We start from the raw sequence: 115343 nt of genomic DNA on the forward strand, positions 1-115343 counted from the left end.
CTCATGCTCGAGAAGGGTACCATTTCGCTGCAGTCCGAAAGCCACCCGATTGAGTTTCGTAAAGTCGAACTCCTCAATCTGGAGCCATAAAGCAGGTCTGTATTGAGAATCTGTTTCAAAATATTCTGCTGTCAGCCCGCGATGGGAGAGATCTCGTTTCAATACGTAAAAATAGAGAATTTTAGACAGCATCAGTCTGGAACATGTCCTTCAATTCACGAATACTACATCCAGCGTGTCTCCAGGTTGAAGGCAGCATTACCAGAAAACAAAAAGAGAAAGCAAGACCAATGAAGGGTAGTCAGAAAATAATCGACGCATTAAACGAGGGACTCACAATCGAGTTGACAGCCATCAACCTGTATTTTATCTCATCGAAGATGTGTAAAGACTGGGGTTTTGCTAAGTTGGCCAAGCACTTTTATGATGAATCCATTGAAGAAATGAAACACGCTGACCAGGTCATCGACCGGATCCTGTACCTGGAAGGAGTGCCTGAAATTGCCCGCTACGATGTCATTCGTGTAGGCAAAACGGTAGAGGAACAGATCCAGAACAGCCTCGAACTGGAGATGAAAGGCGTGTCTACCTACAACTCGGCAATTGAACTGTGTCACGAAGAAAAAGATGCTGGCAGCCGCGAATTGATGGATCAGATGGTCGTTGAATCTGAAGAAAGCATCGACTGGTGCGAATCGCAGATGGAACTGATCAAACAGGTCGGAATCCAGAACTACCTGGCAGGACAGATCCACGAATAACAGAGCAATCCGGCGGTTTACGGACTGTTAATCAAAGGGGCTTTGGTGGTAAAGAGCAGACTAAGCTGGCTGCGCCGCACACAGGCAACGCCGTTTGGACTGGCCACAGTCATCGCATGCACCTGCCAGCAGGTCTTTAATCCGACAATGGCAGGCCGTGCAACCTTTTCCTGCACCACACCCACGGGTCACTTCATGGACCGTCTCAGCATTGCTGACTGTAATGCACTGCTGGACTTCTTCTGGTGTCACTTTCAGGCAGTGGCAGAGAAATTTTCGACGTGTGGCAACCCCAGGAACGGGGACTGCCGTTGATCGTTCAAACTGGCTCTCGGTAACGGTAGACATTTCGCGTTATACCCTGGCATCAGTCGCATCCTTTGTGACTGATGCTTTTTTTATTGAAAGCTGGTTGCGTGGTGATTACGGGATTCAATCAGGTAGGAACGGTCTTTAAAACCCCGTTTTCAGGTTTGGCCTCACTGCAAGTAGAGTATGAGACTCAGTCTCAACTAAGAATAGTATATCGGCCTTTTGAGTACTGTCAACTACTCTCAAAAAAGATTTATTGCTTATTCAGAGAGACACCCCACAACAGGCATTCGCATGTACACATAATGGCGACAAGTAACTGAAAAAAGCCACCTTTCCTCTTCTTTATAGATACAAAAAAAGGCCTGCTTTTAACGGCAGACCTGTCTTGGCGAAATATGCTTGAGGTTTTACGTTGTTTGTTTTTTGAAGGCGGTATCAGGATCCCGAAAGCGGTAACCAACACCGCGCACCGTCTCAATTAACTCTGAATGCTTATCCAGCTTCTGACGTAATGCCCGGATATGCACATCGATGGTTCGCTCCAGGACCAGAGCGTCGTCTCCCAGAGCAGCATCAATCAGTTCTGCACGAGAGAAAACACGACCAGGTTGACGAACCAGAGCTTCCAGCAGTTCAAATTCACTCCGAGTTAAAGAAATGGGGATATCATCAATCATTACACGATGCCGCCGGCGGTCGATCATCACACCTTGACTGACAATCGTATCTGATGCTTCGCCGTTACTTTCACGGCGTCTGAGCAGAGCTTTGATCCGTTCCAGCAGAATCTTGACACTGAACGGTTTGGTGACGTAATCGTCGGCTCCTAACGTGAAACCAACCACCTGGTCCGTTTCTTCGGACTTGGCCGTCAGCATCAGGATTAGAATATTACTGGTTACCGGATCCGATCGGAGCCGACGACAGACTTCCAGCCCGTCCATCTGGGGAAGCATCAGGTCCAGAATGATCAGGTCCGGTGTTTTGAGTTGCGCCTGTCGCAGACCGTCCATTCCATCAAGGGCAACCACAGCATCGTATTTCTCCTGCCGCAAATTGTATGCGAGAACTTCAGAGAGAGAACGATCATCTTCTATCACAAGAATGCGTTTCTTTGACATATCTTTTTCTTACACCACCTAAATAAAATGGAATCAGGTAGAAAATGTTTCCTTATGCCGATGGCGAACAATCTCACCCTCAGTCAGGTAGATAACATCTTCAGCAATATTAGTTGTATGGTCGGCAATACGTTCTATGTGGCGAGCTGAAGAAAAGAAATGTAATGCCGGTTTAATCAAATTGGGATCCGTCTGCATCAACTGATAAATTTCATTGATAATCTCCCGGTTGTAACCATCAACAATGTCATCACGCTTACAGACGCTGCGTGCTTTTTCTGTATCAAAATCAATGAAGGCATCAATGGCATCACGCAGCATGGAGACAGTGACTTTCGTCATCGGTTCCAGAGAAGCGGGAATTCGAAAGTTGGGATAGTGTGACAACCCAATGGTCCGTTCCGCGATATTCACAGCCAGGTCGGCAATCCGTTCCAGATCATTATTGATTTTCAACACGGTCGCCGTCTCACGTAAATCCACGGCGACCGGTTGATGTAACGCCAGAATTTTCAGACAATCTTCTTCAATCTTGACTTCACTTTCGTTGATGGCGTGTTCTTTCTCCATGACTTCATTCGCCAGATCAACCTGAACTTCGAAAAGGGCACGACTGGCCTTGGAGATCATCTCTTCAACCAGCGAAGATTGTGTGATGATCTCTCTCTCAAGTGACTCCATGTCCCGCTGTAGGTGTTTTGTCATTGGCTTATCCGAATCTGCCTGTAATATAATCTTCGGTCTGTTGTTTCTTGGGATTCGTAAACAACTCTTCAGTCGCCCCCGATTCTATCAGCAACCCCTGATAGAAAAACGCGGCCTGGTCAGAAACACGCGCGGCCTGCTGCATATTATGCGTCACAATGACGATCGTATACTGTTCTTTCAGCTCAAAAATCAAATCTTCAATCCGCGCTGTTGATGCCGGATCCAGTGCGGAAGCCGGCTCATCCATCAGCAGAATATCCGGATCATTTGCCAGAGCCCGTGCTATACACAGCCGCTGCTGCTGCCCCCCTGAAAGATTGAGGGCCGATTCACTTAAACGATCCTTCACTTCATCCCAGAGTGCAGAACGCTGCAGTGATCGTTCTACAATCTCGAATAAATCTTTTTTCTTGCGGATGCCGGCGATCTTGGGACCAAAAGAAACATTGTCAAAAATGGACTTGGGAAAGGGAGTCGACTTCTGGAATACCATTCCAATCCGTTTACGCAAAGTGACAATGTCAGTTCGAGACGAATAGATATCCTGCCCTTCCAGCAGAATCTTTCCTTCTACCCGAGTCCCTTCAATCATGTCATTCATTCGATTGAGACATCGTAAAAATGTTGATTTGCCACAACCAGATGGACCAATAAAGGCAGTCACACAGCGTTCTGGTATGGAAAGCGAAATATCGGTTAAAGCACGATTCTCCGAATAATAAAACGACAAATCACTCACACTGATTTTTTCAGTGGCCTGTGCCAATTCGTCGGCCGTCCGCATATTCTTTCCTTCCGGAATGGAAGGACGGACGATCGGGCCTTTAGAGTGATCTGAAGTCGTCTTGTCGGATGGTTGCATATTATTTTTAACCGAAGGTGTTGAAGCCATGGATTGAAAATCCTTGCTGAGACCCATTATAGATAATTTTGATCAAAACTGTGTCGATGTTTTTCTCTGTTTTTGAGGTAGCACAAAATCCATCCATATTACCAGCGAATCTTTTTCCCATATTTATGACGTACAAAAATGGCAATCGCATTCATGCTGACCAGAACCACCAGCAGAACCAGGATCCCTGCAGCAGCCAGATGATGAAATTCCTCCTGAGGCCGGGAAGTCCAGATGAAAATCTGGATGGGTAGCGCGGTAAACTCATCAGATAATTTTTCTGGAACAAAGGGCACATAAGCCAGTGCACCCACTGCAATTAAAGGTGCTGCCTCACCTAATGCACGGGACAGGGACAAGATCACTCCCGTCATGATTCCAGGCAGGGATGCTGGTAATACCTGATACCAGACAGTCTGCCAGCGAGTCGCGCCCAGGGCATATGCTGAACGTCGGATGGAATCGGGAACCGACCTTAAAGCTTCCTGCGAAGCCAGAATAATGATGGGCAATACCACCAGGGTCAGTGTCAGTGCACCGGAAAGTACGCTTCCCTTCAACTGCAGTGCCCGCACAAACAGACCGAGCCCCAGAATGCCATACACGATGGAAGGCACACCAGCCAGATTGGCAATATTCAATTGAATCAATTTGCGCCAACGACTGCGAGGTGCATACTCTTCAAGATAGAGTGCAGCCCCGACTCCCAAAGGAACAGAGAACAATGCTGTCAGACTGATTAACCAGATACTGCCCCACAAGGCAGATTTAATACCCGCTTTATGGGCAAAACGGGATGGTAGATGGTCAATGAAATCCCAGCTCAGCCAGTCTTTTCCCTGCACAATAATATTCCAGATCAACACCACCAGCATCAATACACAGGTAATCGTCGCCAGGAAACAGACAGACGTGAACAGCATATTTGTGATTCGGCCGCGCCGCTTAGTCGTATAGATATCAAGTTTTGAGCTCATTCGTAATTCTCTCCTACTCGAGAGAGAATATATTGAGCAATCACATTCATGATCATCGTGGTTATGAACAAGGACAGTCCTACTGCAAAAATCGTTCGATATTCGACAGTACCTGTCGGTGTGTCTCCCTGACTCACCTGCACGATATAGGCGGTCATCGTCTGAATACTTTCCAGGGGATTCAACGTCAGCTTGGGGGTTGCACCGGCTGCCAGAGTCACTGCCATCGTCTCTCCAATGGCACGGGAAATCGCTAATAGAAAACTGGCAATAATCCCTGACAATGCTGCTGGTAAGATCACACGTACGGTCACCTCAAATTTATTAGCTCCCAGTGCAAAAGCGGCAGCTCTCAAAGATAGCGGAACTGACTGCAGGATATCTTCGCTCAGAGAAATGATCATCGGCAGAATCATGATCCCGACCACGATACAGGCACTGGCCGCGTTAAAGACGCCGGCACTGGGAAAGATGTAACGAATAATCGGAGATACAAATACGATCGCCAGATATCCATATACGACTGAAGGAATCCCTGCCAGAATTTCCAGCATCGGTTTCACAATATCACGAAAACGGGGAGACGCGTATTCACTCAGGTAAATGGCAGTCCCCAGGCCTATGGGAACAGCGACCACTGCAGAACCGGCGGCCACCAGCATGGTCCCACACAACAGCGGTAATATGCCAAAATGCTGTGGCTTTAGCAGCGGACTCCACCTGGTACCGGTTAAGAACTCAATAATAGAAACGTCGTAAAAAAACTGCACTGATTCATATAGCAGGACCACCACAATGCCTACGGTAACCAGTATGGAAATACTGGCACAGACAAACAGTGTAAAGTGAATACAACCCTCATAGAATGGCCGCAGACTATACCACAACCCTCCAGGCTTTTCTAAAGACGAAGAGTGAGACAACTGCAGAACAGCTGCCTCACTACCTTCCATCTTAAGCGATTGTTCCGGATTCGAACCATCTACCATTACTTGGATGTCGCTCCATTAAAAGCTTTCATGTTCGCTTCCTGGACTTCATCGGAAACAGGTACATAACCCACGTCTTTCGACAAGGCAGCTGCGTTTTCCAGGTAGAACTTCACAAAGGCAACGACCTCAGGTCGCTCCAGAGAAGATTTCCGCACGTAGATGAACAGAGGGCGGGATAACGGTGCATAAGAATTATCGCGAACCGTTTCCAGGGAAGGCTTCTTACAACCTTTTCCACCATCAACACCTAACAGCTTCAACTTGCTTTTATTCTCGTCATAATAGGCATACCCGAAGTATCCCAGAGAGTTTTTGTCTTCGGAAACCCCTGTCACCAGCACATTATCATCTTCACTGGCTGTGTAATCTGCACGACTGGCTTTGGACTCGCCTACAATTGCTTCTGTGAAATAATCAAATGTCCCTGAGTCAGTTCCCGGACCGTACAGCTTGATATCTTCTGCAGGCCATTTAGGATCGAGGTCTTTCCACTGTTTGACACCGCTTTCAGGTCGCCACAGTTCTTTCAACTGACCTACTGTCAGGCAGTCGCACCAGTCGTTCTTGGGATTCACGATCACAGCCAGACCATCAAACGAGACGGACAGCTCGATGAATTCGATTCCCTGTTCTTTGCAGGCAGCAGCTTCCTTTTCTTTCATCGCTCGAGAGGCGTCGCAGATATCTACTTCGCCGGCGATAAACTTCTTCATTCCGCCACCAGTACCAGATACACCAACGGTCACGCGGACCTTGGGTTGAACCGCACGAAACTCCTCTGCCACAGCTTCACTCACCGGGTAAACGGTACTCGACCCGTCAATCTTGACGTCTCCAGCCAGGTTCCCTGCTTCTGAATCTTCTGGTTCAGAACCTTTTGATTGAGCACCTGGTTCAGCACTGTTGTTGCCGCCTCCTGAGCATCCAACACCAATCAGGGAAATCCCAATGGCCAGACTCAACACAGCCAATACTTTCCCGATGTTCGTTGTGATCATTTCGTCTGTCTCTCCCAATTGCGATATACTGGTAAACAAGTTTGATATTTGTTTTAAACTCCACGCCAGACACTTCGGACAAGAAGCGTAACGACGTGAACGGTCTCTCTCAGACGCGTGTTACCATAACCGCAATTTGTTAAGATCATATTAAGAAACCGTGAAGTACTTAATCTTTCCAGAACATCAAAATGCCTGGCTCATTCACCTTAACTCTTATGATATATTACATTTACGGCGTTTTACATTGTGAAGACTACCCCCGAGGCAACCGCACCGAAAACGTGCTACCTTCCCCGACCTTGCTGCTCACGCCGATGGTTCCATTAAAAGACTGAACCAGATGTTTCACGATGGAGAGCCCCAGACCAGTCCCCCCCAGCTCCCGCGAACGGGCTTTATCAACACGGAAAAATCGCTCAAACAGGCGTGCCTGATATTTTTCCGCAATCCCGATTCCAGTGTCCTGCACCTGCAGCAACACCATATTTCCCTCTTCGCATTGCCAGCGAATGGTGATGCGCCCCTGGTCGGGCGTGTATTTAATCGCATTGTTAATCAGGTTCCCCAGGATTTGATGCAGACCTTCTTCGTCGGCCTTCACTTTGATCCCGGGCTCCTTTTCTTCAATTAACAGTTCGATCTGTTTTGACTCGGCCACTTTCTGCTGATCCACCAGGCAGGACTCCACAAACGGCCTCAGCTCTATGCTGATAATATCGAATACCTGGTTACCGGATTCAATACTGGCCAGACTGATCAGATCCAGAATGAGCTGATGTAACCGGTCGGCCTGCTCTTCAATTCGCAGCAAAAATGTCTTATTGATATCGGGATCATCCATCGCGCCCCGAATGAGTGTTTCTGTGTATGCCTTGATGGAACTGAGTGGCGTTTTCAATTCATGCGATACATTGGCAACGAATTCCTGCCGCAGCGACTCCAGGCGGCGTAATTCCGTCATATCAAACAGTACGATCACCAGACCCGGACAGGGTGTCCCCGGTAAGGGAGTCGTCGTGACTCCCAGAATGCGATCACTCGTGCTTTCCAGTTCGACTTCCATCCGCTGCGGTTCCAGGGTCTTCAGCACTTCCGTAACAGATTTCTGCAGTTGATGATTTCGCACCGATTCAAAGAGCGCCTTACCCTCCGCATCTTCTGGTGAGAAAAACAACAGTCTGCCTGCAGATTCATTCGCAAACAGGACATGCTGCCGTTCATTGATCGCAATCACGCCTTCGACCATCCCTTCCAGAACGGTACTCAAACGGTCGCCACTGGCCTGCAACTGACGTACACGTTCTGCCATTTCTTTACTCATATGATTAAATGACTGCGCCAGGATTCCCAACTCGTCATGCTGCGGGAAATAGAGCTTCTGATCATAATCCCCATTCGCTATGGATTCGGCGGCGTGAGTCAGAATCGTCAAGGGACGGATCATCCGCGCCACAACCCAATAAGTCAGCAACATGACAGTAAAACTGACCAGTAAGGCGATACTCCAGATCAGCTTTTCGATCGACGAAATCTCTTTCTGAATTTTCGCCATCGTAATGGCAACCCGCACGACGCCCTTGGGTTCGCCATCATGCTCATACAAAACGGCATAGTACAGCATCGGTTCGCTTAAAGTGGGGCTAGTGCGTTCGGAACTCCCGTTACCAGAAGAAATCGCCTGGATGACTTCGACGCGATTCTTGTGATTTTCCATCTCGCGAACCAGCTCTAAAGTATCCTGGTCCGACTCTGCCAGAACGGCTCCCTCCATATCAATCAGGGTCAAACGTGTTCCGGTTTCCTCTCCCAGTTTCCTGACTCTTTTCTGTAATGGTTCGGAAATACCATCCTGGAACACACCTTCCAGACTGCTCCGCATGATCACAGCAGAATCATGCAGTCGCTGTTGTACCTGCTCAACGACCTGGGTCTGTTGTCGTCCGGACACGATGAGACCAAAGACAATCGCTGACACAATATTTAAACCGGCATAGACCAGAAACAGCTTCCAGAACAGACGCGAAGACCACATCGAAACATCCACCTTGATGACTACCAGAGCAGCGAACGAGATCCCAACCGATCATGCTCAATCACGATCGGAAAAGGCAGGCTCTGAAAATGCTGTAAAATACCCGAACTCAGGCTGAATTGAATTCGCCTATTGTGAACGCGAAACCCGCCTGTTCGCAAGGGCTGCTTCACAGATTCATCAAGAGTTCAACAGATCAGAAGTTAAAATTCAAAGTTTGCCCTCCATGTTTCGTTAAATTCATCCCCTGCGCGAGGGTTCACACGAGGCATGAGAAACAACCCGCTCAGACAATCTCTTTCGTAATTATCCCGGATCCGACCAGATGTGAACTCACCAGCAGTCAGCACTGTTCACTCCTGAAGTCTCTGAATCACATCATATTGAACCATGACAGCGATCATTTTTTATACTCAACTCCATTGCCCCTGGAGACGCGACAGTAAAACGGGACACCGTCGACTCGTCTCATTTGATCACTCCTACTGAAAAAACTCCCCTTGACCCCGCCGCGCCAACAGCGATAAGCGCTGCTTTGAGTCGCGCGCGTGCCCAGTTTACAGTGCACCGAAACACGCGCCACTTGTTCGCAGTGTGCACCCGATTCAGGCCCTTTTTTTCCAGATAATCAGTTCCCACATCAGCATCAGTTCCCGATGTATGCCTGCGGGTCGCCGCACTTCGCAGCCTTTCACTCCGGCACCACCCGAATATCGCACCAGATCGGCCCCCTATCAACCCATATCGCCACCCGATTCGATTCGTCCCCCCTTGACACCCCCACGCCTCTGCATAAGATTTCCCTTCGAACAATGAAAACAAACTGATCCTGGAATCAGTTCTCTCACAAGACTCATCAATGAATAATTTATCGAAACAGTCAACCACTCTACATCGTTCCTCAGTTCGTAAGGTCACATGAAACGTTCGTGTCTTTTCGTACTTTTCGTGGTAGAAAAACAGGCCTCTGAAAAACTCACCCAACAAAGAAAACCGTCCGCGTGCCACTGTCGACTCGTCCGACAGTGATTCCAATCAAGGCTTTCCGACGTACTTCACCACAAATTATAAAGATCGGCTTCCATGCCCCGCAGATGAAAATCCCGACCCACTAAACACAGAACGCAGACGATGGTTCAGCAAAAAAGAAATGGGTGAGCCCGGATGCAATCCGGGCCGAGCGCAGCGAGCAGGAGGTCGCAGCAAGCCAACAGTGGCACGCGTCCGCGTGCTCTGATTGGGAAAACCGTCTCGACTCCAACGTCAACTCCACAGAAATATAACCACACCATCACGCCCCGGAATCAGCCTGACGTTTCCCGTTGCGGAGTTCTAGACTCCCACTTCCAGCAGCGAGAACTGCTTAATCTGCTATGAGATTTAAATGCTGCTCCACCGTTTTCTCAAGCTGGTCGCCGGGAATCTCAATTGCCAGAAATTTGTGTTCTTTGTCCAGCAGAATATAAACGGGTGTCTTGCCAGCTTTGATATCGTTTCCCCAGAGGCGGTCTGGTTCGTTTGCCCCCTGTTGGCTGTGATCAGAATCGATGAATTTCAGTTTCCACCAGTCGCGGCTGCCGTAAAATGCAGACCCGCGGCGATTCATCTCCGCCTGATATTCGGGCCAGTCTTCCCTCCAGAAACTGATGATTTTGAAATCGGGACGTGTGCCGTGTTTTTTGAAGATTCGTTCTACTCTGCGCAGATCCTGTTCGTAATGCTTGTCCTTCAGCGACCAATAGGCGAGTAGCGTAAAACTGCCTTGATTCGTTTTCAGATTGCTCACATTGCCATCGCTGGCAAAACCTTCAATGAGGGGCGCAGGTTGACCGACGTGAAACCGTTTCAGCCCCTGCTTTGTGCTGGCAGGCTTCGCTGCCACGGCGGGCTGTTGTTGGGAACCCGTTTGCGACGGCTTCTCTTCCGACTTGGAGGTTGTGGGATAAAAGAGAATGGTACAAACGAAAAAATATCCAGTGATGCTTACTTTTGAAGTCATTGACTGTTCCCCTGAAAGCGAAAAGGTGTCAGGAATCAAAGGCACTTTTTTTCTTTTCGAAACAATAAAGAGGGCTAAACCTAATTCAAAAATCCCTACCCTCTTTTTCTAAACACTTCTCTACTAAATTAGCTGCGGCTTTGTTTGTTTGGTGTTAGTCTTCCGGGGACTTTGGTATCAGTGTTTCAGCGACCGTGTGTCCTTTCAATTTTTCTTCAAGCTCTTTCGGTGATAAAGTAGAGACGCTTCCATATCTAAATAGGGTTGCATGCTTTCCTTTAGAGTTTGGTTTCGTCAAGTAAGCCAGGATTTCCGGACCTTTGAGAAGCACTGTTTCTTCCCTGAAGGTGACTGTCACTTCTCCCCCATTTTGATTTCCTGTTAAATCAATGAGGTCAATAAATAAGACCTTTAGTTCGTTTATCTGGACGAGGTCATGTGCAAACGCTGCAGCCTCACTTCTCTCTTTTTCAAATTCCCAGTAACCAAAACCAAGAACCAAAAGCAAGATCAAAAACCCGATCACTTTGTTCCGCCGACTTCGCTTTTCCCATTGTTCTAGACGTATGTCCCAAGGCTCTTTTTGTGGAAGATCGATATCATCACTCATCACTTACACCTATTTAGGGGAACAATAAAGGGGTCTGTACGAATGGCACTGCCGCTGTTTTTTTGATTTGTATTTGGACAACGATTCTTTCGTGACGCCGTCACGTTTTTAATTTTCTTATTTTTTGCCAGTTCGCTGGAAATTGTGTTTGGCAAAACGTCTCCTGGCATTATGCTGCGTTCTGGCAGGGCCGTTCTTGGGTGGTGTGTGAAGACATTTGACCAAGGAAGGTCCTATACCATTTATATCATCTTCCCGCGTGAATGCAGCATCGTTTTCTCTTTTAATACGATCAATGCTGCAAGATGCCTCGCTCCCGCTAGAGGTGGTCCGAAAACCGTTTAATAATGGTGAACAGGCAGGCCAGCTTTACAAAGCCTGTGTAAAGGTGATTGTGGTACTCCCATCGTGTCACCACTCGCCGATAATTATGTAACCAGGAGATCGTCCTCTCAACAATCCAACGTCGCTTGTAACGTCGGAGCTTGCGACCATCTTGGCTTTTCTGCTTTCGGTTTTTGATGTCCCGGTGGGGACAAATAAAATCGATATTCTGCTCAGCCAAACAGTCTCGCAATTTTTGTGAATCTCCCGCTTTATCGTAAATCAATCGCTGAGGATGTCGTTTTTTCAATGTCATTTTTGCAATCAACGGTTCGACCAGAATTGCTTCATTACGGTTGGCTGATTCCGTCTCGACTGCTAGGGGAATCCCCTGGGCGTCCACGCAAATCATAATCTTAGTTCCTTTGCCACGGCGTGTCGGTCCAACCTGTTTACCCCTTTTTTTGCCGAAGCAAATGTGCCATCGGCAAAGGTTTCTGTCAGGTCTAATATCTCCGATTCTTCCAAGGCTCTCAATAATCGTTCTAATGCTTGATCGAACAGACCTGACTCCGACCATTCCTTCAAACGGTCGTGACAGGTCGATTTTGGAGGATACCTCTCTGGTAAATCTTTCCAGCGGGCTCCTGTCCGAAGTATCCACATTATACCATTGAAACAGGCTCTGGGTTTTGCTTTGGGACGTCCACCCTGGGGCGCCGGAGGTTCCCAAGGGAATAAATCCTCAATTAAACTCCATTGTTTATCGGTTAATTCTACAGTTGGGTCCGTCCTGGATCCCGTGTCGACGAGCCGGCTTAGCTCTGTACGGGATCGTGTGGGCATGATAAAGCCTCCTTTCAGAGAGCAGAATCATGCAAATCTCAGGCCAGACTGTTCACCCTTTTCTTAGTTTTCGGATACCCTCTAGAGCGCATCACATTTAACCATAGCGTCTCTCAACCTAGTATACTCGGTCCAAATGGCCCTGGAGACGCTACAGTAAAACTGGACACAGTCTAGCTGACGGTCAAAGCGATCAGGCTCACAGCCAACGCATAGATCGCTCACTTAATTCGATAGGCCGTCTGCTTCGCGCCATTTTGATGTAGAATCAAGCTTTTTGCGGGCCCCGTTTTGCTCAGATTAAATTCCAATGTGGCGTCGACGCTACGGTAGGACCACCGCGCAGGAGAATCGGGAAAGACCTCCTGGGTCGGTTGATTGGTAATCGCAACCATCAGGTGCCCATCACGATCACTGACAGTAAAAATGAAGTTCGGCGTCAATTGATACCGACCCACCAACCGGCGACGATGTTTCGCATCAATGGCAAGGTCATTCGATTCAGAAGCTGAAGTTTTACCTGGTTCCGATTTGATTTCCTGACCGGCTGCTTTCAGTACCAGCTGCATCGCCAGTTGATCAACTTCTTTGAGTACGGCTGTATTACACAACACAATCACGGCACAGTTTAATTTACGATTGATGAAGAGTGCCGAATGTGATCCACCGGTCTGACCGTTGTGCCAGCGAGTCTGCCCATCGCCGGCAATCACCCAGCCCAGTCCCATCGCCGGCCCCGATGCGTCCGCGTCGCGCTGTTGTTTCCAGGCCAACTCAATTGCTTCGCCAGTTTTTCCCGCTGGCGGAGTTAATTGCGCCTGTGCGAAACGCAGCATGTCGCGCATCGTGGCGTGAATTCCGCCGGCACCCGGCAGGTCCGAAAACGTCCAGGGTTGTGTAGCTGAGCCGAACCTGTCATGCGGCGTGGCGAGCCGCGCCGTTTGATCCTGGCTTAGTGAAACGCTGCAGTCGGTCATTTGCAGTGGCTTGGCAATTCGCTTCCGCAGCAACTGTTGATAGGACAGGCCAGCCTGCTGCGCGACCAGATATCCAAGCACCGACGCGCCAAGATTGGAGTATTCCTGCGAGGCACCAGGCGAGCGAGGCAGTGGGTATTGATTCAGAAACGCCGCTGCCTTTTTTGAATCGTAATCACGATACGGATTCGTCAAATCGGTTGGCTGTAGATTACCGGGGAGCCGTGGCAGCCCTGCCCGGTGGGTACTCAGATCAATCCACTTGATCGACCGCCCGTCACGCGACGGCAACCGAATCCCAGTCGGATTGGTTACGTCCACTGCCGCATTCAAATCAATTTCACCCCGTACGACCGCGTCGGCCAGCATTAAGCCTGTGAAGACCTTGCTGATTGATCCTAACTCATAAACAGTCAGGTCATCAGCTTTTTTGCCGGCGCGGCTCGCGCTTCCCAGGTGCACCATTCCGGAGTGCTTGCCTTCGATGTAACCGATCGAAAGCCCGTCGACAACTCGCTTTTCAATCAACGGCTCAGCCGCTTGCGTAACCCATTCATCTGTCAGATTCTGCGACAACGCAGTCGGCAGTGCTACCCAAAGATTTACAACCAGTAACAGCAGGATTAAGGTACAGCGCTGAGCGTTCATCTTCGTATCCCCGCAAAAGTAAAATGATCCTCACCCATCCTTGCTGTGAGGGCGTAAACACCTGCCTGACAGAGAAGCCATGCTCATCAAACCAGTTCCCGCACAGAGACTACCTTCGTCAGGTAAGGAAAACCGCTTTCCAATAGTATTAGTAACTTGAGCGTGCGGTTTCTTACAAATAAATTCCGAAAAAAACGTCCGGACGGAAAAACCGGCCTGCCTGGTCCAATGTCGCTCGTACCCGAGATACCAGGAACCGCTTTCTAATTCGACCAAACCGCCATCGATAGGTTCCTATCCCCTTTTCTCTGTCCCTGGAAGTGATTTGTTTGAGCAGCAGAAATCAAATAACTACTTTCGACAAAAGAAATCATCTGTTAAACTGGCCTTTGCAGGCACTCTCGAATGGAGTCTGACGAATGGTTCTTCAGCCATTCTGTCAGCGTAATTTTTCATTTGACCCTGATCACAGTCGAGAGGAGTTGAATCATGATTACTGAGACAAGTAGCCTGCTGGCGATCTTTGGGTTAGCCGTCACTTTATCTGCTTATCTTTCTGCCATTAGACTGATCGCAATTCAAAAAATTCAAGATTTGTCCGGGAATGATCAAAAGACAGAAGATAAAAAATGGGATCTAAGGAAGAAGTTGGGGTGGTTGACTCTGGCTGATGTTCCCATGGTGCTTTCTGCCTTTTTGCTTGGTCTGTTTCTTCTGTGGGATTACCTGTTATTAGATTTATATGAAGGTAAATGGTGTAAGTGGCGGGATCAAATTACATCTAAAGACCTTCAAGAGTGGTTATCGTTTCTCGGATTGTGGTTCTTCCTGATCGCCGGAACGGTGATGGTGATTTTGCACATGGTGGCCTGGTGGAATACAGCAAAGAGCCTGCTCAAAGGTAAAAAAATAATCGAATCGGAACCAGCGAAAGAGTCACAAACCCAATCAGCTTCCGCAGCGATCATTGAAGCAAATACCTCAACAGAAACACCGGCAACTGAGATTAAACCTCCGCCTGAAAAGCCTTAAAGTGAGCCGAGTGCCAGGAGAGATTAAAGGGGGCAGCGACTGTCTTGGATGTTGTCAAGAAGTGTAAAGGAATTGGTTCCATGTCTGATTGTTTTTCATCTTGGAGTTCAGGATCGTGAGAAACTTTACCATGCAGATTATCGATCAAGGAATTGTCTATCCGTCTCATATTGGAACTGACCGACAAAGTTGCGCATTCCCCGGCGTATGCGTTTCCACGACAGGACGCTGGTTGGTGAGTTTTCGGGCTGCGCCTGAAAAAAGTGGCCTGTCAGGCCAACACCCGCTGCTTTGCTGGTCTGATGATAGAGGGGCCAGCTGGTCAGAGCCGATAAGGCCTTTTGAACCACCTCAGTTTGACAAACTGACTCCAGGCAGTTTTCGCGCTGCCTATCTTACGGCCTTGAATGATGGCACACTCATCGCAGCACTCTGCTGGGTCGATGCTCGTGATCCCTCACGAGCATTTTTCAATGAAGAGACGGAGGGGTTACTCGATACTCGAATTTGTCTGAGTCGATCAAAAGATGATGGCCTGACCTGGTCGTCGCCGACCTTTGTCAGTAGTGAGTTCGACCATCTTCCTACGCCGTTGACAGGACCGATTCTTCAATTCCGTGATGCAGAGGACCGCAGCCTGCTGGCGATTCAACTTGAACTCAATAAGCCCTATTTCGACAAGACACCCTGGCATCATCGTTCGATCCTGCTGCTTTCTGACAATGATGGTCACACCTGGTCAAATCACATTGTCACCAGTGATGACCCGGCATTGAGGATATTTTACTGGGATCAACGCCCCGCACTGGTCGGCGAAAATGACCTGTTAGATTTATTCTGGACGTTTGATCGAGAGACTGGCGAATATCTCAATATACACGCACGAAAGACTGAAACCAGTTATGACGATTGGTCGACGTTTTGGGATACTGACGTTCCTGGTCAGCCGGCAGCACCAGTGCGTTTATCAGATGGTCAGCTTGTGATGGTTTATGTAGATCGCACAGAAACCCCCACTATCAAGCTTCGCACCAGCAAAGATGGCGGACATCATTGGCCAGTTGAGAGTGAAATAATACTCTATTCGCAGGGAGCATCCCATAATTTGATGCGACCAGGCGACATGCTTGCTGCCTGGGAGGAGATGTCCAATTTCGCTGTTGGTTTGCCTGCGACAGCGTTGTTGCCTGACAATGAACTTCTGGTTATCTTTTATGCCGGTCAATCGACAAATGAAACCAGCATTCACTGGCAGTGCATTCGCGCTTCAACATCAAAAGTGATGTGACCGGAAACAGAACGCATAATCGCATTACTGGGTCAGGACTTTTTTTATTGAACCCTCTCCCCTTTATGCTTTCCATGATCAATGTCAATTTATGGTTCCTGACACCTTTTTCTGTCCGTCGCGAACGACTCTCCATTGGCAAAACACGCTGTCGGCGGCTCCGTGTTCATAGCTTGGTTATCTGCGTTTTTGTTAATATGCCTCTGTGAATTCCAGCCCTTTGAGTTTTTGCGGCTTGAGCACGGATACAAGTTCATTCGACCCACAAAACCAAAACTGGCGACCGCGTGTGTTCTCTTGATTTACGTCCGGTACATTTAATGCAAGTGGATCTGGATTAACCACAAACGACTCCAATACGGGGAAAAAACATGTTTCGCGGAATCGACCACACGTAGCGCATTTTCTGTGGAACTCCATCCCAACGTTGTCGCTTACAATCGCCGCAAAGGCATTAGGCAGCATGATGAAGTAGTTGTCTGACGCTGGAATTGAAACGAACGAAATATTGGAAACATTGTGTGAGGCGAGTGAGTCGCGGAAGCGTTTCGAAACAGCTACGAAACCATCGTCACTGGTTAGGAAGTCAGATTTACTATAAATGCTAACATCCGCATCGATTCCACGTTCGATCGCCGCCAATTCATCCACCTTGCGACATTTGGTGCATTGCAAATCAGCGTATTTTGTCCGAAGTGAGACCCCGAATGCGGTCTCGCAGTGAAGAATCCAATTGTTCCTTCTTTGATCCTTGGGAGTTAGCCAATAATACTTCACTGAATCCAGCCCTTCTGATCGATAAAAGGTTCCTGACACCTTTTTCTATTTACTGATATTCGCGAATGATGTCGATCACCCGCTGTGGTGACTTCAGTCCGCGAACGTCGATCTCCATGTCATCCTGGCCGGAGCTGGAGATTGCCAGGTGTCCGACGCCAGCCAGACGATCGAAGAAACTCTGATTCACCTGCATGTTGCGGACGTCATCGTGCTGCACTTCGCTCGTTTGTCTGGAAAAGATACCCTGAGTGTAGAGTGTTCGTTTTGAAGTCACGGTCACGGATCGGAACCGGGTCTGAAGCCACCAATACGACAGAATTAAAGCACCAGCTACGGCGAGAGTCAATCCGGAATACAACAGGATCAACTCGTCCCGCCACATCACCGCCCCGACAATACCCCCAATGACAACCAGCAGACACCCAAGAAACGAGAACGGATGATTGCCGAATATCGCCGGGTGCACGGTGCAAAGTTCCTGCTCAGTCTGAGACACCGTGGTATCCTGATGATGCGCCCGCGCCGCGACCACCTTTGGATCGTCGTCCCGAAGCAGGTGACCGGCCGGGGCATCAATCTTGAAGACCTGACCACAATTGTCCTTCGCACACGTGACGAGCTCGCCAATCGCAGCGGGATCGACTGTATTGGTCGCTCCGCAGTGAGGGCATTCATAGGCGAGAGTTCGACTCGCATTGCTGGTATGTGTTTCGGAATCAGTCATCGGTAAATCCCCTGCAGTTTCAGTGAACGGGTCCGCCCATGCGGCCTCGTGGAGTATCACTGCAACATGATGCGAATATCGTTCCACCTGAGCGGGATTCGTTGGGCAATGGCTGATTGCTCCATAGGTGCAGATGTTTGCTGGCAGGATCGGTCGGCTGGCGATCACTGTGGCGGTTCAGCTGTCAGTGATATCCGGTTAGAAAGCCTGCAGACATGAATCGGAGACTGACGAGGACGGAAACGGTGGACGGAACGAATGGTACCTTTTTATCTTTGCCCCTTTTTAAGGGTCTTACGATATAAGCCGACTGTCGACTGCAATTGCGATCTTTCCTTGAACACCGTTATTGAGACTCTCCAGCCGGGCATGGGCGAGCGGAATATCGGCAAGCGAATAGACTGCGCCCACGTGTGGCTGCAGTTGACCGCGCTCTAGCAATGCGCTCAACTCATCAAGTTTGCCACGGTTTTGTCTTGTGAAAACGAAGTGATAACTCGCATTCTTGCCCCAGGCCTGAATGACGTTTTGTGGCTGTGCAATGTCCACGATCGTGACAACGCGGCCAAGTTGCGCGAGCGTGTCGGGGCTGCGCGACAATGTGTTGCCGCCGATGGTGTCGAACACCACATCGACTCCGCGACCACTCGTTTCCCGCATAATGGCGTCGACATAATCCTCCTGTTTGTAGTCGATGAGCACATCGGCCCCTAAACTTCGTGCGAACTCAAAGTTTACTTCGCGCACAGTCGTAAACACCCTCGCTCCCATGGCTTTTGCAAGCTGGATCGCCACATGACCAACTCCTCCCGCGCCGCCGTGTACCAGAATGCTTTCCCCCACTCGTAGCGCCGCACGTACGACCAGTGCTTCCCACGCAGTCCCACCAACCAAAGTCAGGCTTGCCGCCTCAAGATGGCTCAATGAAGCAGGCTTCTTTCCGATAATGCTTTCGGCAGCAATGTGGTACTCGGCATAACTCCCTGGCCCGTCAAATATTTGCGGGGTGTACCAGACTTCGTCTCCTGGAGAGAAGGTGGTCACACCCAGCCCGACTTCTTCGACAACGCCAGATACGTCGTGTCCGGTAATGGCAGGCAGTTGCACCAAGTCGGGATAATCGCCACGTCGGACCTGGAAATCCAACGGATTGATGGAGGTTGCATGTACCCGGACCAGGACTTGGCCTGAGTGCGGCACGGGCCTGGGTACGTCACAAAGTTCGAACGATTCCGGTCCGCCAAATGATTTAAGTACCATCGCTTTCATTGCAATCCTCATTTTCAAGCTCTGACACTCGGTCCAAATCGGACTGGAGCCGTTACAGTAAAAACGGGACACAGCCTAATCCGGGATCGACGTCACCAGTTCTTCGGCGACGGCTTCCAGCACGTCGGGCGTAATCAGGGACAGTTCATCGGCGTAACCAACCAGCAGACCCAGATCGCAGAGTCGATTAATCTTCCGTGGGTTTCCCTGTGTCAGCTCAAACAGTGTCTGAAATGCTTCTGCTGCAAAAACCGGTTCAGAGCGACCAGCCACTTCCAGGCGATGTTCGACGTAGCTCTGGGTTTCTTCTGCCGAAAACGATTTCAACAGGCAACGCACGGCAATCCGGTTATCCAGTTGAGACGAGCGTTGCAGATGGCTGAGCAGTAACTGGTCGCCCACCAGCAGCAGCGTGAAGTCGATGTCAGAAGTCTGCTGAAAGTTGAGCAGCTGATGCAGTGTTTCGAAGATCCGCTGATCGACAATCAGATGCGCTTCGTCAATGACAATCACCGGCTTGTAACCCTGCTCACACAATAACTGCAACTGACGATGCAGGGCCCGGACAATCCGGTCTTTGCCAGGAACCAGGGGTTCAATGCCGGCTTCTTCTGCTCCCAGTTCGACTGCCAGATATGAAATCAATTCAATGGGTGACAACTGCGGAAAGACGAGATGCACGAACGGCTGATAAATTTCAGCCAGCTGACTTTTCAGCACGTGACAGAGATACGACTTGCCCATGCCAGACCCGCCGACCAGCAGACCGGCACCTTTGCAGTTTTCAACCAGATATTCGAGCTTTAACAAGCCAGCCTGATGCGGATTGCTGTCGTAAAAAAAAGAAGCATCCATCTTTTCTTCAAAGGGACCACTTTTCAGATTCCAGTAGCTCTGATACATAAACTCTGTTTCCCGCGTATGTTTCAGTGTCGGATGTTTGTACTGACACTCAATTGATTGATATTAGGACGTCGATAATCCATTTCGTTTATCGAAGATTACTCCAGCGATTCGATTTCCCCTGTCAGCCAGACCGCTTCATTTTCCTGTACAACGGATTGAATGCCTGCTGATCTTCGGGGTGTTACATAGATGGGATGATCTCCAGCAACCTGCTGAATATGCCCATTGGTATTTTCCGATGTCTGTCCCACTGCATGCAAGACCGCAGCCTGATCAGCGCCTGCTGATGGTGCCCGATCGACTGAGACCGTTTGAATCAGCGAATCCTGCTGAACAGGATTCTTCGCGTCTGGTTCTGCAAATGCAGGGCCTTGCAAAGGCAATTCCGCATCGAGGCCAAACTCCATGGAAAGCTCATCACTGGTACCCAGCACGGGAGAGAGCAATTCAGGTCGCTGATCTTCTTCCGATCCTTCCAGCGAGCCAAAAAATGACAATAACGCCATCATCGAAAAGAGACTCGCCAGCAAACCGGCAAAAACCTTCGTGGTCTGATTCCAGCGGAACAGAAAACGGGGCTCTGACGCAGTACTGCTTTTCGAGAATAATTGCAGAAAACGTTTATAATTGAGAGACTTAAGCCAACTCATCACTCGTTCCTTCGAGAGCTGAATAACCTGGTAACTGCAGATAAGAACTCAATCCCTGAGCCTCAGAGAGTCGGCGATTCAATCACCAGTTCCCTATCTATCTGCTCTAAAGAGACGCAGTCAGCGCTCTTTTTGTATCGGTTGCAGAGTATAGGACTCTTGACCATTTCACAGACTTGGTAAAACAGGGAGACCTGTCAATATAAGTGACTATTACGCACACCTTATACCAAGGCGGCTCTGCCGAATGCGACTCTGCCTACATGCCCTGAAGACGCTAGAGCGCATCACATTTAACTATAGCGTCTCCCAATCTATTATGCTCGGTCCAAATGGCCCTGGAGACGCTACAGTAAAACTGGACACAGTCTAGGGGAAGCTAAGCACAGGCTAATTCAGACCGAGCACATCCGCCATTGTGTACAGACCGGGCTTCTGAGCTGCCAGGTATTTCGCCGCGGTCAAGGCGCCATAAACATAGCTGTCACGGGTATGCCCGCGCACGGTCAGGTCGATCGTTTCCCCCATCATGCCGAACACGATGGTATGCTCACCCACATTATCTCCAGTGCGCAAAGCATGGTATCCAATCTCGCAAACAGGTCGTGGCCCCGGGCGTCCTGCTCGACCATGAACGTGTTCCGTCTGGCCCATTTCATCAGCGACGATTTCACCGAAATGTAAAGCGGTTCCGCTGGGGGCATCTTCTTTAAACCGGTGATGACGTTCGATGATTTCCACATCAACGCCCCCCGGCGAATTTTTCAGCGAATGAGCGGCTTCGCGAACCAGTTTCATCATCAGGTTCACCGCCAGACTCATGTTAGGTGCCAGAATCAGAGGCGTGGTCTGTGAAGCCGTCAAAACTTCATTCCGCTGCTCGGGAGTCAGACCTGTCGTCGCAGCGACCAGACCAATCTGCCGTTCGGCACAGATCCCGGCAATTTTGATCAGACCGGCTGGCAGGGAGAAGTCGATGATCACATCCACACGGTCCGTCAGTTCCGATTGGATCTTGACCCCGATCGGACCGATGCCTGCGACTTCCCCAGCGTCTTTCCCCAGAGCCGGTGAATTCTCTGATTCTAATGCGGCTCCCAGCTTTAAGTCAGGGTCCTGACAGATCAGAACTGCCACACGCTGCCCCATTCGACCAGCGGCTCCATTCACGCCGATGAGTAGTTGATCGCCCATCTTTGACTCCCGTTATCTATTATATATAAGGTATCTGTTTGTGTTTTTAATCACGGCAACTGTAGATGATCGTAATATACGTCATCCATTTTTTCCATTAGAGCCTGATACTTTCCCCAGCCATTTTCCAGTTTATTTACTTCGAGTTTCCATTTCCGTAATCGCCTGTTGCAGTTCCTGCCTGACACTCGGCTCCAGTTCAACAGACAACTGTTCTTCCAGAAAGGTTTGAATCTCCGCATTTCCCAGCCTTCCCAGTGCCCAGGCCGCTGCGCCCCGAATTAACGGCTCTGCATCACTGAGCACCTTTTTCAACACAGGCACGGCACTCACATCACCGCGGTTGCCCAGCACAATCGCCGCATTCCGCAATAAACCCGCTCTGCCTGAGCGAGACATCGGGGTACTGCGAAATCGATCCTGATATTCTGTTTCATCCAGCGTCAATAATTCACAGGCATCCAGGGGTGCATACGTTTCCACAGGCTGAAACGCGATTTCGCGGCTCAGAGGAGTTTTGCGATTCCACGGGCAGACATCCTGACAGACGTCACATCCAAAAGCCCAATCCTCTAAACCGGGGCGTAACTCCTGCGGGATTGGCTGGTCGCGTAATTCAATGGTCAGATAAGAAATGCACTTTCGCGCATCGAGAACGCCCCCTTCCACAAAGGCATCGGTCGGACAGGCATCCAGACAACGCGTGCAGGTACCGCAATGCGAAGCATGATGCGGTTCATCATAATCCAGCTCGTCACTCAACAGCAGCCCGGCCAGAAAAAACCAGCTTCCCTCAGACTTATTGAGCAGCAGCGTATTTTTCCCGATCCAGCCCAGGCCGGCCAACTGTGCGAAATCCCGTTCCAGTAAGGGAGCCGTATCCACAACGCCCCGCGTTTCACAATCCGGAAACGCCTCCCGAATCCGCCGAGAGAGCTGCTTCAGTTTTTTTCGAATCACTTTATGGTAATCGGTAGTTCCCCAGGCATAGCGCGAGACCCTGGCTTCCGTACCGGTGACCGGCGGCGGTTCCTCTGTGCGGTAATTCAATGTCAGCATCAGCACGCTGCGCACGGAACTCATCACATGTTCGGGATGCTGGTACGCGTCTTTGCGGCGTTCGAGATAACTCATCTCACCCGCGTAGCCTTGATTCAGCCATTCCAGAAAGTGGTGATAGCCTGCCGGAGTGATCGCGGGCGCCAGGCCGGCCAGGTCGAAGCCACAATCGTATGCCATCTGCTTGATCAAAGCAGATTTTCGACTTTGATCAGCGGCTGAGGAATCTGTTGCTTCTCCCATAGTTTTCTCAAAAGTCGATTCATTTTCAGAGCGAGGGATGGGCCTGCATCTGTTCCCATTGAGCGTGCCCTACGCGCAGTACATCAGCGTCCTCACGTTTTGCCAGAGGCGTATACCGGGGATGACGCGATTCTTTATAGGGGTTGTTGTGACGCGTATTGTAACAGCAGATGAAACCCCACCGCGGATGCTCGCTCTTATTCTGATCAGAACGATGCAGCAGATTGGAATGAAAAAAGATGGCAGACCCCGGCTCCAGTGTGCAGTAGAAGAGTTCCAGCCGTTTGCATGCTGCTTCGACCCGCTCGGGATCGGCGCCGGTCTGATCGCCGACTTTTCCATGGTCGATGCGGCCCAGCAGATGACTGCCTTTGAGCACTTGCAGACAGCCGTTTTCCACCGTCGCACGATCGACGGCGATCATACAACTGCCCATATCAGGAGACAGACAGCCATTGTTGTACCAGTAGCCGTAATCCTGATGCCAGGCCCAGGCGCCGCCGACTTTCGCTTCTTTCTGAATCATCTTGTGATGATAGTGATAAACTTCGTCGCCCAGCAATGCTTCCATGCGATCTACGACACGGTGGCTGGAGGCGATCGCACCATAAATATCATCGCCGACTTCGTTCTCGACATTCAGTTTGACCGCGCCCCCTTCTCCATCAGCGCGACTGAAGGTCACCTGCTGCATGGCCAGGTCGGCGCGACCAATCTGACCTAACAGAGTCACTTCTTCCTGACTGAATAGAGCATCCACAATCAGAAATCCATCCTGCTGAAACGCAGTCAACTGTTCTGCAGAGATTAAATCTGTGTTCATAATTCACATCCCACCACTCTATAAGAAGCTGAAACCAGGACTCGAACAAACAGGCTACCCGTCAATCACAGTTGCCAGTTTAACGGAATTTCACAGAAGTATCGAGGATTTGCTGCTCCCAAAACAAAAACACAGCCCACCGAAAGATGGACTGTGCTTTGATTTTCTTGAATCTAGACCGAATCAGGCTTCGTCCAGTAGATTGACAGCAGCGAATTCCTGACCTTCCAGCATCGCCAGGCTGGCACCACCGCCGGTGCTGACATGCGAAACCTGGTCGGCAAATCCCAGCTGTTGAACTGCGGCGGCACTGTCTCCCCCGCCAATGATACTGGTCGAATCACTGTCCGCAATCGCCTGGGCAACCGCTTTGGTTCCCGCGTCAAACGGAGTCATTTCGAACACGCCCATGGGGCCGTTCCAGACAACCGTTTTCGCCGACTTGACTGTTTCCGAGTAGATTTTGGCGGTCTCAGGTCCGATATCCAGGCCTTCAAATCCATCGGGGATTTCGCCTGCTTTGACAACCTGCTTGTTACAGTTGCTGTTGAAGTCATCCCCACAGTGCGTGTCGACGGGCAGCATCAGTTTATCGCCCCCCTTGGCAATTAACTCTTTCGCGAGGTCGACCTTATCTTTCTCAACCAGGCTGTCCCCAATTTTTCCGCCTTGAGCCAGTGCGAACGTGTAAGCCATCGCACCACCGATGAGAACTTTATCGCAAATTCCCAGCAGGTTATCGATGACTTTAATTTTGTCTGAGACTTTTGCTCCCCCCAGAATCGCGACGAAGGGACGTTCGGGATTGGCAATCACATCGGTCAGATATTGAATTTCCTTGGCGACCAGGAAGCCGACGACCTTGGGTTTGCCGGACATTGCTTCGGGTACAGCCACCATGGAAGCGTCTGTGCGGTGGCAGGTTCCAAAGGCATCGTTACAGTAAATATCAGCGAAAGCAGCCAGTTCGCCTGCAAACGCAGCATCTCCTTTTTTCTCCCCGGCATTGAATCGCAGGTTTTCCAGAATCAACACCTGACCATCCTCTAGAGCAGCCACTTTGGCTTTCGCATCTTCGCCGACGGTATCGGTCGCGAAGGCAACTTCCTGCCCCAGCAGTTCACCCAGACAGGTTGCTGTGGGTTTCAGGCTGTATTTGGAATCGCTGGCTTCTCCCGTAGGACGTCCGAGATGGCTCATCAGAATCAAGCGGCCGCCACGGTCAATGACCGACTTGATGGAAGGCAACGCCATCCGCACCCGACGATCATCGGTAATCTTGAGTTCATCATTCAATGGTACATTGAAATCCACACGCATTAATACGGTTTTGCCTGCAACGTCTACGTTTTCGATTGTCTTCTTTGCCATGGAAACTTGAACCAGTCTCTTATTTTACAAAATTTGAATAGTTGGGTACTGAGAATGAATGCCTCAAATTGACTCAAGGCTTTCCTGAATGAAAAAATTTTACACCGGTGAAAACAGAACGGTGAGAAATCAGTATGCTGTGAAGACTACTCGTCCATCACATCTTTCTCTTTCGCATCCGCCATACTGTTGACTTTACCTTCGAACTTTTTGGTCAGTTCCTGAACCTGGTCTTTGGTATCGTCACGTTCGTCTTCGCCCATCACTTTGTCTTTTTCTGACTGATCGGCATGTTTGTTCGCATCACGGCGAATATTTCTGATTGAAATCCGGGCTTCTTCCGCCAGTTCTTTGACCCGTGATACCATCTGCCGACGTCGTTCTGTAGATAGCGGCGGAATATTCAACCGCACCACACGCCCGTCGGTATTGGGAGCCAGGCCCATATCACTGGCGGTGATTGCTTTGGCAATTTCGCCGACCATTCCGGCATCGAACGGGCGGATCAGAATCTGCTGTGGTTCCGGCACGCTGACATTGGCCATCTGTTTTAAGGGGGTCGGAGATCCGTAATAGTCAACCCGGACTGAATCGACCAGACCGGGGGTTGCACGCCCTGTTCGAATGCCCTGCAATTGCCCCTGGAACACGTGAACCGCTTTGTCCATTCTCTCTTCCGCGTCGAGTAAAATTTCTGTCTGGTCCATGTTGCAAGTCCTTCGAATAGATAGCTTTAGCTGAGTAGAATCGTCAAATAATGGTTGGCACGCCGATTCGAGTCATAGCTCAGGCAACTGGCCTGTTCTACACCTGGAAAGGGAAGTGGCCTGATTTTAGTTGACCGGCTGATAAAATCAAACCGACAGACACGAGAAAAACCAGCTGAATCAGGTCCAGCTGGTTTTTCTCAGTAATTTGCTTTAAGTCTTTCCATGTCACTTCTGTTAAGTGCTCAGGATATCGGAGATTCTTCCCGGTTCATAATTCCGCTTAGATACAGCAGGTTTTTCTCTTGAGGAATGTTCGTACGAAACTGCAGGCTCTTATTACCGGCTTGCAGCAGATCACGACGGCTGATCTGTCCCAGCAGAGTCCGATCCTCACTCACCACAGGCAGCCTGCGGGTTGGAGTGCTGAGAAAGATCTGGGCGATTGTCAGCATATCCGTATCTTCCGATATACAACGCGCCTGGGTATCCATGAATGGAAAGATCTGTGATGAGGGAAGTTGCTCATAGCTGGCTTTTATCAGCACATCCATGCAACACTTTTCAGAAAACACCCCCAGAATTCGATAATCCGCATCCAGTACGGGCGCTCCTGAAATTCGGTGATTCAACAGCATCCCTATAGCATCAAGAACATCCATTTCCGGAGTTAATGTAATTAACTTCGTGACCATAATGTCCTTAGCGAGAATTGGTTTATCCATCGCTCCTCCCCCCTTCTAAATTGGCGTTTAGAAACACAAGATAAATGAGTCACACTTCGAAAGAAATGATTTCAAAACTGCTGAGGACGTGCATACTCACTTCAGATATGTCATGACGCGATTGCGTCTTAGTATTCATGTGTGGGAAACCTGTTTATTCTATCAACCGGAAAAGGGTTTCTCAAAAACATTTCCACTGAACACCTACTGGTTCACTAAACTTAAGCAGCGATATCCCCTTTTGAATCAAGCACTTAAAGAATTCGTCAAAATAAATTCTTCCTGACAGGACATCAAATTTGGTACTCATCTTTGAAGAGAGGGAAGACCAGACTTATCAGAAGCGATGTGAGACGCCTATAATCAGGACTATGTATTATTGAAGTGGTTTAAACTTCTAAATCAGCGTCACATACAAGACTAACTGTCTAAAAATAGAAATTGATCAAATGTCGCGCAGAGTGGAAATTGACGGGGTAGGGTTGCACCTGGGACGTGCTGACCAGACAACCAGTGACTGGATTGGCCAACACGAAGCGTTAAAGCAACTCCTGGCCTGCTGGCTGGTGATTGACGAAAAAGACATGCCACTGACGCCGCGCCTGGTGGGTACTCCGGGTATTGGCAAAACTTCACTCGCGATCGCAGGCGCGCGCACACGGGATCAGGAACTTTACATTTACCAATGCACGGCAGACACCCGACCAGAAGACCTGCTGGTCACACCCGTACTGGCTGAGAGCGGCAAGATTGCCTACCATGCATCCCCCCTGGTGACTGCGATGATTCGCGGAGCGATCTGTGTTCTGGATGAAGGCAATCGCATGAATGAAAAGTCATGGGCCAGCCTGGCTCCCCTGCTGGATCACCGCCGCTACGTAGAATCCATCGTGGCCGGCGTGACGATTCCCGCGCACCCGGAATTCCGCTGTGCTGTCACGATGAATGAAGATGAATCCACTTTCGAAATTCCTGATTATATTCTGAGCCGCCTACAGCCCAGCATTACCCTGGAACATCCCAACCGGGAAGATGAAAAAATGATCCTGCATTATCATCTCCCTTTTGCAAACGAACACATGCTCGACCTGACGGTTGACTTTCTGCAGCAATCCCACAGCCTGAAACTGGACTTCTCAACCCGTGATGGCATTAACGTCCTCCGGCTGGCTTTAAAACGTGCAGCCCAGGATAAAGACCATCCCCTCAGTAAAGATGTCATCTGGCTGGAATCACTCAAAGCCTGCCTGGGTGAAGATGCCCTCGATCTCGAATCGCTGTCTGAAAAACGCACGCAGAACCTGGGCGGAAATATGATGCCGATGGGTCTGGGCGATTTCTTTTTTGCTCCGGATAACCCGTTACATCCGGATCGAGATGATGATGACGATGATGATGACGATGATGATTTCGATGACCTGGATTACGATGACGACGATGAGGACCAGGATCAGTATTAGAGCGAGCACATTTGACCATAGCGCCTCTCAATCTATTATACTCGGTCAAATAGACCCAGAGACGCTACAGTAAAACTGGCTACGGTCTAACCTGTAATTACGGGGTCGAAGTCAAAACTGCTATGGTTTTTTTGCCGCAATCGGCGGATCTTCAAAACTGAGTCGGATCTGAAATGGCTCGATGAGAATATCGTTGCGTTCGAGATCAGGGACTACCCAGATCCTTAAACGATTGCTGGTAGTCGTCTCCTTGAGAACAACATCTCCATTTCTCAAGTCAACAACCTGCAAATCAACCTGTGTTCCATCAGTCGAGGTAATCCCCCTGATTCTGCGAATGCCAAAGGTCATCACTGGCAAATCTAAAAACTGAGAGAAATCAATCCCCTGTGTTTCCAGAGGCAGTGACCACATTAATTCTCCCGTCTGTCGATCGATGGAATAGGCCATTCCATTAAACAGATAGGAAGTCAGGCTCAACGATCGAAATACCACCCTGCCTCTGGTGGCATCTGCTCTGTCCGCAGCGATATAAGGCAGACTGACAAATACCAGGTACTGACGTGAATTTCTGAGTACGAGCAGGTTGATCATCTTGGATGCAGGCTGCCCTTGGACTGCAAATTTCTGTTCGCCTGTCATTAAATCCAGAAAAGCAATCGTCCCATCTGGATGCATCATGACAATTTCATAATTCTGTCCCAGCGTATAAATTGAATTCTCGCTCAGCTTCTGACTCCAGATTTCCTCATCCTTTGTCAGATCCTTCAGATGCAGCTGGCGGTCATTGTCTGCTTCGATCGTCAAAGTGAGTAGATAGCGTTCGAAGGCAAAGATCGGCGACTCCCCCTGATCCAGCTTGAATGTGTTAATCACATCACCATTCTGACCACTCAACACAACATAGCGTTGCTCAGCCTGTTCCTGGCCTGCGATGACTATCACATGCTCTGCATCACCATAATGCCTGCTGCTGATGCCAAATCCCTGTTGCTTCCATAAGATTTCTCCCGTCAGCAAATCAGCGGCGATCAGATCTGAACCGATCTGGTAACAGATAAATTCCTCGTTGATTGTCCCGATTCGCCCCAATAATTCACGATCCATGTTTCGAGTAAGATACTCGCGCAACACAGGTGCCACCCCGGTACGTTCAATCGAAATATAATCTCGCACACTGGGAGGGCCGGACATGAGACGCTGTTTCCATAACAGCAGAGGTCGGTCTTCTGAATCGCGATTCAGAGTATCCAGAATAAAAAATTCGGCGCCAAAATTGACCACGAGATACTGTTGAAACACACGCGCTGAAAAATAGGGTTGCTGGGGAACTTCAATTTCGGCTTTCAAAAGAGAGAACGACCATTGCGGTTGCCCCTGGCCATCGTAAGCAAAGAGCCACTCTTTAGCAGGCCCGACTTCGAGTCGATAGTTATTGAATAAAGCATTGGACAGGCCAATAATCTCAACCGTCAGTGAAGTATTCTGTCCTTTGTTTTGCTCCCCACGATAGACCTCGACCGACTTTCCCTGCCAGGCCGACGCACTCACTGCCTGCTTGCGGTCAAGTTGTGCTTCCCATTGTTCAGCCAGCTGCGACGCGGTTTTACCATCCATGCAAACCACGTCCGGCCAGCGCGTGCGCAGCTCGCCAATATATTCTTCGGCTTGAGCGTTTCGATTTGCGGAGAGATAAATCTCTGTCAATTTTGCTGTCGCGTAGGCAGCCACTACAGGCTGCTGCGACGAACGAAGATGCTTGAGATGCCGCATCAGAGCACTCTGTAAATAAGCTCGATCTTCTTCCTGCGCAGAATCGATCTCCTGATCCAGTCGGGCTACCAGAATCATGCGGGCCTGCTGGGTTTCAGGCAGGTTGCCACAACATTGCAGAAATCGTTCCAAGGCAACACGATCTGCATGGACCAGCTTTTCCGAATAATATCGCGAAAAGAATGCGGCAATCTTCTTTCGATCTTCCACGGAGGCCCGCAGAGTCAGTAGTTCCAGCTGAGACCGTATCCAGCGATCCGTGCGGACAAATTCTCCCCCTTTCACCGGCTCCGATTCCAGCAGACCTTTCAGTTCGGACAGTCTGAGATAATTCAGAAGAGCGGCCTGCAGATTTCCACGCTGCTGATAATTCACCGCCAGAATCTGAAAGAATCTCTTTCGCTGCCCTTCGTCCACCAGCAAGCTTTTCATTTTGGGAATCAGCTTTTCATTCGGTGCGAAATCATGACCCAGGCTTTCCAGGAAGATATCTGCATACAGCCGCCGGGCACGCAGTGTCGGTTTAATCTGAAGCGACTGATCTATAAACTGCATCGCCTGGGTGACATCCCCCGCAAACAGCTTCAACTCACCCTTTAACAGCTGTGCGATTGCCTGGTCTTCTGGCTGCTTTGAGAGACTCGCCTGTCGAATCTGCTCCTCGATCGCTGTGACTGACTGGAAACCGACCACTTCAGATTCACTCTGAGAGACCAGCATTCCTCCAGCGGCTGCCAGATTTCCAACCAGACCTTCCGTTTCAACGCGTGTTCTGGCCAGAACCAATCCATCATCAAGACGGATGCTTAATATTTCTCCCGTCTCAACAGGCTGGTAATAGGTATTCTTCACTACAATTCCCCGGCCACTGGGTGCACCGATTGGCTGTGGTTTCGGCCAGGCAAGAGAGCCATCGCTCAGCTTCAATGCCTCGATCTGGTCATTTCCCACAAGCAGGATTTTCCCGTCGTGAATTGTGGCAATGAACAGATTATTTCGTCTGGGACGTGACCAGATCAAACGCCCATCGAACAGACTCAGGCATTGCAGTGTCTGAGACTTTCTGGATTCGATCAATACGCGGTTACCAATGATCACGGGAGTAAACTCGGCCCAGCCTTCGTCATTTCCATTGAAATCGCGGGCGAAAGCGGCAAACATGGAAATTTCTTTACCGCCGGTATCAACCTGCCTCCAGAGCAGCTTACGTTGAATGAGATCAATGCCGATCGTGCAACCGGAACCCGTGGGACAGACCAGGACTCCATGCGCGGCAGAGGGACTCAAGCCTATCCTGCGGCGAATATGATCAAGAGGACGACGATCCGTTGTATAATCGCGGGCTATAGGATAGTCACTCCGGTACAGCGACTGCGTCCAGATGGTCTGCCCTGTTGCGGCATCCAGAACCAGCAGACGAAATTCTCGACCTTCCTCTGCCAGGCAATATAACTTCCCATCCAGTGGTAAAGGAGCTCCCAGAAAATAATGCCCCGAATAATTAATCGGATTCTGCAGCCGTGGCCCACCCAGTTCCCATACAAACTTTCCGGTATCCGCTTCAAATGCCACCAGTCGATTAAACGAGTTGGGGACCAATACATTCTCACGATCAAGCCTGCTGAAGTGATAAAAGCCGGCAATGAACCCCACATTTTCCACACAGTAGACCAGCTTCCCATCAGTACTTAAATGCCCTGCAGTGTAATCCTGCCAGGCGCGCTGGGCCAGATATTTTTCCAGCGGCGTCTGTGGAGTACCCAGAAATTCTTCATCCGTGTTCTGTGGATCTTTGAGTAACTCCTGATACAACTTGTCTGAAAGTGTGGTCTCCCAGCTTAATTTGCCCGTCTTCAATGAAACCGCTTTGAGATTACGATGTGTTCTGAAAATCACCTGATCTCGAATAACCAGGGGACTGGCAGCCGGTAAAACACCTGCGACATGCTTGCGGCGATGCGCGCCCAGCTTTTGCAACATTTCCGCTACCGGCGGAGGGTCCTTGAGAAGCTGCAGGAATGGATCTTGAATTGTAGAGAATTGCCAGAGGGGTTTCGCAGAGGGAACCGCAAATTCGGCAGACGCGGTACGGGCAGGACTGCCTCGGTACATGGTCCAGTCACCCTGTTCCCGCGCCACGCGTAGATCAAGCCTGCCTGTCAGCCGCGATAACCACTCCACCGGATTTTCATCCGCGGTAAAGAGAGAGACCTTTGTGCCATTCGGAAACTGGTAAACAGGCTCTTCTGCCAGGCGCGACAGCTGCATTAATGCCTGTCGGCATTTTCCCAGGTTACCGAGATGAAACCAGGCAACAGCCAGTTTAAATGTCAGGTGTGGTTCTTTTGAAAGCGCCAGTTCATGTTGCGTACTGAGCATCTCCCAGATTTGGGTTGCTGCCAGAAAATCTCCGCGCTCGAAGTAATACCCGCCCAGCGCATAGGCTGCCTCTGCACCCGCTTTGGTAAAGAAATAGCGACGAACAATCTCGCGAAGCAGATTGTTATCATCCAGCGCTTCTGCCTGTTGCAGCATCTGATCAGCCGCAGGACCATATTGCAGTGAATAATAACGCCTGCCGGCATCAGGCAGCGTCGCGATCAACTGTTGCGCAGCCTCTTTCAGACTTTCAAAACCAGTCACTGAATCCGTTTGCAGGAAATCTTCCGGCGCATCCAGAATGGACTGCAGCTCAGGTATCGCGACCGGATACTTTTGCTCGCTGAGCAGTTGTTTTGCATCCTGAAAACTTTTTGAATAAAGCCGACTGGTAGGGAACAGTGCATGCGGATCGCCCTCTAAAATCCCATCTCCAACCCCATCATTGCGCAAAGGCTGCGCATGACAGCTAACATTGGAAATGAGACACTGAATCAGAACCATCGTCAGTACAGCAATGCATTGATGGCATCTGATGGAAAGTCGGAATGATAATATTTGAGAAACCATAGGCAAATGAAAGAATTCCACTTTCCATAATTCTGATTTAAAGTAACACAGGTCCCGGGCGTGCGTCGAAGCCAGTGGTCCCGCTTGAAGAATAATCCAGTAGCGTCAATGAACAATCAGTCTCGTATCTGCAATGACCTCTCTGATTTCTTCCGGCTTCAGCTGTCCTGCCTGCCAGGCACGGTTTGCTATGACAACACCTTCCCACATCATCACATTCACACTGGCGTCCTGCTTTATATTGTAACCCGGAGGACCGGCTGTTCCTTCATAAACGGTTAGTGGGACATGCTTAATCTGGTTTTCACTGGCGATTTTCTCCAGATCCCTTTTTACGTCAACGGGTGTATCAGTCAGCATCACAACAAAAGCAGCCAGTTTCTCATCCTGATGCGTGGCGACTTCTGAATCAATTTTCTTAATCAACATTGTTGTCGGTGCATCCAACTCTCTGACAAAGATACCCACAACAGGCCGCTCACCATACAGGCAGCGATAACACAATGTCTTCCCTTTATTGGGACCGGTCACATCAGACACTTCAAATGGCATGGGAATCGCGCCAATCTCCATACCCGACTGATAAGTCACCCGTTCTGTCTGCGCTTGATCTGCATCCATCGCAGACTGTTCTGCTGTGGAAACGTCTGCTGTGGAGTTTTCCAAATCTTTCTCAGAGACACCAGTCTGAGACTGGGCTGTTTGCCCGGATTTTTCACAACCGGTACCCCACATCAAACCTGAGAGAGAAATAAGCATGACAGCCGATAGAATTCTGGTGAAACGGACAGCATGCACAGCTCAATCCCTCCTCGGTCACAATAAGAACTACTTCACCCGCAGCATCAATTGTACGTCGTCAGTCTATTGGCTGTCGAGTACGAAAGATGCATTTTGCGGATGAGTTGGTAGTCTGATTGAGAGATTTTGAACGAAATGTTCAAGCAAATCCCTGATTACGATTTCAGCTGGTTGACCACTTCCAAAATCGCTTTACTGTCGTCAGCAGCTTTGACTTTGGTATTTTTCATCACAACTTTGCCATTTTTGTCAATCACAAAAGTCCAGCGTGCCGCTGTTACACCGCGTGTTAAGGTTTCTTCCTTACCATCAATAGTGCGTTTAATTGATCCGCCTGCTTTCAGAGGCACACCAAACTTTTTGGCAACCCCGCCATCTTCATCAGCCAGCAGAGTGAAATTCAAATCATGCTCTTTCTTGAAGAGCTGATGATTGCGAACGGAATCACCACTGACGCCGATCACTTCCACATTTTCCCCCTGCAGCTTTTTCATATCATCACGAAAACCACACGCCTGCTTGGTACAGCCGCCCGTTAAATCAGCAGGGTAGAAATACACGACAAGTACCTTCTTGCCAACATAGTCCGTTGATTTCCAGCCTTTGCCCTGATCGTCCTTTGCAGTAAAAGCGGGAGCACTGTCACCCACTTCCAGTTTGCCGGGAGGTGCATTCACCTGGCCGAACGCATTTGCAGTCAGACTGCACATACAGGCAAAACTCAACATCAAACCGAGGAACTCACGATACGAAAACTTCATGTCATTCACCTTGTCTAAAAAGTATAAAATCATGTTTTGTAAACAGTACTCTTGAATATAAAACGGGACACCGTCTATTTGATACTTAACGCAGATATTTATTTCGAATCATTCATCGGGATACGCGCATCAGTTCCAAACGCCGTCAACCTGCGCGGTTGCGCGACCAGCAACTGATTTCCCACTACCACTAAATTGCCGCCCGACTCGCCGTACTGTTTCCGCAGAGATATCCTCTGTTTCAGGTATCCCTGTTCTGCATGTACAACCAGAATCTCCTCTCTTAAAGGCCAGTAAATATACTTGCCGGCTAAAATTCCTCTTCCATATCCAAAACCTTCAGGATCGTGATAACCAGTTTTCCAGGTGATCCTGCCAGTATCTCGATCCAGTCCAAACAACCGGTTTCCACTGATAACCAGTGTTGACTGTGTCACCCCCAGAAGATTTCGTATCTGCTCCGGCCATTGCCTCTGCCAGAGCAGTAATCCAGATTCCGCATCGAAAGCCATCAGTTGAGAGGAATCCTGTGGTGCAGCAAATAGTATCCCCCGATCATAGAGACAGGGAACCAGTCCTGTTTTCATATGATTACTCAACTCATCTCTGTCAGTCTTATCCTGAGAAGGATATGTGACCAGCCAGTTCAACTTTCCATCAACGGTATCCAGGGAAGCGATTGCCCCCATGTCAGTCGAGAGGTAAAGTTGATCTTCCCCCAGAGTCAGTAGCAGATGACTGATGTAATTGACTCCTTCCTCAATACTTCTCAATGCCAGACAGATTTTCTGATTCCAGATCAATTCGCCTGTGTCAGCAGAAAAACAGGCCACATTCGTCTGCACTTCAGGAAAACCCCGATGTAATACCACATACAGCCTGTTGCCTGAGACAACAGGTGCCCCTTCAAAAGACCAGACAAAATTTTGCTCTCGCAGCTGGGCAGATGATATTTTCCATAACAGTTTGCCTTGCCCCTGATCGAGGTCAAGACAGACAAGATCAGAAAACAGTCCCAGTCGTTCGTCTTTGGCAACGGATGTTACCGGTGATCCCATGCGGGCAAAAAGGCGACCTCCTGCAATCGTGGATGTATAGCGGGGCACACCTACCACGGGTCGAAAAGGCAGACGGCTGACGCGATGACTGGCAGACGGATAAAGAATCGGGCTGGCCCCCTGGTCCTGAGACCAGGCAGGCAACCCTGTTTTCCAGTTCAACCCATAGATTCGCTCGGCGTCATTGAAGAAAACGTGTTCCTGATGAACGACGGGAAACAGTCCCGGGGGTACGCGAAATCCAAATGCCGGTTTCGCGGTAAATTCCTGACTCCAGACCATCGGCACTGGAAATGTCCACGCAATCCTGCCAATCTCCAGTTGATGCGCGGCTTTGAAATTCCGTGTCTGATGTCCGGCAAATGTGTTTATCTCTCCCTGATTCTCAGGCAGCGCAACCCGGCTGCGATCAGCAAGAATTTCAGCCAGCAAGGCGGACAGATTTCCCTCTTTGCCTGCCAGCTTTCCATCTGTCTCCGGATACTTTTTGCGGAACTGACTATATTCAAAGTCAGCCTGACTGAAATTTCCTTCGAAGAAACTGACCAGAATCAGACGAGCCAGAATTTCAGGAACCGGTAAGTCTGTATCGGGATAATGAAATAATCCGGTATCATAGACGGGAGAAGCAGAAGCAGTCCGCGGAATCAGCTTACGCCAGCAGGAGCGTGCTTCCGCCAGTTGCCCCTGCTCCCAGGCCAGTTCTCCCAGCAGATTCAGGGCATCATCCCCGTAACTGCTCATCAAAGCCTGTTCGGTAATGTTGATCAGGGGTTGCTGCTCACGCGAGTTGGCTATCGCTTCCTCATACCAGCGCTTGGCGCGGGGATCTACTTTTTCCCGGTAAATGGCAATTGCTTCAGGCGGAAATCCTGCCAGCAGATTCTGGCAATATTCAGACACGCGCAAATATCTCCCGGGAGATTCGGGATACAACGAGTCGCCATACTCATCAGAGATTTGAATGAGAATCTTGACCGCATCTTCCCATTGCTGCTCAGTCAGATAATCGCGTACGGACCCCATTTTCTTGAGTACCGTATTATTGACATCCAGTGATACAGATTCTCGAAAGCGGGATGTGATGACCTGCGATTCCGGTTGCGCCAGACCAATCTCAGTTGAGAAACTGAACGCTCCGCATACTAAAAGAGCGATACAACCGCGAAGTCTCTGCATGGTCCTGAATTCCTCACCATTTTCAACAACGGTTTACAGGCACTAAAAAGGACACGCCCGGTTAGACGTGTCCCTATCTGAAACCTCTGAAATTCAGAGAGTTCTTATTTCGTTTCAAATTGCGATGGTTTGAATTTAACTTCACCCATATCAACGGTTTCACCCGGCTTGATGTTCACGGTAAATTTGCGATCCAGATAGCCAGCTCTTTCCTGCCAGATACGGAAATCATTTTTTCCGGCAGGCAGGTTTTCAATCGTAAATTTGCCGTCTTTATCAGAAACCACAGCGTAGGGATGATCCACAACAAACCAGTAAGCAGTCATCCAGGGGTGAATGTCACATTTCACCTGCATGGGCAAAATTTCTGGAATGACGTTTTCGACTTCTTTACCTTCACGATCATTGGGAGCGAGGATAAAATTTACCGCCTGATTTTTGAGCGGAAAGGTATGAGTATTATGGGCAACAGGATCACCTGACTTAACGATTACTTTCTGATCGGTCCGCACAACCAAAGCGTGTGGTTCGAAAGTACAGCCTTTCTGATCAAAGACAATGGACTTCTCTTTTGACTCTTTCAAATCAGGATGGACATCTTTAGCCCGTCTCATATACATGAAGACATTGGCTATCCCTTTGTTTTCCGAATTGATGACCAGGTCATTATTCAAATGCTCCATTGCCGCACATACGGTGGGGTCTTTGACAGTCGGGTCACCTTTGGCACGCTGTACGACAGGTTTGGGAACCTCACCATCATAAACAAACCGGCCTGTTACCGATCCCCAACCTGCTGCAGAAACGGTTTCCGGTAAGAGAAAACAGAAACCAGAAATCAGGAGAGCAGCAATTAATATCCGGCTAAGATTCAACTTTCGCATAATTAAAATACCTCGTCTATTTGAATATGATTGATCAGACCATCGTGAGGAAGGAGCACGGAAACCCTGTTGACGCTGTCGCTTCAAACCAGGAAAACTGCACTGTAGGAAGGTAACAAGTCAAGCGAGATCCGTATTTTCTACAAACCACCCGCTTTGTGTGTATGTATTCTATAGTCAGGATGACACAAAAAACTACCAAAATCAAGTATCCATGAAACAGGATTACAGCAATTTCTGGGATCAAAGCGGCCTAAAATACAGAATCTATCGAAAATGGTTGCCGTAAACCCTGCTCTGAAAACCGTACAGAACGACAGATCGTCACCTTCGAAAGACATTTATTTTATAAGACCCTGCAATACCTGCTCCAGAAACTCGCTCCCCTCCCGGATCTCAACACCGATTTCGACCCCCCAGACCGGAACGCCACAAAACATAGGTTCACTCATTTTTACTAAATCCTTACCTGTTGTCAGAATCAGGTCGACTTCGGCCTCCCTGGCCTGGGCCCCGATCTCCTGCACATCATCGCTGGAGTAATGATGATGATCTGCGAATACCTGAAGCCCGGCGACATCAAATCCAGCCTGCTCCAGCGTGAGTCGAAAGCCTGCTGGATTTCCAATCGCGCAAAATGCCCAGACCCGTTTACCATTGACGGACTTCAGGGACAGTGCTTCATTCTTCACATTGATCAAAACGCGGGGCTGAAACGTGGCTGTCGCGATTCGATCAGCGGGAACCAGCCTGGTTAATTCCTGGCTCAATTGCTCCAGTTCGGGAGCGGAACATTGATCGACGCGTGTCAGAATCACAAAGTCAGCGCGCCTGAGTGACGATTTTGGCTCGCGCATTAATCCCCGGGGCAGCAGAGAACCGTAGCCCCACGGACAAACAGCGTCGATCAAAACCAGATCAACAGTTCGCTCCAGCTTTCGATGCTGAAACCCGTCATCCAGGATCAGTATCTGAGCCCCCTCTTGAATGGCCTTTACTGCGGAATCACCACGGTCCGGATTCTGAAAATGGGGAACGCCGGGACACAGTCGATCCAGCAACAGTTTTTCATCATTCACTTCACCCGGTAGCGCTCGATATCCACGGCTCAGCAGCGCAACCTGCTTTTGATGGTTCTGAAACCATTGTGTGAGATAAGCGACGAAAGGAGTCTTACCAGTCCCTCCCGTAGTCAGATTCCCCAGACTGATCACAGGTACTTCAACAGTTCTGACACTTCGAAGTCGCCAGTCAAACATCCGATTACGAACACTGACACCGACTCGATACAGCAGGCTCAGAAATCGGAAGCAGGGTTTATAAAGCAGACGGGCGCGCCAGTCCTGTCTCTGGCCCGAGATGATTCTCAGATATTCCACTTCGTCCACGAATCAGCCTGCCTGCAAACACTACAGCATGAAATGAGTCGGCGGTGACATTACAAAGAACACGCCCTGTTCAGAACATGATAGCTGAGTCGTTTCCGTCTGGCTAATCAGCAGCCAGACTTAGTGACACAATCTACTATCATGCTCTCTACAGGGCGTCGTTTCGGTCGGAAAACCCAACCGTTTCTATTGTATTCCGCTTATTTTCACAGAAATAATTTCCTGTTTACTGAGGTCTTGTCTGGCCTGATTCGTACTTCTTATAACTCAGTTCTACAATTCGTCCCATGATCAGCCTGACGCGCTGTGTTTGTGGAACGCGACCGGTTTCCGGAAAAATGGCATAGACCTGATAAACATGCTGAATGCCGGGAATCAAAGGCCGCTTTGTAACGAATTCCCAGATGTCATCGTTCTCAGGATCTCGATAGCCTATCATCTCATCCCGTTGGCGATTTAAAGCGACGACCCGAATATCGGTTGCGCCCGGGGCATACACATCCAGGCCCGCGTCGCGTGGATGACCTTCCGGACCATCGGCGGGCATCGTTCGAGTCGGACGCATATAGGCAGTGCCCATCGTCCCCGGGTAGTGCAGAATCCGAGGTCGCATTGGTGCCGCCTGTAATGGCATCGGTTGCAACCCTAACTGCGGCGACAGACCACCGGCTGGCATCCCATCAAAATCAGCAACATCACTTCCAGACTGGCACGACTGGCAACCGCCGCGCGAATTGTTTCCCATACCATAGACGGCTCCCTGATAATAATGATCGACTATTGATCCACTGCCACAGGAACTTCCCCCGCAGCCCGAATTACATTTATGTTTATGCCCCAGCTTCCAGGGACTGCAGCACTTTCCGGAATGAAACAGTGACAGTCCGCCCCCTTTACAGTGGCCATGTCCGCATTTATGTCCAGCTTCCAGCTGGCCTGGTATCGCCAGAGAAATCATTCCCAGAATCAATATTCCGGTCAGGCCTCCCCTGGCAGTAAATTTATTTATCATATTAACCCATTGCTCCCTGTAAATAATGAGACCGAACTCTTGTTCTTTACATCACTGTGTGTCCAGTGTGTTTCTCATCAACAATATCTCGATAATCTAAAGCACTCTTTTTTGTGTGAAACGAACCAGCTGATTCCCGCATAGAAAATTCAACCAGTCTGATAATGAAAGATTTCCTGTCTTCCTTATCATTCAACCGGACAAACGCTGTTGCCCGGCTGTCAGCTTTGTGTATTTGCCAGAATGCTTTCTCGGGAAAGACACTCTTACTCAAAGCGTATCATGCCTCATTTCAGCGGTCGGATAGAAATCAGAGAAACTCTGAGATTGCCGAATGGAGCTGAACGACTCGAAGCGTCCTGCCGAACCGGAAAGAAATCCACATCAGCCAGACTGAACAAGCATGTCAAAATCTGGCGATTATTGATGGTAAAGCAATCCGTTTGAATGAATATTCACTACTTATAATGAATAATCCCGGTGCACCAGGTATTCCCCCAAACCCATTTATAGAAACTGGTTGTAACAACACGATGATCGCAGTCAAAGCGACGAGAACAGGTTGGATTACTCCGTTTCCTCCGTTGGGGGATAGCAATGGTGAGGGGAATGAGACAACATTGACATTTCAACTAATGAGAACTAAATTGCCATCACCAAAGTGTCGATGCCGACTGATGTATTTGTCACACAAGCCAATATATCTGGACATCTGGTGTTCTGAATATCAAATTTGATCTCAGGCACATAAACTCAGTATAATGCTGGCGATCTGATTCAGGCTCGATAAGCGATTGCATTTTCTGCGCTTCTGAAATTTGCAAACGTTTTTGAAAGCCCGATTTTACAAGTAGTGTGAAACGTCTCTGTGAATGGATTCTGCACTAGACGATGTAAAGTGGTGTGCTGAAAGTCGGTAAACGTTCCTACCCAATTAACCAATCTCAGTGCCTCGACTTAATTAATACATCGAAGTTAAAACTTTTTTTGCAGAAGTGAGATTCAATAATGTTAAGTAAGAGCAGTTTCCGATTTGGTTTTTTGAGTGCCTGTCTGTTTATGTTAAGTACCTCGAGTTCATTCGGTCAGGAATGGGCTCAGAAGATGTTCGACAAAGACAAGATTGACTTCGGGGTGATTGCCCGGGGGTCAGATGCTCAATACCGTCTGAAAATTAAAAATATTTACCCCAATCAAGTGCACATTTCCAATGTCCGCACCACTTGTGGCTGTTCAGCCGCCGAACCTTCCAAGAACATTTTGGAAAGCGGTGAAGAAGGCTATATCCAGGTCAAAATGGATACCGCACGTTTTCAACGACGTAAAGACTCCAATGTGATCATCACCATCGACGCCCCACAGTATGCAGAAATCAAGATTCCGATCACGGCATACATCAGAACAGACGTTGTCTTCACACCAGGTGCCGCCAACTTTGGTTCCGTCGAAGTTGGTAAAGGTGCAGAAACCACAGTCGCACTCGCTTATGCCGGTCGCGATGACTGGGCAATTACCGGGATTCAATCCAAAGACCCCTCCCTGACTGTCAAAGCAGTCGAAACGGCCCGCGGCGGTGGACGGGTTAACTATAATCTGATTCTCACCCTGGCTCCCAATACACCCTTGGGACCAATTCGCGAACAGATCATGCTGAAAACCAACGATGTCAATTTCACCACAGTGCCTCTGCTGGTAGAAGCAAAAGTGGAATCAGATATCACGATCACACCCGAAATAGTTTCGCTGGGAATGATGGTTCCTGGTCAGGAAAAAACCGTAAACGTGGTACTGCGTGGTAAAAAACCATTCGAGATCAATAAAATTGAATGCGAGTCAAACGACGAAGCATTCAAAATCCGGATGCCTAAAACAACCCAGCCGATTCATGTTTTACCACTGACAATTGTTCCACCAAACAAACCCGGTGACTACTCAGAAGAATTCACCGTTACCATCGCTGGCCGGGGTGAACCGATCACCTTCAAAGCCTTCGGTAAGATTTCTGAAACGAAAACGAACTAGTTTTTAACTGGTTCTTCATTGCGAGAAAAAGGGCGTTCTTCGGAGCGCCCTTTTTTTATTGGCTACTCTCATCAACGGGTTCATTCAATCGATCCAGAACAATCTCCAGCATCAAGGGATGCAAACCCAGATGCGCACAGAGCCGAAACCGGGTTTGGGGATATAACTGGCGGAATTCATTCCGAAATTCTTCCAGGTCGTTCTGAACATGTACTCCGGCTGAAAGAAAATAAGGTAACATTAACACTTCAGCCGCGCCTGCTTGCACGCACCTGGCTGCACCTTCAGGAATTGCAGGCTCAGCCAGTTCAAGGTAAGCATATTCAACCACCATAAACTCACAGCGTTCGCGTAACATTGCCGCCAGTTTCACAAGATCCTGATTTGCCTCGTCACGTCGACTGCCATGGGCAATCAATAGTACCGCCTTCGTTCTTGCATCAGACATGGATTCAACCATAATAGAAAGAAATAAACTTTAGTTAACGGAAATGTCCTTCAGATTATAGACGTTTGCTGCACCTCAGACACTGTACAAGTAACTCTTGGTTCTCATACACAAAACTTCTCGAATCAGCGGCCACTGGTTCACTCCCCATATCGAGCAACTATCTTGAACACTCACGAACATGAATCCGCTCCGGACAGACTTGGCGAATATTTGATCGAAAAAAAAATTGGCGCTGGTGGAATGGGTTCGGTATATCTGGCCACGAACATTCACAACGATCAACACGTCGCCATTAAAATTCTCCCCAGCGCACTGGCACGGGAGCCGGGATTTGTTGAACGATTTCATCGTGAAATTGAAGCACTGAAGAAGATGCATAATCCGTATGTCATTGAGTTCTATGACAGCGGAGTGGAAAACGACATTTACTATTATGTCATGGAATATGTCGATGGCGAAACATTAACCAAACGACTCCGACGTGAAAAACGCATCGACTGGAAAACAGTCGTCAACATCTCTATCCAGATCTGTTCCGCACTCAAAGCTTCACATGACGCCGGCATCATTCATCGGGACCTGAAGCCTTCCAACCTGATTCTGAAAGACGATAACACTGTCAAACTGGCTGACTTTGGTGTCGCTCAATTATTCGCCACGGAAAAGCTGACCGTAACCGGGGGAATTATCGGCACGGCAGAGTATATGTCACCAGAACAGGCAGAAGGCAAACGTGTTACCCGGCAAAGTGATTTGTATTCCCTGGGCGCGGTGATGTATGTCATGCTCACCGGCAGACCTCCCTTCAGTGGTAAAACGATGCTGGCCATTATTCAAAAACAGAAGTACGGCCAGTTTGATCGGCCCGGCAGATACGTTGATGATCTCCCCATCTGGCTTGAAGAGATTGTCTGCCAGCTACTTGAAAAGGAGCCCCAGAAACGATTTCCGGATGCCTATGTTCTTTCCCGCCGCCTGCAGGAAGTGATCAATAAATATGAGATGTCGACTTCGGATAATACTTATGCACTTTCAGGAAGCGATGATCCTTCTGTGACTCCGACCCTCGTACAATCTGCTTCAGAACCAGAAGCGGGAGCAGGTACGTTGATGCAGGGGCTGATGCGGGCGCAGTTAGAATCAGAGAGTACCGGCTCAAAACTGAGCCAGATCTTCGACAATACTTATTTCCTGCTGGGTATGCTGGCTGTCCTGATCGCCGGGGGCTACTTCTGGTTTCAGGAACGAGAGCTTACTCCTCAGGAAATGTTTTCACAGGGTAAGCAAATTTTGCAGCAGCCCGAAAACCCGGAATGGTATACGGCACGTGACAAATTTCTGTTACCTTTACTGGAATCAGATCCAGAGCAATGGGAAGAAGTTGTCCAACCACTTATGGAACGAATTAAAGTATATGAAATCCGCTCCAGGGCAGGCATGACAGCGAAACGCAGATCACGTACCGGCCCACTAAATGAAACCCAAAGGTTTATGCTGCTGGCACAACACTACCTGGAAACAGGCAATCTGACACAGGCAGAAATCATACTCTCTGCTCTGGTTGATATACTCAAAGAGAATTCAGAGAACGCCGATAATACCAAACAGAACGAAATGCAGGATCTTGCCCAGCAGATGTTGAATGAACTGCAAAATGACTCTTCGCGCACCGCGGAACGATTCATTATGCTCACACAATCCATGGCAAATGCAGATGCACTCGTCAACGAAAATAAATTCGATGAAGCTGCTCGAGTCTGGAAAGCACTGATCATACTCTACGAACAGGACCAGGCACAGGTAGCTAAAGATATGGTCCAGAAAGCCAGACAAAAACTTGAGACTCTGCCCGCACTGAAACAGGCAGCACAAACGAAATCAGACTCTCAGAAAGAGAACACTAATAATGACTGAAGAACTCGACTTGAAGAAATATATTCGTGAAATTCCGGACTTTCCCAAACCGGGAATTTTGTTTCGAGATATCACACCTCTGCTCGCTGAACCCAAAGCATTTCAGGAAGTCACTGATCGCCTGACTGCATACTATCGTGAGAAACAGATCACGGCGGTCCTCGCCGCCGAAGCACGGGGTTTTATTTTCGCAGCGCCCCTGGCACTTGCGTTAGGCGCCCGCTTCATCCCCATTCGGAAGCCGGGAAAACTCCCCTTTGAAACAAAGGCCTTTCATTACGAACTGGAATATGGTTCCGACTCTCTCGAGATGCATACCGATTCCATTCACTCTGATGACCGTGTGTTAATTGTGGATGACCTGCTGGCAACCGGGGGAACCATCGCCGCTTGTATTGAGCTGGCAAAACACTCACAGGCAGAAGTCGTCAGTTGTGCCTTTCTGATCGAACTCGCATTCCTCAACGGACGGGAAAAAATGAATGGCTGTGATGTCTACTCACTCATTCATTATGACGCAGAATAGATCAGGGAACCCAGATCGCAGCCGGCGATTCAACCGATACCTGCTGTGCGATACGCCGTGCTTTGATGCGAACATAAGGCGCGACAAACCGACCTCGATGACGAAAATGCCCCACTGGTGCGCTGGGATCTGCACGTACCGGCTCGCGCAGGTCTTCGATCACGAAACCCTGACGGCACAGCCCACCTACCAGTTGATCCCAGCGGTGCAGGTATTCGGTTGCGCCGTCCTCCCGATAGGACCGGTCATCTGTTTTAGGCAGCGCGCCCTGCTGATAATACTCCAGACCGACCACATATTCATTCTGTTGATCTCGGCTGGTGATCTGTAGACTCGTCGGGGTTTTATGCTGGCTGATATAGAGTCCCCCCGGACGAAGCACGCGTGCCACTTCCCGGTAAACGGCTTCAACTTCAGGAACATAACAACTGCTCACAGGCTGATGTACAATATCAAATTGCGCATCCCGCAACTCAGACAGATCATCCATCGAGGTTTCAACGATTTTTACCTGCAAACCTCGTCTGCGGGCTTCCTGTTCATCCAACTGCAACATTTTGTTACTGAGATCGACGACCGTTACCTGCGCACCCGCTGATGCATAGAGTATGGACTGCCAGCCTCCTCCGGAAGCCAGACAGAGCACATGCTTGCCAGTGACCGATTCAGGCAGCCAGCCACGTGAATCTAACGTCTGTAAAGGAGAGCGACATTCTTCATCGGTCGCGACCTTGGTAAACTGGCTGCGAACCTCCGCGAGTCGATTCCAGGCGGCACGGTTATGGGACAGGTGGGACATGCGGAAGTCTCGATTTCAAATCGGAACAATCAGGATTCCTGAGTCTGCGATTGAGCTTGCGCATCCAGTAACGCGCCGGCAAAAGTGACCAGATCACCTTTGCCACGTGCCACTCGCAGCAACACATCCAAATGGTCTGTTTTGAGACACAGATCGGTGAAGGAAAAAGTATTCGGATCTTCAAATTGACTGAGATACTTCTCCGCCAGTTCGATGGCCCGGTCATCCTGCCCCACGCGCGTCAGCAGATCAATCAACGCGTAAGCGATCATCTGCTTGTCGTCTTCATCCGGTTCCTGATCCAGTTTACTTTCGAAATAGGCAACCCCCATTTTCTGATCATTCTCATCACCCACCAGGGCTTTGAAAAAGTGCATATGTGCCGGATAAAAATCCTCAAATGGAGTCTCTCCCGGATACTGAAACTGGCTGTCTAACCGTGAACCGTATTCACATAATTCAATGACTTTTGACAAGTGGGGGTCATCGTCAGGCAGAAGGCGGGCAAAGCGTACTACTGAATTTAAATGCGAAACATCGATATGATAGCTGCCGGATTCAAACATCCAGTCTCTACCAGCCATCAGCTCCCGCAGATTGTCTGTGGGCGGAGCCATGGGTACCTTCTGTTGAACCTGGTACTGCAAAGACTGCACGAGATCTGCATATAACTGGTCGACCAGCAGGCAGGCAACCTGCTGCCGCTCTTCTGGTTTCAGTTGAGCATTCATCTGGTCAAACACGGTAATCGTGTTACAGATGCCGTTGACCTGCAACATGATCTCAAATCCTTTTTCCGGATTAGCACCCTCATAAACACAAACCTGGATCAGTTCTTCCACTTTATCTTCGTGTACGGTGCGCGGATTGATTTTCTTTAACGCTTCAGCAACCGGTTCGGGTTCCTGAATGGTCTGGAAGTAGAGCCAGGCATCAGAATATTTTTTGTCTGCCAGGAATAAATTACCAACTTGACGGGCAGCATCGATGTAAGCTTCTTCGAATTCTTTCTTTTGACCTTCCGCCACATTATCAAAACTGGTTGGCTGCAGCAGGCTGGTACCAAGCGCCAGTTTTTTCTGCATCAACAGGGCATCAAACAGACGATGATAATTTTTCTGCGTCGTCAGAGTTTCCACCAATCGATCCAAAACTGCTTTCGGTGACTGCTGCTGTAATTCTTCCAAAGCTGCAAAGGCGTCTGCTGACATGATTATTCTCTTGTCCTTGATCGTTTCAGATTAATGATAGACGATTCTTCTATTGAAATTACTGAGAGATCTGTCCGGCTTAATGGTTTTGATCACTCTCCAGTAACCAGTAACAGACCGTTACCCAGCCCGATAACATGATCACACTAACATGGACGGAATTCAATCCACTTATGGTTAGTTCAGTATTTGACAGTCTGGCTTATGACTCACGAGATTGACTGTATCCAAACAGGCTGATTCTCAGTCTTCCCGGGTCAGTAAACAGTAAGTCGACCCAAGTGTGCATTTCAATTTTTCAGAACTCTTATTGTAAGAATTCCGGGCCTCGTTGAGTACCCTGCCACTTCAGAAAGGGAGGAATCGCGCGGTTTCGCTGGCATTACTCTACAAACAGCAGAGGATTCAATTCACCATTCGTGTCAAAGCGTCCGATGACAGATTCGTAGCTGGTATGATGCCCGAGTACCGCTCGCGCATGTTCCGCTTTTTTCAGACTGCGATAGACCAGCAACTGATGTGCCCCGATACGTAACCGATGTCCGGCTGCTTCATCCCGCGAAGAAATTTTTCCTGATTCACTCACGGTCAGTCGAGACCAGTCTGCCGCCTTGCGCTTCAAATCGGGCTCCCAGTCTATGATCAAGGGAACGTATAGCGCCGTTGCTTCGGAAACCTGTTGCTGTAATATTAATTGATGCTGTTCATTAAAGGTCAGGCTGCCTGGCTGGAAGAAGTCCCGCTCCTGAGGCAATCCAATCGGAAAGATTCGTGCCGTCAGCCCTTTGCTTTTGAGTGTCAATTCATGCGTTTCACTGTCTACCATCCCCGTCACTTCTGCGGCAACGGGCAGGATCGAACGATACTCAATGCTGGCAGCTTCTGTCCCTGTCACAATATCGGAGAGAAATGCAAAGTGCTGGTTGCGGGGAAGTAACAACTGACGTTCAAGCCGAAAACCGGAATCCAGGTCCATCTGCAGTTCAAGGTAATCCGCATCTTCATCCGTGTTCCAGCAGACACAGCACCATTCGCCGTCACCCGTCACGATTTCTCCGTTGACGGTCAGTGAAAAATCCCAGGCTCCCTGAAACAGTAATTTACCCATCGCAGTCAGACTGACGACAGGGATTTCAGCGTTCCAGCTGACAACCAGCAGATTGGAAGTATCAGACCAGTAATTTCGCATCAATGCGTAGGCAGCCCAATCTGACTGAGTTGAAACACATTCCTCCGACTGGATAAAGAATCCAGATCGTTTTTTGACTGTTTGCAGTGACTTTAAATATAAACGCTCTGCACTTCTGGACTGCAGTCCTGCGATCTGGGCAGCAGCAGACAATAACTCAAGATGTGAAACAGTATGTGTCGGACAAAGTGCGATCTGACCACTGGCATCGCAGGCCGCAATGATCTTCTCAACGGACAACTGGAAACGATCCAGGGCTTCTCCATCCCATAGATTTTTACCCCAGATCTGGCCCGCGCAGGTCGCCCGTGTTAAGGTCATCAACCAGTAATCAAGCCGGGCGAAGAAGTCTGCGTGAGGGGTTCCATCATTATCAGTCCGATCGAAAAAACTGTCTCGTAAATTCTGTTGACCCAGTTGACGAAAATTCTTTACCCCGGAAATATCCGAGAACAATAAACCGGCACGCCAGGGAACTTCTCCCGATATCAGAGCAACCTGATCTTCGGGTAGCTCCGAAAAATCTGTTTCTTCCAGTTTGAAACAAAGCGTCATGGCAGAATACAGGCAGGTCCTCCAGACACTGATGAGAGCAGCGGGTGCTAATCGATATCCAAGATTCTCCAGTAATTCGATTAATAGTAACAATTCAAAAGGCTGTAATGGATCAGCGGCAGAAATCTGATCAACCCAACCTACCAGCAGGCGACTGATTTCATCCCAGCTCAGTTCAGGAGCTTTTTTCCGTTGAGAGGCTTTGGAACTTTTTTTGAGTTGAACCGGTAGCTTTCTGGCTGATCGAATCAGGTTGATCAAATCTGAAGTGCGACAGGTTTCGTCTACTGAATCATCAGTCCAGAGCGTAGACCACTGCATTTCAGCAGCCAGTTTTCCTGATCGCTTCAGTTTGGCAATGGATTTCAAATTCGCAGACAACCCTTTACAGAATCGACCCAGATCTCCAGACTGAGCACCTTTCATCAGATCGCCCGTCGGCTTCGATTTCCATTGAATGGACTGCAAAAATTCTTCGTCAGAAACAGTAAACAGCTGCTGTGGCACTGCTTGACCAAATTCGATTGACATTGTTTTTTCCATTTGATGGTTCCCCAACAACAACTGAGAATTTCACACCCACGACAGTTGAGATTCAGGTCAGGCTCGCGCTACGCCGAATTGAGATGAAACAAGAACAGGGGTCTGGCCCCTTGATCATTACACAAAATGCGCCGACTGGTGATAATAGGGTAACGGTATTTCCGCCGAAATCAATTGATCCAGACACCATTCAACATGACTCTTGAAACATAGGCCCTGGAATCTAACAAAAGATCACTGCCTGAATCGGGTGCAGAATATTCGGGTAATTGGATGAGAGCCAGATCCGCTCGTTTACCGACAGCCAGCGACCCCAACTCGTCCGACAGTTCCAGCGCGCGTGCGCCCGCTAAAGTACCACATTCCAGAATTAATCCGGTAGAGACCTCCGGAAACGTATCCCGCAGAAACTGTAGTTCTTTCCAGAGACTGAGATCGGGATTTGAGGCCCGACTGTCTGTCCCCAGAGCCACATTGATTCCCTGACTGATCAAACGGTACCAGGGATGGGGGCGATGGCCGAAGTAATGATGAGTGCGCGGGCAGTAAACGACAGAGATCTGGGGAGCCTGCTTCAGAAATTCCATTTCGGCATCACCAAAATAATTTCCATGGACGGCCAGCGCAGAGGTGAGTTCCGCCAGTGGTACGAGGTAATCATACAGACGCATTCCGTCACGCAAAATCTGTGGATCCCAGAGTCCCAGTTCAGATAACAGATCAACAAAGGGCCCCGATTTTTGACTCAAAAACTCCAGTTCATCTTCTGTCTCCGCCAGATGAACAGCGGTGGGTACTCCCTGATCGCGCGCCTGCTGGACCAGATTCAGATACAAATCGGGATTCACACTGTAAGGCGCATGAGGACTCAATCCCAGACCAACGGCATCACCCAACTCCAGGTCCGTTCCCAACTGCAGATATTCTGCTGCGATCTGCTGCTGGTCTTGAATTCGATCTGGTGTGAACCCCAGACATTCCCGAAAAACAACAGCAGACGGCTTTCGATCATCTGCAGACAAGAGCTGCAGGCTCTCAGAACTGGTGGCGATTTCCCCCAGACAGGTCGTCCCGGATGTCAGGCTCTCCTCGATTCCCTGCTGAATCCGCTGACTGGCGGGAATCGAACAGTTGAACCGCGACTGCATGATCGATCGAATCCACTCGGTAAAAGGCCTAGTCGGTCCCAGTGGAGCTTCAAGTTGGCTGAATTCGAGATGCGTGTGCGCGTTCACAAGACCGGGAATCAGGGCAGTGTTGCCCAGATCGACAGCTTGAGGATGCGTCCCTTGATATACGGCGGCAATTCGGGAATCTTCTATTTCAACGACGGCCCGTTCCAGCGGGGGTCCCTCAATAGGAAAAACCCAGCGCGCTGCTAAGATCTGATGTTCCAAAATATCACTTTGACTAATAAACGTTGCTGACAGACAATAATTCGACCGGCTCAAATTATATCAGATCAAAGCTCATTTGGAATCAGTGAGCCTGCGATCGTAAGAAGACAGAGACAACGATTCTGCCGGCTGACCGTGAGCTGGTTTGGTCTGAAGTGTGACCCATCGCAGCAGAACAATCGCGATCACGACACAAATCAGCAGCAATGGCCAGGAATACCGTAAACCATCCGGCTCCATACTGACAAAATACTGCAGGCCATTTTCGGGAACCCATTTTTCAGGCACACGACCTCTGAATACCGAAAGGGAGTTATAGAGAAAATGAAACACGATTCCCGGAAACAGACTGCGACTGTGAACGGCAATCAAACCCAGTGCTAATCCGACCAGGGTTGCATTAAATACCTGCTGGGGAATCATATGCATGGCACCAAAGGTGACACTCGACAGGATAATTGCCAGCCAGGCACGTCCACGTCGACCAAAGCCGCTTAATATGAAACCTCGGAAAGCCAGTTCTTCACAGACCGCCGGTGCCAGCGCAAACGCCAGTAAAATCAGCCAGATGGCCTGATTCGGATCAGACATATCCTGCAGGACAGCAACAGTCCCCTTCGGCAATGCGGGGAAGAACCATCTTAAACTCGAAACCAGTTCCTGTGAAAGTGGATGCAGGGCAAACGCCAGGACAATCGCCACTAGCCAGAAACCGAAGCGAGGCAGATACAGACGAAACGTCTTTCGCATGCTGGTCGTCAGCATAATGCCCATCATCAAAGCCGGAGTCGCGATGATCGCCAGTTGCTGAATCATGAGTAGCTGCATCATTCGCGTCGGGCGTTCTGCAGCGGTCGCCATCTGGATGGCATCGCGCATGGTATTCATGACCGCAAACTGCAGCAGCATAATGATGACAAAACAGAATCCGGCCTCAGAGAAACTGGGCAGGGCGTCTTTGGTGCGCATCAGATGCTTCAACCAGAGCCCGACTTCAAACCGTTCGGCTTCACGGAATAATACATCTTCCCGCTGGAACTGGTCGATCGCCCACCAGAGCGCCAGCAAGCTATATCCGATGCTCGTCACCAGGACCGGAATCGCATAGACATACAAAATACCGGCATTGACCGTCGATAACAGCATCCCCTTCAATAAGAGTGCGACACCGACTACGGGCATCAGACTGTAAAAGGGATTGATTTCCACTGCGGGAGATAAACAAAAGACGGTCAGACCAATTGTGACCATCAATAACGGAGTCAGATAGTATTGACCTTCCTTGCTGCTGCGTGCAAACGTGGCCAGTGACAGACACAATGCACTAAACAGCGCTGAAAGGGGGATCAGTAGGATTACGATCCAGAAGAGAGCCGAAAACGAAGGAAACGACAGATCGCCGATTTTGGAAAGTGCCCCCGTTCCCGCCACATTGACCATATGTTTGCCGGTAAATCCCATACTGGCCAGATTCAGCAACGCCGTCGACACACTGAAAACCAACACTGTTAAAAACTTACCCAGCACGATTTCCGTTCGCTTCGCGGGTGAGATTAACAGCGTTTCCATCGTGCCCCGTTCTTTCTCACCGGCTCCCAGGTCGATCGCCGGATAAAAGGCACCTGTGGCAGCCATGATAATCAACAAGGCTGGAAACAACTTGCTCCAGAGATTCGCTGCCAGCTGGTCATCCTGCGCCAGGTCGATCACTTCCGGATTGATGGGCGTTGGTAAAGAAACGGGAAGCCTGGCTCGGTTCAGCCGGGCACGTAAAATCGCTTTTTCCCACGCATCCATCGCTTCCTGAACCCGGATAAAGGCCAGTTTCGATTTCTCATCGGCTCTGTTTCTCAGAATCAATGGCCTGGACGAAACTGCCGGATCAAAGTCTATTGGCTCATGAAGTGCCAGCTTCGCACTGACTTGCTCCAGTTCTTTTGAAAGTCCCTTTGGTATAATAATCAGAACCTGGATCTTACTTTCAGCAAACTGTTTACTGAGCCGTTCTTTAGTCTCTGTAATTTCGTTGAGAAGCAACTCAGTCTCTTTACTGTCTTCCTTGCCTTTCAACTTGTCCCATTCGTCCAGCAGATTCTGATGCTGTTTCAGCTCCAACTCCAGCTGATGAGCCTGCTTCAGGATCTCTTCACGTTCGGAATTGGTTTCAGACTCTGTAGACTCAGAATCGGGGTTCTCTGTATCTGCAGGTTGACTGTCCGTAATGACGCGCAGTTTGTCGGCATCTGAAGGAATCGTAAACCAGTTGGAAACAAACTGATCCCCGTCCAGTAATTGGGGCTGTTTTGGTAATTCATCGGCTCCCAGCAGGACAACCGTTCGAGGTTGTTCGGAAAACAACACGGTCATCTGCACCATGCCGATACCCATTGCCGGGTAGAGCAGCAGCGGAAGAATTGCCACCATAAACAGAGTGCGGCGGTCGCGCATCTGGTCGCGCAATTCTCGCATTAAGATCAGCTTGATGTTCTTCCACTGTATCATCTGAATTATTGAGCCTTCATCGCCAGCTGGTCTTCATGCTGTTGAATTAAACTGAAGAACAACTCTTCCATATCCGACTCGTGATATTGTTCTTCCAGTTCCGGGATACTACCGATCGCCAGAATTTTTCCTTTGTAAATGACGGCGACGCGATCACATAATTTTTCGACTTCTCTCATAATGTGAGTCGAAAAAATAATGCACTTGCCTTCCTCACGCAGAGCCTCAATCGTTTTCAATACGGCACGTGCCACCAGAACATCTAGCCCCGTGGTGGGTTCATCGAAGATCAGAACCGGGGGATCATGGATGATGGTGCGGGCGATAGACACTTTCTGCTTCATCCCGGTCGACATTTTCGAACCGAGCATGTCCTTGATCTCCTGCATCTGCAGTGTTGTGAAAATGCGATCCAGCCTCTGTTGCAACTCTTGCTCTTCGATGCCATAGAGTCGACCAAAATATTCCACCATTTCCCAGGCAGTCATCCGATCATAGATTCCGGTATTGCAGGACATGAATCCGATCTGGCTGCGCACATCCTGGGGATGGGTCGCCACATCGAAGCCCGCCACAGTCGCCGAACCGCCAGTCGGCTGCAGGACTGTACTCAACATGCGCAAACAGGTTGTTTTACCGGCCCCATTAGGCCCCAGTAATCCAAAGATTTCTCCCGCCTGGACATCAAAGCTCACTGAGTCGAGCGCGACAATGCTGCCGCGACGCAAATCATCGAAACTTTTACTCAGCCCTTCGACGTGAATCATATCCGTCCATTATCCCAAATGCCCGCGTTATTCAGACGATCAGCATCGCGCCAATCAACTGATGAGAGAGGCTCACTTATACGTTATTATTACAGGTAAGCATAGCCTATCATCGCGAATCGGCTGCACTGAGCTGATGGTATGATCAATTTTCTGTCAGTTGAGCACGGGGAGCGGAACGTGACCTGCTCCTTTGGCAGGACCGCTCGAATCAGGATCATCGATATAGTCATAAAAGACATTCCGCTGCCTGGGGATATACCCCGATTCGGTAATACAGCGTCGAATTGTCTCAACAGTCAGATGGTGAGTGGTTCCCGCCTGAGAAACCACGTTCTCTTCAATCATCAGACTGCCCATATCATTCGCACCAAAAAAGAGTGCCATCTGTCCGGTTTTCTCACCCTGAGTGACCCAGGAAGACTGAATGTTCTGGAAGTTATCGAGATACAGGCGACTCACAGCCTGCGTCTTTAAATACTCAAATGCACCCGCGGGTGGGACATAATCCATGTCCGTGTGATCCGGCTGCAGAGTCCAGCAGATGAAAGCGGAAAAACCATGCGTTTCATCCTGTAGTTCCCGCAGACGATCCAGATGTTCGATCCGTTCTGCCAGAGTTTCGATATGACCGAACATCATCGTGGCGCTTGAAATGCCACCCAGTTCATGCCAGACGCGATTCACTTCCAGCCACTCATCGGTGAGGACTTTGCCGCGTGTGATCTCTTTGCGCACACGATCAACGAGAATCTCTCCCCCTCCTCCCGGCACACTTCCCAGCCCAGCGGCTTTGAGCCGTACCAGCACTTCGCGCAGGGACAGCTTATTGACTTTTGTAAAATGATGAATTTCGGGAGGGCTGAAACCATGGACATTCACGGTAGGATAGCGTTCACGCAGATCCCGCAGCAGATCCTCATACCACTCCAGTTTCAGCGTCGGATGCAGGCCTCCCTGCAGGAGAATCTGATCCCCGCCCAGTTCAATCGTCTCTTCAATCTTCTGATACAACTGCTCGGGCTTGAGAACATAGACTTCCGGAGATTTGGGATTGCGGTAGAAGGCACAGAAATCACAGACGGCCGTACAGGAGTTGGAATAGTTAATATTCCGATCAATATTGTAAGTACGATACGGTTCCGGATGCAGGCGTTTTGTGACTTCATTAGCCGCACGACCAAGCGCAACCAGATCGTGAGACTCCATCAGCTTGAGTCCCTCTTCTCGATTCAGACGTTCGCCAGCAACGGCTTTATCCAGCAGAGATGCAATTTCGGAAGACAAGAGGAACCCCCTCGGGCGCAAGTCCCGTTTTAATAGCTAATTCTTGAAACAAATGTAACCCGCAACATTCCGCAGGTCCCAGGTAAAAACTCAAATTATTCTTCAGGTAACTTTCGGCCACCGATTCATCAATGCCCAGCTTCGGCGCTTCCCGACGGGCTATCTCATCCAACAGTGTCACACCTTTATCCCGTGCCTGGCACAACGCAGCTTCCAGCGCTCCAGTTTCCTGATCGCGTCGAACCGCCCACATCGCAAACACAAACGGGAGACCTGTCCACCGTAACCACTCTTCTCCCAGATCCCAGGTTGCCACAAAACTCGTCTCCGGGGTATGGATCGCACGATCGCCGATCAATAAAATCGCGTCAGCGGTACTGGCATCAATTGTCTGTTCGATGGGCAGCGGCTCAACTTCCGGATAAACGCCATACTGTTCCGCCAGCATGATACGAACCAGAGTCGCACTCGTCCGGGACCCCATATCCAAAGCCAGTCTTTTGATTTGCCCCAGAGGAACCCTGCTATACATCTTAACACTCAAAACCGGCCCCTGTGTCGCGACACAGGCGTTGGAAATGATTTCGTATTCGGAACTCCGGATCACTTCAATTGAAGGGATTAATCCAACGTCGATCCGCCCGGCAGCCAGATCATCCGCCAGCAGACTGGGATAATCCAACATCAGTTCCGCATTTTCGGCAAGCTCTTCCAGATCTTCAATCAAGGGCTTCGAGTTGAGATAGGAGACCGCCCCCACGCGAATTGGGGGTGGAATCAAGTCAGACATTATCGTTTGGCTTTCATTTCCGGTTGCATTGTCCAACTTATTATAGCCAGCAATCTTCATCTCGCAATTAGCTCACACTATGGTAATTCTTCCAGAGAACGCACTCTGGTGCACATTCTGACTGTTGGTGTTATAATTCCGTACGTAACTCGACTTACATTATCCTATTCTAGCAGTTTATGCCCCCGCAATCAGGGAATATCCACTTGAAAATTCAAGGACAGTCCAAATTTGGCGTCCTTTCGAAGGTGAGAACCACAACAACAGGCAGCAGAAAGCAGCAACAGTATGACAAAACAGAGCCTCTCCAAAGTCGGCTTCATTGGAGCTGGTCGTATGGCAACCGCTCTTGCAGGGGGATTAATATCATCCGGATTCACAACAAAAGACCATGTCTGTGCCAGCGACACTTACGAAGCAGCCAGTCATAATTTTGTTCAGCAGACCGGTGCGCGGTCCGTTTCAACCAATCAGCTGGTCTTAGAACAATCAGATATCATCATCCTCTCAGTCAAACCCCAGCAGATTCCCGACGTGCTTCAGGAAATCAAATCCTCTGTGACCAGCCAGCATCTCCTGATTTCCATCGCCGCCGGCTGCCCGCTGTCGCTGTTTCTGGACACACTGGGAAAATCCACTCGCATGATCCGCGTGATGCCCAATACCCCCTGCCTGGTCAAGCAGGGGGCGTCTGCATTCGCTCGTGGCGGACAGGCATCGACAGAAGATGCGAAGCTGGTTGAGTCATTACTTGCGACAGTGGGCATCGCGTTTGAAGTCCCCGAGTCACAACTTGACGCGGTCACCGGTCTGTCAGGCAGCGGCCCCGCTTATATCTACCAGGTGATCGAAGCCCTCAGTGATGGCGGCGTCCGCGTAGGTCTGCCTCGACATATCGCCACTCAACTGGCTGCTCAAACGGTCAAAGGGGCAGCCGAGATGGTGCTGCAGACAGGAGAACATCCAGGCACACTCAAAGATGCGGTCACCAGCCCCGGCGGAACGACGATCGCCGGGATTCATGCACTGGAAGCCGGCGGATTAAGAAACAGCCTGATGAACGCAGTCAGCGCGGCTACCAATCGTTCAATGGAACTTGGGAATGAAAAATGATGTCATTGAACTGAATTCTGAAATTCGTTTTTTTAGACCAGACGTTCTTTAATATTGTTAACCAACTTGTGCTGACTGTATCCACGTCTCAAAATAAAAAGATGTCTTCAGAGTAAGATCAGATTGGTATGGCGTGGCGCCTGCTCAAGTCCCTCCATTCAATCTTGACCCCTTGAAGACATGACAACAGCTTTGAATCACACCCGCCTGCATCCACCGGGAGATACAACTATGTTTCGCCAGTCTGTCCGTGTCACTCTGTTGCTTTCCTGCCTCTTACTGACGGGGATCCCCCTCGCACAGGCAGCGGAACCCGATTTGAAGAGCCTGTTGTCTCAGCCGGTTCTGGAAAATGACCTTTCCTGGAAAGAAGTGCAGACCTTCATTGCACCACGGGTTCCCGGGATGCCGGAAATCAGTAGCGTTGAGGAATGGGAAAAATATATTTCGCAAGTCCGCAGTAATGTGCTCAATAAAGTGGTCTTTCGGGGTGAAGCAACAAAATGGCGCGACACTAAATTGAAAGTCGTCTGGCTCGAAACCATCGCAGGCGGCCCGGAATATAAAATCCAGAAATTACGCTTTGAAGCACTGCCCGGTTTGTGGGTACCCGCACTCCTCTATATCCCCAACGACCTGACAGGCAAAGTCCCTGTCGTCATGAATGTGAATGGCCACGATCGTAACGGGAAAGCAGCCGACTACAAACAGGTTCGCTGTATCAACCAGGCGAAGCGGGGCATGCTGGCACTCAACATCGAATGGCTGGGCATGGGCCAGTTGAACGTTTCCGGTTTCACACATTATAAAATGAATCAACTGGATCTGTGTGGTACGAGTGGACTGGCCCCCTTTTATCTGTCGATGAAACGTGGCCTTGATGTCCTCTTATCACACCCTCATGCAGACCCGGAACGGGTTGCGGTCGCTGGTCTTTCAGGTGGTGGCTGGCAGACCATCTTCATCAGTTCGCTGGATGAACGGGTGACTCTTTCCAATCCGGTCGCCGGATATTCCAGCTTCCTGACGCGTGTTTATCACACAAAAGATCTGGGCGACTCCGAACAGACCCCTAACGATTTAGCCGTCTATGCTGACTACACCCATTTAACAGCAATGCGGGCCCCCCGCCCCACCCTGCTCACAAACAACTCCAAAGACAACTGCTGCTTTGAATCCGGATATGCACAGCCGCCACTGTTAAAGGCCGCTTTCCCGATCTTTAAACTCTACGACAAAGAAAACAATCTACAGAAACATGTCAACGATGATCCCGGCGATCACAATTTCCTGAAAGACAATCGCGAAGCGCTCTACCGCATGCTGTCGGCTCACTTTTCCGAACCCGGTAACCCCTTACCAGTCAAAGAAATGGAATGTAACGCTGAACTCAAAACAGCAGATGAACTCAAAGTCGAGCTGCCCGCAAACAATGCCGACTTCCATACACTGGCTCTCAAGCTCTGCCAGAATCTGCCGCGACGTACGAAAAGCACTCCTGAAAAACAGCGCGCTGCACTCAAGCAGGTCGTGCACTTCAGACCTGCTGACACTCCACTCGATGCCACACAAACCAGCCAGACGACAGCCGGCAAAACGACTGTCACATTCTGGAAACTGAAGATTGATCAAAACTGGACCGTCCCTGCTGTCGAATTTTCCAATGGCGATTCTGAATCAACAACCATCCTTGTTGCAGACGCAGGTCGAAAAAGCCTGGAAAAACAGGTCGAAAAATTGCTGGCACAAGGCGAAACAGTTCTCGCCGTCGATCCCTTTTACTTCGGCGAATCAAAAATCAGCCAACGCGACTTTCTGTATGGACTGCTGGTTGCCGCTGTGGGAGAACGCCCATTGGGAATTCAGGCCGGCCAGTTAACATCGATTGCACACTGGTTACACGACCAGAAAAAGCAGACGTCTGTCAAGATCCAGTCTGTCGGCCCCCGCAGCAGCCTGTTTTCACTCGTAGCAGCGGCCATCAATCCAGAGGTCTTTTCCAGCGTGCAGTTACAAGGCTCATTCGGTTCTTTGAAAGAAATCATTGAACAGGATCAATCTGTCAATCAGTCGCCGGAGCTCTTCTGCTTTGGATTGCTGAAGCAGTTCGACATCAAGGACCTGGTCGCCCTGGCAGGGAAAGACAAGGTAAATTTTATTGATCCCAGCGAGCGTGTCAAACAGGAGCTGTCTCAGGTCCAGGTAAAAAAAGACCTCGATTATCTGGGAGAAGGACGCAGCGAAAAGCTGGACCTGTATCTGCCCGATCCTCAATTTCAGAGCGGCCCTTATCCCGCTGTTGTAATCATTCACGGCGGTGGCTGGCATGGCGGCGATAAAGCAGCCCGCCGCGAGTTGAACATCGGAAACAATCTGGCGAAAGCCGGTTATGTCTGCGCCAGTATTAATTATCAACTCGCGGAACGGCACTCCCGGTTTACCGACAATCTCAAACAGGTTTGGCCCGGTCATCTGCAGGACTGTAAAACGGCGGTCCGCTATTTAAGGAAACATGCTAAACAATATCAGATAGACACCGACCATATCGGTGCAATAGGCGGTTCAGCGGGAGGTCATCTGGTCGCCATGCTGGCCGTGACCGGCGATGACCCCCAACTCGATCCCAAAGGACCCTACGCCGATTTCTCTACGCGGATTCAGGCAGTCGTCCCCATGTATGGTGCACATGACCTGATTGCCCTGGCTAAATCACGCGACCTGTTGGACTCTTTTACGGATGAGGAGAAAGAACTCAGCCAACAGGCTTCTGCCGTATCACATCTCACGAAAGACGATCCTCCCTTTCTGATTTTACACGGAACAAAGGATACGACCGTCCCCCTGGAACAGTCAAAACGACTGCAATCGGCACTCCAGAATGAAAACATGCCCTCAGAACTGCTGATTATTGAGGGTGCCCCACACAGTTTTCATCTGCAACCCAGCCAGCAGGATCTCAGACCTGCCGTAATCGGTTTCTTTGATCGCTACCTGAAACCCTGAGCACGACGCATCCCACTGGAGTTGACACAATTAGGGACTGTGTTAGAATAAAACAGAATGTAGCCTAGGCTACATTTAACAGTCACTTTACCCCCAACCCGTTCCTGGAGTTAATCAATGCGAAAGCTTCTCGCTTTCAGTCTCATACTGGGCCTGCTGGCAGGTTGTCAGTCCAAACAGGATGCGGTTTCTGACCAATCCTCGGACCAACAGCAGTCAGGGAAGCAGTTAAACTACCCGATTCCAGTAGCCGCGACGGTCGGCATGGTGGCTGATCTCGTCAAAAATGTAGGACGCGAATATGTAGCCGTAACGCAAATCATGGGTTCGGGTGTCGACCCCCACATGCACAAAGCCAGCCGTGACGATGTACAGACCATCATGAATTCCGACATGATCTTCTATTCCGGTCTGATGCTGGAAGGCAAAATGGCAGACACCCTGATCAAGGTCGCGCGCACCAAGCCAGTCTTTGCTGTCACCGAACTGATCGATCCGAAATCACTACTGGAGCCCGACGATTTTAACGGACACTATGACCCCCACGTCTGGATGGATGTCGCGACCTGGTCGCTATGTGTTGATGCAGTGAAAGATGCATTGAGCCAGTATGACCCCAGACATGCTGATATCTATCAGAAAAATGCCGACGAATATAAACAGCAACTCAAAACTCTGCATGAGTATGGGCTTAAAACGATTAAGTCCATCCCGGAAAACAGTCGAATTTTAATCACTTCACACGATGCCTTTAATTATTTTGGACGCGCGTATGGACTGGAAGTGCTGGGCGTCCAGGGAATCTCAACGGAATCGGAAGCCGGTCTGAAACGCATTAATGAACTCGTGGATCTGCTGGTCGCCAAAAATGTGAAAGCCGTCTTTGTGGAGAGCAGTGTTTCTAAAAAGAACATCACAGCATTAATTGATGGTGCCAGAGCGCAAGGACATGAAATAGTAATTGGCGGCGAGCTGTTTTCAGATGCCATGGGAGAAGCAGGCAGCTATGAAGGGAGTTACACGGGCATGCTCGACCATAATTTCACAATCGTTGCCCGGGCACTTGGCGGCACCGCTCCGGAAAAAGGTATGCAGGGAAAACTCACTCCGTGATTCAACTTAAGCAGCTCACTTCCCGATTGTTTTGAACCATTTTCACTTCAATCATTCATTCAACGAAAAAATATTAAGCTTATGAATATCAGCGAGAGTTCTTTACCAGATCAGCAAAACGATGCTTCAACTGCTGAGATACCGCTCTCTGTCTATGATCTCACCGTCGCATACCACCGGAAACCGGTGATCTGGGACGTCAGCTTTGATATTCCTCCGGGAAAGCTGATTGGAATCATCGGGCCGAATGGCGCAGGGAAAAGTACGCTACTCAAAGCCATTATGGATCTGATCCCCAAAGCGTCCGGGCGGGTTCAGGTTTTTGGCAAGTCCTATCAGAAAAACCGGCAACGCGTGGGGTATGTCCCCCAGCGCGAAAGTGTCGACTGGGATTTTCCCGTGGATGCCCTGGATGTAGTGACCATGGGACTCTACAAAGAAATTGGCTGGTGCCTGCCTGTTCGCAAGAAACACAAAGACCGAGCCATGGAAGCCCTGAACCGTGTAGGAATCGCCGACTATGCCCGCCGCCAGATCAGCCAGCTGTCGGGTGGACAGCAACAGCGAACCTTTCTGGCCCGCGCCCTGGTGCAAAACGCCGATCTCTACCTGATGGACGAACCATTTGCAGCCGTCGATGCGGCCACAGAGAAAGCCATCGTCCAGATTCTCCAGGAAATGAAGGAGTCTGGCAAAACGGCCCTGGTGATCCATCATGATCTGCAGACCGTTCCCGAGTATTTTGATTATGTCATCCTGCTGAATATGCGGGTAATTGATCATGGCTTGACCGCGGATGTTTTCACACCCGAAAATCTGCAGAAAACGTATGGCGGCAGACTGACCCTGCTGGAAGAAGCGACCGAAACAATGCGACGCCGGGAGCAGTCTTTATGAGACTGTTTGTAATTGTATTTCTTCTGATGAGTCTCTGCCCTCATGCAGCGCTGCTCGCAGCCGACGGAGCGGAATCACCTGCTTCACAGAGATCCATTACAGACCGCAGCATCTCCATACCTGAATGGAAAGACTGGAGACGCGTTTTCTTTCTGGAAGACTATAACACCCGCATTGTCATTCTGGGAACGACGTTACTCGGCATGTCCGCCGGCATGATCGGCAGTTTTGCCCTGCTCAGAAAACGGGCGCTGATGGGCGATGCGTTAAGCCATGCCACTCTGCCCGGTATCGCCCTTGCTTTTATCCTCGCAACATCACTGGGCATGAATGGAAAAACACTGCCTGTGCTGCTGTCAGGAGCTGCCATCAGCGGGTTACTGGGTATCGCATCCATCCTGCTGATTCGCAATTTAACCCGCTTAAAAGAGGACGCCGCCCTGGGTATCGTACTCAGCGTTTTTTTTGGAGCAGGCGTCGCATTACTGGGAATCGTCCAGCAGATGCAGACAGGACACGCGGCGGGACTGGAATCATTTATCTATGGCAAGACTGCCTCCATGGTTGCCAGTGACGCCTGGCTGATTGGTAGCGCGGGACTGACCTGTATGCTGATTTCCATTCTCCTGTATAAAGAACTCACACTACTCTGTTTCGACGAAGGCTTTGCCCACTCGCGTGGCTTTCCCGTCGTCTTGCTCGACATGATCCTGATGGGACTGGTGGTGGTGGTGACCATCATCGGCCTGCAGGCCGTCGGCCTGATTCTGATGATTTCGCTACTGGTGATTCCACCTGCTGCCGCTCGTTTCTGGACAGAAAAGATCTTTTACCTGTCTCTCGTTGCCACAATCCTCGGCGCGTTGAGCGGCATGATTGGCTCCGCCATGAGTGCGATTTTTCCGAATCTACCTTCCGGAGCGATGATTGTACTGGTGGCAACCAGCATGTTTCTGGTCAGTATGATTTTCGGCGTTCCCCGGGGAATTCTGATCCGCAAGCTCAGGCGCTATCAGCTTAATAGAAAAGTGGATCGACAACACCTGCTGCGCAGCATCTATGAATACCTGGAAGCACACAATATGCTGACAGAAAAAAACACTATGGAAGACAAGTCCGTCCCCATAGCGACCCTCTCCCGGATGCGCAGCTGGTCGCCAACGAAGCTCCACAAAATCATCCAACGTGCCGGACAGGATGACTTAATTGAGACCGATTCCGGTGATCAGATACGTCTGACGGTGCCTGGCCTTAGCGAAGCCGCACGCGTTGTCCATGAGCATCGACTGTGGGAACTGTATCTCATCACCTATGCCGACGTGGCTTCAAGCAAGGTCGATCGGGACGCTGATGCGATCGAACATGTACTGGAACCGGAAGTCATTTCTGAACTGGAAGCATTACTGATCCAACAGGCATCCACAGAAATCTTACCAAGCCCCCACACCCTTGAGATCAAGCTGGAGAACATTAATTCGCCAGACTCTCATTCCCGGAGGCCTGGTTCATGAACGTGTTGAGAGATGCATTGAGCCAGTGGAACTGGTATCTGGATGGCTGGATCATTGTTGCAGGAATTTTATGCTCTGTCGCAACGGCTTTGCTGGGAAATTTCCTGGTCTTGCGAAAAATGAGCATGCTGGGGGATGCGATCACCCATGCCATTCTCCCCGGTCTCGCTGCTGCTTTTTTTATCAGTGACAGCCGCAGCAGTCTGCCGATGTTTGCTGGTGCCGTCATCGCAGGTATTTTAACGGCACTGTTCACAGAGTGGATTCGTGGCTTTGGTAAAGTGGACGAAGGCGCTGCCATGGGAGTGGTCTTCACGTCTCTGTTCGCGCTGGGCCTGGTCATGATTGTTCAGGCTGCGGATCATGTTGACCTGGATCCCGGCTGCGTACTCTATGGAGCCATCGAACTAACCCCCCTGGATACGGTACTGATCGCTGGCTGGAAAATCCCCCGCGTTGTCGCCGTGCTCTCCATCGTCCTGTTGATCAACCTGCTGTTTGTGGTCTGCTTTCTCAAAGAACTCAAACTCAGTTCATTCGATCCGGCACTCGCAACGACCACGGGATTTAATGCCACGCTGATTCACTATACCCTGATGACGCTGGTCGCCATCACAGCGGTCGCCAGTTTCGAGACGGTCGGCAATATTCTTGTCGTGGCCATGTTTGTGGTGCCGCCCGCCGCTGCGTACATGCTCACGGATCGACTGGGGCGGATGATCGTCCTCAGTGTCATCCTGGCAATAATCGCAGCCATCACGGGGCACATCAGCGCCATTACCGTGCCCCACTGGTTTGGTTATGGAAGTACTTCAACTGCCGGCATGATGGCAGTCACGGCAGGTCTGCTGTTTGTGCTGGCGGCATTGCTTGGTCCCCGGCATGGAATCCTGATCATTTTTATTCGCCGCCAGTTCCTGTCGTGGAAGATTCTCGCAGAAGACATCATCGCGTTGATGTATCGTATTGAAGAACGTGACCCGGACCGTAAACCAGATGCCGGTTATCTGCGCGAGATTTTGTTCTCCCGTTCATTACCTACCAGTCTCACACTCCGCTATCTGACCAATCGAGGACAGATTACCGGCACGAACGGTTATTATAAACTGACGGAAACAGGTCGCGACCAGGCGCGTCAACTGGTTCGCTCACATCGGCTCTGGGAACACTACCTCGTCGAACACGCGGGCATGTCCACTGAAACGATTCACAGACAGGCTGAACGCCTGGAACATTTCACTGATCGCCAGTTACGTGAAAAACTGAATGAGGATACACTTAATACCGATCAGGACCCGCATGGCAGTCCCATTCCCCCCGAAGAGTTCTCCGACTGACTGACCTGCCGGAATCATCTCGATCGATCAATGCTCTGAAGGAACAGGGACTTCCTCTTCGCTCTCTGTTACCGACTCCTGTTCTTCAGCAGGACTCCAGCCACGCTCAACAATCAGTCGTGCACCACGTCTGAAACTGAGATAGGACCAGGCCCACTGCATCACGACCAGTACGCGGTTTTTAAATCCTGTAAGATAAAAGATGTGTACGACGAGCCAGACAACCCAGGCAAAAAAACCAGTCAGCTTGAGCCGTCCCATTTCCACAATCGCCCGACTGCGGCCAATTGTAGCCATCTGACCTTTGTCCCGAAAATGGAACTTACTACGTGCCTTGCCTTTGACTTCATTGCGAATCGTTTTCCCGATAAATCGCCCCTGCTGTAAAGCAACGGGAGCCGTTCCCGGTAGCGGACTGCCAGTCTGATGCGTATAACTGGCCTGGTCGCCGGCCACGAATACATTCGAATATCCTTCCAGGCTCAAATCCGGTTCGACCAAAACGCGACCACGATTATCAACGTGCATGCCTCCTGCCTGCCCGAGCTCAGAAGCCTCGACTCCCGCAGCCCACAACACGGTGGCAGCGCGAATCCGCTCTTCCCCTAACTCTACTCCCTCATCATTGATATTCGTTACCACAGATGAGGTCCAGATCTGAACCCCCAGCTTCTCCAGGTCCCGAGCTGCCCGGTTAGACTGCTGCTCGGAAAACATGGGTAAGATCCGTGGTCCCGCTTCCACCAGAATCACGCGGGTGTGGCTGGGATTGATCCGGCGAAAATCCCGGGAAAGAGTAAAACGACTCATCTCCCCGATGGCTCCTGCCAGTTCGACGCCCGTGGGACCTCCACCTACGATGACGTAAGTCAGAAGCTTCTTTTGTTCATCCGGGTCGGTAACGCGTTCCGCATGCTCGAACGCAGACAGCACACGCTTGCGAATTTCGGTTGCCTGGGAAATCGTCTTCAAGCCGGGAGCATACTTTTCCCACTCATTGTGTCCGAAATAACTGTGCGTCGCACCGCAGGCCAGTACCAGATAATCAAATTCGAGCTCACCGAAATCAAATTTGACTTTTTGACCGGGAAGATCAATCGACTCGGCTTCCCCGAGTAAAACATTGGTATTGCGATATGCTGAGAGCAGGCTGCGAATGGGGGTAGCAATATCCGCTGGACTGAGTCCGGCCATCGCTACCTGATAGAGCAATGGTTGAAATAAGTGATAGTTATGGCGATCCACCAGAGTGACTTCCACTCCGGCAACTCCCCCCAGTTCCAGTGCCGCGTTCAATCCGGCAAAACCACCGCCGATGATCAGTACCCGTCTGGTGTCGGACTTGCTTTGAGGGTTCTGTAATGTATTCATTTCACTTGTTTTTTTGACAGGACGATCCATTCAATCAGACAGAAGTAAGCGCCCCTTGATGCCGATTAAGAAAACACACTATAGCCATTCTAGTCGATTCGTCTACGCACACAAAATATCTTATTGAAAAATCGAGCCGATCTGCTCTGAAACAATAATTTCTACTGAATTTCAGGCGAGAATCTCATGAATCACTTCGCCATGCACATTCGTCAGGCGACGTTCGATTCCGTTGTGATACCAGGTGAGACGGGTATGGTCGATCCCCAGCAAATGGAGCACAGTAGCGTGATAATCGTGCCAGGCAATCGGCTTTTCGACGGATTTCCAGCCAAATTCGTCGGTCGCACCGTAACTGATGCCATGTTTGAGCCCGCCGCCTGCCATCCAGACCGAAAAACCATTCATATTGTGGTCTCGACCGGTACCGACCTTATCTGAAGCAGATTGGGTAAACGGAGTCCGCCCAAACTCTGTGGAAAATAGAACCAGAGTGTCATCCAGCATGCCCCGCTGCCTCAAATCCTGAAGTAAACCCGCAATGGGCTGATCGATGCGGGCTGCCTCGCGAAGATGATTCCTTTTGACATCTTCATGACCGTCCCAGTTGATGCGCGGTGCTCCAAACGGGCCTCCGGAAAACAATTGTACAAAGCGAACTCCTTGCTCAAGTAAGCGTCGCGTCAGCAGGCAGTTACGGGCAAAAGGAGCTGTCACTTCGGAATCAAAACCGTAGAGAGATTGCGTGGCCGGAGTTTCAGCAGACAAATCAGTCACCCTGGGGACTGCCAACTGCATTTTCGCTGCTAACTCATGACTGCGAATCCTGGCTTCCAGATCGCTGTTAAAGCCCATCCGTTCGAGATGCTTTTGGTTGAACTGGTTTAACAATTGCCGACTGGCTGTTTCAGTCGTTTTCGAGATTTTTCGCTCAGGGAATAAATCACGAATCGCCGGCCCCTTTGACTGAAATGGTACCCCCTGATGCAATGCAGGTAAAAAACCATTCGACCAGTTGATCGTTCCTGCAGCCGGATAACCGCGTACATCAGGCAGAACCACAAATGAAGGCAATTCATCGGTTTCACATCCCAGCCCGTACGAAAGCCAGGACCCCAGCACCGGAAACCCATTCAAACGAAAACCCGTGTTTTCCTGAAAGGTGGCTGGCGTGTGATTGGCGGAATCTGCCTTCATCGATCGCAACAGTGTTAACTCATCTGCCTGTGCCGCTATGTGTGGAAACAGCTCGGAGATCCAAAGTCCACTCTCTCCGCGCTGACGGAACTCGAAATCATTTTTGCGTAACAGACCGACTTTGCCAAAAAAGGTCTCCGGCGTTTTATCGGTGGGCATCGTCTTGCCATGTAAATCTTTGAGCGCGGGTTTGTAGTCAAAGGAATCCAGATGACTTAGCCCTCCGATCAGACAAATATGGACGACTCGTTTAACCCGCGGCGGAAAATGAGTCCCGGGTGAATCATTTTTGACTGACTCGGCAGATGCGAGTGGTTTCTGATGTAACAGCAAATCCATGAGAGCGGTTCCCGCCAGCCCTGTCCGCGCCCAGGAAAAGAATTGACGGCGTGACATTGCATCGGGACCAGATACTGCTTCTGATGGAACTGTTTTCTGATATGACATCCTGCTCTCAATTCACATATAAAAATTCATTGCTGTTGAGTACGACCCGGCACAAAGCAGAGAGTCCGTGTTGCTCGCAGAAATCGCATGCAGTTGACAACTCTACAGGTTGAGGTGGGCGTTGATAAGCCAGTAAAAACAATTCTGTAACCTGTCTCTCCTGCCCGGTGCCGACGCGCTGCTGAATGCGTTCTGCCAACTTATCGGACATGCGTAACACAAAAGACGCATTCATCAACGAAAGTGCCTGGAGTGGCGTCGTCGTAGAGGCGCGGTCGGGTGTCGTCGTAGAGGGATCGGGACAGTCGAAGGTTTCCAGTAGAGGATGTCGCCCCCCTCTTGCAGAAAAGCGATAGATGGATCTGCGATTAAATTCTGCGCCCACGGGATCCAGGGGTTCATAGAATTGCGTGCCTTTGAAAAAATAGGATTTCACATCCTGGTATCCCTGCCCCCCGATCTGCGGATTCAACTGGCCTGAGATTTTCAGAATCGAATCACGAATCGACTCTGCTTCAATTCTCTGCGGACTCTTGCGCCATAACCATTGATTGTCTACATCAATTTTCAACGCCTCCGGGTCGAGTTGCGCTGACTGCTGATAGACGTCAGAGAGCAGAATCAAACGGTGTAAGGATTTCAGACTCCAGTTCTCCTGTATCAGTTTGCGAGCCAGCCAGTCAAGCAATTCCGGATGGCTGCAGCGCCCCCCGTTAAACCCGAAATCATTGGGAGTATTGACGAGCCCCCTGCCAAAATGATAGTGCCAGACTCGATTCACGATCACCCGGGCGAACAGGGGGTTCTTGGAACTGGTCACCCAGTCAGCAAAGCGAATTCTGCGATCATGGTCAGAGCTGTCAGTCGCTAATCCCAGATCTCCGTTGACTCCCTGGATTGATTTCAATCCTCCTGGACTGACAACCCCCGCGGGAGTTGCGACACTGCCTCTTTTCAACAGATGCATGACAGCTGGATTGCGGGAAACTGCAGCATAAACTTTTTTCGGCTGAATTGACTGGAGCTGATTACTTTTAGCCTGCAGCTTTGCTTGTTCCCTAAGCAGCGTTTTTCGTTTTGACTGCTCTGAGGGAGAAAGGACAGCAACCAGTTCCGCTTCAGAGAAAAAAGTCCCCCCCCATTTTGCAGATTCCTGAATTTCTGTAGACGTCAGTGCCCGATCATATACACGGGCTTTCGTGACGACTCCCTTCAAGAGTCGATTCCCGTCGGGTGAACCATGACGCAAACCAATGAGCACCTCTGTTTTTTCGGAAGGAAACGACTGCAAGCCACGTGACTGATAACTCTTTCCATACAGTTTCCCATTGCGATAGGCAGTAATCCTGCCATCGGCAGAATACACCAGCGCAATCTGAACTTCCTTCTCAATCGCATCCTGTTCCTGCTGACCTTGAAAAGATTTCGTGCGATTAAAGTGATCGCTGCCTGCCAGCCAGTGCCCCGGTTGTTGTTCCCCAAATACGATGGCATCAAATATATTGCCCCCCACCGTCTGCACACTCAGAACGCCTCCTCCGCGCTGTTCAAAATTGGTCAGCTTCACCCAGGCTTCCAGTGTTTTTTCAGACAATCCTTGTTTGAGTGGTTCCGTTTTGAAGTAGGATTTATTTCCATCCAGCAGCAGCCCTGCCTCAGTTTGTCTGGCGGAACCATGTAACGTCCCCTGTAAACCACCAGCCAGATCCTGTGTACTCTTCCGAAAATTCCAGGCTGCAATCGGCGACGTCATTGCCAGAGGTAATTCTGTCTTTTTCTGTCCTGCACGTGAGGCAAGAACTCTTTGTCGGGCAACGGACTCTAAATCAAACAGGGTATACTGAGTTTTGCGAAGATGTTTTTTTGTTTGAGCCAGTTCCTGTTGCGCCTTTTCATAAGCAGGATCAGGCAGAACCCGTTCCCCATGTACCACCCCAGCAAGTGCCGCCGCAAACTGATAATATTCCTGATGGCTGATGGGATCGAATTTGTGATCATGGCAGCGGGCACAATTGACAGTCAAACCTAAAAACGTCTGACCAACGACCCCGACGATGTCTTCCAGTTCATCCTGTTTCATGGTCTCCCGCATTGTTTTACTAACGGGAATCACCACATCATGCGGGCCTGCCACCAGGAAACCGGTTGCCTTAACCGCCTCTGGATTGTCCGGCTCCAGCAGATCACCGGCCAGTTGTAATTTCACGAAGCGGTTATAAGGCATGTCCCGATTCAGCGCCTCAATCACCCAGTTGCGATAAGGCCAGGCGTTCAATCGAGGTTGATCTCGTTCAAAGCCGTTACTCTCACCAAAACGCACTACATCCAGCCAGTGACGCGCCCAATGCTCTCCATAATGAGGAGAAGCAAGCAGCCGATCAACCAGATTTTTATATGCGTCAGGTGACTCATTTTTCAGAAACGCTTCCACTTCTTCCGGCTCGGGCGGCAAACCTGTTACTGAATAGGAAAGACGTCGTATTAAGGTTCGACGATCGGTAACAGGCTGAGGCTGGAGCCCCTGTACCTGCAACTTGCTCACCACAAAAGCATCGATGGGATTTCGTCCCCCCTCATCGGAAATGGAGGGAACAACAGGCATCCGCAGTGGCTGTAGTGACCACCAGTCATAACCGCCTCTTTTTTCAGTTGTTTTGCTGAAGGCATCAATCGGATCGGTACCCCAGGGAGCACCTGCTGAGATCCATAGTTTGAACAGCTGTTTTTGTTCTGCGGTGAGTGGATGCTCGGGGGGCATGGCATCCGATTCGATATACTGCCACAACAGACTCTCTTCCGGGTGACCCGCCTGAAGCGCCGGTCCACTCTCCCCTCCCCGAAAGGCAACGGCTCGATTTGAGAAATCAAAACCCGCTTTGGGATCCAGACCGGCATGACAGTCCAGGCAATAACCCGAGATTAACGGAGCCATCACCCGATCAAAATCAGCACCTGCCGTCTTCGCATTTTGAAACAGCTCTGCTGCTTGAGCGGAGACAACCAGACTCAGCCAGATCACGACTGTCCAAACACTCAATCTGGGACCACCTGCACGCATGGCAAAATTCTTTCTGCTGACGTTCAAAAGAGTATTGTGATGCAATCGAAAGCCGGTTACCCGGCTGCGGAGGTTGACACGCCCCTGAAAGAGCCATATCATATTTCACTATTGAAACCTATTTCATATATGAAGTCAACAACAATGCGTATTCCTGACACAAAACGTAAATCAGAAGCAGCCGCCTCTCCCAGTCTGCAGCGGGGAATCGCGCTGCTGGAGCACCTCGCCAGGCATTCGCATGGCTGCACGCTAAGCGCGCTCAGCGAAGAACTGACCATTCCCCAGGCTTCATTATTGCGGATTGGAAAAGCGCTGGAAGAACTCGGCTATGTGACACGAGACGTCACTACCAAAAAATATTACCTGACAAACCGGTTCCTGCAGTTGATCCCCCCGAGTGTCCAGGATCGCCCGCTGATGGAATGTGCCATTGGTCCGATGCGCGAGCTGCGCGACATGACCGGTGAAACAACCCAGCTCTGCTGCCTGATCGACCGGGAGATCGTCATACTGGAACAGATGCTGGCGCGACATGCATTTAAATATTCTGCTGAGATCGGCGCTCGTGCCCCTTGTTTTAGCTGCGCTCCAGGAAAGGCCATCGCAGCCTTTCTGCCGGACAATGAACGCGATGATCTGGTCAACCGTATTCAATTTAAACGTTTCACACCGCATACAATCACATCCAAACGAGCATTCCTCAGTGAACTGAATCTGATTCGTCAACGTGGTTATGCTGTTGATCATGAAGAAGGCCTGGTGGGAATCCGCTGTATCGCGGCACCCATCCTGGATCGAAATGGAATTGGTATTGCCGCATTCACGATCACAGGCCCTGCGGAACGGATCCCACAGGATGAATATGAATCGCTGGGGGAGATAGTCCAGTCCCGGGCAGCTGCCGTAACTGCCGCCTATAATCGGTGATCACTGCCTGAATTCGAATTCTCTGGTATCACAATCAGCACAGACGCCACGATCATTTCAACCCTTCATTCCCTGACAATTGTTCCACTCGAATTTCCTGCGCCTTGACGGTCCAGTTGAGCCCTCCCCATGCATGTTGCAATTTGACATCCTGCTTTTGCAACCTAGCTTTAAATTAGCTGAATAGATTTGATGTATTCCCCTGATACCGTTCCTGCTTAAAACAGACATCAACATCTGAAATCAGCACACTCTGCCATGTCTCTGTTTTAAAACTGCAGAATCAATCGACTTTCCGTTATAAAACACAGGCATAGTAAATAGAGATTTTGTTGTGATATGCAAGACACAAGCGTTCCATCAGAACAAATTGTGTTAGAGCTTTGCTCAATATACCAAAGGCCGCAAGATGAACAGCCCCCTCATAGCATCGAATAACCCCTTGCCGAGCTCATCCTCGGTACATGGGAGCTATAATATGGGCTCTTCTAAGATTCTCAGACAGTTGATTTCACTATCGGAAGACTTCGAAGAATATTCTCTGGAGTCTGACAGCAGCGACATGATCGATCAGGTGATTTCCCGGAAACACTTGCGTAAACTGCTGTCAGCACTGCAGGCACGAGATGCTTCCACGCTCTGTCATTCGCGACGTGTTGCATTTCTGGCAAAAGGGATCGCTACGAACCTGGGGTGGGAAGGAATCCATCTGAAACGACTCGAAGTAGCCGCCCTCTTGCACGATATCGGAAAAATAGGCGTCCCCGATCATATCATCTTCAAGCCTGGTAAATTGACTTCAGATGAAATTGAGCTGATGTCGCATTACCACAATATTGGTCTCGATGTCCTGCAAGCCTGCCATACCGATCATGAAGTATTAACGATCCTGTCACAAACCCGTTATCACTTCAGCGGTGCCACGAATGGGTATCAATTTATCGGCAGCGAAGTCAACCAGGGAGCCCGCATCCTGGCGATTGCAGACGCTTACGACTCGCTGGCGACCGATCAGGTATATCGCACGGGAAAAAAACATGAGGACATCATGTCGATTCTCATGGAAGCGGCTGGCACACAGTTTGACGGAAATATTGTCTGTGCACTTTCACGCTGGGAACAAAATGAAAAACAGGCCTTCCATGATGCATTACAGGAAGTCAATCGCCTGTTCCAGCCTAAAGATTTCACAGAGCGAGAAGCGCTGGAAGCAAACCTGATCAACAACATTTTCTCCTATCTGTTTCAGATTGAAAGTCTGTACGATGGCTTTTATATCGTCAATTCTGATTTTCAGTTTGTGCTCATCAGCCCCGGTCTTGAAAAACTGGCAGACCTGCGTGCCATTGATATGCTGGGAGAATCGTGGACCAGCAGCAGCCTGCCTCTCACAAATACGGAAGGCACAAACCTCACTTCAGCCGAATGCTCTATGAACCGGGTGATTGCCAATGGCAAGCCGATGACAACCGAATTCATGTTAGAGCGACCAGGCGGGCGTCTGATCAATATTGAAGTACAATCGGTCCCGATGTTTGGCGACGATGGCCGTTTGATTGGTGTTACAGAAATATTTCGGGATTTGTCCCGCAGCCTGAAACGCCCGAAAGAATACAATGACCTCAAACTGGCTGCCAGTCTGGATGCGTTAACATCGGTTGCCAACCGGGGTGAACTGGAAACACAACTGGCGATCATGCTGTCCAGAATCCAGAAGGAACAGAACCCGGAACCATTGAGCCTGATCTTTATCGATGCAGATCATTTCAAAGACATCAACGACAGTTATGGTCACTCGACAGGTGATGAAGTCCTGGTAGAACTGGCGCGTTTGTTTCAGCATGAAACTTACTCTGGAGAACTGGTCGGCCGTTATGGTGGGGAAGAGTTTGTCATTCTCTGCCCTGAAACGGCACTGGAACATGCTGTTAAAAAAGCAGAACGCTTACGACTGGCGGTTTCTAATCTGAAAATGGAGAATCAGTCGAATATCAGGGTCACAGCTTCATTTGGTGTTGCTCAATATGAGCCTGGTGATTCATTAGAAAGTCTGTTTCATCGTGCAGACAGTGCTTTATACCAGGCGAAAGAAACGGGACGAAATAAAGTTCGGGCTCTTACCTGCGAACAGATGAAGTCGGGTGAGGTGATTCCTGACGAAGTACCTGAAAAGCCAGATTCCGAAGGCATGAGATTTGAAAGCACATTCAATGCACTGATCTCGTCAGACTTTATTGTCTATAAACTAGGTGGTTTCGTAAATGATAATCACGCGCGACTGACCGAAGTCAGTACAAACCGGGCTGTGATGAGACTGGGTAAAGCTGGATTACTTCCGTTCTGGGGTAAAACAGATGATCGAAAACCAGTAGAGATCGAAGTCGTATTCGGTTCGTCTACCAAAAAATCAAACAGCAACAGACGTCAGACTTCATCTCAGGTGGAAATTGCAACCCGCATTACCCCGCTGGGATGGATCAAACAACCCGAAGTGTTTCAGCAACGGGCAGGTCGTGTTTTTCGACTGCTGAAAGATTACTTCGCAGCCGAATGATTCTGGTGTATTTGAGCGGCAGAACCTGCCGGTCGGCATCAGATTGTCGCTACAGTCTACCCCTCGCCAAAAGACAGGTAATCCACGCAAAATTTCCGGGATACGTTGACTCTTCCAATTCTTGAATATCCAACGATTGTATCTGTATTACGCCTCCGGATAACCCGTAAGATACGAAAAACCGTACACAGCGGTATAACAGGATTCCGATAAACCATGCGTATCGATTAACAATTAATCTGCGCACGGTGGTCTCCCTAGTGGCTTTAAAATCATTTATCACACATTCTTTTCTTTCAGTATTCCGACTTCAATCCCGGGACGTTTTCTTCACGTTTCTGATTTTGATTCTATCCGGTTTAAGCGGCTGCGCGCATACTGAATGTGAAGAGGATGGGATCTGTTCCCCCGCATATCACCGGGTTAAAAAATGCTTTTTCTTCCATAAAGATAAATGTTCTCCCCATCCATACCATTCACTGGATGGGTACCAGGCCGATCTCGACAAAATTGTCGTCAAACACGCGGCAAAAAAGTGTGCTCGTGAATCCCTCAAAACGATTTCCTGTAACTGTAAAGACAAACCTTCGAAGGCATTCCGAAAAGGTTATCAACAGGCATATGTTGATATCGCATTAGGCGAATCCGGAGAAGTTCCTCCCGTACCCCCCGAGGAGTACTGGGCCGCTCATTACCGGACTCCCGAAGGATATCTGGAAATTCAAGAATGGTTCACCGGTTACAAACTCGGGGCAGAGCATGCCCTGGCAGGAGGACGGTATGATTATGATGAAATAGCGACTCCTTATTCATTGAGCGGATGGAATCAACCGGCTGAAGAGCACTGGGATGCCGGCTCTGTCTATCATTCACAACCGCAGACTGAGGTTCATCCGGAACCACAGACCGCACCTCCGGCTTCCATCATAAATCCGCCCCCGCGCCCGGAGCCCCACGAACTCAAATTACCGAAGCCATCTGTAAATCAACCAGGACAACCTCTGCCGATGGTTCCTCAGCACCATCTACCCTTGCCTCCACCACCGGCTCTCCCAGGACATACACCTCCAGTCAAACCAGTGCTTCCGCAACCAGAACTGCGCAAGCAACCACCGGTTACTGCTCCCAAGCCTCCTCCAGTCATACAGGCACCCGCAGTTCAACCTGATACTCCTGCAACACAGCAGCCTGCAATACCACCTTACATCAATGATGATCCGCCTCCGAGCCCTTATACATTACAGTCATATCCTTATACTCCCTTGCCGGATACACCAGCATCGGCAGCGGTTCAAGATAGGCGTCAGAGAGAACAAATGAATGACTCAAAGCTGCCAAGTTATTCTACCGCTGACAAATTGCCCAACTATCGAGACAGACGGTGAGACATGATTTTTCAGAAAATATGAAACTTGTTCCACAGAAATCAGAGTGCGGAAATGACCGACAGGATGTCGTTAGAATTTAAAGGTTCGATCAGAATGCAAAAGTATCGAAAACTAATATTTGCATACAAGTGGCACATCTGCTGTGTTCTCTGGTTGTCTGTGCTGTTCAATGGTTGCGCTGCATTTCATCCTCTGAAAGGAGTCCCCGCTCAATACCTGCCTACAGAATATAAAGGGGAAATTCGGTCAGGAAAGGAAACCATCGATCTGTCATTGCTGCGTCAACCTGCCCCCAAACATTATCTGTTAGATTCAGGCGATGTATTAGGTGTCTATATTGAAGGTGTCCTGGGTCAGTTTAAAGATGTACCTCCCGTCCACTTTCCACAGACACAGGAGGTCGCCCCCTCGCTGGGTTACCCGATTCCGATTCGTGAAGATGGTACAATTTCTCTACCACTCATTGGAACCGTCTTTGCTCGTGGGTTGACGCTGACACAACTGGAAGAAACCATTCGTCGCAAATACACCACTGAAAAAAGTATTTTGCGGGAAGGCCGTGATCGTATCCTGATCAGCCTGCAAAAACCTCGTTCATATCGAATACTTGTAATCCGCCAGGAAAACTCTAACGATATCGTAGGTACTACCATTGGTAACCTGAACGTAGGAAGATCAAAACGAGGCACAGGGCGGGTCATCAATCTCCCTGCTTATAATAATGACGTACTGCATGCACTCGCGGAAACGGGAGGCCTGCCCGGGCTGGACGCCGAAAACTCCATATACATCATCCGAGGCGGGGCGCATGGAATGAATCAGCCACTCTGCCCACAACCCATTCAGACCGGTACTCATACATCAGACAACGCTCACACGGATCAGAACATTCAGCAGGTCTCTGATTCCTACACTCCGATTCCGCACTATTCGCCGACTCCCGAAGACCCGGAATTCCAGGTTGGACAGCCTCTCTATTCCAGCGACGGAAGTTTTTATTCCGGTGACTATATGGCACCGACCATCATCAACGACTCCACGATGCAGCGCTCGGGAATCATCAAAATACCGATCCGCCTGAATCCTGGAGAACAGGTACATCTCACGCGCGATGATATTCTTCTACATGATGGCGACGTCGTATTTATTGAATCACGAGATACGGAAATCTTTTATACGGGTGGCTTACTGGGTGGCGGACAATATACTCTACCCCGTGATTATGACCTGGACATCCTGGGGGCCATTTCGATTGCCCAGGGATCACAAGGTGGCGGAAACAGTAAATCGGCTGGAGGCCCGTCAGCCTTAAATCAGGATGTCACCATCAGTGCGAGTAACGCCATCATTCTAAGACAGTTGCCTAATGGGACACAACTGCCGATCAAAGTAGATCTCTATGAAGCAGTGCGCACTCCCAGTCAGCGGGTTTTAATTCAACCCGGTGACTACGTCATCCTGCAGTACACTAAATCCGAAGCCATCGGTGCATTCATCGAAAGACACCTGCTGGAGGGTGCCCTGTTCGGACTGGCAGCATCCAATCTTCAGGGAGGTGGTGGAAACAGATAGTTTCTATCATCGCCGCTTTACTTTGAAGTTTCAGTCATACCCGATTATTTCTGGATGACGAAACCTTTGTCAGTATCAGGTACTGCCAGCAGCGCCTTGCCTGTGTACACTTTACCCTTCTTCGTATTGCGGCCGATCAACAGCAGCTTGTCATTGACCCGATCGATCCCTAAAGCGCAGTCCAGGTCATATTTCGCTAAAAAATTGAGCTCAACATCTGCCGTGAGTAATTCGGAGCCATAGCAGCCAAACCACCATTTGTTTTCAGCGAAGGTTGCCGTTTGGATTCCCATCAACGTGTAACCGCTTTTCAAGACATGCTTCTTGATGAATTTAAAGCTGGAATCATATTCATAGAGATAATTTTCGTTTACGCCTTTAGGCAAGCCGCCCACTACGAGAAACTTGCCAGCATGGCAGGCAATTCCTCCTGCTCCAAAAGTCACTTCGGGAGTCTGATGTTTGGCAATCAACAGCAGCTTATCCAAATCATAGACATAAACCCAGGAATCGGCTTTCCCCGCGGGATTATTAAAATCACCGAAATTCACCGCAACGAAAACTTTGCCGGCATGGTAACAGAGATCCCCATGGTGATTTCCCACGGGGATTTTTACCAGGACTTTTCCAGAAGAGTTGGTTTTCACCAGTTGGGTTGTGAAGCTCCAGAAAATGTTTCCCTGCCCGTCAACGCAGAGTCCCTGCAGGTGATGGGGATAAGTCCCCTCACATTGAGTATTCGTATAGGCTGGCTTTTCAAGAGTCGCTGCAGATGGTGTCTCCCCATGAGTTGGTGAGACCAGTCCAGTAATAATGAAAAACCCCAGGATGAAATGCCGATTTTGCGACTTCATAACAACTTTCTCCTTCTCAATCACTGTTTCTCTCTGCAAGATGAAAATCATTGTCCCGCACTTTGGATCTCATTTCAACAGCTGACTAATCTGCCGAAATCAGGTCCGGGCCGTCACCTGCTCTTTTTTCATAAGTCCCTTTTGATGACTTCACATACTTGGTAAACCCCAGTTCGCCCAGACGTTTATCATCATTGATTGTCCGCTTAGCGGCAGCGTCCGACCATTTACCCGAAAAATAAGCAGCAGTAATCACTTTGCGGACTGGCTCTCCTGTCTCCGGGTGAGTCGTCAGAATTGGATCACTCATTCTCTGGATCACTTCAAACCGTTCTCCTGCTGAACCATCTGGAAGAACAACTTCGTAAACATAAGTAGGCATTGGCTACTATTTTACCTCTCAATTAAACAGACATATTACCAGAACGGGATTGAATCAATGTGATGAACATAAATTTGATTAACTGAACTTCAGATGCAAACCGGAATGCGTATCCCATCATTATAACGTAGCACGCGCCGGAAAACGAACCAGCAGAAAGATACCAGACAATCAGCCGATTCAACGCCAGCATGCCAAACAGGAAACTACTTCCATCGAATCTGCCATTACGAATAGAGTTTGTAAGCCTGAGTCGATTAAGTCTATTAAAAAGCTTAAATTTGTCTGTGAGTCACCAGTTCAAACCGTGTTTGAACGTCACAAATCCCGTTTTCTCAGAACAATATCGAAACAAAAGAATCCTCATTCACCCTCTATCAAATCATATCCCATCCGTCAAAGGCGGAAAAGGTACTCATTTTTGAGGCTCAAGCTTCAGAATTAGTGACTGGTATATCTGGACCCCGCCAGCTAGAATCTGTTAGCATCAAGAATTGCTAGACCCAGATCGACTCACATACGTATACACAGCGTGGGTAATTTTTTACAGGAGAACAGTCAGTGCAAGTTGCGATTACTTGTCGGCATGGCAGTGTTTCAGATAGTCTGCGTGATTATATTACTGAAAAATCTGAGAAGTTACTGACGTACTTTGAGCGGGTAACTGCAATCCAAATTACTATCGACCAGGGTGAAAATCAGAACCGGGTCGAGATTCTCGTTGATGCAGAGCATAAACATAATTTTGTTGCCCATGCAGAAGGCGATGAAGTGAAATCAAACTTCCACTCTGCTTTGAGCAAGATGGAACAACAGATTAAAAAATACAAACAAAAGATTCAGGACCATCGCCGCGATCTCCCCATGAATGAAATTGCGGAAAATGGACTGGCAGAAGCAGAGTCCGCAGAAGCAGAGTCCGCAGAAGCAGAGTCCGAAGAAGAATCGGAATAATTCTGGACCTCAGTCTGTTTTTTACTGGGTGTTGAAGAGAACTCGTTTACAATATTTATAGTGTGGCTCGCGGTGTGGGGATTGAAATGAAATCAGCACCGGGTGTCATAATTCACAACATTAGTTTTGCATATTCACTGCAAACACTGATAATTTTTGCAGATGTAGTTAGTTAGAAGGAAAGAATACATGAAGTTAACAGACTTCGTGGTTTCGGACGCGATCATTCCGGAATTGAATGTCACTACCAAAGAAGAAGCGATCCGTACGATGGTTGCCGGTCTGAAGGACGCAGGCAGCATTTCAGCAGATGATGAGGAAGGTATAGTCTCAGCAATTCTCAAACGTGAAGAGTTGGGATCAACGGGAATTGGAAATGGGGTCGCAGTTCCTCATACCAAGCACTCCTCAGTGGAAAATTTGACAGCTGCAGTTGCATTGTCCTCTGATGGCGTTGATTTTGCCAGCCTGGATGGAGAAGACGTCTTCATTCTGTTTCTGCTGATTTCACCCTTGGATCGTCCTGGTGACCATTTACGTGGATTAGAAAACATTTCCCGCCACCTGAGAAATCAAAGCTTCTGTAAGTTTTTACGTCAGTCCAAAACCGTAGAAGACATTGTAGAATTGCTGAATGAGGCTGACAGTAATCAATTGGATTAAGGTGAGTGCTAGTGTTGTCAGGGAAAACCCTGTTCGAAAAAGACTGACTATTCCTGCCTAAGTTAACCATATTTCTGATATTCAGAACGCATGCTTCGCTGTGGCTCCTGGTTGATTGAACTAAGTGGAAAGGGGTAATTACGAAATCTCACTGAAAACAGTTGTCATTCCCTCATTATCTCCATGAGAGTCATTTGTTTTCAGGTTGCTTTTGTAGTTATCAGTTAGTGCCATGCAAGAATCTGTTTGCCGTCAGATTGTCACTGTCAAAATGAAACAAGGGCTTCACCTTCGTCCTATCTCAGAAATAGTACGAATCGCCCGTGACTACTCTTGCGATTTTAAGATTTCGAACGGGGATCAATCTGGAAACGCCAAGGAGGTCTATGATCTGCTTGAGTTAAGAGCGCTGCCCGAGACTCAACTTGTCCTGGAAGCGAATGGCGATGACGCCAGCAAAATGATGGAAGAAATTGTTCAATTTTTTGAATCAGGATACAAGAAATTCGAAGAATTGACTGATCTGCCAGAATAATCCCGTACAATTCGACTGCGTGGTACACCGCCAGTTGCCTGTCTGTTGAAAGCGCCATATTAGGCTCTGAATGAATGCTTGTTAAACGTGGTATCGCTGTTTCTCCGGGAGTCAATTTCGGCCCCGCACTCATTCTGGGTGCGGAGGACTTTCGCATCCCACGACAGTTCGTCAGCGTCAATGCCATCGATACCGAAATCGCTCGTCTGAAATCAGCCCTTGATGCTGTCTGTGAAGAAATCGCTGAGAACGAGCGACTGGCCTCCGATAAATTAGGCGAACAGTACGGGGCCATCTTTGCTGCCCATTTACAGATGGTCAGTTCTCCCCGATTACGGGAAGAGATCGAAACCCTCATCCGTGAAAAATGCTATTCACCAGAGCATGCTTCCAGCCGGGTATTCCGACGGTATACCAAACTGGTTCAACACCTCGGCGATAATTATCTGGCAGAACGCGCCAGTGACATCATCGATCTCGAAAAACGCCTCCTCAAACAACTGCTGGGAGAGAAACGCGAAGAGCTTTCAAATCTGACAACTCCTATTATTGTCCTGGCAAACAATCTCACTCCCAGCGAGACAGCCGGACTGGCTAAGGAATTTGTCCTGGGCTTTGCCACTGAAGTCGGTGGGCGCACCAGCCATACCTCCATCCTGGCAGGTGCCCTGGAAATACCAGCAGTCGTCGGCCTGGGTGAGTTTCTCTCAGACATTTCCGGTGGTGATATGGTCATTGTTGATGGCAACAATGGCGAAGTCATCATCGATCCGGACGAGGAAACACTCGCCAAATACAAAGATACCGGCGAACGACAGCGATCAATGGCCGCCCGGCTGGCATCCCGCCGAAAAATCCGCTCCGAAACCAAAGATGGCACTCGAATTCACGTCATGGGAAACATTGAGTTTCCAAATGAAGTCGAGCACTGTACAGAACGGGGCGCCGATGGAATTGGCCTGTATCGAACGGAGTTTCTCTACCTGCAGTCCAATACGGAACCCACTGAAGAAGTCCATTACGATGCTTATTGCAGAGTCGTACAGGCTGCCCAGAATCGGCCCATTGTCATCAGGACACTCGATCTGGGAGCCGATAAGATTCCCAGGGGATACCGACATCTGGCAAAAGAAGGTATGAATCCTGCGCTGGGCCTGAGGAGCGTAAGACTGAGCCTGCGAGATTTACCGCTCTTTAAAACTCAGCTCCGTGCGATTTTCCGGGCTGCCGTCCATGGTGACGTCCGGATCATGTTCCCCCTGATTTCCACTCTACTGGAATGGCGACAGGCCAAAATGATCGTCGGCGACGTACTCGAAGATCTCGAAGAGCGGGGAGTCGAATTTAACGCCAATATCCCTATTGGGATGATGGTGGAAGTCCCTGCCGCGGCCCTGCTGGCAGAAGAGTTTGCAGAAGAAGTTGACTTTTTTTCCATTGGGACTAACGACTTAATTCAGTATACTCTAGCAGTAGACCGCTCTGACCCTGCGGTCTCACCACTCTACAACTCATCAGATCCTTCGATTTTAAGGCTGATAAAAATGGTGGTAGAGGCAGCAAAGAAAAAAAATATTCCGGTGACCGTCTGTGGACAGATGAGTTCTGACCTGAAATCGATCCCCTTACTCGCAGGTTTGGGAATCAGGCAGATCAGTGCCACTCCACTGGCAATTCCGGAAGTAAAAGAAGTAATCAGACACCTGACAATCGCCCGGGCAGAGGAAATTGCAGCACACGCGATGACCATCGACGTAGCTCGGGATGTAGAAAGTTATTTAAGAGGAGAACTGTACAAAATCTGCCCTGACCTGTTTGATGAAGAACTGCCACTGTGACCGCCAAATGTCGAAAACAGCCGGTTCTCATATTATCAACCTGTCAATAAGCACCAGATTTCTGATTGATGCCTGCGTGATCGTAGGCATCTCTCAGCCCATTTATACGTTTACAATTTGTCGTTGACTGAAACTGATATTCAATAATTCAGCCAATGACCATCCAGCTCACCTCGGTGGTGAGTGGATTGCGTACAAACAAATTCCATCAAGACGAAATGTATTTCAAAATCATTTCCTGACCCTGAAACTAAATCGTGTGAACAGAACAAGGAACAATATTGGATCTTCTCATCACCAACCCTGATATGTTTTATCAGTCTGAGGGAATTTCCTGCGTCCAGCTTCTGTTTTCAAAGACAGCATGAGCAAACCACCAGACTACCCCCGGGAAATCATTCAAAAGACGGCAACTGCCGCCTTAAAGGGTTATGCTGCAGCTTTCGTAATGCGATTTCAGAACCAACAAAGGTCCAATCAGATCGAAGTCCTGGTCTCATCACCACATCAGTTATCAATATTCGACTGGCAATTCATGCAACATTGCAGCCTGCCTGAATCGAATACCAGAACTGCTGTCAGAGACCAGCCAGATGAGTATCTGTTCTTGACCTTTAGCGACCTCACACAGGAAATGATTCGACTCAGCAGTCGCATCATGAAACCTCTCTTTGATTGTGTTCAGCGGGATTTATTTCGCTGTGACGCAACTCATGCAACGAGGACTGCCTCCGCTGGAATTTTCCAGCATCTCTGCAGGCAACTGGCCGACACCACTATGGCACTGATTCATTCAATGCGTAGCAGGTCCGCCACACCCGTGACTGATGAGGAATACAATTTTCGTCGTGTAACACGACAAAGGGTATTCCATGAAAAAGGAAATGCTGATTAATGTCCTCCAACCGGAGGAAAGTCGAATCGCCATCGTTGAAGATGGCATTCTCGAAGAACTTTATGTTGAACGAAACAGCCTCGAAAACCTGGTAGGAAATATCTACAAGGGAAGAGTTGTCAACATCGAACCCAGCATTCAGGCTGCGTTTGTTGATTTTGGTGTCGGCCGAAACGGCTTCCTGCATGTCAGCGATATTGAGCATCAATATTACAAACACCTCACCGAACAAGGTGACGGAAACGGTAAACCAGGACGCGGTCGAAACCAGAAGGGTCGCCGCGTGAATGAACGCAGCGTTGCCAACAAACCCCCCATTCAGGAAATTCTGAAACGGGGGAGTGAAGTTCTGGTACAGGTCATCAAAGAAGGGATTGGCAATAAAGGCCCTACCCTCTCAACTTATATCAGTATTCCCGGACGCTACCTGGTGATCATGCCTGGACTGCAACGGGTGGGTATCAGCCGCAAAATTGCTGATGAAGATGTACGTAAAGACCTGAGAACAATTCTAACCCAACTGGCCCCTCCACCGGGCCTCGGATTTATCGTGCGTACTGCCGGGATCGACCGGACTGCTGATGATCTCAAGCGGGACTTAAACTATCTGTTGCGCCTCTGGGGAACCATTGTAGGTCGTATTAAAAAACTACCCGCTCCCGTCGAGATTTATTCGGAGAGCGATATGATGATCCGGACGATTCGCGACATCTATAACAGCGAAATCGATACGCTCTACATCGACGAACCGACGGCGTATCAGAGAGCCAGAGACTTTATGAAAGTCGTGCTGCCCAAGCACGTCAATCGGGTCAAACACTACACTGGCAACGACCCCATCTTCTACAACAGTAAACTGGATGATGAAATTTGCAGCATCCAGAATCGCCATGTCCCCATGAAAGGGGGCGGCTCGATTGTTATTGACCAGACAGAAGCATTAGTCGCCATCGACGTTAACAGTGGAAACTATCGCGCAGATGACAATGCGGAAAAAACCGCGTTCAAAGTCAATATGAAAGCGGCTGAAGAAATCAGTCGACAAATCAGATTGCGTGACCTCGGTGGTGTGATCGTAATCGATTTCATCGATATGCGGGAAGAAAAACATCGACGTTCCGTGGAACGCAGATTAAGAGAACTCGTCAAACGTGATCGTGCCCGCACCAAAGTATTACGCATCAGTCCCTTTGGCCTGATCGAGATGACACGCCAGCGAATTCGCCCTTCTCTGCGGCGCAGCATGTATGAGGACTGTCCTTCCTGTCGCGGAACCGGCCAGGTCAAAACCGCCGAGAGCATGGCTATCGAAGTCATGCGAACCCTGATGACCACTGTGAATAAGAAAAACATTTCACGGCTCGTACTGAATGTACACGAAAATGTCGCCAACTATCTCAACAACAAGCGGCGGAAAGACATCACCCAACTGGAAGAAACCGCTCAGACTTCAATAATAATTAACGCTCGTACAGATGTAGAGCCAGAACATTTAATGACCCGATGTTATGACGATATTGGAAATGAAGTAAATTTCTAGTGGTTTCTGACTCGAAATTTCAAAAGTGAGACCTTACAATGCCCTGCTCGCTATTCGTATGATTGCAGCAGATTTTGCGTAAAGCAAACACTCTGAAACGAATTGCCGCAGCAAAGCATGATTGCTTAACTATATACTATCAATGGCATTGCGCGATTGATTCTGAATACAAACCGGATTGAGTTCGATACATCAATCCGTCTTCAGCAAATTATTGATCAAAGTGTAAGAAGAAAAGAAGGTTTGAGGATGTTTGTAGTAATCGAAGATGGCAGCCGTCAATATACGGTTCAGGAAGGCGATACCCTGACAATCGACTACCGTGCTACTGCAAAAGAAGGCGATCCCATTACTTTTGAAAACGTTCTGCTGGCCAACGGTGGAGGAGCCAGTTCAATTGGTGCCCCCACTATTGAAGGAGCATCCGTTGAAGCAGAAGTCGTTCAGGCAGAACTGAAGGGTGAAAAACTCGAAATTCAAAAGTTTCGACGCCGTAAGAATTCTCGCCGACACACAGGTCACCGCCAGAAACACACATCAGTCCTGATTAAAACAATCAACGTCCCTGGACTGGAAATTGTTGAATCGGCAGCAGCTGAAGAAACAGAAACCGCGACTGCGGAAGGTTAATCCTTCTGATAGCGGAACTTAGACTGCTTTCCATCAAGCAGCTGAGTTCAACCACACATTGATCGCATCAAACAGCTCCCTGATTTATTTTTCAGGGAGCTGTTTTCATTTCCAGTCACCTTTCTGATAAAACCTTCGACAAATCGGGGTTGACCAAAAACCCTTATTCAGCATAACTTTACGGGGCTTGGGTAGGAGAACAGTCCATCTGAATGCCTATGGGGATTCGCTGTTGCTCCACACCCGTCTTCATGAATTGTGTCGAGTCTATTTCCTCGACGCGTTTTGATTCAAGAACTGAATGAGGATACTCTGATGCACCTGTTTTTTTCTGTCGGCGAGCCAAGCGGTGATCAGCATACAGCACACCTGATTGAAGAAATTCGCAAGCGGAATCCAGATGTTTCCTTTTCTGCATTTGGGGGACCTGAAATGCAGTCAGCCGGTTGTCACCTTGAAGTCAGACTGACTGATTATGCCGTCATGGGGATCTTCAATGTGTTACCGCTCATTTTTAAATTCATTCAACTGCTCAGGCAGGCGGGACAATACCTGGAGACTCACCGCCCCGATGCAGTCATTCTGGTTGATTTTCCAGGATTCAACTGGTGGGTTGCCAGAAAAGCCAAAGCATTGGGCATCCCCGTATTTTATTACCTCCCCCCTCAACTCTGGGCCTGGGCCCCCTGGCGCATACGCCGCGTTCGTAAACACGTAGATTATGTCCTTTCGGGATTAAAGTTCGAAAAAGCATGGTACGAATCCAGAGGAGTCAAAGTCGACTACATCGGACATCCATTTTTTGATGAAGTTGCTTCAAAAGAACTGGACAGCACCATTCTGAGCGAGCTCAACCAATCGACGAAAAAAGTGGGGATTCTGCCTGGTTCACGTACCAGTGAAGTTACTCGAAACTTTCCTTTCATACTGCAAATTGTAAATCAACTCTCTGATCAACTTCCTCCTGGAGTTACATTTCCTGTCGCCTGCTACAGGGAAGCACACCTTGAACTCTGTGCAAAATTTATTCAGGAAGCAAAACTCAGCCACTTACCGATCCAGCTCTACCTCAAAAAGACATCGGAAATTATCGAATCTGCTGATTGTTGCCTGATGGTATCAGGTTCGGTCAGCCTCGAGTTACTGGCTAGAAAAACCCCTGCTGTTGTCATCTACCGCAGCCACTGGGGCATGTATTTTATGGCACACTTATTAATAACCTGCAAGTACATGTCGCTGCCGAATCTGATTGCAGACAGAGAACTTATGCCTGAATTCCCTTCTGTGGGATCACCAGTAAAAGATGTGGCGAAAATAACAACCATACTGGGTGACTGGATCAGGACTCCACTCTCACTGGAAAGAGCCCGCCATAAACTCTCCTCACTTTATGACGAAACCGTAATTCCTGGAGCGTCAGCTCAAGCTGCTGAAGCGATCTTGAACAAGTTAGAGACTCCATCGCAACAGAAATCAGCAGCATAATATACGCATAGGCATCATCCGATTGCTGATTTGTGTAAAATCAGGAACAAAACGACTATTTTCCCCTTAGAATTTAGGGAACCTTTAATTGTTTGTTTTGTGTGAATGGTCCTCCAGAATTCAGCTCGTTAGAATCGTCGAATACGTTGAAACAGGCAGACCACAAGTAAAACTGTGATTCTGGTCAACTGAATATTTTTCACTTCGAAACACGCATTTTGGATCATCGGGACTACGTAGACTAATGGGTAAAAAAACGATCCGTATCGGAATTGTGGGTGCAGGGGCCAATACAAAAGCCCGCCATATTCCAGGATTTCAAGCTATTGAGGATGTCGAAATTGTGGGGGTTGTTAACTCGACTCCTGCATCGACTGACAAAGTGGCTCGCAAATATGCGATCCCACAAACTTACTCACATTGGAAAGAACTGGTTGAAGATCCGGAAATTGACGCCGTAATGATCGGGACCTGGCCGGATCTGCACTGTGAAATCACTTGTATGGCTCTGGAAGCAGGCAAGCATGTTCTGACCGAAGCCAGAATGGCACGAAATCTGGCCGAAGCAAAACAGATGCTTCAAGTTTCTCAGGCAAGACCCGACCTGATCGCCCAGATTGTCCCCAGTCCCTTTGGCCTCAAATACCATCCGGAAGTCATTAAACTGATCACCCAGAAATATCTGGGCTCTTTACGAGAAGTGATTGTGCTGGGGGCTGACGACTCGTTCTGGGACTACAGTAAAAAATTGCATTGGCGTCAGGACAAAGAAATCAGCGGGAACAATGTGCTCACGATGGGAATCCTGCACGAGACTCTCAGTCGTTGGGTTCCTCCTGTCGAACGTGTCTTCGCACAAAGCTCTATTTTTGAACCTCAGCGGCCCTCAACAAAAAGGCCAGGTAATGCTGATGTGACCATCCCGGACAGTCTGCAGATCGTAACCAGACTGCAGGGCGGAGCCAACGCCATGTACCACCTCAGTGGTTCGATCCTGTTTGGCCCGGGGCTGCAGATTCACCTGTACGGAAGCCATGGTACAATCAAGGTTCATTTCACTCCGGAAGAGAAAATCTTCGTAGGTCATATGGGTGAAACTGAATTAAAAGAAATTCAGGTCCCACAGGCAGATCAGGGTGGTTGGCGCGTCGAGGCAGAGTTTATCGGTGCGATTCGCGGCGAAGAAATCGTACATCACACAGACTTTGCATCAGGTGTGAAATATATGGAATTTACAGAAGCGGTCGCTCTGAGCTGCGAAAAAAACCAACCGATGGCACTGCCTCTGTAAGACCCGCCGACCAGGATGCTATGATATTTAGACAAATACTTGCTAGCTTTCACTCTGCCCGACAGATACAGCAGGGTCGCCCGTCGTTGGGAATTCCGGTATAAGGTCAGCTAACAGATCGAAGAATCGCACGAACCATGACGAAACCATATGAGTCGGAATTACATATAGCCCTTGCAGCCGTCAAGCAGGCTTCTCTGATTTGTCGCTCAGTTCAATCAGCGATCACAGATGAAGTGCTGGAAAAGAAAGATAAAAGTCCGGTTACAATCGCTGATTTCAGCAGCCAGGCAGTGATCTGCCGAGAGCTGCTTCAAGCATTTCCTGCAGACCCCGTCATCGGCGAAGAAGATGCCGCTGAGTTGAAAGAGTCTGAAAACCAGGAGTTTCTGGAAAAGATCGTCTCTGAACTCTCAGTAGCGGGTATTCCTGATACCACTCCGGAACAGGTATGTTCCTGGATAGATCATGGCGGTGCAAAAACTTATAGCAATCGTTTCTGGACACTCGATCCGATTGATGGTACCAAAGGTTTCCTGCGAAAAGAACAATATGCCGTTTCTCTCGCACTGATCGTTGACGGTAAAATAGTCGTCGGAGTTTTAGGTTGCCCTAACCTTGCCTGCCCTGAGGATCAATCTGTCACAGGTACGATTTATTATGCAGTCGCAGGCCAGGGTGCATTCGCCATGCCCCTTGAACCGGACAATTCTCAGGTTTCGTCTCCTATCCATTCCACGACGACACAGGACTTCTCGGAATCGCGATTTTGTGAGTCTGTCGAGTCCGGGCATAGCTCTCACGGGCATTCACAACAGATCGCAGCCCAACTGGGGATTGAAAAAGACCCCAGACGACTCGACAGCCAGGCGAAGTACGCCATCGTGGGACAAGGGGAAGCAGACATCTACATGAGACTACCAACGCGAGCCGGGTATCGTGAAAAAATCTGGGATCATGCTGCAGGAGTTTTACTGGTTGAGGAAGCAGGGGGCACCGTGACGGACATCCACGGAAAACCCCTCGAATTTGACCAGGGCTACGAACTCGCCAACAATCAGGGTGTCATAGTCACAAATGGTCTGTTGCATCCAAAACTGATCCAGACTTTGAAAGAACTGGGAATCAGCTAATAGTGAAACTCGATTTGATACATCTTTTGATTATGAATTATTGACCCACATGGACTGGCATATTGTAGTTACGTTTCTGGTTTTGAGTGGAGTAATCTGCTCCCTGACGTTTCTGCGTGCCGGTGCCGACACCATCTTAATGGGAGGGCTCACGATTCTGGTTGTGACAGGGGTAATTCCGGCAGAAGATGCCATCGCCGGTTTTGCCAATGAAGGTCTGATTGCCGTTGCTTTTCTATTTGTTGTGAGCGAAGGGATCAGACAGACCGGCGGATTCGCCTTCACTGGACAGCAAATGCTGGGTCGTCCCAAATCTCTGACAGATGCCCAGGCCCGGGTCATGCTCCCTTCAGCGGTCCTGAGCGCCTTTCTCAACAACACTCCCGTCGTCGCTATGATGATGCCCATCATTTCAGACTGGGCCAAGAAAATGAGGATCTCAGTATCACATCTGATGCTGCCTTTAAGCTACGCTGCCATTCTGGGAGGGCTGTGCACGCTTGTCGGAACCAGCACAACGCTGGTGGTTGATGGACTGCTGCAACACCAGACGCATCGCCCCGGGTTATCCATGTTTGAAATTGCATGGGTCGGAATCCCCATTATGATCATCGGCTTGATCTACCTGCTGATATTCTCTCGCTGGCTCCTGCCTGAACGCAAACCAGCCATCACTCCCATGGACGATCCACGTGAATATACCGTGGAAATGATTGTCGAACCAGGGTGCCCCCTGATTGGTAAAACGATCGAACAGGCGGGACTGCGTCATCTGGCGGGAATGTATCTGATGGAAATCGACCGCAAGGACGATGTCATCGCCGCTGTTTCCTCCAATGAACGACTGGAAGCCAATGATCAGCTGGTATTCGTGGGAATTGTGGAATCAGTCATTGATCTTCAGAAAATCCCGGGGCTGAAACCTGCAACCGATCAGCTGTTTAAACTCTCAGGACCTCGTTCTGAGCGTTGTCTGATCGAAGCGGTTGTCTCCGACAGCTTTCGTTTTATCAACATGTCAATTCGCACAGCCAAATTCCGGTCTAATTACAATGCAGCTGTCATTGCCGTGGCCCGCAACGGACAACGCATCAACAAAAAAATCGGCGACATTGAACTCCAGCGCGGAGACACTCTCTTAATAGAAGCACATCCTTCCTTCATTGATCAGCAGAGAAATTCGCGTGAATTCTTTCTGGTGAGCCAGGTAGAAGATTCCACTCCTCCGCGGCATGAACGCGCCTGGATTGCCCGCACGATCTTACTGGCCATGATCCTGATGGTTGCGATCGCGAACATCAAGATGATCGTCGCTGCCATGGTTGCCGCCGGGCTGATGACGGCAACACGCTGCTGCAGTGCGACCGAAGCAAAGCGGTCCATAGACTGGGGCGTACTGATCACGATCGCAGCTGGCCTGGGAATTGGGCGGGCTATTGAGAATTCCGGAGCAGCCACTTTGATTGCATCCAGTTTTACAGGGATGGCAAATAACAGTCCTCTGGCCGTTCTGGCTATCCTGTCATTGATCACCCTGGTCCTTACAAACCTGATCACAGCTAAAGCGACAGCCACATTAATTTTCCCGATTGCCGTTGCCACAGCTGCCACTTTGAATGTCGATTTGATGCCCTTTGTCATTACGATCACAATTTCCGCAGCTGCCTGCTTTGCGACTCCCATTGGTTATCAGACCAATCTGATGGTTTTCGGTCCCGGTGGGTATAAATATGCAGACTACCTCCGTATTGGAGGCCCATTGACTCTGATCGTCTGGCTGATGACTGTGATCATCGTACCTCTTGCCTGGCCATTCAATCCGTGATACTGTAAATGCGGGATTTATTCACGTCAGGAAATCCTTCGACTCGGATTATCTTTGTAGAACGTGAAAATAATCATTCAGTGAGTCTCGTTCCAGTATTCAGACACGAGCTCGTTTCCCTTAATTTTCAGGGCTTAAATATGAATCGCCTCTTCATTGCTCCCGTTATTTACTTACTGATTTCCTGGGCATTGTTTTCCTCCAATCCTGGCGCACTGCTGGCTCAGGCCCCCAGCCCCAAAGATCAGGCCCAACTTGAAACACAGCTCAAAGTGCTTCAGAATCAGATTGCCGAACTGAAAAAAAATCCGGAAATCAAACGGCATCTCCTGGCGGATGTTGAAGTGTACGCCAAGGCGGCAGAATGGATTTTACGGCATGAGGAGTTCTATAAACCACAATATATCAAAGATACTTTCCAGGTTTTAAAAACCGGTCAGCAAAGAGCAGAGCAACTCAAGGCGGGAAAACCGGAATGGACTGAGCAGACTGGTACGGTGATTTTTGGCTACTATTCCAAAATCGATGGTTCCGTGCAGCCTTATGCATTAACTTTTCCTGCAGACTATAAAGAAAAAACCAGTCATCGCTGGCCATTACATGTGGAACTGCATGGTCGTGGCGGCAAACGCAATGAAGTATTTTTCATTGCGCATCCCAACGGGAAAGGTCCCCGAAAAGAACATGACTGGTTACATCTGGATCCTTTTGGGCGTACAGATAATGGCTGGCGATGGAGTGGAGAAGTAGACGTCCATGAAGCCATCGCAGACGTCAAGAGAAGATACCTGATTGACAAGCGGCGCATCACATTACGCGGCTTCTCAATGGGAGGCGCTGGTACCTGGCATCTCGGCCTGCATTATCCTTCACTCTGGTGTGGCGTTGGTCCTGGTGCAGGCTTTGTCGACTTCTATCAATACCAGAACCAAAATGACAGACTCCCCCATTACCAGGATAAGACACTGCATATTTACGATTCGATTGACTATGCACTCAATGCAGCGAATGTCCCAGTCGTGACTTATGGTGGCGGAAAAGATAAACAACTGGTTTCCAGCACCAGAATGGTTGAGAAAGCAAAAACAGAAGATATTGAAATCCCCCTGTTTATCAGTCCTGATGCAGCACATCAGTCTCGCATGCCCGCATATCAGGATTTCCTGGCCAAACTCTTAGAGCACTCAAAACAAGGACGCCCTGCCTGGCCTGGTAAAAAACAAATTCGATTTATTACCTATACGCCCAAATTTAATGAATGCGAATGGATGAGAATCGAAGAACTTGATGAAATGTATGAGCCAACCCTGGTCGAAGGCGGTGTGGATCCAGAATCAGGCAATCTGATTCTGGCAACCGAAAACGTGGCGGCACTTTCAATCGCTCGAAATATTGCCCCCAAAGTAGAACTTGATGGAAATTTGCTGCCACTCGAATCAGCGGCCAATGGCCTGCTGCCACAGGTATATTTTACTAAGGGCAACAATGGATGGGATGTTTTGAAGTATGAGGATTCCAAGACCTTCATAGAAAACCCCAACCAGAGAAAACGGCATAATCTGCAAGGCCCAATCGATGATGCTTTCACCCTTCCCTTTGTTTGTGTGAAGGGAACCGGCGCCCCATGGACACCACAACTGAATGAGTGGTCGGCATCTGTTTTGTCGCTTTTTGAAAATGAATTTGACAAATGGCTGAGAGCTAAAGTTCCCGTGATCAAGGATACTGAGGTCTCTGATCAGATCATTGCAGATAAAAACCTGATTTTGTTTGGCGACCCTGGATCAAATGCCATCATCGCAAAAGTGCTTGAAGACCTGCCAGTCGAGTGGACCAAAGATCAAATTACTGTGAATGGCAAAAAGTATGATACACAAAATCATGGCGTTGCCCTGATCTATCCAAACCCATTAAATCCAAATCGCTATGTTGTGATCAATTCAGGCCATACGATGCATGAAAAAGATTTTCTGGCTTCAAACTCCTGGCTCTTCCCTAAACTGGGAGATATTGCCGTCATTCAATTTCAAAAACAAAAAGAGGGTGCATTTAAAAATCAAACTGTCTGGGCAGAATTATTTGACAGCAATTGGGAATTACCCTGAACCTGAAACTGTGATTGAGGTGCTGCCGGAAATCTGGTCTAATTTTGCAATGCGGAATTCACGGACAGCCCGGTCTAATAACGACACCGTACTGAATACACAAATATTTTGAAGTCAGAAAGTATTAATGCTTCTCTGGCAACGCTGCTCTGTATTCACTCTAAACCACAGCCACCATGAACTTTACATAAATTTCCCCCTCATTTTCTCCGAGCAGACTGCCTGAAAATCGATCCAAGCAGTTCCATTCTGCCGGTTGCGATCATCTGAAACTTGAATCGATCTTGCTTCATTTTATGATTTTTCGTAAAACGCGTGTCCTATCATTTTCACATACTCGTTACGGAATCAGTCTCAGCCTGATTCTCCCATTCCCTTCACCTGATTCAATGTTTGGCACAAGTATAGTGCTCCTCCATCAATAGAGCCCTTTACCCCAATGATCCGGGCAACGAAATGAAGTATTTCCGGCTCAGCATGGTCATCCCTGCTGTTTTCATCATATTATCACTCAATGGTTGCAGCTCTGCACCAGGCAAACAGACAATGGCCTGGAATGCTCCCCCTGCGCCATGGAAGTGGGGAAAGTCATTTTCAGCAAAGCCAAAAAACAAGCAGCCAGAAGGAACAGAAGAAGCAGTCGCTGCTGCTGATCAATCTGAAGAATCCAAGTCAGATACCGAACAAGAAATCGCTTCCGAAGACAAGACACCAGTCAAAATCACAACCCATAACGCAGAACTACTTGCTTACATTAACGACGAACTGAAAGATGCTTCTCCACAGGAACGTACTCAATATCTGAGCAGTTTCAAAGGAGTCGATCCGGAAATGATCAAATACATTCTCCGTACACGGCGAATGGTAAACAGTATGCAGAAGGAGCAGCTTGCGAAGAACGATCCTGCTTCCATTTCACAGGTTTCTCTCCCCGGACTGGGACATAGTGAGCCAGGTGATACTGCAGCACCTGTAATCCAGGCCAGTATTCAACAGTCGTCACCGCCAGGCCAGATTTCACCTGGTGAGAATCAGCAGTTAATGTCATCCAATCCAGTTCAGCTTGGAAATCTGGAAGGGATCGGCCCCCATTCTGAAAACGGGCTGCCAGCAATTGGATCACCTCAACCTCATGCGTATTCCACTTCGCAAACAATCAGTCAGGGACTCAACCATATTCCTGTTGTAGGAACTTTAAAAAATCGTTTGTCTACAGCATTTCAACAGGGAACTTCCGCTTTGCAGAGCGGAATCTCTCGAACGAGCACTGCAATCATCGGACAGCAGGAAAATGTCCCTCAAACTCTACCACCCACAAATTTACAAATCCAACCTGCCGTACCACAAACAGCCGAACTGGCTATGCCAGCTGGTTATGCTGACTCAAATTCTTCAAACCCTTCTTCCACAGATCAATTACAGCTGCTGATCTCTGTTGCTGAAGCAGAAATTTCTCAGCTTCAACCAGGTTCTACTCCGGCAGAAAAACAGCATTTCATTGAACGACACGTGTATCTTCGTATGCTGTACCTGATGGCGAATCAGCACGAACGCGCACTGGAGGCAATCCCGGGAATTGATCCAGCCGACCAGGAATTCTGGCAACAGACCTTCTGGGCGGTTGCTAATTATTTTGATCAGGAAGCCATCCCCGATCAGGCTGATCGGGCAACACAAACCGTTACACAACTGCGCCAGGCAACAGCGAGACTACAGGAAAAAGCCAACCTCTCCCTGAAAAATGTTGCCTTCTGCCATAAGATTAGCAGCTTCGGAAGCTATGAACGCTTCGAACGAGATGAGTACACCCCAGGACGTCCGGTACTCGTATATTCTGAAATTGAGAATTTCACCAGCGAACTGACCGCCGATGGTATGTATCGCACACTGCTCAAATCGAAAATTCAGATTTTTAAAGCAGGCAGTAATGGAGACCTGGTTGCAGAGATCCCCTTCGACACAACCGAAGATCTCTGCCGCAATGTCCGCAAAGATTACTTCCACAGTTACAAGTTTGAAATCCCCAGAAATATTTCGCTGGGACCACACATCATGAAACTGACCGTGGAAGACGAAATCAGCCAGAAAGTGGCGACTTATACGCAAAACTTTACGGTTCGGTAGACCATCCATGCTACATCACTACTCGCTTCCCAATAGCTCCGATAGCAGAGACAGAACGGTTTCGGCATCTACCAGTCTGGTCTCTGCCTTTCAGCCGGGTGCAGACAATGCCTTTCGCTGGAATTTCTTAATCCGTTCGGCGCAGGATACTCAGCTGCAGTCTCACTCCTGCATGGACGTAGAAACCCGACGGACGTTGAAGATGGCGAAGGTAGAAGCAGTGCTTTTCGTAGCGGAAAGTGCACTTTCGACAAGGAAAATCGCACAACTGGCCACTCTCGCAAATGCCAGAGAGGCGAAGGAATTGATTGATCAGCTCAATGCGGCACTCGAAGAGACACACTCCGCATTTCACATCAAACGCGTCGCCACCGGTTACCAGATGATGACACAGCCACAATTCTCCTTCTGGCTCAATAAACTTCATCAAAGACAGGCGGCGCTCAAACTCTCGGCACCCGCTATGGAAACGCTTGCGATTGTTGTTTATCGACAACCTGTTACGCGAGCCGACATTGAATCAATCCGGGGTGTCCAGAGTGCAGAAATGTTAAAACAGTTGATGGATCGGGGACTGGTTCGAATCGGCGGTAAAGACGACTCGCTCGGTCGGCCATTTCTTTATGAGTCGACACGGAAATTCCTGGAAATCTTTGGTCTGAAAAATCTGGATGATTTACCCATGGGTGAATCACTTCGCATCAGCCCAGAAAAGCCGGGGCAAACAGCCAATAAGACTGAAGAAGAAATCGACCTGGAATCAGCTGCAGAAGATGTCATTGAAGAGAGTGAGCCGGAAGATATTGCTGAAGAAGAAGATCTTCCTGCGGCATGAAACATAGTTCAGCATTTACCGAACTCTGGTAGAGTCTTCTGTTCTTCTTTGCTTTCTTGAGATCGTATCAGGCTTGTCCCAGCCCTCACCCACTGTCCAGCGGTAGTTTAGAATACGCCGGCCATTGATCTGTTCGGCTCTCAGCCAGAGTTCTTTTCCCTTCAATGCATCTGCATTCGGAATGTAATATAACTTCCGGTCCTGCCCATGTTTCAGTTCGGTAATAAACCGTTGCATACGCTTCATATTTGGTATAAATAAACTGCAACGAAACTGGAGCGTCTCAAGGGGTGACGTATTGTTGACAATCAGCTGTTCGATTTCCAGTACGTTTCCTTCAAGTTTCTTATCAGTAACCTGAACCATAATATCGCCTAATCCAACATGATAAGACCTGTGGACCCGAATCGAATATTTGCGTTCTGCAAAAATATCAAAATCAATGGAAACATCTTTCCTGCCCAGGCTGGCGTTCGAAGGTAACGTCATAAAAGTTTCCAGGCGGAAGTTTTCTCCTGCTCCAGTATCGAACTCCCATTCCTGCGGTTCAACTTCCCATCCCCGGGGTACATTTAAAACCGCTTTACCACGAACACTCTGCAAGAAGGTGTTTTTTCCAAGTACCGCATCTGCGTGACCTCCATACTCACTTTTAGATTTTCCGATTTCAAATTGAGCCGCCAGTCTCCAGTTTGCAATCTGTTGATTACATTTACGTAGAATCATCGGAGAAGAACTGACTGGTAATGTATGACGATGCGTGCTTGAATCGAGCTCCAGAGAAATGCGTCTGCCCCAGACATCAGTTGCCACCACATCTTCTCCGAGATAAATCACTTCTTCAGTTGGTCCGTCATTCCAGAGTACGACAATCGCCTCATCATCTCGCATAAAGACATGATTGATACTCTTGTTGGGCATATTGAAGGATCCCTGATACCGCGCTCCCTGCAGCGCAATCGCGATGGTTCTCCATGGTAAAAACAACAAGGTTGGCGATCCATTCCGATTGAGTAATCCGTACTGTTCGTCGAATACAGATGACGCAAAGATCGCATCTGCTCCCAGGTATTTTGCGGTCACCATACGTTTTGCCAGATCAATGCCCCGTTCTTCAGCAGAGTATTCATCTTTGGGTAGTGGAGTTAATGTAACCCAACGCGGGCTGCCACCTGGAGCCAGACGGGCGTTCTGAAGTTCACGGGCCAGATCCACAGGAGAAAGTCGTTCCGCATTATTAATCGATACAAAACTCTGGGGCATGCTATCTGTCGGCAGGGGAGTCTTCCAGTCCCAGTGAATGCCGACATGAGTATCTCGTCCGATTAAATCCAACTGGGACTTCACCTTTTTTAGAGTCTCATTCAGGTTCTGCAGCCCAATGAAACTGTTGTCATCATCGCCTCCCAACTGCCAGTAATTCACCAGAGAGGTATATCGGGCAAATACTTCTTCCAGCGAAGGGGACCAGAAACTCGAAGGCATTGTGAAAATCCCACTCACCCCCAGCCAGTCTTTCGCAAACTGGGATCGTAATTTTTTAGGAGGATGATTCAAGAGTCCGACAGGAGTAATTCCCCGATTGGAAAACTGGTCCAGCATTTCTGCGATCCGGCTCGTGCGATGGATGTCATCAGATTCCATTACATTCCAGAGTGGATATTTGATCCAGTTGATTCCTGCCTGCGCAGCGATCTCTGGTAGTTCTTTGACCGGTAGAGTCTCATCTTCCTCTGAGATGGTCCAGCCAAATTCCCCTGCGGGCCTGGGATTGACCAGATCAATCACTGCAAATGTTGTTTTCTTTTCCAGTATGGACTTCTGATCCCTGACCAGCTTGGACCTGACTTCATAAAACCCATATTCCATAGGCTGCAAACGCCAGACTTCCGTGTGATTATTTCCATCGAGTAAACGACTGTTCTTCACCGTTTTGAGATCCTCTGGTTTTGTCACCAGTGCCAGAGAAGAAGCAGCGATATGGCGATTAGTATTGTCGACCAGTTCCAGATCCAGTCGATACTGGTTGTCCGGATTTAAGCCACTGATGCGACTGCTGACCCGGATCTCCGCAGAATGATCTACAAAATGGCGATGGTAATTATTTAATATATCCAACTGAGGTAAGCTGCCCACCCACAGATCATCAAACCAGATATCTCCAGAAATATCTTTTTGATCATTGTGAGCTACGTGACAACCAAGAACGATGAACCGAACATTGGCCTGGGGCGTCAATGGTCCCAGCGTCACTTCGACCCAGTCCTTATGAGTTCCTGACACAGGCCGACTGACAAAATGCTGAACGCGCTGACGTTTATGATCCAGAAAGGAAATAGAAATTAACGCAGCATCATGTAGTAGTTTTTGAGTCTTGATATAACCACGAAATACATAGGCATGATCAGCATCAATTTTTTCCGGAGGCGAATAAATGGTGGCATGGCCTCCATTCACTCCAAAATGCAGGCTCTGTTCACCTGTATGTCCCAGATTCCGATCAATACTCACATCGACATATTGTGGATATCCGGCCCCCTTCCTCCTTGACCAGTCATCTGGCAGATCGTCAAAGTCCTGATCCTGTCTGGATTCAAACGAATAGGACAGAACGGGCAACGTATCTTCCACGAGATTACCCTCAACAGGTAAACCGGCCAGTAACGCAAGGTAGCAGGTTGCAAGCGATGACAGTATCATGGGAGGTTTCCGAACAGTATTGATTCTCTCTAATCAAGATCGACCATTTTTTATTCGAATCTCAATCAGGAAGAGCCTGGAAGCGCCCATTTTCTGGATCCTGATCTGATAACGCGGAGATATCATTCTCTTTTCACAGACAGTTAGATAAACTTTGCCAGTCAATCCGATTGCCGCAGTTATTCCGCACAGCTAAAATGCCAGTAAACAGCATTGATTTAAGGAAAATAATGTCACGCTTTAAACTCGCAGTCGCGACCCGCAGCTTTGGTCAGCCCATCAAACGCGCAATTAAAACAGCCGCTCAGATGGGAGCGCGCGGGGTACAACTCGATGTTCAAAACGAAATCACACCGGCCTCGTTCGGCGCTTCAGGCGAACGACAGTTTCGCAAGCTGCTGGAAGAATTTAACCTGTCTGTCGCCTCGCTCAGGTTACCAGCGCGTCGGACTCTGGTTGATCCTGAATTTCTCGACGAGCGCGTCTCTCAAATCAAATCGGCATTGGAATTCGCCTGGCGAATGAAGTCCCCCCACCTGATCATTCATCCCGGAACGATCCAGTCTACGGACAACGTTCATTTCCCGGTGATCTGTGAAGTACTGAATGACCTCGCGCGACATGCTTCACATATTGGCACCGATCTTTGTATCGCCTGTGAAAAGAACTCTTCTGCAGTCATCCGTGAATTAGTCTCCAAGGTAACCGCCGGCTTCATCGGCATCGACTTTGATACGGCAGAAATGATTTATACACGACAGGACCAGGAAGCGACGATTCGAGAACTGTATACATGGATCAAATCATACCGACTACGTGATGCAGTGCGTGAAATGGATGGCGAAGGCGCAGAAGTCGCGCTGGGTAAAGGCATGGTCATGTGGGATCAATTTCTACCTCTGGTATTGGAAACCGGCTACCAGGGTTGGCTGACCGTTGATCGTACACAAGGTGAAAACAAGCTGGAGGACTGTCGCAGCGGCATTTCCTATCTGAATTCACTGCTCCCCTGATCTCCTGTTTCTGATAATCGATCGCGAGCTTATGTCACTTGCAGAACCTGAAATTCTCTCCGTTACTGAAACCACTCGTCAGATTAAAAATCTGGTTGAGGCAAACTTCCCTTATGCATGGGTGGTGGGAGAAATTTCCAACTGCACAATGGCCAGTTCAGGCCATGTCTATCTGACATTGAAAGATGATTCCGCCCAGTTGAGAGCCGTCATCTGGAAACGTACCGCCTCACGATTGAAATTCCAAATTGAAGATGGCATGGAAGTTGTCGCAGCCGGTCCCGTAGAAGTGTATCAGGCGCGCGGAACCTATCAGCTCAACATCGAACAACTTATTCCACAGGGAGTGGGCGCGCTGGAACTGGCGTTTCGGCAGATGCAGGAAAAACTGGCTGCAGAAGGTCTGTTTAACCCAGAACATAAACAACCTATCCCACAGTTTCCGAGAAAAATCGCCTTGGTGACCAGCCCTACCAGTGCAGCAGTGCGAGACATGTTGCAGGTGATTACGAGACGCTGGAAATCGGCTGATCTGGTCATTGTGCCTGTGGCTGTACAGGGAGAAGGAGCTGCCGAACAGATTGCAGCGGGAATCGAAATGGCTGCCCGTATTCCCCATGTAGACACGATTATCACGGGACGGGGAGGGGGCAGCCTGGAAGATCTGTGGGCCTTTAACGAAGAAGTGGTGGCTCGGGCCATTTTTGCCTGTCCCATTCCCGTCATCAGCGCCGTCGGGCATGAAATTGACATCAGTATCTCCGATCTGGTCGCGGATCGACGGGCATTAACACCGAGTGAAGCTGCAGAACTCTCTGTTCCCCTGCAATCCGATATCCAGGCGACATTGACTCACTGGCAAAACCAACTTGTCACAAACCTGAAACAACGCGCGCGACAGGCTCGTCTGCAACTTGATGCGATTGCCGGCCGCCCTGCTTTCGCTCGTCCTCTTGATATGGTTCACCAGCGGGCTGCGCAAGTCGATGAACTGGATCGCAGGCTGAAACGCAGCACGCGCGAAATCATGACCCGGTTTCAAACGGAAACTCGACATCTGGCATCCGCTTTGGATGCACTGAGTCCACTCAAAGTCCTGAACCGGGGATATAGTATTACTCGTAAGGAAACAGAAGACGAACCCTCAGAATTGGAAATTGTAAAATCGATCAGTCAGGTTAAGCAAGGTGAAGTACTTCATACATTCATCGCCGATGGCACAATTGTAAGCCAGATTCAGGAGATCCAGGAGGGCTCATAATAACTTCCTGCTCCTTTTCACAACCAGTAAATCATATTGAAACATAAAGACCTCAGTTATGGCAAAGAAAAAAGCAACACAGTCAGAAGCGCCTCTCTTCGAAGAATCACTGGCAGAATTGCAGGAAATCGTCTCCACACTGGAAGAGGGGACGGCTGGCCTTGAAGAATCAATGGAACACTTTGAACGCGGGGTGAAACTGCTCCGTTCGTGCTACCAGTCTCTGGAATCAGCCGAACAGAAAATTGAAATTCTAACCCGCGTTGATGCGGATGGGAATCCGGTACTGGAAGAGTTCGATGCCACCGCATCGATCGATACAAAAGGCCCTTCCAAAACGGGGCGTCGTAAAACCAGCTCCCCCAAAAAAGATTCCGATGAGAACGAGAACGACCGGACGTTGTTCTAGTCTGACTGTAAAATGAATCAGCCAAAGTAGACTCTCATGACACATTCACTGAAACAACTGGCCATCGATGTCGGCAACAGCCGAATCAAGTTCGTGGTTCTGCATACAAACCTTCCCGTTAAAGATTGCAAGCAGCTTCCTCTGGTAGAACACGCCGTGTCGATGCCGATCGACGAGCCGATTCCCTGGGATCAGTTAAGAAACTGGTTTGGCAATCAGCCTGAAGAACATTGCCAGAGTGTCGTCGCCGGTTCGAATCCACGGGGAATCATCAAGATTGTTTCCGACTGGCCATTAACTCCACTCCCTTCACCTGTCGAAGTACTCAATACAGCGGATTTCCCTCTGGAAATCGATGTCGATGAGCCGCGTAAAGTGGGGATTGACCGGTTATTGAACGCAGTCGCCGCAAACACCTTACGGAATACAGATCAGGGTGCCATTATCGTCGACACCGGAACGGCGACAACCGTGGACGTTGTCTCAACCGAGGGGCATTTCGTTGGTGGTTCAATTCTACCAGGATTTGAACTTTCCGCAAAATCTCTGCATGATTATACGGCACTTTTGCCACTCATTCCTGTAGCTGACCTGCGTCAGGCAGAGCCAGTCGTACTGGGAAATCATACTATAAATGCGATTCGCAGTGGCTTATTCTGGGGACAACTGGGTGCGATACGAGAATTGATTCACCAGTTTCAAAATCATTCTCTATTCAAAACCAGTTCGGAATCACCACTGATTCTGCTCACTGGTGGCGGCTCCTCATTACTGGCGTCGCATCTTGATGATCTAGTTCAGTTCGAGCCATTATTAACACTGCAGGGTCTGGCGATTGTTGCACAAAAAATCAGTGGGATCAGATAAAACAACATGTCCCAATCGATTAATAATCAGAAACCGGTTTCCTGTTCCGCGGCACTGTTAACACCCCGTGGTCGGGGAGCCGTTGCGACAATACGCGTATCTGGCGAGTTGAATTCCGTTACTGTCCCCATCAATGCCTGCTTCAATGCAGCCAATCAAAAACCACTTGAAGAACAACCACTGAATCGAATTGTATACGGACTCTGGGGACAATCCAGTAATGAGGATCTGGTGATCTGCCGCCTCAATCTGACAACTGTTGATATTCACTGCCATGGCGGTATGGCTGCTGTGGATCGGATTCTTTCTGACCTCGAAGTACATGGCTGCTTACGAAATTCATGGGAGCAGCTGGCGAAAATCACTAGAACTGTATTAGACGTCGAACTCGAGGAAAGACTCGCTGCAGCGACCACATTTCGAACAGCCGAAATTTTACTACGGCAGTCAGAAGGTCTGTTAAAATCAGCGTTTGAAGCACTCCTGCCAATGGAAGGTCAATCCTTTGATCCGGATCACTATCATTCACAAATCCAGAACTTACTGTGCTGGGAACAATTCGGACTTCACCTGACCACCCCCTGGCGTGTTGTGCTCGCCGGACGTCCCAATGTTGGCAAATCAAGCCTGATCAATACGATCCTCGGTTACGAGCGATCGATTGTCTTCAACGAGGCTGGTACCACCCGAGATGTACTTACGGCATCTACCGCTGTTGAGGGCTGGCCCATTCAGTTTTCCGATACTGCAGGCATTCGCGAACAGGCAGACGCTCTCGAAACGACGGGCATCCAGCGTGCAGAACAGATGATGAACTCCTCAGATTGCAATCTCATATTGATCGATATCAGCCAGCCCGAACAGGCAGACGACCAGCGACTCATCTCTTTATGGCCTGCATCAATCATTGTCGCCCACAAATCAGATCTTCCGCAAAACTGGAAACAACCTCTTCCCCACGATGCGATCTCCGTCTCCTCGATGACGAAATCAGGTATCGATATCCTGCTGGATCGATTGATTAAAAAACTTGTCCCCGAAGTTCCTGATGCAAACACACCTGTTCCAGTCACTTCGCGTCAGACCAGAATCCTACATCAGGCGATGGAAGAATTAAATGAATCGAACCGGTCAGGTTACACCAGTCTGATTCAAGAACTTCTGTCTTAGTACAACCTGGAATCCGAATCAGATTCGAGACTTCAGCGTCTGTTTCCATTGCTGCAGAGCCATCATTAAATTGCCCTGCGTCCATAAAAGTGGGGTGATGTCATTGGGAACATACCTGCCTTTTTCCAGGTAATATGATTCAGGGCATTTATACGGGCCAAATACAGACTCACTGGTCGTGAGTTGACTGAGGGAGCGATCCAGGTGAAAACGTTGCTTTTGTAAATCATCCTGATTGTCTGACAGTAGAAACCTCTGACCATAAATCACCGACAATACTGAATCGAAAATGCACCATTGTGCTTCCTGGCCAGGCTTCAGCAATTGATCCCGACTGGACTGATCATCGCTGAAATCAACGGTGCGATCATCTTCTCCCAACATTTCTTTGTAGTCGGCACACCAGTAAGAGTCGCCTAGATAACGACGAATTCCATTCTCACCCATTAAATTTGTTCGAACGTCTTCCATAATTGTCTCAGCCATTTCTCCCTGTACCAGACTCAGAGGGAAGATCAAAAAGAGCAACGCACCATCAGACTTTCGTGCCAGCAGGGGATCAGCCTGAATGCACTCAGCGGGCAGGATCTCATCCAAGGCAGTTTGGCCCTGTTCAATTAATGAGTCAACTGTGTCCGCAGTAACCGGAGCCCCGGCATGACAAAACTGATTCCAGTTTTTACTCTGGTCCAGGTAGCGTTTCAGCATTTTGATTCCACTGACCACCGTGCCAATACTGGAGGCTTCTATTTTCCGAGCCTCTTCCCAGTGACCACTGTCTGCGTCTTCCCAGTAGCGGATCGCTTCGAAGTATCGCACAAAGGAGGCCAGTAATTCCAGCGAAGCAGGAGTTGGCTCCAGCTTTCCCTGCGTCAGCAGCAGGCAATAGAACCAGACATAATACCCCAGCGCGTCATTTTGTGCGTGTGCCCACTTTTCATCAATCTCTCCGAGCGTATTTCCATCGAAACGAATGTGAGGCCGTTTCATCACTTTAGTGGCATTGGACTGTCCGGAAATAATCTGATCAAACCGATCCTGGTGCTTGATAAAATACTCCGTCAAAGTGGATATGGCCTTACAGGCTGGCCCCGACTTTCCCACTGCATTTAAAGCATGTGCAATATGAATATTATCTCGAACCCAGATACTCTGATACCCGGTTGATTCATGAGCAATGGCCGCCGGAAACAGTCCATTATTCAAAGCCGGAAAAGAAAACGTTCCCTGTTCTTCCAGAAAACTGACTAATTCTTCTGTTTCAGCAACGGTCTGAAGTGATTTTTTTAGTGAGCGAAAATGTTCGTCATCCATGAGGAAATACCTGCTTTAAATCTTAAACAGCCCAAACGGGTAATATACCAGACTTGATCAATCCATAAAAAGACCACGAGGCGCGCCTCGAATTGTGAAACAATTGCCCTCAAAATGCAACGGCAGGTCGATGAGCCTGAGAAATTCAGGATCGTTTCAAATGATCAACATTGTTGATTTAATGCATCATTTCAAAGATGTCAACAATAGAGCAACAGTGCCTGTTCGACGAGAACGTCTCCGGAAAGCTTCCTGGAAAGTACTACAATCTGCAGCACCACTTCCTTCACTCACTTCACAGCGATGTTGACTTCACAATCATTTCCCTGATGGAAGAGGAATAAGATTTGCGGTTCTTCTATTCCTATCGGTCTCATTCCCATACACAACCCGTTTTGAAAATTCGAGCCGCCCGCATGAACGCTCTCGCTCAACCAGTGCCCCGCCTGCATAAATACAGCATCCTGCTATTGCTGATTATTTTTTCCGGTATGATTCTGGCGCGATGGAACCAGCTCTATTTCTATACTCCAGACAGTGGCCGTTATGTCACAATGGCCAAATCCCTGGTAAATGGAACCGGTTATCGAGAAATTGACACACCTGGCGAACCCCTTTATTCGCATCGGCCTCCGGGGATGTCGGTTCTCCTGGCACCAGCGGCATTGATTGCCCCCTATAATGTACTTGTGGCAAAAGCAACCGTCTGGCTATCGAGTCTTGCCCTGTTGGCGTTGCTCTATTTTTACGTCATCTGCTTGCTGAGACCAGACACTGAGCAGAGCACGACTGTTAAAACCAGTACTTACTGGACCGCTTTATTGATTACCGGACTGTTGGCACTCAATCCCTACACATTACTTTTTTCTACACTGGTAATGAGCGAAATCCCCTTCATGGTTTGTTCGCTGGCAATTCTTTACGTACTCGCCATTCGACCGGACCACCCTGGAAAAGGCCAACTGATTATATTCACCAGTCTATTAATCTTTCTTCCATTTTTAAGAACAATTGGTATCGCCATGATTCTGGCAACAGGCGCCTGGGCGATCTTCCGCAATGCACGCTGGCGGTGGCTCATTGGAGTATTTTGTTCGATTACGGCTTCCGGCATGTGGATGATTCGCAATTCTTCAATTGGTAGGACAGGATACACGTCAATCGCACTCGGTGAATTTAAATCTCAGGGAATTGTGGGCACTCTGCTGCGAATGATTGAAAGAATCACGTCGCATTTTGAACATCTCGCTCAACAGCTTTTTCCAAATTTGCCCGGTTCTCAACCCAGATATTCAGCAATGATACTGGATAATATTACTTATCTACCGGGGCCTGGCTGGTTGTATCTATTCCTGGCCGCTGTGGTAATTCTAATCTCAATATACGGCATGTTGAACTGCCGAAGAAAAGGGGGAACAGTTGCCCTTGGATATCTGGTTCTCAGTATGGCGGTTCTCTCACTCTGGCCTTGGATTCAACCGCGATTTACTTTTCCTCTGCTACCAATCGTACTGGCATATTTGCCAGCAGGATATATCGCTTTCGCAAAACACTTCCAGTTTTCTCGACCAATGATTCGTTCCATTTTAGCAGGGGCTGTGTCGGCTATCGCTTTATACTTTGGATGCATACAGATAAAAACAGACTATCAGCTTATTCACGCAAACGTGCAAATGCTAACCAATCCCAATCACTTTTACTCTCATCAGATGCCGGGAAGTGCCTTCAGTCACTGGACCGCAGCAGGCGAATGGATTAACCAGAATTCAGAGGAGCACAGCCGAATCATGGCTCGGCAGTCAGCAACTGCGACTACGGCTCAGCGTTATCAAAAGCTGGCTTACTTTGATCTTTTTACAGCTGAGACACTTCATAAAGCGATTCAACAATTCCATGCGAATTATCTTGTCACACTCAATAAAAATCATGGACTGGTTTTCTCCTGGTATCTGATGGATGAAGATCTGGTATATCGCCTCAACCCGGTTTACGATGAACGGGGGATAATGGTAATCAAAATCGAGCCTAATCGAAGTGGCACCATCAGAGAGAAATATTATTCCGCTGACGAATCACTTAGATTCGCTCGCAATGCCTACAAAAAATTTCCACATCGTTCTAATCTTCAGTCAGAACTCGCAGGGGAACTGTTCAATAGCGGACACTACGAGGAAGTAATTGATTTTCTCCAGAAGCTGCAACAGAAAAATATCAAAGATATGAATCTCACATTTCTACTGGGCTGGAGTTATATAAAAACAAAACAGTACAAGAAAGCAATCCGTGAATTTGAGGCAGCTCTCAGAATGCCTGGTCAGAAACTGATTCGAGGGAATTTGTTACGAGGGATTCATACCGCACAAAAGGCATTGGCAGAGGAGCATAGCACAGACTCAAAACGATCTGAATCCACGCATCAATCCGGCGAAAAGAAGCTAAAGACTGCCAGGCTGTATTGGAAAAACTATCAAATCAATAAAGCGGAACAGTATCTGTCCAAAGCACTTGAAGAAGGGTCTCTTCAGCCAGAAATTCATGCAGAGCTTTGTACTCTGCTGGCTAAGGTTTATCTTGTAAAAGAAAATAAACCAGCTGCCGTTGAACAGCTCAATCTTGCAGTCACATCTGGAGGAACGGAGGCTGCAGATATCCTGAAGATGCTGGAACGAGAAGAAAAAGTGGAAATTCTATTAAATAACGACAAACAGAATGATGATGCAAAATCGATTCAACATGCCGCAGAAATACTGCCCGACATACTGACTCTAGTGGAATGGTATCAGGAATTCGGAGTTCCCGGCAAAGCACTCAACCTGCTTGAACGGGCGAATACATCAATTCCGAACCAGCCAGAATTGTTGAAGTTACTTCTCCAGAAACAGCTGTTTTATTCTCTGGTTGCAGAAGCAGAAGCAACTTTAATACAGTTAAACAAACTGACTTCAGATGATTCCGGACTCAACGAGGCTGCCCAGCAGATAAAGGAACTGCAGCAGCTTCCCCGTTTCTAAAATGCAACTATCGATGTTTCTGGATGCGTTATTTTCAACTCTATCTGGCACTGTATAAATCAGGGTGTAGAATTTATTAGTTAACAGATTGTTGCGGGCCAGTAACGGAGGGACGTTCGATGGAACTCTGGATCGACGGCTGGATGGATTATCTGCTGAATGCCTGGCAGAACGCAACGGCGACTGATTACTTACTATTGATGACCTGTGTGATTGTGATTGGTGGTATCTTTAACATCCACCGTAGCAGCGTACGATAATCAGTACTCATCAGTCACTTCCACACACCACTCTTCTCCGGCATACGCAACAATGTCTCCGGGTGAGAGCTGTTTACGTCGCCGTGTTTCTACTACGCCGTTCACGGTTACCTCCCCCCCCTGGATGACCACTTTGGCATGCCCCCCGGTTCCGACGGCTGCCTGAATTTTTAGAAACTGATCCAATCGAATCGGTGGCCTATCGTCTGATACCATATCGTTACTGTTTCTTTTGAGAGGGTTTCGTTTTTTTCTTCTTCGGTTGCCAGTTTTTTTTCAATTTCTCAAGTTCCTCTGCCGTGGGTGCTTTGAAAGTGGCAGCCTGTGGAGTCTCTGATACCAGTGGACTTGTATCGCCTGTTTTCTTCTGCCAGTCTTTCATCGCCGTCCCTAAACGATCTGTGTGAGACTGACAGCCAGCTTGTCCAAATAAATTTTCCGTTTCCTGGGGATCATTCTGTAAATCGAACAACTGTGATTTATTGATCTGAGGATAGGTAATCAGTTTCCAGCGATCATCGCGGACAGAGCGTTGTACATCTTTATAAGCGGTAAACAGCGTCTCCCTGATTTGAGATTTCTCACCATCAATCACAGGCCACATGCTTTCGGCATCCAGTCCCTGTGGAATCTCGGTTCCCACCATTTCACAAACCGTGGGAAAAATATCATACAGGTACACCAGCGCGTCACTCTGGCCATGCGAAATCCCTGGTCCCGAAAAAATCAGCGGAGACTTCATACTATGCTCATAGAGACTCTGCTTTCCCATCAATCCGTGGCTGCCAACAGCCAGGCCATGATCGGAAGAAAAAATGATGATGGTATTGTCATACTCTCCACTGGCTTTCAATGCTTTTAAAAGACGACCAATATGCCCATCCAAGCCAGTAATATCAGCATAGTAATCATGGAGATGTTTTCGAACTTCTGCTTTGCTACGGGGGAAACCTGCCAGCAGTTCGTCGCGCACCACCTGCTCTCCGTTATTAAAGGGATGCAGAGGCAGATAATTTTTGGGTAGTGGAATTTCCTCACGCTCATACAAATCCATATATTCCTGAGCGGCAACCCTGGGGTCATGTGGGCAGGCAAACGCCAGGTACATGAAAAAGGGCTGGGCTTCCTTCTTCTGCAGAAACTCAATCGCGTCATCAACAATTTCTTTACCCGGCTGTCCCAAGAGACGAGCCTGGGAATCGTTCAGGTATTTCGACTGATCAAACCGTTTATGAATTTCCGCTGCCGTATTTCCTTTTTTGCCATGATGGTAAGTGTAGTAACCGGCTGCTTTCATGGAATCCGGGAAATTCGGTTTTTCAGCAGAAGCGTAGCGCCCCGTCCAGCGAAAGTAAGTTCGCCCGCTGAGCAGCATATTTCGACTGCAGACACAAACAGCGCCGGAGTTACTTCCCAGACAATAAGCATTGTTGAAGATAAAACCACTCTGGACCAGCTGATCCAGATGAGGGGTCTTGATCAGGGGATTACCCAAAGCATGGATCGTGTCTGCACGTTGATCATCCGTGAATAAAAACAGGACATTCGGTTTTGGCTTTTCAGCGGCAGCCAGGGTACTGCTGGTTAAAATAGTGAAACAGAGTATGGAAAATAAAGCAAAAAATTCTCTGTACCGAAAACTCATGAATGCCTCCAAGATTGAGCGTCAATTTGGTATCCTGACAGTCGCTGGATCGCCGATCGAATACAACCTGTTCAATATATATCAAGGAACACCCAAATGCCAGAAGCAGCCCCTCCTGTAGTCTATGATCCTGTCAGTATGATCAAGCCGAGAAGAAAAATCACCGGGATCTCTGCTGTTCTGCTCCCCTATCTGGAATCGGGGGAAATCGACCGCGATTCACTCTCCGCTCATATTTCGCGGACCGCCGAAGTCGGAATCACACCTGCTGTGAATATGGACACAGGTTATGTCAATCTGATTGATGAACCGACCTTTATTGAAGTCCTGAAAGTGACACAGCAGACCCTCAATGGCGGTTCATTTGTCGCAGGAGCCTTTGTTTCCGATCAGTCAGGCGCAGATTTTGATGCGGCTGGTTATCAGAGAAAAATCGATCTGATTCAGTCCCATGGTGGTATTCCTGTCATCTTCCAATCCTTTGGTCTGGTAGAACAGTCGCCTGAGAAAATCATCGCAGCTTACCAGACGATTGCCACAAATACCGACCGCTTTATCGGGTTTGAATTAACCCGTGATTTGGCGTCGTTCGGTTCTGTTTACGACCTGGATACCTACGAAGCACTGATGGAAATTCCACAATGCATCGGTGCCAAGCATTCGTCATTTCATCGGGAACCCGAATGGGAACGCCTGCAGTTGCGCGATGCAAAACGTCCCGATTTCAAAGTTTTCACAGGCAATGACTTTGGGATTGATATGATTCAGTATGGCAGCGATTACCTGCTGGGCTTAAGTACCTTTGCCCCCGATCTGTTTGCCAGACGCGATGCGCTCTGGGCTGCCGGTGACCCGGCGTTTTATGAATTGAATGATCAACTGCAATACCTGGGCTACTTCACCTTCCGCAGCCCTTCCCCCGCTTATAAGCATTCAGCTGCGCAGTTTCTGCATTTACGGGGCTGGATTAAAACAAACCAGACTCACCCCAACAGTCCCACCCGACCTGAAAGTGATATCGAAGTATTACGCGAACTGGGACAGCGACTCAATGTCATCGATTAATCAAAAACTCCCCATTACCGGACCAGTAATGGGGAGTTTTTATTTATTTTAAATAATCAGACCGAATCATGAATCAGCCAGAGGCTCTTTCTTTTCGGTGATCACAGGGAGTTCCTGTGATTTGTCGGCATTGATCTGAGTATATTCTTGCCATTTTTCTGGAAGATTGTCCTCATGAAAAATTGCCTCAACCGGGCATTCAGGCACGCAAGCTTCACAATCGATGCACTCATCGGGATTGATGTATACCATTGATTCCCCTTCGTAGAAACATTCTACGGGGCAAACCACGACACAATCTGTATATTTGCAATTGAAGCAAGCCTCTGTAACCACGTGTGCCATGAGTTTTCCTTTCTGGACATTGCTCTGAATAATTAGGCAAAAACTGCTCGAAGCCTTCTCAGAGATTATAGGCTTCTGCTATCAAAAAACTACCAGTCTTGCTGAAACAGCCTGATTACAGTCCAGTAAGACCGGTATTTCATGTTATATAGTCGATTTTGGAATGTCGTTTCAACCTCGAACTCTCGATTCATAGTAGATCTCGCAAAAACACGTGTCAAGACTGCAAAAAACTCTGTCAATCTTGAGTATGGTACTACTATCGGCAATCCCCAGAACAATCATTGACTGATTGCCGAATTCGCTGCCCCAGCCCGTTTCCAGCCCTCAAAATGACCAAAGTTCAAACGAGCCAGTTTTCAGTTCGACACATATTGACATAAAAGGGTTCTCAACATAATCTACCGACGAAATTTCGATTTGTTATTGAGAATTCCAGGATGGAAATCCTCTCAAAATGATCGATCTCTCAATGTCTAACCTGATAATTTGGTGTACCAAATCTCTCAAAACTACCATTTTGACCGGTTTTTGAGCACGGAACTCCCCGGATTCCCATAGCGAATGGAGTCGCTGAATGACAAACAACACCCCTACCCCAGTCCCCTTCATCAATCTTGTTGCACAATATCAGAGAATCAAATCGGAGGTTCAGGAAGCAGTCCTGAAAGTATTCGATGACCAGTCCTTTGTACTGGGTGACGAAGTTGCCGAATTTGAGTGCGATATCGCAGAATATTGTGATTCCCGAAATGCGATCGGGGTCGCCTCTGGTACTGATGCCTTACTACTGGCTCTAATGGCTTTGGAAATCGGACCCGGTGATGAAGTGATAACCAGCCCGTTCACATTCTTTGCAACGGGCAGCTGTATCGCACGCGTCGGTGCAACCCCCGTGTTTGCGGACATTGACCCTGTCAGCTTCAATCTGTGCCCTGATTCAATTGAAAATAAAATCACCGATAAGACGAAAGCGATCATGCCAGTCCACATTTTTGGACAATGTGCCGACATGGAACCAATCTGGAGAAATGCGGTTCGCAATGGTATTCCTGTCATTGAAGATGCCGCACAAGCCATCGGTGCAGAATATCGCGGACGTCGTGCCGGTGTCCTTGGTACCGTGGGCTGCTTCAGCTTCTTCCCCACCAAGAACCTGGGTGGGGCCGGCGATGGCGGATTAGTGACAACTGACGATCCAGATCTGGCAACACGAATCCGACGCTTAAGAGTCCATGGCGACCTGGGTGGCTACCAGCATGCCGAAATCGGAATTAACAGCCGACTGGATGCGCTGCAGGCGGCAGTTCTGCGTGTCAAACTGCGTCACCTTGATAAGTGGACAACCGAGCGTCAGGAAAACGCAAGACGATACAATGCCCTGTTCCGGCACTATCAGTTACTCGACTGTGTAGAACCTCCCACGGTTCTCCCTGATCGACGCCATGTTTACAACCAGTACAGCGTTCGAGTGAAGGGCGGTCAACGGGATAAAGTCCTTCAGGATCTGCGCGAGAAGCATATCGGTTGTGCCATCTATTACCCTCGTCCACTTCATTTACAGCAATGTTTTGAATACCTGGGCTGCAAAGCTGGCGATCTTCCTCAGACCGAACTGATCACCAGTGAATGCCTGGCTCTGCCGATCTTCTCAGAATTGACGGAAGTGCAACAGGAAACAGTAGTTCGTGGAATCGCCGAAAGCTTAGGACGACTTTCTTCACCGCAATTCCCTACGCTTTATTCCGATACTCCGCAAATCTCAAAAGCGGCCTGAACAGAATAAAACGACTTAACCGTCATTCTCTATCCCACTGATTTCATCCTGAAATCAGTGGGATTTTTTTATGCTTGCTACAAGCTGTAAACTCAGCTGCCCGTCAAACCAGGCACCAGACTCACCCCATTTTACACAACCGGACGACCAGTCGTTGTACCACTCGAAAAATCATTAAAAATGGCAGGGAAATCCCACCTGAGCGATATTCGTCGTGTAGATTTAAGTAGATGAAATTAATTTCCTGCATTGGTGTGCAAAGCATCCACGACATTATCCAAACTCCTGCCATAATACTGATACTGATCGGCAGTTAAGGAGATCACATGCCGACTCTATTTCGAAGTGCAACAATTCGATTGCTGGTGGCCTTGATTCTCAGTGGCCCCGCTCTGGTTCTGTTACACGCGGAAGAAGCCCGAAAAGAACCAGACCCGACTGCCGGTAAGACGGCGATTGCCCTCAATTACTGCCGTGCCTCATTCTACCGCATCAAGAAATCAGGCACCAAAGAGGTCATGTTTGAAGAGCGGGAAAAGATTCTGAACAATTTGAATCTGAATGGAATTGGAGACGAGAAAGTCGTCAAACTTTACTCTGCTGTTCTGGACGAAATCGGACAGGTGGAGATCGCGGATCAGGAACGGGAATACTTCAAGAATAAGCACAAGTATCACGCTCGCCAGAAAATGGCCACCAATGCACTGGCTTTAACTACAGATGTGTTGACGCTGCAATTCGGTAGTGCAGTCCGCAATGGAGCCAACAGTTGGTGGGACTATCGAAATGTCGAAGCCCAGAAAGATCTGGATGTCTGGAAAGTAGACAAAGAACGTATGGAAGCGGTCATTTCCCGCTCCACCCTGTTTCTGGATACGTTCTGGAAACTGGCTCAGGAAAAACATATTCCCGATGACTGGTTGATTCGTGACGACGACCTTGAAACCCTGGATCAGGCGATGCAGGAGCAGAACCCGCGCGTGCGGTTGCGCATTCTAAAACGCCTGGAACGCTTTATGAGTCATTACCCACCCTACTGGTACTATGTTGCGCGTACACAGCAGGCACAGGGACAGCTCTTTGCTGCCTCGCATACTTACACCGAGCTGGCGAACCTGGGTGATGGATATTTCCGCCGCGATGACATGCTGGCATCGGGAACGGCGAATCTCGCCGGGATCCGCGATTATCTGGGGCAACCAGATGCCGCGAAAATGGCGCTCAAATCGCAGACCTACTCCAGTGATGTCTGGGAAGCGAACCTGCTCTGCTCCCGAATCCTGCAAAAGTATCAGCAACCTGACGAAGCGGAAGAAGCGATTCTGCGTAATCTGGATGTCGACCTGGAGACAAACCAGAGTTCGGTCGCTTTACTCTCACTCTATTACGCCACGAATGATAAAACGAAAATGATGGCACAATTGAATCAGCCCAAAATCGTGCAGGCTGTTCCCGTGCCGACATTAATTCAATGTGCCATGTTCCTGGGAGCAGAAAGAATGCCTCCCGTGGCAGCTTCTCAAATCGCTTCTTCTCTGTATGTATACCCTCAATTGCATTTTGGTGCAGATGATATCGTGATTGCCTCGACAGGCAACTGGCATTTGCATATGTCGAATGCAGAATTAGTAATGGCAAACAAAACCTATACACGCCCGAGAATGGCGGCCGGGAACAACGAAGTACACGCACGTTTTGAACGCGTTGCTGAGTTTGGAAACCCATTTGGAAATA

Annotated in this window: 91 protein-coding genes (2 of these 91 running past the window's edge); 41 read left to right on the forward strand and 50 right to left on the reverse strand. The window is 49.0% G+C overall.

What is annotated here, in order from left to right; genetic code table 11:
• A protein-coding gene (locus Pan161_RS14255; RefSeq protein ID WP_145232669.1) for a 3-keto-disaccharide hydrolase crosses the window boundary here: on the forward strand, positions 1-90 show its 3' portion. 690 nt of this gene lie to the left of the window's left edge; only the last 90 of its 780 coding nucleotides appear in the window; the start codon falls outside the window, past its left edge; the stop codon is at positions 88-90.
• A gap of 200 nt (positions 91-290) precedes the next feature.
• Positions 291-761 carry a bacterioferritin gene (gene bfr / locus Pan161_RS14260; protein WP_002649215.1) on the forward strand — a complete coding sequence of 157 codons (471 nt, stop codon included), beginning with the start codon at positions 291-293 and terminating at the stop codon, positions 759-761.
• Between the two features lie 60 nt (positions 762-821).
• On the opposite strand, the gene Pan161_RS14265 is transcribed toward bfr, so the two are convergent.
• The 13 genes from Pan161_RS14265 to Pan161_RS14325 all read right to left on the reverse strand — a co-directional run bounded on the left by Pan161_RS14265 (position 822) and on the right by Pan161_RS14325 (position 14203).
• Positions 822-1109 carry a (2Fe-2S)-binding protein gene (locus Pan161_RS14265; protein ID WP_145228073.1) on the reverse strand — a complete coding sequence of 96 codons (288 nt, stop codon included), beginning with the start codon at positions 1107-1109 and terminating at the stop codon, positions 822-824.
• Between the two features lie 374 nt (positions 1110-1483).
• The gene (locus Pan161_RS14270) at positions 1484-2197 is read right to left on the reverse strand and encodes a response regulator (RefSeq protein ID WP_145228075.1); all 714 of its coding nucleotides are present in this window, start codon (positions 2195-2197) and stop codon (positions 1484-1486) included.
• Between the two features lie 33 nt (positions 2198-2230).
• Complete coding sequence (gene phoU, locus Pan161_RS14275) at positions 2231-2902, reverse strand: phosphate signaling complex protein PhoU (RefSeq protein WP_145228077.1); 672 nt, start codon at positions 2900-2902, stop codon at positions 2231-2233.
• 4 nt (positions 2903-2906) lie between these two features.
• Positions 2907-3797, reverse strand: coding sequence for a phosphate ABC transporter ATP-binding protein PstB (pstB, locus tag Pan161_RS14280; RefSeq protein ID WP_145228079.1), 891 nt, complete (start codon positions 3795-3797; stop codon positions 2907-2909).
• Positions 3798-3895: 98 nt separating this feature from the next.
• The gene (gene pstA / locus Pan161_RS14285) at positions 3896-4774 is read right to left on the reverse strand and encodes a phosphate ABC transporter permease PstA (RefSeq protein WP_145228081.1); all 879 of its coding nucleotides are present in this window, start codon (positions 4772-4774) and stop codon (positions 3896-3898) included.
• Positions 4771-5763, reverse strand: coding sequence for a phosphate ABC transporter permease subunit PstC (gene pstC, locus Pan161_RS14290; protein WP_145228083.1), 993 nt, complete (start codon positions 5761-5763; stop codon positions 4771-4773). Before pstC ends, pstA begins: the two co-directional genes overlap by 4 nt.
• Entirely contained in the window at positions 5763-6764 is a 1002-nt protein-coding gene (locus Pan161_RS14295) for a PstS family phosphate ABC transporter substrate-binding protein (protein WP_145228085.1), read from the reverse strand. Before Pan161_RS14295 ends, pstC begins: the two co-directional genes overlap by 1 nt.
• A gap of 256 nt (positions 6765-7020) precedes the next feature.
• Positions 7021-8799 (reverse strand): two-component system histidine kinase PnpS, encoded by a 1779-nt coding sequence (pnpS, locus tag Pan161_RS14300; RefSeq protein WP_145228087.1) that lies wholly within the window; start codon positions 8797-8799, stop codon positions 7021-7023.
• Positions 8800-10162: 1363 nt separating this feature from the next.
• The gene (locus Pan161_RS14305; RefSeq protein WP_145228089.1) at positions 10163-10798 is read right to left on the reverse strand and encodes a hypothetical protein; all 636 of its coding nucleotides are present in this window, start codon (positions 10796-10798) and stop codon (positions 10163-10165) included.
• Between the two features lie 154 nt (positions 10799-10952).
• Complete coding sequence (locus Pan161_RS14310) at positions 10953-11408, reverse strand: hypothetical protein (protein ID WP_145228091.1); 456 nt, start codon at positions 11406-11408, stop codon at positions 10953-10955.
• Positions 11409-11727: 319 nt separating this feature from the next.
• A complete protein-coding gene (locus Pan161_RS14315; protein ID WP_197995936.1) occupies positions 11728-12144 on the reverse strand; it encodes a transposase in 417 nt (138 codons plus the stop codon).
• Positions 12141-12578 carry a transposase gene (locus Pan161_RS14320; RefSeq protein ID WP_145226021.1) on the reverse strand — a complete coding sequence of 146 codons (438 nt, stop codon included), beginning with the start codon at positions 12576-12578 and terminating at the stop codon, positions 12141-12143. The genes Pan161_RS14315 and Pan161_RS14320 overlap by 4 nt, the downstream gene beginning before the upstream one ends.
• Before the next feature lie 221 nt (positions 12579-12799).
• The gene (locus Pan161_RS14325) at positions 12800-14203 is read right to left on the reverse strand and encodes a serine hydrolase (RefSeq protein ID WP_145228093.1); all 1404 of its coding nucleotides are present in this window, start codon (positions 14201-14203) and stop codon (positions 12800-12802) included.
• A gap of 489 nt (positions 14204-14692) precedes the next feature.
• On the opposite strand from Pan161_RS14325, the gene Pan161_RS14330 reads away from it, so the two are divergent.
• Together Pan161_RS14330 and Pan161_RS14335 are read left to right on the forward strand one after the other, a co-directional pair.
• On the forward strand, positions 14693-15235 hold the full coding sequence (locus Pan161_RS14330; RefSeq protein WP_145228095.1) for a hypothetical protein: 543 nt from the start codon (positions 14693-14695) through the stop codon (positions 15233-15235).
• Positions 15236-15470: 235 nt separating this feature from the next.
• Positions 15471-16523, forward strand: coding sequence for a sialidase family protein (locus Pan161_RS14335; RefSeq protein ID WP_197995871.1), 1053 nt, complete (start codon positions 15471-15473; stop codon positions 16521-16523).
• A 192-nt stretch (positions 16524-16715) separates the two neighbouring features.
• On the opposite strand, the gene Pan161_RS14340 is transcribed toward Pan161_RS14335, so the two are convergent.
• From Pan161_RS14340 to Pan161_RS14390, 11 genes are all read right to left on the reverse strand, one after another.
• The gene (locus Pan161_RS14340) at positions 16716-17165 is read right to left on the reverse strand and encodes a hypothetical protein (protein WP_145228099.1); all 450 of its coding nucleotides are present in this window, start codon (positions 17163-17165) and stop codon (positions 16716-16718) included.
• 184 nt (positions 17166-17349) lie between these two features.
• Positions 17350-18027, reverse strand: coding sequence for a PH domain-containing protein (locus Pan161_RS14345; protein ID WP_145228101.1), 678 nt, complete (start codon positions 18025-18027; stop codon positions 17350-17352).
• 294 nt (positions 18028-18321) lie between these two features.
• The gene (locus tag Pan161_RS14350; protein ID WP_145228103.1) at positions 18322-19296 is read right to left on the reverse strand and encodes a zinc-dependent alcohol dehydrogenase family protein; all 975 of its coding nucleotides are present in this window, start codon (positions 19294-19296) and stop codon (positions 18322-18324) included.
• Between the two features lie 75 nt (positions 19297-19371).
• Entirely contained in the window at positions 19372-20199 is an 828-nt protein-coding gene (locus Pan161_RS14355) for an ExeA family protein (protein WP_145228105.1), read from the reverse strand.
• A 98-nt stretch (positions 20200-20297) separates the two neighbouring features.
• Positions 20298-20852: a hypothetical protein gene (locus Pan161_RS14360; protein WP_145228107.1), complete on the reverse strand. Its 555-nt coding sequence runs from the start codon at positions 20850-20852 to the stop codon at positions 20298-20300.
• A 390-nt stretch (positions 20853-21242) separates the two neighbouring features.
• A complete protein-coding gene (dapB, locus tag Pan161_RS14365; protein WP_145228109.1) occupies positions 21243-22046 on the reverse strand; it encodes a 4-hydroxy-tetrahydrodipicolinate reductase in 804 nt (267 codons plus the stop codon).
• A 132-nt stretch (positions 22047-22178) separates the two neighbouring features.
• Positions 22179-23348 (reverse strand): tRNA epoxyqueuosine(34) reductase QueG, encoded by a 1170-nt coding sequence (gene queG / locus Pan161_RS14370; RefSeq protein WP_145228111.1) that lies wholly within the window; start codon positions 23346-23348, stop codon positions 22179-22181.
• Positions 23349-23373: 25 nt separating this feature from the next.
• The gene (locus Pan161_RS14375) at positions 23374-24171 is read right to left on the reverse strand and encodes a phytanoyl-CoA dioxygenase family protein (RefSeq protein WP_145228113.1); all 798 of its coding nucleotides are present in this window, start codon (positions 24169-24171) and stop codon (positions 23374-23376) included.
• Positions 24172-24354: 183 nt separating this feature from the next.
• Positions 24355-25542 carry a phosphoglycerate kinase gene (locus Pan161_RS14380; RefSeq protein WP_145228115.1) on the reverse strand — a complete coding sequence of 396 codons (1188 nt, stop codon included), beginning with the start codon at positions 25540-25542 and terminating at the stop codon, positions 24355-24357.
• 146 nt (positions 25543-25688) lie between these two features.
• The gene (gene frr / locus Pan161_RS14385) at positions 25689-26249 is read right to left on the reverse strand and encodes a ribosome recycling factor (protein WP_145228117.1); all 561 of its coding nucleotides are present in this window, start codon (positions 26247-26249) and stop codon (positions 25689-25691) included.
• A gap of 245 nt (positions 26250-26494) precedes the next feature.
• Positions 26495-26974 (reverse strand): CBS domain-containing protein, encoded by a 480-nt coding sequence (locus Pan161_RS14390; protein WP_145228119.1) that lies wholly within the window; start codon positions 26972-26974, stop codon positions 26495-26497.
• A gap of 449 nt (positions 26975-27423) precedes the next feature.
• On the opposite strand from Pan161_RS14390, the gene Pan161_RS14395 reads away from it, so the two are divergent.
• Positions 27424-28434, forward strand: a complete 1011-nt coding sequence (locus tag Pan161_RS14395; protein WP_145228121.1) for an AAA family ATPase — start codon at positions 27424-27426, stop codon at positions 28432-28434.
• 120 nt (positions 28435-28554) lie between these two features.
• Here the strand turns inward: Pan161_RS14395 and Pan161_RS14400 are convergent, their stop codons facing one another.
• The 7 genes from Pan161_RS14400 to Pan161_RS14430 form a co-directional block, all read right to left on the reverse strand.
• On the reverse strand, positions 28555-33090 hold the full coding sequence (locus Pan161_RS14400) for an outer membrane protein assembly factor BamB family protein (RefSeq protein ID WP_232103737.1): 4536 nt from the start codon (positions 33088-33090) through the stop codon (positions 28555-28557).
• Positions 33091-33261: 171 nt separating this feature from the next.
• Positions 33262-33915, reverse strand: a complete 654-nt coding sequence (locus tag Pan161_RS14405) for a hypothetical protein (RefSeq protein WP_145228125.1) — start codon at positions 33913-33915, stop codon at positions 33262-33264.
• A gap of 197 nt (positions 33916-34112) precedes the next feature.
• Positions 34113-34718 (reverse strand): peroxiredoxin, encoded by a 606-nt coding sequence (locus tag Pan161_RS14410; RefSeq protein ID WP_232103738.1) that lies wholly within the window; start codon positions 34716-34718, stop codon positions 34113-34115.
• Positions 34719-34816: 98 nt separating this feature from the next.
• Positions 34817-36955 carry a PQQ-binding-like beta-propeller repeat protein gene (locus Pan161_RS14415; RefSeq protein WP_145228129.1) on the reverse strand — a complete coding sequence of 713 codons (2139 nt, stop codon included), beginning with the start codon at positions 36953-36955 and terminating at the stop codon, positions 34817-34819.
• 104 nt (positions 36956-37059) lie between these two features.
• Positions 37060-37839, reverse strand: coding sequence for a hypothetical protein (locus Pan161_RS14420; RefSeq protein ID WP_145228131.1), 780 nt, complete (start codon positions 37837-37839; stop codon positions 37060-37062).
• Between the two features lie 341 nt (positions 37840-38180).
• Entirely contained in the window at positions 38181-39227 is a 1047-nt protein-coding gene (lpxK, locus tag Pan161_RS14425) for a tetraacyldisaccharide 4'-kinase (protein WP_145228133.1), read from the reverse strand.
• Between the two features lie 226 nt (positions 39228-39453).
• A complete protein-coding gene (locus tag Pan161_RS14430; protein ID WP_145228135.1) occupies positions 39454-40239 on the reverse strand; it encodes a hypothetical protein in 786 nt (261 codons plus the stop codon).
• Positions 40240-41247: 1008 nt separating this feature from the next.
• Here Pan161_RS14430 and Pan161_RS14435 point away from each other — a divergent pair.
• Positions 41248-42261 (forward strand): Ig-like domain-containing protein, encoded by a 1014-nt coding sequence (locus Pan161_RS14435; protein ID WP_145228137.1) that lies wholly within the window; start codon positions 41248-41250, stop codon positions 42259-42261.
• A gap of 55 nt (positions 42262-42316) precedes the next feature.
• On the opposite strand, the gene Pan161_RS14440 is transcribed toward Pan161_RS14435, so the two are convergent.
• Entirely contained in the window at positions 42317-42721 is a 405-nt protein-coding gene (locus Pan161_RS14440) for a sirohydrochlorin chelatase (protein ID WP_145228139.1), read from the reverse strand.
• A gap of 201 nt (positions 42722-42922) precedes the next feature.
• Here Pan161_RS14440 and Pan161_RS14445 point away from each other — a divergent pair, with 201 nt between their 5' ends.
• On the forward strand, positions 42923-44626 hold the full coding sequence (locus Pan161_RS14445) for a serine/threonine protein kinase (RefSeq protein WP_261342979.1): 1704 nt from the start codon (positions 42923-42925) through the stop codon (positions 44624-44626).
• Positions 44619-45152, forward strand: coding sequence for an adenine phosphoribosyltransferase (locus Pan161_RS14450; protein WP_145228143.1), 534 nt, complete (start codon positions 44619-44621; stop codon positions 45150-45152). The genes Pan161_RS14445 and Pan161_RS14450 overlap by 8 nt, the downstream gene beginning before the upstream one ends.
• Position 45153: 1 nt before the next feature.
• On the opposite strand, the gene Pan161_RS14455 is transcribed toward Pan161_RS14450, so the two are convergent.
• The 8 genes from Pan161_RS14455 to Pan161_RS14490 form a co-directional block, all read right to left on the reverse strand.
• The gene (locus tag Pan161_RS14455) at positions 45154-45951 is read right to left on the reverse strand and encodes a class I SAM-dependent methyltransferase (protein ID WP_145228145.1); all 798 of its coding nucleotides are present in this window, start codon (positions 45949-45951) and stop codon (positions 45154-45156) included.
• Between the two features lie 29 nt (positions 45952-45980).
• A complete protein-coding gene (locus Pan161_RS14460; RefSeq protein WP_145228147.1) occupies positions 45981-47162 on the reverse strand; it encodes a hypothetical protein in 1182 nt (393 codons plus the stop codon).
• A gap of 382 nt (positions 47163-47544) precedes the next feature.
• Positions 47545-49437: a hypothetical protein gene (locus Pan161_RS14465; RefSeq protein WP_145228149.1), complete on the reverse strand. Its 1893-nt coding sequence runs from the start codon at positions 49435-49437 to the stop codon at positions 47545-47547.
• Positions 49438-49619: 182 nt separating this feature from the next.
• Entirely contained in the window at positions 49620-50846 is a 1227-nt protein-coding gene (locus Pan161_RS14470) for an amidohydrolase family protein (protein WP_197995873.1), read from the reverse strand.
• Between the two features lie 72 nt (positions 50847-50918).
• The gene (locus tag Pan161_RS14475; RefSeq protein WP_145228153.1) at positions 50919-53348 is read right to left on the reverse strand and encodes an ABC transporter permease subunit/CPBP intramembrane protease; all 2430 of its coding nucleotides are present in this window, start codon (positions 53346-53348) and stop codon (positions 50919-50921) included.
• Positions 53349-53353: 5 nt separating this feature from the next.
• On the reverse strand, positions 53354-54115 hold the full coding sequence (locus tag Pan161_RS14480) for an ATP-binding cassette domain-containing protein (RefSeq protein ID WP_145228155.1): 762 nt from the start codon (positions 54113-54115) through the stop codon (positions 53354-53356).
• 156 nt (positions 54116-54271) lie between these two features.
• Positions 54272-55402, reverse strand: coding sequence for a cyclic dehypoxanthinyl futalosine synthase (mqnC, locus tag Pan161_RS14485; protein ID WP_145228158.1), 1131 nt, complete (start codon positions 55400-55402; stop codon positions 54272-54274).
• A complete protein-coding gene (locus Pan161_RS14490; protein ID WP_232103741.1) occupies positions 55371-56192 on the reverse strand; it encodes a menaquinone biosynthetic enzyme MqnA/MqnD family protein in 822 nt (273 codons plus the stop codon). Before Pan161_RS14490 ends, mqnC begins: the two co-directional genes overlap by 32 nt.
• Before the next feature lie 288 nt (positions 56193-56480).
• Between Pan161_RS14490 and proC the strand changes: the two genes are divergently transcribed.
• From proC to Pan161_RS14520, 6 genes are all read left to right on the forward strand, one after another.
• Positions 56481-57305 (forward strand): pyrroline-5-carboxylate reductase, encoded by an 825-nt coding sequence (gene proC / locus Pan161_RS14495; protein WP_145228162.1) that lies wholly within the window; start codon positions 56481-56483, stop codon positions 57303-57305.
• Between the two features lie 231 nt (positions 57306-57536).
• Positions 57537-60308: a prolyl oligopeptidase family serine peptidase gene (locus tag Pan161_RS14500; RefSeq protein WP_197995874.1), complete on the forward strand. Its 2772-nt coding sequence runs from the start codon at positions 57537-57539 to the stop codon at positions 60306-60308.
• 117 nt (positions 60309-60425) lie between these two features.
• The gene (locus Pan161_RS14505) at positions 60426-61421 is read left to right on the forward strand and encodes a metal ABC transporter solute-binding protein, Zn/Mn family (RefSeq protein WP_145228166.1); all 996 of its coding nucleotides are present in this window, start codon (positions 60426-60428) and stop codon (positions 61419-61421) included.
• An 81-nt stretch (positions 61422-61502) separates the two neighbouring features.
• On the forward strand, positions 61503-62318 hold the full coding sequence (locus tag Pan161_RS14510) for a metal ABC transporter ATP-binding protein (protein ID WP_197995875.1): 816 nt from the start codon (positions 61503-61505) through the stop codon (positions 62316-62318).
• Positions 62315-63829 (forward strand): metal ABC transporter permease, encoded by a 1515-nt coding sequence (locus Pan161_RS14515; RefSeq protein ID WP_145228168.1) that lies wholly within the window; start codon positions 62315-62317, stop codon positions 63827-63829. Before Pan161_RS14510 ends, Pan161_RS14515 begins: the two co-directional genes overlap by 4 nt.
• Positions 63826-65166 (forward strand): metal ABC transporter permease, encoded by a 1341-nt coding sequence (locus Pan161_RS14520; RefSeq protein WP_145228170.1) that lies wholly within the window; start codon positions 63826-63828, stop codon positions 65164-65166. The genes Pan161_RS14515 and Pan161_RS14520 overlap by 4 nt, the downstream gene beginning before the upstream one ends.
• A 27-nt stretch (positions 65167-65193) precedes the next feature.
• Here the strand turns inward: Pan161_RS14520 and Pan161_RS14525 are convergent, their stop codons facing one another.
• The 3 genes from Pan161_RS14525 to Pan161_RS14535 form a co-directional block, all read right to left on the reverse strand.
• Positions 65194-66537: an NAD(P)/FAD-dependent oxidoreductase gene (locus Pan161_RS14525; RefSeq protein ID WP_145228172.1), complete on the reverse strand. Its 1344-nt coding sequence runs from the start codon at positions 66535-66537 to the stop codon at positions 65194-65196.
• A gap of 171 nt (positions 66538-66708) precedes the next feature.
• Positions 66709-68130 carry a DUF1501 domain-containing protein gene (locus Pan161_RS14530; protein ID WP_145228174.1) on the reverse strand — a complete coding sequence of 474 codons (1422 nt, stop codon included), beginning with the start codon at positions 68128-68130 and terminating at the stop codon, positions 66709-66711.
• A 58-nt stretch (positions 68131-68188) separates the two neighbouring features.
• On the reverse strand, positions 68189-71218 hold the full coding sequence (locus tag Pan161_RS14535; RefSeq protein ID WP_197995877.1) for a DUF1553 domain-containing protein: 3030 nt from the start codon (positions 71216-71218) through the stop codon (positions 68189-68191).
• 60 nt (positions 71219-71278) lie between these two features.
• On the opposite strand from Pan161_RS14535, the gene Pan161_RS14540 reads away from it, so the two are divergent.
• From Pan161_RS14540 to Pan161_RS14555, 4 genes are all read left to right on the forward strand, one after another.
• The gene (locus tag Pan161_RS14540) at positions 71279-72169 is read left to right on the forward strand and encodes an IclR family transcriptional regulator (RefSeq protein WP_232103742.1); all 891 of its coding nucleotides are present in this window, start codon (positions 71279-71281) and stop codon (positions 72167-72169) included.
• A 478-nt stretch (positions 72170-72647) separates the two neighbouring features.
• Entirely contained in the window at positions 72648-74723 is a 2076-nt protein-coding gene (locus Pan161_RS14545) for a diguanylate cyclase (RefSeq protein ID WP_197995878.1), read from the forward strand.
• A gap of 260 nt (positions 74724-74983) precedes the next feature.
• Positions 74984-76108, forward strand: coding sequence for a hypothetical protein (locus Pan161_RS14550; RefSeq protein ID WP_145228180.1), 1125 nt, complete (start codon positions 74984-74986; stop codon positions 76106-76108).
• A gap of 96 nt (positions 76109-76204) precedes the next feature.
• Positions 76205-77683, forward strand: coding sequence for a polysaccharide biosynthesis/export family protein (locus Pan161_RS14555; protein WP_197995879.1), 1479 nt, complete (start codon positions 76205-76207; stop codon positions 77681-77683).
• Between the two features lie 44 nt (positions 77684-77727).
• Here Pan161_RS14555 and Pan161_RS14560 read toward each other — a convergent pair whose 3' ends face one another.
• The gene (locus Pan161_RS14560) at positions 77728-78537 is read right to left on the reverse strand and encodes a hypothetical protein (RefSeq protein ID WP_145228184.1); all 810 of its coding nucleotides are present in this window, start codon (positions 78535-78537) and stop codon (positions 77728-77730) included.
• Positions 78538-78622: 85 nt separating this feature from the next.
• Positions 78623-78847, reverse strand: coding sequence for an FmdB family transcriptional regulator (locus Pan161_RS14565; RefSeq protein ID WP_232103743.1), 225 nt, complete (start codon positions 78845-78847; stop codon positions 78623-78625).
• Between the two features lie 633 nt (positions 78848-79480).
• Between Pan161_RS14565 and hpf the strand changes: the two genes are divergently transcribed.
• The 13 genes from hpf (at position 79481) to scpB (ending at position 96772) form a co-directional block, all read left to right on the forward strand.
• Positions 79481-79873, forward strand: coding sequence for a ribosome hibernation-promoting factor, HPF/YfiA family (gene hpf / locus Pan161_RS14570; protein ID WP_145228188.1), 393 nt, complete (start codon positions 79481-79483; stop codon positions 79871-79873).
• A 189-nt stretch (positions 79874-80062) separates the two neighbouring features.
• Complete coding sequence (locus tag Pan161_RS14575) at positions 80063-80536, forward strand: PTS sugar transporter subunit IIA (protein ID WP_145228190.1); 474 nt, start codon at positions 80063-80065, stop codon at positions 80534-80536.
• Positions 80537-80768: 232 nt separating this feature from the next.
• Complete coding sequence (locus Pan161_RS14580; protein ID WP_145228192.1) at positions 80769-81071, forward strand: HPr family phosphocarrier protein; 303 nt, start codon at positions 80769-80771, stop codon at positions 81069-81071.
• Positions 81072-81145: 74 nt separating this feature from the next.
• Complete coding sequence (ptsP, locus tag Pan161_RS14585; RefSeq protein ID WP_145228194.1) at positions 81146-82909, forward strand: phosphoenolpyruvate--protein phosphotransferase; 1764 nt, start codon at positions 81146-81148, stop codon at positions 82907-82909.
• 872 nt (positions 82910-83781) lie between these two features.
• Complete coding sequence (locus Pan161_RS14590; protein ID WP_145228196.1) at positions 83782-85344, forward strand: Rne/Rng family ribonuclease; 1563 nt, start codon at positions 83782-83784, stop codon at positions 85342-85344.
• Between the two features lie 249 nt (positions 85345-85593).
• The gene (rplU, locus tag Pan161_RS14595) at positions 85594-85974 is read left to right on the forward strand and encodes a 50S ribosomal protein L21 (RefSeq protein ID WP_145228198.1); all 381 of its coding nucleotides are present in this window, start codon (positions 85594-85596) and stop codon (positions 85972-85974) included.
• A gap of 315 nt (positions 85975-86289) precedes the next feature.
• Entirely contained in the window at positions 86290-87459 is a 1170-nt protein-coding gene (gene lpxB / locus Pan161_RS14600; RefSeq protein WP_145228200.1) for a lipid-A-disaccharide synthase, read from the forward strand.
• Positions 87460-87703: 244 nt separating this feature from the next.
• On the forward strand, positions 87704-88750 hold the full coding sequence (locus Pan161_RS14605) for a Gfo/Idh/MocA family protein (protein ID WP_145228202.1): 1047 nt from the start codon (positions 87704-87706) through the stop codon (positions 88748-88750).
• Between the two features lie 137 nt (positions 88751-88887).
• Positions 88888-89883: a 3'(2'),5'-bisphosphate nucleotidase gene (locus Pan161_RS14610; protein ID WP_145228204.1), complete on the forward strand. Its 996-nt coding sequence runs from the start codon at positions 88888-88890 to the stop codon at positions 89881-89883.
• Positions 89884-89932: 49 nt separating this feature from the next.
• The gene (locus Pan161_RS14615; RefSeq protein WP_145228206.1) at positions 89933-91708 is read left to right on the forward strand and encodes an SLC13 family permease; all 1776 of its coding nucleotides are present in this window, start codon (positions 89933-89935) and stop codon (positions 91706-91708) included.
• 140 nt (positions 91709-91848) lie between these two features.
• Positions 91849-93813, forward strand: a complete 1965-nt coding sequence (locus Pan161_RS14620; protein ID WP_197995299.1) for a prolyl oligopeptidase family serine peptidase — start codon at positions 91849-91851, stop codon at positions 93811-93813.
• Positions 93814-94269: 456 nt separating this feature from the next.
• Positions 94270-95937: a hypothetical protein gene (locus Pan161_RS14625; protein ID WP_145228210.1), complete on the forward strand. Its 1668-nt coding sequence runs from the start codon at positions 94270-94272 to the stop codon at positions 95935-95937.
• A gap of 7 nt (positions 95938-95944) precedes the next feature.
• The gene (gene scpB, locus Pan161_RS14630; RefSeq protein WP_232103227.1) at positions 95945-96772 is read left to right on the forward strand and encodes an SMC-Scp complex subunit ScpB; all 828 of its coding nucleotides are present in this window, start codon (positions 95945-95947) and stop codon (positions 96770-96772) included.
• Positions 96773-96787: 15 nt separating this feature from the next.
• On the opposite strand, the gene Pan161_RS14635 is transcribed toward scpB, so the two are convergent.
• Positions 96788-99472 carry a hypothetical protein gene (locus Pan161_RS14635; RefSeq protein ID WP_145228212.1) on the reverse strand — a complete coding sequence of 895 codons (2685 nt, stop codon included), beginning with the start codon at positions 99470-99472 and terminating at the stop codon, positions 96788-96790.
• A 230-nt stretch (positions 99473-99702) separates the two neighbouring features.
• Between Pan161_RS14635 and Pan161_RS14640 the strand changes: the two genes are divergently transcribed.
• The 5 genes from Pan161_RS14640 to Pan161_RS14660 are packed head-to-tail and all read left to right on the forward strand — an operon-like array spanning position 99703 to position 104192.
• Positions 99703-100485 carry a sugar phosphate isomerase/epimerase family protein gene (locus Pan161_RS14640; RefSeq protein WP_197995300.1) on the forward strand — a complete coding sequence of 261 codons (783 nt, stop codon included), beginning with the start codon at positions 99703-99705 and terminating at the stop codon, positions 100483-100485.
• A gap of 31 nt (positions 100486-100516) precedes the next feature.
• Positions 100517-101746, forward strand: coding sequence for an exodeoxyribonuclease VII large subunit (gene xseA / locus Pan161_RS14645; RefSeq protein WP_145228216.1), 1230 nt, complete (start codon positions 100517-100519; stop codon positions 101744-101746).
• Positions 101747-101804: 58 nt separating this feature from the next.
• A complete protein-coding gene (locus Pan161_RS31380) occupies positions 101805-102155 on the forward strand; it encodes an exodeoxyribonuclease VII small subunit (protein ID WP_145228218.1) in 351 nt (116 codons plus the stop codon).
• Positions 102156-102191: 36 nt separating this feature from the next.
• On the forward strand, positions 102192-103022 hold the full coding sequence (locus Pan161_RS14655) for a type III pantothenate kinase (RefSeq protein WP_145228220.1): 831 nt from the start codon (positions 102192-102194) through the stop codon (positions 103020-103022).
• Positions 103023-103028: 6 nt separating this feature from the next.
• Positions 103029-104192 carry a GTPase gene (locus tag Pan161_RS14660; RefSeq protein ID WP_145228222.1) on the forward strand — a complete coding sequence of 388 codons (1164 nt, stop codon included), beginning with the start codon at positions 103029-103031 and terminating at the stop codon, positions 104190-104192.
• Positions 104193-104210: 18 nt separating this feature from the next.
• On the opposite strand, the gene Pan161_RS14665 is transcribed toward Pan161_RS14660, so the two are convergent.
• The gene (locus Pan161_RS14665) at positions 104211-105506 is read right to left on the reverse strand and encodes a glycoside hydrolase family 15 protein (protein WP_145228224.1); all 1296 of its coding nucleotides are present in this window, start codon (positions 105504-105506) and stop codon (positions 104211-104213) included.
• A gap of 347 nt (positions 105507-105853) precedes the next feature.
• On the opposite strand from Pan161_RS14665, the gene Pan161_RS14670 reads away from it, so the two are divergent.
• Together Pan161_RS14670 and Pan161_RS30570 are read left to right on the forward strand one after the other, a co-directional pair.
• Positions 105854-108517, forward strand: coding sequence for a hypothetical protein (locus tag Pan161_RS14670; protein WP_145228226.1), 2664 nt, complete (start codon positions 105854-105856; stop codon positions 108515-108517).
• A gap of 119 nt (positions 108518-108636) precedes the next feature.
• On the forward strand, positions 108637-108777 hold the full coding sequence (locus tag Pan161_RS30570; RefSeq protein ID WP_197995301.1) for a hypothetical protein: 141 nt from the start codon (positions 108637-108639) through the stop codon (positions 108775-108777).
• Here Pan161_RS30570 and Pan161_RS14675 read toward each other — a convergent pair whose 3' ends face one another.
• Positions 108778-108993: an RNA-binding S4 domain-containing protein gene (locus tag Pan161_RS14675; RefSeq protein ID WP_145228228.1), complete on the reverse strand. Its 216-nt coding sequence runs from the start codon at positions 108991-108993 to the stop codon at positions 108778-108780.
• Positions 108994-108997: 4 nt separating this feature from the next.
• The gene (locus tag Pan161_RS14680; protein ID WP_145228230.1) at positions 108998-110422 is read right to left on the reverse strand and encodes a sulfatase-like hydrolase/transferase; all 1425 of its coding nucleotides are present in this window, start codon (positions 110420-110422) and stop codon (positions 108998-109000) included.
• A gap of 96 nt (positions 110423-110518) precedes the next feature.
• Here Pan161_RS14680 and Pan161_RS14685 point away from each other — a divergent pair, with 96 nt between their 5' ends.
• Positions 110519-111487, forward strand: coding sequence for a dihydrodipicolinate synthase family protein (locus Pan161_RS14685; RefSeq protein ID WP_145228232.1), 969 nt, complete (start codon positions 110519-110521; stop codon positions 111485-111487).
• 66 nt (positions 111488-111553) lie between these two features.
• Here Pan161_RS14685 and Pan161_RS14690 read toward each other — a convergent pair whose 3' ends face one another.
• Positions 111554-111832, reverse strand: coding sequence for a ferredoxin family protein (locus tag Pan161_RS14690; protein ID WP_145228234.1), 279 nt, complete (start codon positions 111830-111832; stop codon positions 111554-111556).
• 577 nt (positions 111833-112409) lie between these two features.
• Between Pan161_RS14690 and Pan161_RS14695 the strand changes: the two genes are divergently transcribed.
• Positions 112410-113609: a DegT/DnrJ/EryC1/StrS family aminotransferase gene (locus Pan161_RS14695; RefSeq protein WP_145228236.1), complete on the forward strand. Its 1200-nt coding sequence runs from the start codon at positions 112410-112412 to the stop codon at positions 113607-113609.
• 326 nt (positions 113610-113935) lie between these two features.
• On the forward strand, positions 113936-115343 hold the 5' portion of the coding sequence (locus Pan161_RS14700) for a tetratricopeptide repeat protein (protein ID WP_145228238.1). Its footprint extends 524 nt past the window's final position; the window shows 1408 of its 1932 coding nt (coding positions 1-1408); its start codon is at positions 113936-113938; its stop codon lies beyond the right edge, outside the window.

The sequence above is a fragment of the Gimesia algae genome (genome assembly GCF_007746795.1).
GTDB classification, from domain to species: Bacteria; Planctomycetota; Planctomycetia; order Planctomycetales; family Planctomycetaceae; genus Gimesia; species Gimesia algae.

Bases quoted from the DNA above. Each gene is read 5' to 3' on its own strand.
- Pan161_RS14450 (WP_145228143.1), top strand. From the start codon at position 44,619: ATGACTGAAGAACTCGACTTGAAGAAATATATTCGTGAAATTCCGGAC.
- Pan161_RS14420 (WP_145228131.1), bottom strand. From the start codon at position 37,839: ATGCGAAAGTTGAATCTTAGCCGGATATTAATTGCTGCTCTCCTGATT.
- scpB (WP_232103227.1), top strand. From the start codon at position 95,945: ATGCTACATCACTACTCGCTTCCCAATAGCTCCGATAGCAGAGACAGA.
- bfr (WP_002649215.1), top strand. From the start codon at position 291: ATGAAGGGTAGTCAGAAAATAATCGACGCATTAAACGAGGGACTCACA.
- Pan161_RS14500 (WP_197995874.1), top strand. From the start codon at position 57,537: ATGTTTCGCCAGTCTGTCCGTGTCACTCTGTTGCTTTCCTGCCTCTTA.
- dapB (WP_145228109.1), bottom strand. From the start codon at position 22,046: ATGGGCGATCAACTACTCATCGGCGTGAATGGAGCCGCTGGTCGAATG.
- proC (WP_145228162.1), top strand. From the start codon at position 56,481: ATGACAAAACAGAGCCTCTCCAAAGTCGGCTTCATTGGAGCTGGTCGT.
- Pan161_RS14590 (WP_145228196.1), top strand. From the start codon at position 83,782: ATGAAAAAGGAAATGCTGATTAATGTCCTCCAACCGGAGGAAAGTCGA.
- Pan161_RS14620 (WP_197995299.1), top strand. From the start codon at position 91,849: ATGAATCGCCTCTTCATTGCTCCCGTTATTTACTTACTGATTTCCTGG.
- Pan161_RS14305 (WP_145228089.1), bottom strand. From the start codon at position 10,798: ATGACTTCAAAAGTAAGCATCACTGGATATTTTTTCGTTTGTACCATT.
- Pan161_RS14465 (WP_145228149.1), bottom strand. From the start codon at position 49,437: ATGTCAATCGAATTTGGTCAAGCAGTGCCACAGCAGCTGTTTACTGTT.
- Pan161_RS14415 (WP_145228129.1), bottom strand. From the start codon at position 36,955: ATGCAGAGACTTCGCGGTTGTATCGCTCTTTTAGTATGCGGAGCGTTC.
- xseA (WP_145228216.1), top strand. From the start codon at position 100,517: ATGTCACTTGCAGAACCTGAAATTCTCTCCGTTACTGAAACCACTCGT.
- Pan161_RS14430 (WP_145228135.1), bottom strand. From the start codon at position 40,239: ATGATAAATAAATTTACTGCCAGGGGAGGCCTGACCGGAATATTGATT.
- Pan161_RS14355 (WP_145228105.1), bottom strand. From the start codon at position 20,199: ATGTATCAGAGCTACTGGAATCTGAAAAGTGGTCCCTTTGAAGAAAAG.
- Pan161_RS14440 (WP_145228139.1), bottom strand. From the start codon at position 42,721: ATGGTTGAATCCATGTCTGATGCAAGAACGAAGGCGGTACTATTGATT.
- Pan161_RS14490 (WP_232103741.1), bottom strand. From the start codon at position 56,192: ATGTCTGACTTGATTCCACCCCCAATTCGCGTGGGGGCGGTCTCCTAT.
- Pan161_RS14460 (WP_145228147.1), bottom strand. From the start codon at position 47,162: ATGTCAGCAGACGCCTTTGCAGCTTTGGAAGAATTACAGCAGCAGTCA.
- Pan161_RS30570 (WP_197995301.1), top strand. From the start codon at position 108,637: ATGGAACTCTGGATCGACGGCTGGATGGATTATCTGCTGAATGCCTGG.
- pstB (WP_145228079.1), bottom strand. From the start codon at position 3,797: ATGGCTTCAACACCTTCGGTTAAAAATAATATGCAACCATCCGACAAG.
- Pan161_RS14625 (WP_145228210.1), top strand. From the start codon at position 94,270: ATGAAGTATTTCCGGCTCAGCATGGTCATCCCTGCTGTTTTCATCATA.
- Pan161_RS14480 (WP_145228155.1), bottom strand. From the start codon at position 54,115: ATGATTCACGTCGAAGGGCTGAGTAAAAGTTTCGATGATTTGCGTCGC.
- Pan161_RS14675 (WP_145228228.1), bottom strand. From the start codon at position 108,993: ATGGTATCAGACGATAGGCCACCGATTCGATTGGATCAGTTTCTAAAA.
- lpxB (WP_145228200.1), top strand. From the start codon at position 86,290: ATGCACCTGTTTTTTTCTGTCGGCGAGCCAAGCGGTGATCAGCATACA.
- Pan161_RS14410 (WP_232103738.1), bottom strand. From the start codon at position 34,718: ATGAAGTTTTCGTATCGTGAGTTCCTCGGTTTGATGTTGAGTTTTGCC.
- Pan161_RS14395 (WP_145228121.1), top strand. From the start codon at position 27,424: ATGTCGCGCAGAGTGGAAATTGACGGGGTAGGGTTGCACCTGGGACGT.
- queG (WP_145228111.1), bottom strand. From the start codon at position 23,348: ATGGGAGAAGCAACAGATTCCTCAGCCGCTGATCAAAGTCGAAAATCT.
- Pan161_RS14555 (WP_197995879.1), top strand. From the start codon at position 76,205: ATGCAAAAGTATCGAAAACTAATATTTGCATACAAGTGGCACATCTGC.
- Pan161_RS14510 (WP_197995875.1), top strand. From the start codon at position 61,503: ATGAATATCAGCGAGAGTTCTTTACCAGATCAGCAAAACGATGCTTCA.
- Pan161_RS14435 (WP_145228137.1), top strand. From the start codon at position 41,248: ATGTTAAGTAAGAGCAGTTTCCGATTTGGTTTTTTGAGTGCCTGTCTG.
- pstC (WP_145228083.1), bottom strand. From the start codon at position 5,763: ATGGTAGATGGTTCGAATCCGGAACAATCGCTTAAGATGGAAGGTAGT.
- Pan161_RS14345 (WP_145228101.1), bottom strand. From the start codon at position 18,027: ATGACTGATTCCGAAACACATACCAGCAATGCGAGTCGAACTCTCGCC.
- Pan161_RS14380 (WP_145228115.1), bottom strand. From the start codon at position 25,542: ATGGCAAAGAAGACAATCGAAAACGTAGACGTTGCAGGCAAAACCGTA.
- Pan161_RS14525 (WP_145228172.1), bottom strand. From the start codon at position 66,537: ATGAATACATTACAGAACCCTCAAAGCAAGTCCGACACCAGACGGGTA.
- Pan161_RS14615 (WP_145228206.1), top strand. From the start codon at position 89,933: ATGGACTGGCATATTGTAGTTACGTTTCTGGTTTTGAGTGGAGTAATC.
- Pan161_RS14390 (WP_145228119.1), bottom strand. From the start codon at position 26,974: ATGGATAAACCAATTCTCGCTAAGGACATTATGGTCACGAAGTTAATT.
- pnpS (WP_145228087.1), bottom strand. From the start codon at position 8,799: ATGTGGTCTTCGCGTCTGTTCTGGAAGCTGTTTCTGGTCTATGCCGGT.
- phoU (WP_145228077.1), bottom strand. From the start codon at position 2,902: ATGACAAAACACCTACAGCGGGACATGGAGTCACTTGAGAGAGAGATC.
- Pan161_RS14270 (WP_145228075.1), bottom strand. From the start codon at position 2,197: ATGTCAAAGAAACGCATTCTTGTGATAGAAGATGATCGTTCTCTCTCT.
- Pan161_RS14565 (WP_232103743.1), bottom strand. From the start codon at position 78,847: ATGAGTGATCCAATTCTGACGACTCACCCGGAGACAGGAGAGCCAGTC.
- Pan161_RS14360 (WP_145228107.1), bottom strand. From the start codon at position 20,852: ATGAGTTGGCTTAAGTCTCTCAATTATAAACGTTTTCTGCAATTATTC.
- Pan161_RS14315 (WP_197995936.1), bottom strand. From the start codon at position 12,144: ATGATTTGCGTGGACGCCCAGGGGATTCCCCTAGCAGTCGAGACGGAA.
- Pan161_RS14610 (WP_145228204.1), top strand. From the start codon at position 88,888: ATGACGAAACCATATGAGTCGGAATTACATATAGCCCTTGCAGCCGTC.
- Pan161_RS31380 (WP_145228218.1), top strand. From the start codon at position 101,805: ATGGCAAAGAAAAAAGCAACACAGTCAGAAGCGCCTCTCTTCGAAGAA.
- Pan161_RS14560 (WP_145228184.1), bottom strand. From the start codon at position 78,537: ATGAAGTCGCAAAATCGGCATTTCATCCTGGGGTTTTTCATTATTACT.
- Pan161_RS14520 (WP_145228170.1), top strand. From the start codon at position 63,826: ATGAACGTGTTGAGAGATGCATTGAGCCAGTGGAACTGGTATCTGGAT.
- Pan161_RS14665 (WP_145228224.1), bottom strand. From the start codon at position 105,506: ATGGATGACGAACATTTTCGCTCACTAAAAAAATCACTTCAGACCGTT.
- Pan161_RS14455 (WP_145228145.1), bottom strand. From the start codon at position 45,951: ATGTCCCACCTGTCCCATAACCGTGCCGCCTGGAATCGACTCGCGGAG.
- Pan161_RS14575 (WP_145228190.1), top strand. From the start codon at position 80,063: ATGAAGTTAACAGACTTCGTGGTTTCGGACGCGATCATTCCGGAATTG.
- Pan161_RS14635 (WP_145228212.1), bottom strand. From the start codon at position 99,472: ATGATACTGTCATCGCTTGCAACCTGCTACCTTGCGTTACTGGCCGGT.
- Pan161_RS14375 (WP_145228113.1), bottom strand. From the start codon at position 24,171: ATGAACACAGATTTAATCTCTGCAGAACAGTTGACTGCGTTTCAGCAG.
- Pan161_RS14685 (WP_145228232.1), top strand. From the start codon at position 110,519: ATGCCAGAAGCAGCCCCTCCTGTAGTCTATGATCCTGTCAGTATGATC.
- rplU (WP_145228198.1), top strand. From the start codon at position 85,594: ATGTTTGTAGTAATCGAAGATGGCAGCCGTCAATATACGGTTCAGGAA.
- Pan161_RS14265 (WP_145228073.1), bottom strand. From the start codon at position 1,109: ATGTCTACCGTTACCGAGAGCCAGTTTGAACGATCAACGGCAGTCCCC.
- Pan161_RS14310 (WP_145228091.1), bottom strand. From the start codon at position 11,408: ATGAGTGATGATATCGATCTTCCACAAAAAGAGCCTTGGGACATACGT.
- Pan161_RS14475 (WP_145228153.1), bottom strand. From the start codon at position 53,348: ATGATACAGTGGAAGAACATCAAGCTGATCTTAATGCGAGAATTGCGC.
- Pan161_RS14400 (WP_232103737.1), bottom strand. From the start codon at position 33,090: ATGGTTCTGATTCAGTGTCTCATTTCCAATGTTAGCTGTCATGCGCAG.
- frr (WP_145228117.1), bottom strand. From the start codon at position 26,249: ATGGACCAGACAGAAATTTTACTCGACGCGGAAGAGAGAATGGACAAA.
- Pan161_RS14580 (WP_145228192.1), top strand. From the start codon at position 80,769: ATGCAAGAATCTGTTTGCCGTCAGATTGTCACTGTCAAAATGAAACAA.
- Pan161_RS14515 (WP_145228168.1), top strand. From the start codon at position 62,315: ATGAGACTGTTTGTAATTGTATTTCTTCTGATGAGTCTCTGCCCTCAT.
- ptsP (WP_145228194.1), top strand. From the start codon at position 81,146: ATGCTTGTTAAACGTGGTATCGCTGTTTCTCCGGGAGTCAATTTCGGC.
- Pan161_RS14680 (WP_145228230.1), bottom strand. From the start codon at position 110,422: ATGAGTTTTCGGTACAGAGAATTTTTTGCTTTATTTTCCATACTCTGT.
- Pan161_RS14505 (WP_145228166.1), top strand. From the start codon at position 60,426: ATGCGAAAGCTTCTCGCTTTCAGTCTCATACTGGGCCTGCTGGCAGGT.
- Pan161_RS14690 (WP_145228234.1), bottom strand. From the start codon at position 111,832: ATGGCACACGTGGTTACAGAGGCTTGCTTCAATTGCAAATATACAGAT.
- Pan161_RS14655 (WP_145228220.1), top strand. From the start codon at position 102,192: ATGACACATTCACTGAAACAACTGGCCATCGATGTCGGCAACAGCCGA.
- Pan161_RS14545 (WP_197995878.1), top strand. From the start codon at position 72,648: ATGGGCTCTTCTAAGATTCTCAGACAGTTGATTTCACTATCGGAAGAC.
- Pan161_RS14295 (WP_145228085.1), bottom strand. From the start codon at position 6,764: ATGATCACAACGAACATCGGGAAAGTATTGGCTGTGTTGAGTCTGGCC.
- Pan161_RS14530 (WP_145228174.1), bottom strand. From the start codon at position 68,130: ATGTCACGCCGTCAATTCTTTTCCTGGGCGCGGACAGGGCTGGCGGGA.
- Pan161_RS14320 (WP_145226021.1), bottom strand. From the start codon at position 12,578: ATGCCCACACGATCCCGTACAGAGCTAAGCCGGCTCGTCGACACGGGA.
- Pan161_RS14405 (WP_145228125.1), bottom strand. From the start codon at position 33,915: ATGCTTATTTCTCTCTCAGGTTTGATGTGGGGTACCGGTTGTGAAAAA.
- pstA (WP_145228081.1), bottom strand. From the start codon at position 4,774: ATGAGCTCAAAACTTGATATCTATACGACTAAGCGGCGCGGCCGAATC.
- Pan161_RS14325 (WP_145228093.1), bottom strand. From the start codon at position 14,203: ATGAACGCTCAGCGCTGTACCTTAATCCTGCTGTTACTGGTTGTAAAT.
- Pan161_RS14350 (WP_145228103.1), bottom strand. From the start codon at position 19,296: ATGAAAGCGATGGTACTTAAATCATTTGGCGGACCGGAATCGTTCGAA.
- Pan161_RS14540 (WP_232103742.1), top strand. From the start codon at position 71,279: ATGCAATCGAAAGCCGGTTACCCGGCTGCGGAGGTTGACACGCCCCTG.
- Pan161_RS14330 (WP_145228095.1), top strand. From the start codon at position 14,693: ATGATTACTGAGACAAGTAGCCTGCTGGCGATCTTTGGGTTAGCCGTC.
- Pan161_RS14695 (WP_145228236.1), top strand. From the start codon at position 112,410: ATGACAAACAACACCCCTACCCCAGTCCCCTTCATCAATCTTGTTGCA.
- Pan161_RS14660 (WP_145228222.1), top strand. From the start codon at position 103,029: ATGTCCCAATCGATTAATAATCAGAAACCGGTTTCCTGTTCCGCGGCA.
- Pan161_RS14605 (WP_145228202.1), top strand. From the start codon at position 87,704: ATGGGTAAAAAAACGATCCGTATCGGAATTGTGGGTGCAGGGGCCAAT.
- Pan161_RS14640 (WP_197995300.1), top strand. From the start codon at position 99,703: ATGTCACGCTTTAAACTCGCAGTCGCGACCCGCAGCTTTGGTCAGCCC.